Source organism: Bradyrhizobium sp. 154, from assembly GCF_023073875.1.
Classification (GTDB): Bacteria; Pseudomonadota; Alphaproteobacteria; order Rhizobiales; family Xanthobacteraceae; genus Bradyrhizobium.
In genome coordinates, this window is record NZ_JADPKG010000107.1 from 1 (window position 1) to 83,484 (window position 83,484).

At 64.0% G+C, this 83,484-nt stretch carries 86 protein-coding genes and 1 pseudogene; 60 read left to right on the forward strand and 27 right to left on the reverse strand.

The features are described 5' to 3' along the window. A partial coding sequence (locus tag IVA92_RS26265; RefSeq protein WP_247534173.1) for an IS3 family transposase occupies positions 1-160 on the forward strand: 160 nt, incomplete at its 5' end. 1,212 nt (positions 161-1,372) lie between these two features. On the opposite strand, the gene IVA92_RS26270 is transcribed toward IVA92_RS26265, so the two are convergent. The 6 genes from IVA92_RS26270 to IVA92_RS26295 all read right to left on the reverse strand — a co-directional run bounded on the left by IVA92_RS26270 (position 1,373) and on the right by IVA92_RS26295 (position 7,244). Next, positions 1,373-2,479, reverse strand: coding sequence for a transporter substrate-binding domain-containing protein (locus IVA92_RS26270; protein WP_247281350.1), 1,107 nt, complete (start codon positions 2,477-2,479; stop codon positions 1,373-1,375). A gap of 69 nt (positions 2,480-2,548) precedes the next feature. After that, entirely contained in the window at positions 2,549-3,031 is a 483-nt protein-coding gene (locus IVA92_RS26275) for a MaoC family dehydratase (RefSeq protein WP_247281351.1), read from the reverse strand. 9 nt (positions 3,032-3,040) lie between these two features. Continuing rightward, positions 3,041-4,624: a CoA-transferase gene (locus IVA92_RS26280; protein WP_247281352.1), complete on the reverse strand. Its 1,584-nt coding sequence runs from the start codon at positions 4,622-4,624 to the stop codon at positions 3,041-3,043. A 16-nt stretch (positions 4,625-4,640) separates the two neighbouring features. Continuing rightward, positions 4,641-5,783: an acyl-CoA dehydrogenase family protein gene (locus IVA92_RS26285; RefSeq protein ID WP_247281353.1), complete on the reverse strand. Its 1,143-nt coding sequence runs from the start codon at positions 5,781-5,783 to the stop codon at positions 4,641-4,643. 12 nt (positions 5,784-5,795) lie between these two features. Further along, entirely contained in the window at positions 5,796-6,164 is a 369-nt protein-coding gene (locus IVA92_RS26290) for a hypothetical protein (RefSeq protein WP_247281354.1), read from the reverse strand. 3 nt (positions 6,165-6,167) lie between these two features. Next, positions 6,168-7,244, reverse strand: a complete 1,077-nt coding sequence (locus IVA92_RS26295; RefSeq protein ID WP_247281425.1) for a LacI family DNA-binding transcriptional regulator — start codon at positions 7,242-7,244, stop codon at positions 6,168-6,170. Between IVA92_RS26295 and IVA92_RS26300 the strand changes: the two genes are divergently transcribed. The 12 genes from IVA92_RS26300 to IVA92_RS26355 all read left to right on the forward strand — a co-directional run bounded on the left by IVA92_RS26300 (position 7,147) and on the right by IVA92_RS26355 (position 16,310). Then, a complete protein-coding gene (locus tag IVA92_RS26300) occupies positions 7,147-7,386 on the forward strand; it encodes a hypothetical protein (RefSeq protein WP_247281432.1) in 240 nt (79 codons plus the stop codon). The genes IVA92_RS26295 and IVA92_RS26300 overlap by 98 nt on opposite strands. Before the next feature lie 63 nt (positions 7,387-7,449). After that, entirely contained in the window at positions 7,450-8,358 is a 909-nt protein-coding gene (dapA, locus tag IVA92_RS26305; protein WP_247281426.1) for a 4-hydroxy-tetrahydrodipicolinate synthase, read from the forward strand. Positions 8,359-8,372: 14 nt separating this feature from the next. After that, a complete protein-coding gene (locus tag IVA92_RS26310; RefSeq protein WP_247281355.1) occupies positions 8,373-9,563 on the forward strand; it encodes a CoA transferase in 1,191 nt (396 codons plus the stop codon). Beyond that, positions 9,560-10,723 carry an acyl-CoA dehydrogenase family protein gene (locus IVA92_RS26315; RefSeq protein WP_247281356.1) on the forward strand — a complete coding sequence of 388 codons (1,164 nt, stop codon included), beginning with the start codon at positions 9,560-9,562 and terminating at the stop codon, positions 10,721-10,723. Before IVA92_RS26310 ends, IVA92_RS26315 begins: the two co-directional genes overlap by 4 nt. An 11-nt stretch (positions 10,724-10,734) precedes the next feature. Further along, positions 10,735-11,142 (forward strand): MaoC/PaaZ C-terminal domain-containing protein, encoded by a 408-nt coding sequence (locus tag IVA92_RS26320; protein WP_247281357.1) that lies wholly within the window; start codon positions 10,735-10,737, stop codon positions 11,140-11,142. A gap of 3 nt (positions 11,143-11,145) precedes the next feature. Continuing rightward, on the forward strand, positions 11,146-11,577 hold the full coding sequence (locus tag IVA92_RS26325) for a MaoC/PaaZ C-terminal domain-containing protein (RefSeq protein ID WP_011086090.1): 432 nt from the start codon (positions 11,146-11,148) through the stop codon (positions 11,575-11,577). After that, entirely contained in the window at positions 11,574-12,527 is a 954-nt protein-coding gene (locus IVA92_RS26330) for a dihydrodipicolinate synthase family protein (protein ID WP_247281358.1), read from the forward strand. The genes IVA92_RS26325 and IVA92_RS26330 overlap by 4 nt, the downstream gene beginning before the upstream one ends. Before the next feature lie 11 nt (positions 12,528-12,538). Further along, the gene (locus IVA92_RS26335) at positions 12,539-12,841 is read left to right on the forward strand and encodes a DUF4286 family protein (protein WP_247281359.1); all 303 of its coding nucleotides are present in this window, start codon (positions 12,539-12,541) and stop codon (positions 12,839-12,841) included. Between the two features lie 121 nt (positions 12,842-12,962). Further along, a complete protein-coding gene (locus IVA92_RS26340; RefSeq protein WP_247281360.1) occupies positions 12,963-13,799 on the forward strand; it encodes an ABC transporter substrate-binding protein in 837 nt (278 codons plus the stop codon). Positions 13,800-13,818: 19 nt separating this feature from the next. Further along, on the forward strand, positions 13,819-14,550 hold the full coding sequence (locus tag IVA92_RS26345) for an amino acid ABC transporter permease (protein ID WP_247281361.1): 732 nt from the start codon (positions 13,819-13,821) through the stop codon (positions 14,548-14,550). Then, on the forward strand, positions 14,547-15,353 hold the full coding sequence (locus tag IVA92_RS26350) for an amino acid ABC transporter ATP-binding protein (protein WP_275974750.1): 807 nt from the start codon (positions 14,547-14,549) through the stop codon (positions 15,351-15,353). The genes IVA92_RS26345 and IVA92_RS26350 overlap by 4 nt, the downstream gene beginning before the upstream one ends. An 18-nt stretch (positions 15,354-15,371) precedes the next feature. Then, on the forward strand, positions 15,372-16,310 hold the full coding sequence (locus IVA92_RS26355; RefSeq protein ID WP_247281362.1) for a dihydrodipicolinate synthase family protein: 939 nt from the start codon (positions 15,372-15,374) through the stop codon (positions 16,308-16,310). Between the two features lie 89 nt (positions 16,311-16,399). Here IVA92_RS26355 and IVA92_RS26360 read toward each other — a convergent pair whose 3' ends face one another. Beyond that, positions 16,400-17,287, reverse strand: coding sequence for a LysR family transcriptional regulator (locus IVA92_RS26360; protein ID WP_247281363.1), 888 nt, complete (start codon positions 17,285-17,287; stop codon positions 16,400-16,402). A 156-nt stretch (positions 17,288-17,443) separates the two neighbouring features. Here IVA92_RS26360 and IVA92_RS26365 point away from each other — a divergent pair, with 156 nt between their 5' ends. Genes IVA92_RS26365 through IVA92_RS26410 form a run of 10 tightly spaced genes read left to right on the forward strand, consistent with a single transcriptional unit; the run spans position 17,444 to position 27,170 of the window. Further along, positions 17,444-18,400 carry an N-carbamoyl-D-amino-acid hydrolase gene (locus tag IVA92_RS26365; protein WP_256464561.1) on the forward strand — a complete coding sequence of 319 codons (957 nt, stop codon included), beginning with the start codon at positions 17,444-17,446 and terminating at the stop codon, positions 18,398-18,400. A gap of 36 nt (positions 18,401-18,436) precedes the next feature. Beyond that, on the forward strand, positions 18,437-19,261 hold the full coding sequence (locus IVA92_RS26370) for an ABC transporter substrate-binding protein (protein WP_247281364.1): 825 nt from the start codon (positions 18,437-18,439) through the stop codon (positions 19,259-19,261). Continuing rightward, the gene (locus IVA92_RS26375) at positions 19,258-20,115 is read left to right on the forward strand and encodes an amino acid ABC transporter permease (protein ID WP_247281365.1); all 858 of its coding nucleotides are present in this window, start codon (positions 19,258-19,260) and stop codon (positions 20,113-20,115) included. The genes IVA92_RS26370 and IVA92_RS26375 overlap by 4 nt, the downstream gene beginning before the upstream one ends. After that, a complete protein-coding gene (locus tag IVA92_RS26380; protein WP_247281366.1) occupies positions 20,112-20,876 on the forward strand; it encodes an amino acid ABC transporter ATP-binding protein in 765 nt (254 codons plus the stop codon). The genes IVA92_RS26375 and IVA92_RS26380 overlap by 4 nt, the downstream gene beginning before the upstream one ends. 14 nt (positions 20,877-20,890) lie before the next feature. Further along, the gene (locus tag IVA92_RS26385) at positions 20,891-21,706 is read left to right on the forward strand and encodes an ABC transporter substrate-binding protein (protein WP_247281367.1); all 816 of its coding nucleotides are present in this window, start codon (positions 20,891-20,893) and stop codon (positions 21,704-21,706) included. Further along, positions 21,693-22,583, forward strand: coding sequence for a polysaccharide deacetylase (locus IVA92_RS26390; protein WP_247281368.1), 891 nt, complete (start codon positions 21,693-21,695; stop codon positions 22,581-22,583). The genes IVA92_RS26385 and IVA92_RS26390 overlap by 14 nt, the downstream gene beginning before the upstream one ends. A gap of 20 nt (positions 22,584-22,603) precedes the next feature. Next, positions 22,604-24,187: an ABC transporter substrate-binding protein gene (locus IVA92_RS26395; RefSeq protein WP_247281369.1), complete on the forward strand. Its 1,584-nt coding sequence runs from the start codon at positions 22,604-22,606 to the stop codon at positions 24,185-24,187. After that, the gene (locus tag IVA92_RS26400; protein ID WP_247281370.1) at positions 24,184-25,557 is read left to right on the forward strand and encodes an amidohydrolase family protein; all 1,374 of its coding nucleotides are present in this window, start codon (positions 24,184-24,186) and stop codon (positions 25,555-25,557) included. The genes IVA92_RS26395 and IVA92_RS26400 overlap by 4 nt, the downstream gene beginning before the upstream one ends. Positions 25,558-25,579: 22 nt before the next feature. Then, positions 25,580-26,506 carry an N-carbamoyl-D-amino-acid hydrolase gene (locus tag IVA92_RS26405; protein WP_247281371.1) on the forward strand — a complete coding sequence of 309 codons (927 nt, stop codon included), beginning with the start codon at positions 25,580-25,582 and terminating at the stop codon, positions 26,504-26,506. Positions 26,507-26,525: 19 nt separating this feature from the next. After that, positions 26,526-27,170: a flavin reductase family protein gene (locus IVA92_RS26410; RefSeq protein ID WP_247281372.1), complete on the forward strand. Its 645-nt coding sequence runs from the start codon at positions 26,526-26,528 to the stop codon at positions 27,168-27,170. A 16-nt stretch (positions 27,171-27,186) separates the two neighbouring features. On the opposite strand, the gene IVA92_RS26415 is transcribed toward IVA92_RS26410, so the two are convergent. Continuing rightward, on the reverse strand, positions 27,187-27,849 hold the full coding sequence (locus IVA92_RS26415; RefSeq protein WP_247281373.1) for an aspartate/glutamate racemase family protein: 663 nt from the start codon (positions 27,847-27,849) through the stop codon (positions 27,187-27,189). Between the two features lie 168 nt (positions 27,850-28,017). Between IVA92_RS26415 and hydA (IVA92_RS26420) the strand changes: the two genes are divergently transcribed. From hydA (IVA92_RS26420) to IVA92_RS26460, 9 genes and pseudogenes are all read left to right on the forward strand, one after another. Further along, positions 28,018-29,487 carry a dihydropyrimidinase gene (gene hydA / locus IVA92_RS26420; protein WP_247281374.1) on the forward strand — a complete coding sequence of 490 codons (1,470 nt, stop codon included), beginning with the start codon at positions 28,018-28,020 and terminating at the stop codon, positions 29,485-29,487. Positions 29,488-29,499: 12 nt separating this feature from the next. Beyond that, positions 29,500-30,492 (forward strand): NAD(P)-dependent oxidoreductase, encoded by a 993-nt coding sequence (locus IVA92_RS26425; protein WP_247281375.1) that lies wholly within the window; start codon positions 29,500-29,502, stop codon positions 30,490-30,492. 1 nt (position 30,493) lies between these two features. After that, the gene (locus IVA92_RS26430) at positions 30,494-31,255 is read left to right on the forward strand and encodes an SDR family oxidoreductase (RefSeq protein WP_346015532.1); all 762 of its coding nucleotides are present in this window, start codon (positions 30,494-30,496) and stop codon (positions 31,253-31,255) included. After that, positions 31,252-32,688: an NAD(P)/FAD-dependent oxidoreductase gene (locus IVA92_RS26435; protein WP_247281377.1), complete on the forward strand. Its 1,437-nt coding sequence runs from the start codon at positions 31,252-31,254 to the stop codon at positions 32,686-32,688. The genes IVA92_RS26430 and IVA92_RS26435 overlap by 4 nt, the downstream gene beginning before the upstream one ends. A gap of 115 nt (positions 32,689-32,803) precedes the next feature. Beyond that, positions 32,804-34,423 carry an ABC transporter substrate-binding protein gene (locus tag IVA92_RS26440; RefSeq protein WP_247281378.1) on the forward strand — a complete coding sequence of 540 codons (1,620 nt, stop codon included), beginning with the start codon at positions 32,804-32,806 and terminating at the stop codon, positions 34,421-34,423. 28 nt (positions 34,424-34,451) lie between these two features. Next, positions 34,452-35,483 carry an ABC transporter permease gene (locus IVA92_RS26445; protein ID WP_247281379.1) on the forward strand — a complete coding sequence of 344 codons (1,032 nt, stop codon included), beginning with the start codon at positions 34,452-34,454 and terminating at the stop codon, positions 35,481-35,483. Continuing rightward, positions 35,480-36,340, forward strand: a complete 861-nt coding sequence (locus tag IVA92_RS26450) for an ABC transporter permease (RefSeq protein WP_247281380.1) — start codon at positions 35,480-35,482, stop codon at positions 36,338-36,340. Before IVA92_RS26445 ends, IVA92_RS26450 begins: the two co-directional genes overlap by 4 nt. Next, positions 36,337-37,998: an ABC transporter ATP-binding protein gene (locus tag IVA92_RS26455; protein ID WP_247281381.1), complete on the forward strand. Its 1,662-nt coding sequence runs from the start codon at positions 36,337-36,339 to the stop codon at positions 37,996-37,998. Before IVA92_RS26450 ends, IVA92_RS26455 begins: the two co-directional genes overlap by 4 nt. Positions 37,999-38,213: 215 nt before the next feature. Next, a pseudogene (locus IVA92_RS26460) lies at positions 38,214-38,306 on the forward strand (ABC transporter permease); the annotation flags it as partial. 95 nt (positions 38,307-38,401) lie between these two features. Here IVA92_RS26460 and IVA92_RS26465 read toward each other — a convergent pair. Together IVA92_RS26465 and IVA92_RS26470 are read right to left on the reverse strand one after the other, a co-directional pair. Then, positions 38,402-39,151 carry an aspartate/glutamate racemase family protein gene (locus tag IVA92_RS26465; RefSeq protein ID WP_247281382.1) on the reverse strand — a complete coding sequence of 250 codons (750 nt, stop codon included), beginning with the start codon at positions 39,149-39,151 and terminating at the stop codon, positions 38,402-38,404. Positions 39,152-39,153: 2 nt separating this feature from the next. Next, positions 39,154-39,864: a GntR family transcriptional regulator gene (locus IVA92_RS26470; protein WP_247281383.1), complete on the reverse strand. Its 711-nt coding sequence runs from the start codon at positions 39,862-39,864 to the stop codon at positions 39,154-39,156. A gap of 198 nt (positions 39,865-40,062) precedes the next feature. On the opposite strand from IVA92_RS26470, the gene IVA92_RS26475 reads away from it, so the two are divergent. Genes IVA92_RS26475 through hydA (IVA92_RS26495) form a run of 5 tightly spaced genes read left to right on the forward strand, consistent with a single transcriptional unit; the run spans position 40,063 to position 44,840 of the window. Beyond that, positions 40,063-41,067, forward strand: a complete 1,005-nt coding sequence (locus tag IVA92_RS26475) for an ABC transporter substrate-binding protein (RefSeq protein WP_247281384.1) — start codon at positions 40,063-40,065, stop codon at positions 41,065-41,067. After that, positions 41,051-41,902 (forward strand): ABC transporter permease, encoded by an 852-nt coding sequence (locus IVA92_RS26480; protein WP_247281385.1) that lies wholly within the window; start codon positions 41,051-41,053, stop codon positions 41,900-41,902. Before IVA92_RS26475 ends, IVA92_RS26480 begins: the two co-directional genes overlap by 17 nt. Next, entirely contained in the window at positions 41,902-42,678 is a 777-nt protein-coding gene (locus IVA92_RS26485) for an ABC transporter ATP-binding protein (protein WP_247281386.1), read from the forward strand. The genes IVA92_RS26480 and IVA92_RS26485 overlap by 1 nt, the downstream gene beginning before the upstream one ends. A gap of 9 nt (positions 42,679-42,687) precedes the next feature. Next, positions 42,688-43,419, forward strand: a complete 732-nt coding sequence (locus IVA92_RS26490; RefSeq protein WP_247281387.1) for an aspartate/glutamate racemase family protein — start codon at positions 42,688-42,690, stop codon at positions 43,417-43,419. Between the two features lie 11 nt (positions 43,420-43,430). After that, complete coding sequence (gene hydA / locus IVA92_RS26495; RefSeq protein WP_247281388.1) at positions 43,431-44,840, forward strand: dihydropyrimidinase; 1,410 nt, start codon at positions 43,431-43,433, stop codon at positions 44,838-44,840. Positions 44,841-44,882: 42 nt separating this feature from the next. On the opposite strand, the gene IVA92_RS26500 is transcribed toward hydA (IVA92_RS26495), so the two are convergent. From IVA92_RS26500 to IVA92_RS26510, 3 genes are all read right to left on the reverse strand, one after another. Then, positions 44,883-45,335 carry an acetamidase/formamidase family protein gene (locus tag IVA92_RS26500; RefSeq protein WP_247281389.1) on the reverse strand — a complete coding sequence of 151 codons (453 nt, stop codon included), beginning with the start codon at positions 45,333-45,335 and terminating at the stop codon, positions 44,883-44,885. 162 nt (positions 45,336-45,497) lie between these two features. Continuing rightward, positions 45,498-46,916 carry a cytosine permease gene (locus tag IVA92_RS26505; RefSeq protein ID WP_247281390.1) on the reverse strand — a complete coding sequence of 473 codons (1,419 nt, stop codon included), beginning with the start codon at positions 46,914-46,916 and terminating at the stop codon, positions 45,498-45,500. Between the two features lie 289 nt (positions 46,917-47,205). After that, a complete protein-coding gene (locus IVA92_RS26510) occupies positions 47,206-47,700 on the reverse strand; it encodes a MarR family transcriptional regulator (protein WP_247281391.1) in 495 nt (164 codons plus the stop codon). Between the two features lie 156 nt (positions 47,701-47,856). Between IVA92_RS26510 and IVA92_RS26515 the strand changes: the two genes are divergently transcribed. The 10 genes from IVA92_RS26515 to IVA92_RS26560 all read left to right on the forward strand — a co-directional run bounded on the left by IVA92_RS26515 (position 47,857) and on the right by IVA92_RS26560 (position 58,657). Beyond that, positions 47,857-49,134: an amidohydrolase/deacetylase family metallohydrolase gene (locus IVA92_RS26515; RefSeq protein ID WP_247281392.1), complete on the forward strand. Its 1,278-nt coding sequence runs from the start codon at positions 47,857-47,859 to the stop codon at positions 49,132-49,134. A 107-nt stretch (positions 49,135-49,241) separates the two neighbouring features. Beyond that, complete coding sequence (locus IVA92_RS26520) at positions 49,242-51,533, forward strand: xanthine dehydrogenase family protein molybdopterin-binding subunit (RefSeq protein ID WP_247281393.1); 2,292 nt, start codon at positions 49,242-49,244, stop codon at positions 51,531-51,533. After that, on the forward strand, positions 51,530-52,366 hold the full coding sequence (locus IVA92_RS26525) for an FAD binding domain-containing protein (RefSeq protein ID WP_247281394.1): 837 nt from the start codon (positions 51,530-51,532) through the stop codon (positions 52,364-52,366). The genes IVA92_RS26520 and IVA92_RS26525 overlap by 4 nt, the downstream gene beginning before the upstream one ends. After that, entirely contained in the window at positions 52,363-53,562 is a 1,200-nt protein-coding gene (locus tag IVA92_RS26530; protein WP_247281395.1) for a 2Fe-2S iron-sulfur cluster-binding protein, read from the forward strand. Before IVA92_RS26525 ends, IVA92_RS26530 begins: the two co-directional genes overlap by 4 nt. Before the next feature lie 77 nt (positions 53,563-53,639). Continuing rightward, the gene (locus tag IVA92_RS26535; RefSeq protein ID WP_247281396.1) at positions 53,640-54,794 is read left to right on the forward strand and encodes an ABC transporter substrate-binding protein; all 1,155 of its coding nucleotides are present in this window, start codon (positions 53,640-53,642) and stop codon (positions 54,792-54,794) included. Between the two features lie 125 nt (positions 54,795-54,919). Then, positions 54,920-55,792, forward strand: a complete 873-nt coding sequence (locus IVA92_RS26540) for a branched-chain amino acid ABC transporter permease (RefSeq protein ID WP_247281397.1) — start codon at positions 54,920-54,922, stop codon at positions 55,790-55,792. Continuing rightward, positions 55,789-56,835 carry a branched-chain amino acid ABC transporter permease gene (locus tag IVA92_RS26545; RefSeq protein WP_247281398.1) on the forward strand — a complete coding sequence of 349 codons (1,047 nt, stop codon included), beginning with the start codon at positions 55,789-55,791 and terminating at the stop codon, positions 56,833-56,835. Before IVA92_RS26540 ends, IVA92_RS26545 begins: the two co-directional genes overlap by 4 nt. Then, entirely contained in the window at positions 56,835-57,617 is a 783-nt protein-coding gene (locus IVA92_RS26550) for an ABC transporter ATP-binding protein (protein ID WP_247281399.1), read from the forward strand. The genes IVA92_RS26545 and IVA92_RS26550 overlap by 1 nt, the downstream gene beginning before the upstream one ends. Continuing rightward, on the forward strand, positions 57,610-58,314 hold the full coding sequence (locus IVA92_RS26555; protein WP_247281400.1) for an ABC transporter ATP-binding protein: 705 nt from the start codon (positions 57,610-57,612) through the stop codon (positions 58,312-58,314). Before IVA92_RS26550 ends, IVA92_RS26555 begins: the two co-directional genes overlap by 8 nt. A gap of 37 nt (positions 58,315-58,351) precedes the next feature. Further along, positions 58,352-58,657 (forward strand): Rieske (2Fe-2S) protein, encoded by a 306-nt coding sequence (locus tag IVA92_RS26560; RefSeq protein WP_247281401.1) that lies wholly within the window; start codon positions 58,352-58,354, stop codon positions 58,655-58,657. Positions 58,658-58,763: 106 nt separating this feature from the next. On the opposite strand, the gene IVA92_RS26565 is transcribed toward IVA92_RS26560, so the two are convergent. Next, positions 58,764-59,624 carry an alpha/beta hydrolase gene (locus IVA92_RS26565; protein WP_247281402.1) on the reverse strand — a complete coding sequence of 287 codons (861 nt, stop codon included), beginning with the start codon at positions 59,622-59,624 and terminating at the stop codon, positions 58,764-58,766. A gap of 274 nt (positions 59,625-59,898) precedes the next feature. Here IVA92_RS26565 and dusA point away from each other — a divergent pair, with 274 nt between their 5' ends. After that, positions 59,899-60,891: a tRNA dihydrouridine(20/20a) synthase DusA gene (gene dusA, locus IVA92_RS26570; RefSeq protein ID WP_256464562.1), complete on the forward strand. Its 993-nt coding sequence runs from the start codon at positions 59,899-59,901 to the stop codon at positions 60,889-60,891. Between the two features lie 6 nt (positions 60,892-60,897). On the opposite strand, the gene IVA92_RS26575 is transcribed toward dusA, so the two are convergent. The 5 genes from IVA92_RS26575 to IVA92_RS26595 form a co-directional block, all read right to left on the reverse strand. Further along, positions 60,898-61,452, reverse strand: coding sequence for a TIGR02281 family clan AA aspartic protease (locus IVA92_RS26575; RefSeq protein ID WP_247281404.1), 555 nt, complete (start codon positions 61,450-61,452; stop codon positions 60,898-60,900). Positions 61,453-61,480: 28 nt separating this feature from the next. Then, on the reverse strand, positions 61,481-61,684 hold the full coding sequence (locus IVA92_RS26580; RefSeq protein WP_247281405.1) for a DUF1289 domain-containing protein: 204 nt from the start codon (positions 61,682-61,684) through the stop codon (positions 61,481-61,483). A gap of 44 nt (positions 61,685-61,728) precedes the next feature. Further along, on the reverse strand, positions 61,729-63,324 hold the full coding sequence (locus IVA92_RS26585) for a HAMP domain-containing sensor histidine kinase (protein ID WP_247281406.1): 1,596 nt from the start codon (positions 63,322-63,324) through the stop codon (positions 61,729-61,731). Between the two features lie 171 nt (positions 63,325-63,495). After that, the gene (gene nhaD, locus IVA92_RS26590) at positions 63,496-64,776 is read right to left on the reverse strand and encodes a sodium:proton antiporter NhaD (protein WP_247281407.1); all 1,281 of its coding nucleotides are present in this window, start codon (positions 64,774-64,776) and stop codon (positions 63,496-63,498) included. Positions 64,777-64,898: 122 nt separating this feature from the next. Beyond that, complete coding sequence (locus IVA92_RS26595) at positions 64,899-65,771, reverse strand: NAD(P)-dependent oxidoreductase (protein ID WP_247281408.1); 873 nt, start codon at positions 65,769-65,771, stop codon at positions 64,899-64,901. Between the two features lie 196 nt (positions 65,772-65,967). Here IVA92_RS26595 and IVA92_RS26600 point away from each other — a divergent pair, with 196 nt between their 5' ends. The 5 genes from IVA92_RS26600 to IVA92_RS26620 all read left to right on the forward strand — a co-directional run bounded on the left by IVA92_RS26600 (position 65,968) and on the right by IVA92_RS26620 (position 70,888). Then, entirely contained in the window at positions 65,968-66,405 is a 438-nt protein-coding gene (locus IVA92_RS26600) for a VOC family protein (protein WP_247281429.1), read from the forward strand. A 52-nt stretch (positions 66,406-66,457) separates the two neighbouring features. Further along, positions 66,458-67,594 carry an Mrp/NBP35 family ATP-binding protein gene (locus tag IVA92_RS26605; protein WP_247281409.1) on the forward strand — a complete coding sequence of 379 codons (1,137 nt, stop codon included), beginning with the start codon at positions 66,458-66,460 and terminating at the stop codon, positions 67,592-67,594. Between the two features lie 203 nt (positions 67,595-67,797). Next, positions 67,798-68,886 carry a TRAP transporter substrate-binding protein gene (locus tag IVA92_RS26610; protein ID WP_247281430.1) on the forward strand — a complete coding sequence of 363 codons (1,089 nt, stop codon included), beginning with the start codon at positions 67,798-67,800 and terminating at the stop codon, positions 68,884-68,886. 163 nt (positions 68,887-69,049) lie between these two features. Further along, positions 69,050-70,138, forward strand: a complete 1,089-nt coding sequence (locus IVA92_RS26615) for a TRAP transporter substrate-binding protein (protein ID WP_247281410.1) — start codon at positions 69,050-69,052, stop codon at positions 70,136-70,138. 384 nt (positions 70,139-70,522) lie between these two features. Beyond that, positions 70,523-70,888: a hypothetical protein gene (locus tag IVA92_RS26620; protein ID WP_247281411.1), complete on the forward strand. Its 366-nt coding sequence runs from the start codon at positions 70,523-70,525 to the stop codon at positions 70,886-70,888. A 226-nt stretch (positions 70,889-71,114) separates the two neighbouring features. On the opposite strand, the gene IVA92_RS26625 is transcribed toward IVA92_RS26620, so the two are convergent. The 5 genes from IVA92_RS26625 to IVA92_RS26645 form a co-directional block, all read right to left on the reverse strand. After that, positions 71,115-71,405 carry a hypothetical protein gene (locus tag IVA92_RS26625; RefSeq protein WP_247281412.1) on the reverse strand — a complete coding sequence of 97 codons (291 nt, stop codon included), beginning with the start codon at positions 71,403-71,405 and terminating at the stop codon, positions 71,115-71,117. 241 nt (positions 71,406-71,646) lie between these two features. Further along, positions 71,647-73,266, reverse strand: a complete 1,620-nt coding sequence (gene groL, locus IVA92_RS26630) for a chaperonin GroEL (protein ID WP_247281413.1) — start codon at positions 73,264-73,266, stop codon at positions 71,647-71,649. A 38-nt stretch (positions 73,267-73,304) separates the two neighbouring features. Next, positions 73,305-73,619, reverse strand: coding sequence for a co-chaperone GroES (groES, locus tag IVA92_RS26635; RefSeq protein ID WP_247281414.1), 315 nt, complete (start codon positions 73,617-73,619; stop codon positions 73,305-73,307). Positions 73,620-73,846: 227 nt separating this feature from the next. After that, a complete protein-coding gene (locus IVA92_RS26640; protein WP_247281415.1) occupies positions 73,847-74,962 on the reverse strand; it encodes a glycosyltransferase family 4 protein in 1,116 nt (371 codons plus the stop codon). Between the two features lie 16 nt (positions 74,963-74,978). Beyond that, positions 74,979-75,458, reverse strand: coding sequence for a sigma factor-like helix-turn-helix DNA-binding protein (locus IVA92_RS26645; protein ID WP_247281416.1), 480 nt, complete (start codon positions 75,456-75,458; stop codon positions 74,979-74,981). 491 nt (positions 75,459-75,949) lie between these two features. Here IVA92_RS26645 and IVA92_RS26650 point away from each other — a divergent pair, with 491 nt between their 5' ends. The 4 genes from IVA92_RS26650 (at position 75,950) to IVA92_RS26665 (ending at position 77,830) form a co-directional block, all read left to right on the forward strand. Beyond that, entirely contained in the window at positions 75,950-76,402 is a 453-nt protein-coding gene (locus IVA92_RS26650; RefSeq protein ID WP_247281417.1) for an Hsp20 family protein, read from the forward strand. Positions 76,403-76,500: 98 nt separating this feature from the next. Then, complete coding sequence (locus IVA92_RS26655) at positions 76,501-76,986, forward strand: Hsp20/alpha crystallin family protein (RefSeq protein ID WP_247281418.1); 486 nt, start codon at positions 76,501-76,503, stop codon at positions 76,984-76,986. Positions 76,987-77,078: 92 nt separating this feature from the next. Further along, on the forward strand, positions 77,079-77,441 hold the full coding sequence (locus IVA92_RS26660) for an SPW repeat protein (RefSeq protein WP_247281419.1): 363 nt from the start codon (positions 77,079-77,081) through the stop codon (positions 77,439-77,441). Between the two features lie 167 nt (positions 77,442-77,608). Further along, complete coding sequence (locus IVA92_RS26665; protein WP_247281420.1) at positions 77,609-77,830, forward strand: hypothetical protein; 222 nt, start codon at positions 77,609-77,611, stop codon at positions 77,828-77,830. 588 nt (positions 77,831-78,418) lie between these two features. On the opposite strand, the gene IVA92_RS26670 is transcribed toward IVA92_RS26665, so the two are convergent. Further along, positions 78,419-80,023 (reverse strand): TRAP transporter large permease subunit, encoded by a 1,605-nt coding sequence (locus IVA92_RS26670; RefSeq protein ID WP_247281421.1) that lies wholly within the window; start codon positions 80,021-80,023, stop codon positions 78,419-78,421. Then, complete coding sequence (locus tag IVA92_RS26675) at positions 80,020-80,559, reverse strand: TRAP transporter small permease subunit (RefSeq protein ID WP_247281431.1); 540 nt, start codon at positions 80,557-80,559, stop codon at positions 80,020-80,022. The genes IVA92_RS26670 and IVA92_RS26675 overlap by 4 nt, the downstream gene beginning before the upstream one ends. 165 nt (positions 80,560-80,724) lie before the next feature. On the opposite strand from IVA92_RS26675, the gene IVA92_RS35825 reads away from it, so the two are divergent. Further along, on the forward strand, positions 80,725-80,847 hold the full coding sequence (locus IVA92_RS35825; RefSeq protein WP_256464563.1) for a hypothetical protein: 123 nt from the start codon (positions 80,725-80,727) through the stop codon (positions 80,845-80,847). Positions 80,848-80,885: 38 nt separating this feature from the next. On the opposite strand, the gene IVA92_RS26680 is transcribed toward IVA92_RS35825, so the two are convergent. Then, positions 80,886-81,122 (reverse strand): hypothetical protein, encoded by a 237-nt coding sequence (locus IVA92_RS26680; protein ID WP_247281422.1) that lies wholly within the window; start codon positions 81,120-81,122, stop codon positions 80,886-80,888. A 224-nt stretch (positions 81,123-81,346) separates the two neighbouring features. On the opposite strand from IVA92_RS26680, the gene IVA92_RS26685 reads away from it, so the two are divergent. Together IVA92_RS26685 and IVA92_RS26690 are read left to right on the forward strand one after the other, a co-directional pair. Continuing rightward, positions 81,347-82,021, forward strand: coding sequence for a response regulator transcription factor (locus IVA92_RS26685; protein WP_247281423.1), 675 nt, complete (start codon positions 81,347-81,349; stop codon positions 82,019-82,021). A gap of 1 nt (position 82,022) precedes the next feature. Next, positions 82,023-83,360 (forward strand): ATP-binding protein, encoded by a 1,338-nt coding sequence (locus IVA92_RS26690; protein ID WP_247281424.1) that lies wholly within the window; start codon positions 82,023-82,025, stop codon positions 83,358-83,360. Positions 83,361-83,484 lie beyond the last annotated feature (124 nt).

Consider the following 83,484-nt stretch of genomic DNA (forward strand, 5'->3'; position numbering starts at 1 on the left):
CAAGACCGAACGGACCGCCAACAAGATCTACCGAACCAGAGACGAGGCACGAGCCGATGTGTTCGACTATATCGAAAGATTTTACAACACGATCCGCAGGCACTCGACCATCGGGTATCTCAGCCCGGTTGAGTTCGAGCGCAAGGTGGGATTAGCTTAACCTGGTGTCCATCAAACCGGCAGCAGCTCAGGACACAAAGTCAGGCGGCAGGATCGAAAGCGCTTGAAAGGTAGCATCAGCCTCGGACTCGCGAACACCGCCTGGTGTAGGTCAGCCCTCCACAACAAGCGCGAGCCTTGCTCCGAAGCCCTTGGCCAAAGCGTCGAGTGGGGCGCAATCGGCGGAAGCTTCGAACCAAGCTTCTTCGGCCGGCGAGGCGGACATGTCTGTGACCGGCTCGCTTGGGTCTGCGGGGCCGCTCATGTCGGTCCCCGAGACAAGACCAACGACTATTAGGGGGTGGGCAGTCCTTGACGTTCGCGGTGGAACGGCGGTGCTCGAAGGGCCCGATGGGATTCGAATGGCAGCACGGGGCGACGTGGTCCCCGGCATCGGGCGGATCGACTCTATCGTGCGTTGGGGCAACCGCTGGATAGTTGCAACGCCTGGTGGATTGATCTCGACGCCCTAGGCGTGAACGGCTGCGACGAAGAGGCATGCCATCCATTCGTGCGGCACACACTGCAGGGCGCGGGCCCGGGTTTTTGCAATTCAGTTTCACCCGATCTAGCCAGGACTGTTGAGCCATCGACCTCGAGCTCCGGCGGAATTCGAATGGGCGATCTTTGCCTTCGGAGGGCAGCGCTCATTCTTCGAACTCAGTATAGGCCGAAGCTTTCGCCAACCTGCTGTCCTGATAACGCACGCGCCTACCAGCGGACCGCAGCCCGCAAGTTTGCTTGCTCTACCGCCGCCAACACTACGACCGTACTTGTTCTTCCCTAGGCCTGGCCAGAGCGGCACGTTACTTTGCGGCCGAAGGAAACGGGATTGGTAAGGAGGATTCGAACTAGCGTGGTACTGCACGACCTCATCTAGTACAGCAATGCTGTACCGACCGGACGTGCCATGTTCCACGGGGCTACGAAGCCCTCTGAATAAGCACTTGAAACGAAAGGAGAATGCCTCAACTGTTAGCCTGAAAACTTTAGTCGGCCCGAACATCAGCTATACCAGACGAGACGATAAAGCGAAATAACATCAATCTGTTAGCGCATCGATTTTGCATTGCCCCCGTGATGGATTGGAGCGAGAGTTCGAGTGTTTCAATTGGTTAGAAGGCGGCGTGTGCACAACGTGTGCACCGGGAGATCAAGAAAAATCTTGCGACAGCCAATGAGGAGCAAGTTCTCTTAAGCGGACGAGCGGACTTCAGTGGTGCAAGTGCAACGCAAGATTTCGAGAGTGACGGCAGACTACGCGAGGCTGACGAGCAACCTCAGTTCTCGAATATGAAAATTGACACTCAATCGGCGCGTAATGGCGTGGGCGTGCTGATCCACCCGAGATCAAACCGTTCCTGGGGTGTGGGTTGGTCGCGTTTCCCGCGACCAACGAGTAAGCAGGCAGATGCTCCTGTTCTCCCATCAGCGGCAGTAGGTCGATCATATGTGCGCTGCCACACATGAGATAGCGCGAGCTTGTCAATTCGTCGGCCCATCCCCGCGAATGGCGAACGTCGTGGCCTTCAGCTTGGTCATGCCGAACTTGTCGAACAGCTTGTCGTAGGTGCCGTCGGCTCGGATCGCGGTGAGCGCATCTGCTGCGGCTTGCGCCAGCAGCTTGTCGCGGAAGGCGAAGGTGATGTCGGCCGGCGATGTCGCGGACCCAGATCTTTGCGATGCCTTTCTGCTCGAGCGCGTTCGCGGTCTCGTTGATGTTGAGAGCGGCTTCGAGCTGGCCAGCACGCAGCGCGGCCGAGGTCGCGGTCACCGTGGCGAAGGTACGCAGTTCGACCGGCTTGAGGCCCTTGGCCTCCATCGCGGTGCTGAACTCGCGCGCCTTGCGCTCGGTATAGGTCGCCGATTCCACGCCGACGATGCGGCCGGCGAGATCCTCGAACTTCTCCAGCTTAAGGCTGGAGGAGGGATCGGTGTAGATGCTGATCGCCTGCTGCGCGTAAGGCACGAGATAGAGCATCTTCGAGCGCTCCTCGGTCCAGAACAGGCCGGTGTTGATGGCGTCGAAGCGGCCGGAGCGAAGCGCCGGGATCATCGGCGGGAAGTCCATGCGCAGGAAAACCGCCTCAACGCAGATGCGCTTGGCGATCTCGCGGGCGAGCTCGACATTGAGGCCCTGCAGCTCGCCCTTGTCGTCGACGAATTGCTGCGGCGGCAGCGTCGGGTTGATCGACATCTGCCATTTCGGCGCCTCGATCAGGCTCGACGCCGGCACCTTCGGCGTACAGGTTTGGGCTCCGGCCGCCTGGGACAGGCCGATGAGCAGAGCTAGGGCGGAGAGGGTTTTTCGATATCGCATCTCAATACTCCAATCAAAGCGTGGGTGCAGAGGAGCCGTCCTCCGGTCCGCGTTTTCTTCAATGTCTCGTCATGTTTCCACCGTCGCGTCGGCTTGCCGGGTCAGGATGAGCGAGATGTGGCGCGCCGCGGTCACCACCTCGTCGCGCTGGTTGAGGAGGTCGAGCGTCTCGACGACGATGCCGCGCTCCGGATTTTTGGTCGGCCGCTTCTCGACGAAGCGGAAGCGGACACGCAAGGTGTCGCCGGCGACGATGGGGCCCTTGAACTTCACCTCGTCCCAGCCGAGCGAGGCGACCGAGGTCTCCTCGTACAGTTTCAGCTCCGACTTGAGCCCCTCCATCAGCGACAGGCCGAACAGGCCATGGCCGATGACCGCTGGAAAGCCGCGCGAGCGCGCGTAACCTGAGTCGATATGAAGCGGATGATGGTCGCGCGTGACGTCGGCGAAGACCGCGATATCTGCCTCAGTCACGGTGTGCACGGCGGTCTCGAACTCCGCGCCGAGCGCGATGTCCTCGTAGCGGAGATTGATCGGAGCGCTCGCGTCCATGCTGATCCCTCAGGCGACCTTGCGCGGCCGCGCCGGCAGGGCTTTGAAGCTCTGCGCGATGCCCATTGGGCCCGAACGGAAGATGCGCGGATCCATGTCTTTCAGCTGCGGGCTGATGCGCGGCTTGAAATCCATACGGGCGAGGATGTCCTCCTCAAGCCGCGCGCCCGGCGCGATCTCGGTCAGGGTCACGCTGCCGTTCTCGAGCTCCAACATGGCGCGCTCGGTGACGTAGCTGACATGCTGGCCGCGCTGTGCCGCCAGCGACGCGCTGAAGCTGATCTGGCCCACTTGTGGCACGAATTTGCGGAAAGCGCCGTCGCGACGGATCGCCAGGCGGCCGTTCTCGACGCCGATGTCGAACTTGCCGCCGGTCATGGTGCCGCTGAAGATCAGCCGCTTGGCGTTCTGCGTGATGTCGATGAAGCCGCCGGAGCCGTCGCGGCGCTCGCCGAAGCGGGTGACGTTGACGTTGCCGGCTTCGTCCACCTCCGCGAAAGAGAGGAAGGCGCAAGAAAGGCCGCCGCCATCATAGAAGTCGAACTGATAGGCCTGATCGAGAATGACGCGTGGATTGATGGCGGTGCCGAATTCGCGGGCGTGACCGGGCACGCCGCCGACCACGCCGGATTCCACCGTTAGCGTGATCAGGTCCGAGATGCCTTCCTCGGCCGCGACATTGGGGATCATAGCGGAGATGCCGACGCCGAGATTGACGACGTCGCGAGGGCGCAGCTCGAAGGCGGCGCGGCGGGCGATCACCCGCCGTTCGGTGAGCGGATCGGGCGTGATCATCGCCACCGGGACGCGCGTCTCGCCACAGCGTGCGGGGTCGTAGGCGGTGCCGTAGGTCTGCATCTGCTCGGGCTCGAGCACGATGTGGTCGATCAGGAAGCCCGGGATCTTCACCATCTGCGGATGGATCGAGCCGCGCTTCACGATGCGCTTGACCTGGCAGATCACGGTGCCGCCGGCATTGTGCACGGCCTGTGCGATCGAGAGATCCTCGCGCGTGGTGCCCTCGTGCTCCATGCTGATATAGCCGTCCTCGTCCGCGGACGTGCCGCGGATGATGGCGACATCGGGCGGGGCGGGCACGCGGTAGAGCAGCCACGACTGGTCATGCAACTCGAGCAGGTCCACCAGCGGCGCTGTGGTGCGCTTGTTCATGCGGCCGCCATCCTGCCGCGGGTCCATGTAGGTGTTGAGACCGACATGGGTGAGCACGCCCGGATGCTTTGCCGCCATGGCGCGGCAGAGCTGGCTCATCACCCCTTGCGGGAAATTGTAGGCGTCGATCAGCTCGTCGCGGACGAGGCGCATGAACGGCACCTGGAGGCCGAAATTGCCGCCGATTACGCGCGCGATCAGGCCTTCATGGGCGAGATGGCAGAGACCCTTCTCGGTGACGGCGCCGACGCCGGTGATGTTGATGAGCGTCAGATTGTGCGGACCCTGGCCGCCGAGGAAGCGCTGCTCCAGCGCCTCAAGGATCGATTCGGCAGCGCCCGTGCCGCCATTTCCCCCGACGATCAGCGTGTCAGCATCGCGAATGAGACCGGCGGCCTCTGCCGCTGTGATGATGCTCAGCATGAGCGCGCTTCCCGCATCACGCGGCCTCCTTCTCGACCTGGCGGGCGATGATCAGCCGCTGGATCTGGTTGGTGCCTTCGTATATCTGGGCGAGGCGGACGTCGCGGAAGATGCGCTCGATGCGGTACTCGCGCGAATAGCCGTTGCCGCCGTGGATCTGCAGCGCGTTGGAAACGTGCTTCATCGCCATGTCAGTGGTGAACAGCTTTGCCTGCGCCGCCTCCTTGGCGATCGACTCGCCGGCATCGTGCAGGCGCGCGGCGTGGTGGATCAGCAGGCGCGCGGCGGCGATGTCGGTGGACATGTCCGCGAGCATGAACTGTACGGCCTGGAAGCCGATGATGGCCTGGCCGAACTGCTTGCGGTCCTTTGCGTAAGTCGTGGCGTCCTCGAACGCCGCCTGCGCCATGCCGAGCGCCATCGAGGCCATCATGAGCCGGCTGAAGTTGAAATTGCTCATGGCCATCTTGAAGGCCTGGTTCTCCGGCCCCATCACGCTGTCGGCGGGGAGGCGCACGTCTGAGAAGGTCATCTGGCAGTCGTCGAGGCCATGCATGCCGAGCAGCTCCTCGTTCTTGCCGCGGGCGATGCCGGGCAAGGTGCCGTCCACGAGAAGACAGGAAATGGCGCGATGGCCCGCATCTGCGCCGGTGCGCGCGAGCACCATGATGCGGTCGGCGACGCCGCCGAGCGTCACCCAGGCCTTGGTGCCATTGAGCCGCCAGCCATTGCCATCGCGCACCGCGTTGGTGCGGATGCCCGCGACGTCGGAGCCGTGGTCGGGTTCCGAGACGGCGGTCGCGGGAATGATGTCGCCGTTGAGGATTTTGGGGATCAGCGCCTTGTGCGCCTCAGTGCCGTGATGGTCGAAGAACAGCACGGCCTCGACGGGAATTGCGAAGGCGTTAGCGACCGCGCCGGAGCAGCGCGCCAGCTCCTCCATCGCGATGCAGGCAGCAATCGCATCGAGACCCGCGCCACCGGCGCCTTCCCGCAGGCAGATGCCGAACAGGCCGAGATCGGCCATGCCCTTGTAGAGCGCGCGGTCGAACCGGTCCTCGCGGTCGATCGCGGCGGCGCGCGGCAGGATCTCCGCTTCGGCGAAGCGGCGGGCGGTCTCGCGCAGGGCTTTCTGGTCTTGGCTGTAGAAGCGGTCCATGGCGTGCTCCCGTCAGTCGCTGGCGAGCTTGGAATCGTGGGAGACTTCGCTGCGGGCGCGATCGAGGAAATAGATCGCGACGTCGTCGCCCGGCACGCCATAGGCGCTGCACACGCCGCGGGTTAGCGCGATGGCGGCGGCGCGACGCTCAGCCTCGCTGCGGCGGAAGGCGTGGACCTTGAGCAGGATGCGCTGGCCGGTAGCCTGCGCGCCGAACGTGCCGGCATGGGCGTAGTCGTCAGGCGCAATCGGCAGGAAATAGAGTGTGACTGTATCGGCGGCGACGCCGAACGCCGACATCAGGCCGTCGGTCACCGAGCGCGCCACCGCGGCCTTGCGCTGGGACGGGACTTGCGGGGCGAGCACTTCGACATACGGCATCGATCAGACCTTCGCGGATTTGGCCGCAGATGATTTGGATGAAGACGATTTGAACTTGCCGGATTTCGCAGGGGCCGGGGCTTCGATCTGGCGGCAGGAGTCGCGCTTGATCAGCCGGGCACCGACGCGATATTCGCGGACGCCGTCATTGCCGTTGCCCTTGCTATTTCCCTTGGCGTCCATGCGATGCAGCAGCCGGTCGACGGCGAGATTGGCAAGATCCCGCGCGCCGTTGTCGACGATGCTGATCGCCGGGCGATGCCATTCGAACCACGGCATGTCCTCGTAGCAGAGCAGCGACAGATCGTCGGGAATGACGATCTTCCGTTCCGCGGTGACACGCAGCACGCCGAGCGTTGCCTCGTGGTTGGCGACGAAGATCGCGCTGGGCGGGCGGGGAAGGTCGAGCAGCTTGCGGGCGGAGGTCGCGCCGGTCTCGGGCTCGAAATGGCCGGCATGGATCAATGTGTCGTCCCTGACGATGCCGGCCTCGCGCAGGGCGCGGACATAGCCGGACAACCGTTCGCGGCCGGACGTGGTGTCCTGGCGGCCGACGATCAGCCCGATGCGCTTGTGCCCGAGCTCGATCAGGTGACGCGTGCCGAGATATGCGCCTTGCGGATCGTCGGCGAGCACGGTCTCGAGATCGGTCGCGTCGTCGCGCCGCACCAGGCAGACGATGGGCACGTCCTTCGAGAGCGCCTTGAGCTGCGCGCCGTTCTTGCCGGTCGGCACCACGATCAGCCCGTCGATGCGGTGGTCGACCAGCGTGGTGAGGGTGTCGCTCTCCTGCTGCGGATCGTCGCCGCCGATGCACAGAAGCATCTGATAACCCAGCGCCTTCACGCGCGCCTGCACCACTTCGGCCATCACCTGGAACGAGGCGTTGGTGAGATTGTGGACGAGAAGCGCCACCAGCCGCGACTGTCCGGTCTTCAATCCGCGTGCGATCGGGTTCGGTCGATAGCCGAGCTCGCGCGCGATGCGCACCAGCCGCTGCTGCGTGCGTTCGCTGGTCAGGCCGGTTCCCGTCAGCGCTCGGGAAGCAGTGCTGACTGAAACGCGGGCCGCCTGTGCCACATCTTTGAGCGTGACGCTCATCAAACCTGCCGATAAACTGCAAACGATTGCAGAAACGCTAAGAGCTTATTCCACACCAATCAAGCTTAAAAAATGGATGGTGTTGCCCAATGCAGAAACATTTATGCAAACGATTGCATAAGGCGTGCGGTTATTCCGCAGGCGGCATCCATCGCCTGAATCCACCCGAGTACCCGGCAGTTCCCTGATGAAGACGTTCCGCGGCACCTACACCGTCATGATCACTCCGTTCACGGCAGCGGGCGAGGTCGATGTCGCGGCATTGCGCGCCTTCGTCGACTGGCAGATCGTGGAGGGCATTCACGGGTTGATCCCGCTCGGCTCGACCGGCGAGTTCCTGTCCATGGACGATGACGAGAAGGCGCTGGTTGCCGAGGTCGTCATTCGCCAGGCGGCGGGGCGCGTCCCCGTGCTGATCGGCACCGGCGCGGAGGATACGCGTGAGGTGGTTCGCCTCAGTCGCCGTGCCGAAAAACTGGGCGCTGACGGCGTGATGATCATTCCGCCGTTCTATTCGACGCCGACCGACGACGAGTTGGTCCATCACTACAAGACGGTGGCCGACGCGATCGCGCTGCCGATCATGGTCTACAACAATCCGGCAACCGCAAATGTCGATCTCAAGCCGCAGCTCGTGGCGCGCATCGCCGAGATCGACAACTGTCTCTATATCAAGGATTCGACGCTGGAGGTGACGCGCGTGCGCGACATCATCCGCCTCTGCGGTGACAGGATGACGGTGTTCGGCGGCATCCTCGGCTTCGAATCCTTCGTCGAGGGCGCGCAAGGCTGGGTGGCTGTGGCCTCCAACGTGGTCCCCGCGGAGATGGCTCGCATCTTCAGCTTCGTCGCCGACCACGGCGCGATCAAGGAAGCGCGCGAGCTCTATCTCAAATACCTGCCGGTGATCGAATTCGTCGGCGGCCAGGCCTACGTCGCCGGCAGCAAGGCGCTGCTCGGCCACATGGGTTTTGCAGCCGGCCATCCGCGGCCGCCGCGGCTGCCGTTGCCGGCTGCGCAGGATGCGGCCGCACGCGCCCTGGTCAAGACCTTCGATCTCGCATGGCGCGGTGCGCCGGTTGCGGCTGCTTAAACTGAGGTGAACGGATGAACCTGCTCGACGGCGTCAAGATCCTCAGCTTCAATCATTATCTCGCAGGCCCGCTGGCGGCGCAGACGCTGGCCGATCTTGGCGCCGACGTCATCGCGGTCGAACCGATCGAGGGCGCCTTTCAGCGCAACTGGGCGGTCGCCAATCATTTCATTGCGGGTGACAGCGTCAATCATCTGGCGACCGGGCGCAACAAGCGCAGCCTCGCGGTCAATCTCAAGCATCCCGACGGCGTTGCGGCGGTGAAGAAGCTGGTCGCCACCGCCGATGTCGTGATGGAGAACTTTCGGCCGGGCACCATGGCCAAGCTCGGCCTCGGCTACGACACGCTCAAGGAGATCAACCCCGGCCTGATCTATGCGGTTGCCACCGGCTTCGGATCGGAGGGGCCGTACAAGGATCGTCCGGGCCAGGATCTTTTGCTTCAAGCGATGTCGGGTCTTGCGATGCGGACCGGACGCGCCGACGGCGAGCCGACGGCGGTCGGTGCCGTCATCGTCGATCAGCATGCCGCCTCGCTCTACGCCATGAGCATCCTCGCGGCGCTGTTCGCCCGGACGAAGATGGGCAAGGGACAGCTCGTCGAGGTCAACCTCTATCAGGCCGCACTGGATCTCCAGGTCGAGCCGCTGACGGCATGGCTAAACGGCGCGCCGTCGCCGACGCCGCGCGGCCCGGCCGGCATCGCGGCGTGGTTCAGCCCCGGGCCTTACGGCGTTCACGCCACGGGGGATGGTCATATGGCGATCTCGATGGCCACGCCCAAAGCGCGCGCGGTCGCGTTGGATAGCGAAGAGCTGAAGCAATTCGGCGAGGGCGACAGTTTCTCGAAGCGCGAGGAGATCACGCGGATCGTTGCTATCAGGCTGAAGCAGAAGCCGACGGCGGAATGGCTGCCCGCGCTGGAAGCCGCGGGCATCTGGCACGCGCCGGTGCAGGATTATCGCGACCTCGAGACCGATCCCCAGCTTAAGCATCTCGGCGTGTTCAAGAGTGCCGAGAGTGCAGGCGGCGCGCCGATCCGGATGATCGCACATCCCGCGCGCTATGACGGCCGGACGCCGGAGGTGCGGCTGGTGCCGCAACGGCTCGGTGCGCAGACCCGCGAAGTGCTCGGCGAGATCGGTTACGGCGCAGCCGACATTGATGCGATGATCGCCGGCAAGGCCGTGGGAGTGGCGCGATGATCGACTTTTCCGTGCCCGAGGAGACACGTCTCCTGGTCGACACCGTTCGCCGTTTCGTCGAGACGGAGGTGCAGCCGCTCGAAGACGTCGTGGAGCAGACGGCCAAAGTGCCGGCCGACGCGCTGGCGGTCACCAAGTCCAAGGCGCAGAAGCTCGGCCTTTACGCCATGAACATGCCGACGGATGTGGGCGGCGGCGGGCTAACTTGCGTCGAACATTGCCTGGTCGAGGAAGAGTTCGGCAAGACGTCCGACGCGCTGATCCGCCGTGTGTTCGGCCAGGTCTATCCGATGCTGATGGCCTGCAAGGGCGACCAGATCGAGCGCTACCTGCTGCCGACGGTGAAGGGCGACAAGATCTGCGCCATGGCGATCACGGAGCCTGGCGCCGGTTCCGACGCCGCCTCAATCAGCACGACCGCCCAGCCCGATGGCGACCAGTGGGTCCTCAACGGCACCAAGCATTTCATCAGCGACGGCGACATCGCCGACTATGTGATTCTGATGGCGCTGACCGACAAGGAGAAGCGTGCCCGCGGCGGCATCACCCTGTTCCTGGTCGATCGCGGCACACCGGGCTTCAAGGTGGCGCGCACCCAGCCGATGATGGGCCATCGCGGCTATGGCCATGCCGAACTGAGCTTCGAGGATTGCCGCATTCCGAAAGCGGCCGTGCTCGGCGAGGTCGGCGGCGGCTTCAAGCTGATCATGCAAAGCGTGCTGCAGATCCGGCTCGCCCATATCGGCGCCCGCGCTGTCGGCATGGCGCAGCGTGCGCTGGAGATGATGCGCAAGCATGCCGGCGAGCGGCGCCAGTTCGGCCAGCTGATCGGCGATTTCCAGATGGTGCAGAAGCTGATCGCGGATTCCGCCACCGAGATCTTCGGCGTGAAGATGATGGTGATGAACGCCGCCTGGGACATCGATCAGGGCAAGGATGCGCGAGACAAGGTCTCGATGATCAAGGTTGCGGCCTCCGAGATGCAGGGCCGCGTGGTCGACCGCGCCATCCAGGTGTTCGGCGGCATGGGGTTCAGCAAGGATTTGCCGCTGGAGCGGATGTATCGCGATGCCCGAGTCACCCGCATCTATGACGGCACCTCCGAGATTCACCGCATGCTGGTCGCGCGCAGCACCATCAAGAACGGCCTGCAGCTTTAGGGAAACGATCGATGTCCCACGCACCTCTTGAGCCCGGCGCTGCCTTCGCCTTCCGCAAGACCATGACCGTGGCCGAGCAGGCGATGTTCACCGGCATTAGCGGCAATCTCGGCGCTCTCTATGTCGATGCCGTCCGCGCCAAGAAAGCTGGCGCGTCGAATATGATCGCCTTCGAACTCGCGGTCGGAGGTCTCGCTACGACGTGCCTCAGCCAGCTCGGTGGTCCCACGCGGCGGATCGGCAGCATCGCGCTGAATTTTGCCGCGCCCGTGATCGTCGGCGACTCCGTCGAGGCCAGGGCCGAGATCGTTTCGGTTGACGGCGACGACGCGGTCTGTCGCGTCACCTGCACGCTGTCGCCCTCAGGTGCCACCGTGGTGGACGGCACCGCGACGCTGGTTCCCTTTGCCAGCGCCTAAGCCATGTACGAGCCGAAATCCTTCGACGATCTCAAGGTGAATGACAGGGTCAGCCTGAGCAAGACCATCACCGAGGCCGATGGCGCGCTCTATATCGCCGCGACCGGCGATTTCGGTCCCGTTCATGTCGATGAGGTCTATGCCGGCGCGACGCGCTTTGGCCGCAGGCTGGCGCCGGGGATCATGGTTGCGGGACTCTGCACTAGCATCCTCACCAGCGAGCTGGTCGGCACTATCGGCGTGTCGGTGGAGGACCGGTTCTGGTTCACCGGTCCCGTGTTCTACGGCGATACGCTCACCTTCGACGTCTGGATCGCCGAGCAGCACGACGAGACCCGCACCATCATCTGGGAAGCGAGCGCGCGCAACGAAGGTGGCCTCGAAGTGCTGAAGGCGCGCGCGAGCCTGAAATTTCCGCGGCGGAAACCGTCATGAGCAAGGCGATGAAGAAACCGGATTTGCGTGGCGTCACGGTCGCGACCGTGCTGCCCTTCAGGGACGACAGCTCGATCGACTGGGACGGCTATGCCCGCGTGCTGGACTATTGCGCCTGCCCTGACAGCATCGCGGCGGTGTTCGTCAATGGACATGCCGGCGAGGGTGGATCGCTCTCGGATGACGAGCGTCAGGCGGTGATCGAGCGGACGCGCCGGCAGATCGGCGGCAAGCCGCTATTGGCCGGCATCATCGCGCATTCCACCGCGGAAGTGATCCATCAGGCACAGCTCGCGGAGGCTGCCGGTGCCGACTGCGCGGTGTTGTTCCCGCCCGCACCGCTCGGCGGCGGAGCGTCGGCGACCTCGCGCGCGCCAATGGCTTTCGTGCAGGCGGTCGCCTCCGCGATCGGAATTCCCGTGTCGATCTTCCAGTATCCGCTCGCATCGGGATTTGGCTACTCGCCGGAGACCTTGGCCAAGATCGCCGCGCTCGACAGGGTCATCGCCATTAAGGAGGGCAGCGACACCATGCTGGCCTATGACGAGAACCGGCGGGCGGTGAAGCTGGCCGATCCATCCGTGGCGATCCTGCCGTCGAACTTCAACTGGTTCCTGCCGCAGCTCGCCGTCGGCGGCGACGGCATTCTCTCCGGCCTCGTCAGCCTCGCGCCGCATCTGTTCGCAGCGCTCTGGCAGGCCTCGCTCGCCGACGACCTCAAGGCGATGCGCGCCGTCAACGAGCGGCTCTATCCGATCGTCCGCGCCATTTACGGGCCTGCGCCGATCATGGACATGCACACGCGCATGAAGGTCGGGCTCAAGGCGCTCGGCCTGATCCGCAATGCCGATCCGCGGCCGCCGCTGCTGCCGGTTCTACCTGCGCTGTGCGATGCCATTGTAACGACGGTCGGTGTGGCGCGCGCAGCCGGCGACATCCGTCCGGCATGAGGAACGAGACGATGCTGGACGAAGCCTTCATCCATATCGTGCGGGTCGACATCGACCCCGAGCACGAGGCTGCGTTCAACGCCTGGTACGAGCAGAGGCATTTCCCCGATCTGCTCGCCTGTCCCGGCTGGCTCTCGGCAAAGCGCTTCGTCTCCATCGGCGACGGGCCGAAATACGCCGCGATGTACGAAGTCGCGGGGCGATGGGCATTCGAGACGCCGGAATTCCTGAGGGTAAAGGGCTTCGGTCCGTTCGAATCCCTGGTGAAGAACTTCATGCGCATCCAGCTCAGGCCGATGTCGGGACCGGCTTGAGCAGATCGAAGACGACGCTGCCTGCCGTGTCGCGAGATCCGGCCGGCCGCATCCAAGAAACGTCGAGGGGAATTCCGGGCGAGGAACTGCATCAGTTATTGGCGTGTTACTGGAGGTATCCATGGTCTCGACACTGCTTCGCTTGGGTGCTGTTGCCGCACTCGTTCTCGCATCCACGGCGGTGCATGCCGCCTGTACGCCCACAATCACCGACGACAATCTGATCGCGCCCGGCAAGTTGCAGCTCTCCATCAACCCGACCAATCCGCCGCAGCAATTCGTCGACAAGGACGGCCAGCTGCAGGGCCTCAACGTCGAGCTCGCCGCCGAGCTCGGCAAGCGGTTGTGTCTTCCGGTCGAACTCGTCCGGATGGATTTTCCGGCAATGATTCCCGCCCTCAACGCGACCCGCATCGACGGCATCGATACCGGGATGTTCTGGACCGAGGAGCGTTCCAAGCTGATGTACATGGTGCCTTACGCGATCCAGGCGATCTCTGTCGTGGTGGCCCCCGACAGCGGCACAAAAATTGCTACCGAAAATGATCTGATCGGAAAATCATCCGCCGTCGAGGTCAGCAGTTACCAGATGAACTGGCTCAAGAAGCTCAGCGATGCCAGCGTGGCGAAAGGCGGAGCCGCCGTCGAGATGCGGACGTTTCCCACTGCCACCAACGTCGTCAGCGCGCTGCTGGCGGGACAGGTCGACAACGCCTTGCTCGTGGATAGCGTGGCGCGCGATCTCACCAGCCGGGGCCGCGTCAAGGAAGTGCTGAGCGGGCTCGGCACCGCGCGCACGACGCTCGGCTTCCGTAACAAGATGGTGGTCGATGCCGTCGTCAAGGCGCTGAACGCTATGCGGGCCGATGGCAGCTACCAGGCGCTGTTCGACAAGTTCGGCCTGACCAGCATGCCGGCCGACCAGCCGCTTGCGATCGCCGGCCCGGGTCCGGCCTGAGATCTACGGAGACGAGCCGATGAGCCATTTCAGTCCGACGGCCGCCGTCAGCTACTTCTTCAATTACTTCCTGATGAAGGGAGTGCTCGTTACCATCGGCTTGACGGTGGCGGCGGTCGTCGGCGGCTTGATCCTCGGCATGGGCGTCGCGTTGCTGCGCATGTCGTCCAATCCGGCGCTCGCGGGCGCTGCGCGCTTCTACATCTGGTTCTTCCGCGGCACGCCGCTGCTGATCCAGCTGGTGGTGATCTACAGCGGCTTGCCGCAGCTGGGCATCAAGTTCAGCGTGATCACCTGCGCACTCGTCGGCCTGATCCTCAATGAGGCGGCCTATCTCGCCGAGATCGTGCGCAGCGGCTTCATGGCGGTGTCGGCAGGACAGCGCGAGGCCGCCTGGGCGCTCAGCCTGTCGCCCTGGGTCACGTTCCGCCGCGTGACCTTGCCGCAGGCGTTCCGGTTGATGATCCCGCCGCTCGGCAACTCCATCAACTCGCTACTGAAGGCGACCTCGCTCGCCTCCGTGATCTCGGTGGAAGAGCTCATGCGCCGCAGCGACATGCTGATGCAGGAGCATTTCCAAATCCTCGAAGTCTATGCGGCGGCAACCGCCTATTACCTGATCCTCACCTCGGTCTGGGATGCGATTCAACGCCGGCTGGAGAAGCACTTTGGTCGGTCGAGTGCTGCGAAGTCGAGGCGCCTCGACGCGAGGGGGCCGGTTGTGCAGGCGAGCGTGGAGGCTCGCGCATGAGCGAGACATCGATGAATACCGCTATGGGGAGCGGCGTCGAAGGTGCAACAGCGCAACCGCAGCTCCGTGAGGTGCCTGCGGTCCGGATGGAGGCCGTCTACAAGCACTATGGCGACTTCACCGCGTTGAATGAGGTCGATCTCAAGGTCGCCAAAGGCGAGAAGATCGTGATCTGCGGTCCGTCCGGCTCGGGCAAGTCGACGCTCATCCGCTGCATCAATCACATCGAGAAGCACGACGAGGGCCTGATCTACGTCAACGGCGTCGAGCTCGATCGCCAGCGCAAAAACATCGATGTGGTCAGGCGCGACACCGGCATGGTGTTCCAGAGCTTCAACCTGTTCCCGCACATGACGGTGCTGGAGAATTGCATCCTGGCGCCGATGACCGTGAATGGCATGTCGGAAGCGGAGGCAAAGAACCTTGCCATGCATTTCCTCACCAAGGTCCGGATTCCGGACCAGGCCGAGAAATTCCCCGGCCAGCTGTCGGGCGGCCAGCAGCAGCGTGTCGCCATCGCACGCGCGCTGTGCATGCGTCCCAAGATCATGCTGTTCGACGAGCCGACCTCGGCGCTCGACCCTGAGATGGTCAAGGAAGTCCTGGAGACCATGAAAAAGCTCGCGGAGGAGGGCATGACCATGCTGTGCGTGACGCACGAGATGGGCTTTGCCCGCGAGGTCGCCGACCGCATCGTGTTCATGAACGAGGGCAAGGTCGTGGAGCAGGCTGCGCCGGTGGACTTCTTCAACCATCCGAAATCCGAGCGGGCGAAGACGTTCCTCGACCAGATCATTCACTAGACGGCGATGTCCGGCGGGATGACAATTTCGCGGTCGTTCGCAGATCGGCTGCGCGGCATTCATGCTGCGACGATCGTGCCGATGACGCCCGATTTCGAGATCGATGAGGCAAAGCTCGCCGCGCATCTCGCCTCGGTCGCGTCCACGCCCGGCATCAATGGACTCCTGGTCAACGGCCACGCCGGCGAGAATTTCGTGCTGTCCCTCGCTGAAAAGCAGCGCGTGGTGGAGCTGGCGAGCGAGCACGCTCCGAAGGACTGCCTGATCGTCTCTGGCGTCAATCATGAATCCAGCCCGGAGGCTGCGCGAGAGGCAGCCACGCTGGAGCAGGCGGGTGCGGACGGTCTGCTGGTTTTTCCGCCCAATAGCTGGGCGCTCGGTCACGCCGACGGCTGTGTTATCGAACATCACCGCCATATCCGCGATGCCACGACCGTGCCGCTGATGCTCTACGCCGCGCCGGTCGGTGCGGGTGCGATGACCTATGCATCGCCGCTGCTCGAGCAGCTCGTCGCCGATCCTCGCTTCGTCGCGATCAAGGAGGGCAGCTGGGAGGTCGCTGCCTACGAACAGAATCTGAGGCTGATCCGCAAGCTGCGGTCGGACTTCGTCGTGCTCGGCTCGGGAGATGAGCACCTGCTGACGAGTTATCTCGTCGGCTCGGCCGGCAGCCAAGTCAGTCTCGCCTGTGTCGTTCCGGAACTAGTGGTCAGCCTCTGGATCGCGGCGGAGGCTGGCGATTGGCCGCGGGCTCGCGCAGTGCACGAGAAGCTGTATCCCCTGGCAGGTGCGATCTACCGCGATCCGCCCGGAGGACGGGCAACGGTGCGGCTCAAAGCCTGCCTGAAGCTGCTCGGACGTCTGTCATGCGACGCGGTGCGGCCGCCGCAGCCGCCGGCGACGCCGGATGAGTTGCGGGCACTCGACCTTGCCTTGCGGATCGCCGGACACGGATGATGGCGGTACGTCAGAACGATTTCGCGCGTAGTCGGGCGGCCTGACCAGGTGCGACGTCGGCTTGTGCAGTCAGCAGTAAGATGCCCTCATCATTCAAGCTGCCGGCTTGCTCGGCGGACTTCATCGAGGAACACTCTTGCAAGACGCGAGATCGGCTCCGCTTCCGACCACAGCATGTATGCCAGCGCAGGTGTCTTGGGAAGGAAGGGGCGTATGACCAGCTCTTGATTTCCAGCCTGGTGCGGCGAGAATGGATCCACCACCGCCGCGCCGATGCCTGCCGCGGCGAGCACGCAGGCGGTGTTGCAGTATCGCACCTCGACGGTCGGCTGGAATGAAGCGCCGGCCGAAGCAAAACTCGCGCGCACGGCCTCACCCAACTGTGTTCCACGCTCGAGCCCGATGAAGGGTAGATCGACGAGATCGGACGCGGTGATCACCGCGCGGTCCGCCAGCGGATGCTGCGGCGGCATGACGCAGACCATCTCGCCGGCGCGGACCACTTCATGCGCGATGCCTGGATGATGCGAGAAGCCGAGCACGAAGCCGAGCTCGGCGACCCGGCTCAGCAGTCCGTCGATGATGCCCTCATAGCGGCGTACGTCGAAGAACATCCGCGTCTGCGGTCGCCGACGCAGGAAGACCGACAATGCGGGCGGGATGATGCTGTAGGCCAGCGGCGGCGTTGCGACGATCGACAGATGCCCAGTGCGACATTCCCTGAGGTCACGGACGCGGTTTTCCAGCTTGGCATGCAGCGCAAAAATCGTCTCGCTTTCCTTGTAGAGCGCCATCGCCTCCGCGGTCGGAAACAGGCGGTTGTTGACGCGCTCGAACAAGGCGAAGCCCGCCTGCGTCTCCATTGCCTTCAGCGCGTTGCTGATCGCTGGCTGTGAGAGCGACAGCTCCTCGGCTGCTGCGACCGTTGTCCGGTGTCGAACGACCGCACGCATAATTTCGAGTTGACGCAGGTTCATCTATTCGTGCCCGTTATAGTCTGGCCGAAAATATCATAGCACGAGTGATTGCCAATGCTGTCCAGCTTTCTTGTAATGCACTGCGGAAAGTGTGCTGCCGAACGTAAAATCGGTTCGCCTAACGAGGCAGCAGTCCGCTAGATTTGGAGGCAATGTTTGACCCGCGTCCTTCGTGCTGCCGCCGCCCAGATGGGGCCGACGCAAAGAGCAGACACCCGCGCGCATACGCTCGATCGCATGTTGAAACTGTTGGATGCGGCGGCTGAACAAGGCGCGCGCCTCGTGGTGTTTCCCGAACTGGCCTTCACGACGTTCTTTCCGCGCTGGCTGCTCGAAGGCGATGGGCTCGATCAGTATTTCGAGCGCGGCATGCCGAACCCGGCTGTCCAAGCGCTGTTCGACCGCGCCCGCGCGCTCGGCGTCGGCTTCTATGTCGGCTATGCCGAGCTGACAGCAGATGGCCGGCGCTACAATTGCGCGATCCTGGTCGACGACGTCGGCGAGATCATCGGCCGCTATCGCAAGGTGCATCTGCCGGGCTCGGTCGAGCCGCGGGCGGGCGCGCGCTATCAGCAACTCGAGAAACGCTATTTCGAGTATGGCGATCTCGGCTTTCCGGCCTTCCGCACGGGTTCGGCGTGGGGACACGCGATCATGGGCATGATGATCTGCAATGATCGCCGCTGGCCGGAATCCTGGCGGATGCTCGGCCTGCAGGGCGTTGAGCTCGTGTGCATCGGCTACAACTCCGCGGCCTACGATCCGAACGGCGGGACCAGCGAGGATGCCGCGCTGCGCACCTTCCATTCGACGCTCGTCGCACAGGCCAACGCCTACATGAACGCGACCTGGGCGATTGCGGTGGCGAAGGCGGGCGACGAGGATGGCTCCGGCCTGATCGGCGGCTCCTGCATCGTCGATCCGAATGGCAGGATCGTTGCACAGGCGAAGACCCTCGCCGACGAAGTCATCGTCGCCGACATCGATCTCGATCTCTGCCGTCAGGGCAAGGACAAGATGTTCAATTTTGCGGCCCACCGGCGGCCCGAGCAATACCGGGCGATCACCGAACGCGCCGGCGTCATCGAGCCGGCGCTTCTCGACATGGACTGATACGCGGCCGGTTGCAGCGTTGGCAAAGGAGCTGACATGATACGCCTCTCGCTTTTCCTCGGGCTCGCCGCATTCGCTGCTGCGGCCGTCGCCTCGGCAGCCGAACTGCCAGCAGAGATCAAGCAGGCCGGTACGCTGAAACTGACTGTTAATTCGACCTACGCGCCGATGGAGTATCGCGATCCCGCAACCAACGAGCTGGTCGGGCTCGATATCGATCTCGCCAACGAGCTTGCCAGGCGGCTTGGCGTGAAGATCGTCTGGAGCGAGACGCCGTTCGCCGAGCTCATTCCGTCGCTGCAGACCAAGCGCGCCGATTTCATCATCAGCGGCATTTCCGACCGCGCCTCACGGCGCGAGACCGCCGACTTCATCGACTATCTGACCACCGGACCGCAGTTCTTCGTGCTGGCCGACCATGAGGCGACCGCCGCCACCGACCTCTGCGGCAAGAAGGTCGGCACCACCCGCAGCACCAGCTTCCCGATCGAGATCGAGAAATGGAGCAAGCAGAATTGCGAGACCGCCGGCAAGCCGGCCATTCAGTATGTTCCGGGCGAGAACTCGATCGACGTGCGCAACCAGCTCAAGCAGGGCCGCATCGACGCTGCAGTTCAGGGCGGCGAGACGCTGCCCTTTGCGCAGGCGCAGGAGGCTGGCAAATACCGTGTCGTCGGCGAGCCCTTTGCAATCGGCTATCAGGGCATCATGTTCCGCAAGGACGATGTCGCACTGCGCGAAGTGGTGACGGAGCATCTGGCGGCGATGATCGCCGACGGCTCCTACAAGAAGATCCTCGAGAAATTCGGTTTGGGCGCGAACGCGGTTTCCAAGCCCTTGATGAATGCGGCGCCGCAATGAGGGCGGCGCCGACGCTGGCGGAAGGCTTTCCTGATCTCTCGCAGATGCAGATCGCGCGGGAGATCCACTGGCGGCGGTGGCTGGCTGCGGCCGCGATCGTCGTTGTGCTTGCGGCGATCGCTCGCGCCTTTGCCAATGGCCAGATCGAATGGTCCTATGTCAGCCGCTTCCTGACCGCGAAGGTGATCCTCCAGGGCATCGTCAACACCATGGTGATGGCGGTACTCGCGATGGCACTCGGCATCGTCCTCGGCGCGGTCGCGGCGATCATGCGGCTGTCACCCAATCCGGTGCTGAAGTCGGTTGCTGCAGGTTACACTTGGCTGTTCCGCGGCACGCCGCTGATCCTGCAACTCCTCCTGTGGTTCAACCTCGCGCTGGTGTTTCCGACCATCGGTATTCCCGGCCTGTGGACGGCGCGGGCCGTTGACGTCATGACGCCGTTCCTCGCAGCGCTGCTCGGGCTCGGCATCAACCAGGGTGCCTATACGTCGGAAGTGATGCGCGCCGGCATGCTGTCGGTCGACGCCGGGCAGTATGAGGCGGCGCAGGCGATCGGCCTGGGGCGGCTGCGGGCGCTGCGGCGGATTATCCTGCCTCAGGCGATGCGGGTGGTGATTCCACCGCTCGGCAACGAGTTCATCGGCATGGTGAAGGCGACCTCGCTCGCCAGCGTGATCCAGTATCCCGAGGTGCTGCACAACGCCGAGAATATCTACTATGCGAATTCGCGCGTCATCGAGCTTCTGATCGTCGCCGGCTGCTGGTATCTGCTGGTGGTATCGATCCTGACGCCTCTGCAGATGCTGCTCGAGCGCCATTTTGCGCGTGGAACGGCACGGATCAACCGATGACGAAACCGCTCGTCGCGATCCGCTCCGTCAGCAAGGCCTTTGGAGAGTTCCAGGCTCTCAGGAATGTCTCGCTCGACGTGTGGCCCGGCGAGGTTCTGTGTCTGATCGGTGCGTCAGGTTCTGGCAAGACAACGCTGCTTCGCTGCATCAACCAGCTTACCGTGATCGACAGCGGTGGTATCTGGCTGGATGGCGAGATGCTGGGCGTCCGCGAGGAGGGCGGCAAGCTGCGCCGCCTCACCGACCGGCAGATCGCGCGGCAGCGGCTGAAAACCGGCATGGTGTTCCAGCGCTTCAACCTGTTTCCGCACAAGACTGCGCTGGAGAACATCACGGAAGGACCGGTGCAGGTGCAGGGCCGCAACCCGGGCGAGGTGCGCGCCGAGGCAATCGAGCTCCTGCGGCGCGTCGGGCTTGCGACGAAAGCGGACTCCTATCCGTCGCAGCTTTCGGGCGGCCAGCAGCAGCGCGTGGCGATCGCCCGGGCGCTGGCGATGAAGCCGATGCTAATGCTGTTCGACGAGCCGACCAGCGCGCTCGATCCCGAGCTTGTGGGCGAGGTGCTGGCTGTCATGAAGGAGCTCGCGCAGAGCGGCATGACCATGATGGTGGTGACGCACGAGCTTGGCTTTGCCCGCGAGGTCGCTGATCGCGTCGTCTACATGGATCATGGCGCGATTGTGGAATCCGGGCGCGCCGCCGACGTTCTCGGGGCGCCGCGCGAGGCACGTACGCGGGCATTTCTGGCGGCAGTGATTTGATGGGGGCACTTTTGATGATCAGGCTGGTTGTTGCGGGCTTAGTTGGATTGATCATGGCCGGACCGGTCTTTGCGATCGAGCTGCCTGCGGAGATCACGAAACGGGGCACTATCAAGGTCGCAATCGTGCCGAACTATCCGCCGATGGAGTTCCGCGATCCCGTCACCAACGCGCTGGCCGGGTTCGACATCGACCTGGGCGAGGCGCTTGGCCGCAAGCTCGGCATCAAGCTGGAGTGGGAGGAGACCAGTTTTGCGCAGTTCATGCCGTCGATCTCGTCGGGGCGGGTGGACGCGATCCTGTCCGGCTTCACCGATTATGCCACGCGTCATGAGGCGGCAAGCTTCGTCGATTATCTGCGCAGCGGCCCGCAGTTCTTTGTGCAGCAATCCCGTGCAGCCGAGTTCAAGGACATGGCGGCGCTGTGTGGCAAGAAGGTCGGCGCCAGCCGCCGCACCATGTTCCCGGACCAGATCGCGGCGTGGAGCACGGCGCATTGCGGCGGCAATGCGATCGTGGTCGTCGGCACCGAAGGCTCCGCTGACGCGCGCACGCAGTTGAAGCAGGGTCGGATCGACGCGGCCGTCCAGGGCAGCGAGACGCTGCTCTACATCATGGACCAGGAGCCCGGCGCCTATGCGCCCGTCGGGCAGGCGATCGCGGCGCAGTTCACCGGGATCGCCTTGCCGGTCAAGGAGAAGGCGTTGCAGCAGGCCTTTGTGGAAGCGCTGGACGCGCTGATCGCCGACGGCACCTACCGCAGCCTGCTTGTGAAGTGGAAACTGAACGACAACGGCGTAGAGAAGGCGACCATCAATGCTGGACAGTAAGGCACTCCAGAGCATCCCGCTCGTCCCGGCGAACACCGCGGACCCGGCACCGAATTATCCCTGGCCGAAGCCTTGGGGGTCGGCGATGTTCCTGTCGTTCGATGTCGACGCTGAGAGCGCCTGGACCAGCAAGGACGCCGTGCACGCCCAGCGCCTGATCACCATGAGCTATGGCGGCTATGAGGCGCGGGTCGGCACACCGAAGTTGCTGGAGCTGCTCGATCAACTCGACCTGAAGGCGACGTTCTTCGTCACCGGCTGGTCGGTCGATGCGCATCCGGCAATGGCCGAATCCATCCTCAAGGCCGGTCATGAGATCGGCCACCACGGCTATCACCATCTGCTGCCCGACCCCGGAGATCCCTGGATCGAGGACGAGCTGGAGCGGGGCTTTGAAGCGCTGAAGCGGCGGCTCGGCGTCAAGCCGATCGGCTACCGCGCGCCCTATGGTGAGTTCACCGAGGAGCTGCGCACGGCGCTGGTACGCCATGGCATCGTCTATACGTCCTCGTTCCGCGATGACGTCCGGCCCTATCGCCACCGCCTCGCCGACGGCAACCCGGGCACGATCGAGCTTCCGGTCACGGCGAGCTATGATGACTGGATGCACGGCCTCTCGGCACGCTTCAGCCCGCGCTCGATCTTTCCGAAGGAGCATGTGCTCTCGATCTGGAAGGACGAACTCGACGAGGTCCGCGATTGGGGCGCGATGGTGACGACCGTGCTGCATCCGCAGTGCAGCGGCCGTCCGATGCGGCTGCGCCTGCTGCGCGAGTTTCTCACCTACGCCAAATCCTGCGCGGACGTGTGGATCACGACCGGGGAGGCGATCGCAGGCAACTTCCAGAAGCATGAAGCCGCGGGTCAGTCGCGCTGATGAGCATGGGCGCGTCTTCGATGCAGTTCTCCCGCCGCTCGCTGCTTCGCGCGGCCGCGATGGCGCCTGCCTTTTCCTTGCCGGGCATCGTGCGCGCGCAATCGCAAACCACGCTGCGCTTCATCCCGGTGATCGATCTGGCTTTCCTCGATCCGATCTATTCCACCGCGCAGGTGTCGCGCAACCACGGCTTCATGGTCTACGACACGCTCTATGGCATGAATGCGGCGCTGGAAGTCTCGCCGCAGATGGTGTCGGGCCATGTCGTCTCCAGTGACGCCAAGCAGTGGGACCTGACGCTGCGCGACGGGCTTTTCTGGCATGACGGCGAGCGGGTGCTGGCGCGTGACTGCGTCGCCAGCATTCGCCGCTGGGCCTCGCGCGACGGGTTCGGCGGCGAAGTGATGGCGGCGACAGAGGAACTGTCCGCGCCCGATGACCGCACCATCCGTTTTCGTTTGCGTCGGCCGTTTCCGCTGCTGCCACAGGCACTCGGCAAGGCCGCGGTGCATGCCGCGTTCATGATGCCCGAGCGGTTTGCGAACCAGGATCCGCTCAAGCCGATCACCGAAGTGATCGGCAGCGGACCGTTTCGTTTCATCGCGGATGAGCGCGTGCCGGGCGTGCGCAATGCCTATGCAAGATTCGAGCGCTATCAACCGCGCCAGGACGGCAAGCCCGACTGGACCGCCGGTCCCAAGATCGTGCATTACGATCGCGTGGTGTGGACGACGACGCCGGATCCGGGGACTGCCGTCGCAGCACTGCAGACCGGCGAGCAGGATTGGCAGGAAACCACGCCGCACGATCTGCTGCCGGTGCTGAAGCAGTCCGACGAGGTCGAGACGCGTGTGCTCGATCCCCGCGGCTATGCCTGCATGCTTCGCGTCAATCATCTGCAGCCGCCGTTCGACAATCCGGCGATCCGCCGTGCGCTGCTGGGCGCGATCGACCAGGCCGACTTCATGACCGCCGTCGCAGGCGTCGATCCGGCCTACCAGCTTTCGCCGATTGGCTATTTCGCCCCGGGAACGCCGATGGCCAATGACGTCGGCCTCGACGTCTTCCGCGGTCCGCGCGACATGGCTAAGGTGAAGGCCGAACTGGCTGCCGCCGGCTACAATGGCGAAAAGGTTGTGCTGCTGTCGCCGAGCAATTCGGCCGCGCAAAAGCCGCTTGGCCAGGTCGCCGCCGACATGCTGCGGAGAGCCGGGATGAACGTCGAACACCACGCGCTCGACTTTGCCGTCGTGCTGCAGCGCCAGTTGAAAAAGGACCCGATCGACAAGGGCGGCTGGAGTGCTGCGGTCGGCAACTGGCAGGGGATAGACTGGCTCAATCCGGCCGGCAACACCAATCTGCGCGGCGAAGGCAAGGTCGCCGGATGGTATAGCAGCGAGGAGATGGGCGGCCTGCGCAGCCAGTGGTTGGCCGCGTCCTCGCTGGAGGAGCAGCAGCGGATCTGCCACGATATCCAGGCGCTGGCGTTCGAGGAGATCCCGTATTTTCCGATCGGCCTGTACAAGCAACCGACCGCCTACCGCAAGAGCATCACCGGCATCCTCGACGGCACTGCGGTCTTCTGGAACGTGCGTCCATCATGAGCAGCATCGCGATCTTCGGCAGCTACGTTCTCTCTCGCCGCGACGGCGCGCAGGATGTGCTGCGCGATCACTGGGTGCTGATCGAAGGCAAGACGATCGCCGCGATCAGCAAGGACCGGCCATCCGCCGCCGAGGTCCGTGACCGTCCTGGACGTTTCATCCTGCCGGGCTTGATGAACCTGCATAATCATTGCTTCAGCGAGGCGGTAGCGCGCAGCCACACCGAGGACGGCAACGGCCGGCGCAACAATCAGAGCATCGTCTATACGGTGCTGCTGCCGCTGACCAAGCGCGGAGCCGACCTGCTCTCGCCTGAAGAGCGCCTTGCGGTGGCCCGGCTCGGCATCCTGCAACTGCTGAAGGGCGGCGCGACCACGGTGATGGAGCCGTTCCGCAACACGATTCCCGAGATGTTCGACGCCGCCGAGGAGATGGGCATCCGCTTCTACGGCGCGCCCTATCTGTTCTCGACGTCAGACGCCAAGGCTGGCCCGGACGGTGTTGTCAGGTACGCCGGCGACGATGGTGCGGCCGATCTCGCCACTTGGAACGCGCTCTATCAGCGTTGGAACGGTTGTGGCGGGGGCCGGATTGGCCTCGCGATGAGTCCGCATGCGACCGATACCTGCGGCCCGGATCTGCTCAAGGTGTGCGCGGAGCGCGCCCGCGAGCTCGGTGTGCCCATCACGACCCATCTGGCGCAAAGCCGGGCCGAGGTCGAAACCATCGGCAAGCGCTACGACGGCCGCACGCCGGCCGAATATCTCGACTGGCTCGGCCTGCTGGCGCCCGATCTGCTCGCAGCGCACTGCATCGCAAGCTCCGACAGGGATCTGAAGCTGATGGCGGCGCGCGGCGCGGCGGTGCTGAACTGCCCGCGGGTGTTCGCCCGATCCGGCGTGACCGCCGCATTCGGCCGGTTTGCCGAGCATGGCGTGCGGACGGTAGTCGGCACCGACGGCTACAACATGGACCTGCTCGGCGAGCTGAATGCGGCGTCGATGATCTCGAAGCTCGCGCTGCAGCGCGCCGAGGTCGCGAGCGCGCCCGACCTGATCGAATCGGTGACGGTGACCGCAGCTGCGCTGGTGAAGCGCCCTGATCTCGGCACGATCGCGCCCGGCGCGACGGCCGACCTGACCGTGATCGACATGACCCATCCGCATCTGCAGCCGCTGTTCGATCCGCGTCGTGCGCTGATCGCGCTCGGTAACCGCGCCAATATCGATCAGGTCATCGTCGATGGCCGTGTGCTGATTGACGCCGGCCGCTATGTTCACGGCGACGAGGCTGCAATCACCGCGGCAGGGGCTGTTGCAATTGGCAAGATCTGGGATTTGCCGGAAGCGCAGGCCGCGTTCGCCGGCTGAGTTTGCAAGGAGAACAACAACCATGCGCATGATCAACGTCGCCGCAGCTCAGATGGGTCCGATCCAGCGCGCTGACGGGCGCGATGTCGTCGTCAAGCGAATGATCGCGCTGATGGATGAGGCCAAGTCAAAGGGTGCTGATCTGATCGTCTATCCCGAACTCGCGCTGACCACGTTCTTCCCGCGCTGGTACCTGGAAAACCGCGCCGATGCCAATGGTTGGTTCGAGCAAGAGATGCCCAATGACGCTGTGCGGCCGCTGTTCGAGCGCGCGGCTCGCCACGAGATGGCGATGAGCTTTGGCTATGCCGAGCTGACGCCTGACGGACATCACTTCAACACTGCCATCCTGACCGACCGCAGCGGCAACATCGTCGGAAAATACCGCAAGATCCATTTGCCCGGGCATGCCGAGTTCGATCCGGAGCGCACGCATCAGCATCTTGAGAAGCGCTATTTCGAGCCGGGCGATCTCGGCTTCCCGGTCTGGCGCAATCTCGGCGGCATCATGGGCATGGCGGTCTGTAACGACCGCCGTTGGCCGGAAACCTATCGCGTGATGGGCTTGCAGGGCGTCGAGATGGTGCTGATCGGGTACAACACGCCGTCGGTCAACGCGCAGAAGGGCGACGAAGGGCCAGAGAAGCGGTTGTTCCATAACCGCCTGTCGGTGCAGGCCGGCGCCTATCAGAACTCCTGCTGGGTGATCGCGGTCGCCAAGGCCGGCAATGAGGACGGCCATCCCCTGATCGGCGGCAGCATCATCGTTAATCCCGACGGCGAGATTGTCGCCGAGGCCGGGACGGAGGACGACGAGCTTCTGATTCATCCCTGCGATCTCGATGCCACCGCATTCGGCAAGCAAACGATCTTCAATTTCGCCGCGCACCGCCGCACCGAGCATTACGGCCTGATCACTGGCCGCACCGGCGCGGTGCCGCCGCCATGAACTGCGGAGGACGCGCCCGATGATCGGCCTGTCGTTTCGCGACCTTGCGCCCCGCGACCGCTACAAGCTCTTGTGCGGTGTGGTGGTGCCGCGTCCGATCGCTTTTGTCACCACGGTAGACGACAACGGCGCGCTGAATGCGGCGCCGTTCAGCTTCTTCAACGTGTTCTCCGAGAACCCGCCGCTGATCGTGCTCGGCCTGCAGCATCATCCCGATGGCCGGTTCAAGGACACCACCCGCAACATCCACCGTACCGGCGAATTCGTCGTGCATATGGTGGACGAGACGCTGGCGAAAGCGATGAACGACTGCGCGGTGGATTTTCCCTCCGGCGAGAGCGAGGTCGCCGCCGTGGGCCTGGCGACGGAGGCGAGTGCCGAGGTCAAGGTCCCGCGGCTGGCTGCGGCGCCCTTCGCGCTGGAATGCCGGCGGCAGGTCTCGCTCGCGTTTGGCCCGGGGCGCGAGCTGCTGGTTGGCGAGGTCTTGCATCTGCATGCGCGCGAAGGGCTGCTCGATCCGGCGCGGATGTATGTCGACATGGCAACCTATCAGCCGATCGGCCGCCTGTTCGGCAATCTCTATTCGACCCAGCGCGACATGTTCGCGATGGACCGCGAGAGCTATGACGATTGGCAGGCGAGGCGGGCGCGTGAGGCACGCTAGCCCGTCAATCAGTGCCTCAGTGCGCGCCGAATTGCACGGCGCCGAGCGCCATGGTGACGGCGGCCTGGGTCGGATCGATCACGGGAATGCCGAGCGCCTCCTCAAGCGGCTTCCGGTGGCGCGCCATGCCGGCACAGCCCATCACGATGGCGCCGGCGCCGTCCTCCTCTTTCAGGGCGCGGCCGACCGCGATCATCTTGGCGAGCGTGCCTTCGCCCGATGCGGTTTCCGCCACGCTCATGTCGAGCGGGCGCTCGCCGGCCAGCCGCTCCAACAGGCCCATCTGACGCAGATAACGCATATGCCGGCGGATCGAGCGCTGCGCGATCGCGATCACGCCAAAGGTCTCGGCGCGGGTCAGCGCGGTCAGCACGCCGCATTCGGCAATGCCCAGCACCGGCCGCGTGGTGGCCTCGCGGCAGACATGCAGGCCGGGGTCGCTGTAGCAGGCGATCACGAAGGCCGCCGACTCCTTGTCGCCGGCGAGGGTCCGCCGCAGCGGCATCACCACGCTTTCGGCGTCGGCCTGGCTCTCGATGCCGTAGGGTCCTTCGACCAAGGTCTCGCACACGATCTCCGGACCGTCGGCAAAGGCCAGCGGCTTCAGCGCTTCGGCAAGGCCGGCCGTGACCACGCGGTTGGAATTCGGGTTGATGACCATGATGCGCGGTCGGGGCATGGGAGGTTCCTGCTTGGGCAGTGTTGACGGTGCGAAGCTTGACGATGCGAAACAAAGGCAATCACTATGCCATGGACAGCATGAAGCGGTCATGCGCAGGGCGCAAGGGCGCGCCGCAAAGCTGCGCAACGCCAATGGACTTCGAGAGTTACGCAAGGAGACACCGTTATGACCGAACCCGCCTATGACCTGATCATCCGCGGCGGGCGCGTCGCCACGACCACCGACGTGTTCGAGGCCGACGTGGCAATCACAGGTGAAGCCATTGCTGCGATCGGGCGCGGGCTCGGCCCGGCCAAGCGCGAGATCGACGCGCGCGGCAGGCTGGTGCTGCCGGGCGGTGTCGACAGCCATTGTCACATCGAGCAATTGTCTGCCGCCGGCATCATGAATGCCGACACCTTCGAGAGTGCCACGACGTCGGCGGCCTTCGGCGGCACCACCTCGGTCATTTCCTTTGCCGCGCAGCATGTCGGCATGCAGCTGCCGCAGGTGCTGGAGGATTATCATGCGCTGGCGCGCAAGGGCGCGGTAATCGACTACGCCTTCCATATGATTATCGCCGACCCGACGAAAGAGACGCTGGAGCGCGATCTGCCGACGCTGATTCGTCAGGGTCACGGCTCGATCAAGATTTTCATGACCTATGACCGGCTGAAGATCGACGACGAGCCGCTGCTCGACATTCTCGTTGCAGCGCGCGAGGGCGGCGCGATGCTGTGTGCGCACGCGGAAAATCACGGCATCATCTCCTGGATGGTGAAGCGGCTGCTCGCGCGCGGCTACACTCATCCGAAATATCACGCGATCAGCCATGCGCGCTTTTCGGAAGCAGAGGCGTTCAACCGCCTGATCGGCATGGCGGCCCTGGTCGACCAGCCGATCATGATCTTCCACGTCTCGACCGCCGAGGGCGCGCAGACGATCCGCGATGCCCGCGGACAGGGGTTGAAAGTGTTTGCCGAGACCTGCCCGCAATATCTGTTCCTCACCGCCGACGATCTCGACAAGCCGGGCGCGGAAGGCGCCAAATGGATGTGCAGCCCGCCACCGCGCCGCAAGGACGACCAGGAGGCGCTGTGGAAGGCGTTATCGCTCGGCGATCTGCAGACCATCTCCTCCGATCATGCGCCGTATCGGTTCGACGAGACCGGCAAGCTTCGCGCCGGGCCGAACCCGAACTTCAAGCAGGTGGCCAACGGCCTGCCGGGCCTCGAGATGCGGCTGCCGCTGCTGTTCGATGCGATGGTCTCCAAGGGACGGCTTGGCCTCGAGAAATTCGTCGAGCTGACTGCGACCGCGCCGGCCAAGATCTACAATCTGCATCCGCGCAAGGGCTCGATCGCCGTCGGCGCTGACGCCGATATCGCGATCTGGGATCCCGATCGCCGCGTGACCGTCACCGACACGATGATGCACGATCTGGCCGGCTACACCCCGTTCGCCGACCGTTCGCTGCAGGGCTGGCCGGTGACGGTGCTCTCCCGCGGCCGCGTCATTGTCGAAAGCGGAAGGCTGAACGCCTCGCCGGGCTCCGGCCGCTTCCTGGCCCGCAGCGGCGGCGAGGCCGCGAAACCGACTGGTCGATTGGTCTCGGACATGAACCCGGAGCAGAATTTTGGCGCCAAGCTATTGTGAGCGGACCGCGAGATGAGCGTCGTGATCTTCGGTGGCGCAGGCTTTGTCGGGCTCAATATCGCGGAGCTGCTGCTTGCCCGCGGCCATGCGGTCACACTGTTCGATCAGGCCGAGTTGCCGGTGGAGGCGCGCTGCGCCTTTGCGCCCTACGGTGAACGCTTGCGGGTGCTGCGAGGGGACGTGACCGAACGCAGCGCGGTTGAGGCCGCAGTCGGACCGGGATGCAATGCCGTGGTGCTTGGCGCCGCGATCACGGCAGGCGCGGCGCGCGATGCCGCCGAGCCGGAGCGCATCCTGGCGGTCAATCTGCTGGCGCAGGTGTCGATCCTGACCGCTGCGCGCAAGGCAAAGGTGCAGCGTGTGATCAACCTGTCGTCCGCTGCAAGCTATGGCGCGAGCGGCCGGCATTATCCCCTGCTCGAAGAGACGACGCCCTGCGATCCGCAATCGCTGTATGCGATCACGAAATTCGGCTCTGAGCGTGTGGTGGCGCGGCTCTCCGACCTCTGGCAGGCCGATGTGATCAGCGTCCGGCTCTCGGGCGTTTTTGGCCCGTACGAGCGTGCAGGCGGTGTCCGCGACACGCCGTCGCCGCAGGCGCTGATTGTGGATTGCGTGCGGCGGGGCGCGCCGGCGTTGCTCAGCGAACCCGGTGCACGGGACTGGGTCTATGCCGCCGACGTCGCCGCCGCTGTCGCCGTGCTGCTCGATGCCGCCCGGCCCCGCCACATGCTTTACAATATCTCGAGCGGTGTGACGTTCACCGCCGAGGCCTGGGGCAAGGCTTTTGCTGATAAAGCTCTTGCCGACCCGGACAGCGGTTTCGTTTGCCGCGTGGCTGTCTCCGGCGAGACACCAACCGTGACGGTGCACGGCCCGACCCGGGCGCCGCTGTCGGTACAGCGCATGGCCGACGAATTCGGATGGCGCGCCAAATTTGGCTGTGAGGAGTCAGCGGAGCATATGCGGCGCTGGTTGCATGATCATGATCGAGGCGGCGCCTGAGATGAAGCTGGCGGGCAGGATGGCGATCATCACAGGCGGCGGCTCCGGGATCGGCCGGGCCAGCGCCGTTCTGTTCGCCCGCGAAGGCGCCTTCGTCGCGCTGGTCGATCGCGATGCTGACAGCGCAGCCGAAACACTGGCGATGCTTCGCGAACAGGGTGGCAGCGGCAGCGTCCATGTTGGCGATGTCGGCGACGCCGATTTTGCAAGGGCCACCGTCGAAAGTGTCGCAACAGGCGGCGGCAGGCTGGACGTGCTGATGACGTCTGCCGGCTTCTCCTGCGGTGGTACCGTGATCACGACCGCACCGGCGGATTGGGACGCGGTATTCCGTGCCAATGTCGGCGGCACCTGGTTGTGGGCGCGCGCGGTGGTGCCGATCATGCAGCGGCAAGGCAAGGGCGCCATCATCACGCTGGCGTCGCAGCTGGCAATCGCTGGCGGCAAGGGCAACAGCGCCTATATTGCGGCCAAGGGCGCCATCGTCAGCCTGACCCGCACCATGGCCATCGATTTCGCGACCGATGGCATCCGTGTCAACGCGTTGGCGCCCGGTGCGATCGACACGCCGCTGCTGCGCCGCAGTTTTGCGCGCCATGTCGATCCCGAGTCGGTGCGCGAGGCCTCGCGGCAGCGTCATGCCATGAAGCGATTCGGCCGCGCCGAGGAGGTGGCGGCGGCGGCGCTCTATCTCGCCAGTGACGATTCCTCCTTCGTCACCGGCACGGTGCTTCCAGTCGATGGCGGGTGGCTTGCGGCATGAGTGATGGCCTTGCAGCACTTGCAGTTCAGGTCCGCGCCGATCTTGCCAAGACGGCGCATCCGGGCATGCCCTGGCTGACGCCGATGACGGCTCCCGATGGCAGCCGCGCTCTGGACGTGCTCATTGTTGGGGCTGGTCAATCCGGACTTGCGACGGCTTTCGGCCTGCAGCGCTCGCAGGTCACCAACATCCTCGTGCTCGACAAGGCGGATGAGGGTTGCGAAGGCCCATGGCTGACCTATGCGCGGATGCCGACCCTGCGCAGTCCGAAGGACTACACCGGCCCTGATCTCGACCTGCCGAGCCTGACCTATCAGGCCTGGCACGAGGCCAAATTCGGAATGGAGAGCTGGCGCGATCTTGGTCTGATCCCGCGCGAATATTGGGCGGCCTATCTGTCGTGGTATCGGAAGGTGCTCGGTTTACCGGTGCACAATGGCTGCGAGGTGACCGATATCGCACCCGATGCTAACGGCCTACTGAGGGTAACAGTGAGGACTGCTCATAGCGAGGAGGTGCTTTACGCCCGCAAGATCGTGCTCGCGACGGGACAGGAAGGTATGGGCGATTGGAGCATTCCCGAACCATTGCGCCATCTGCCGGCGTCGCGATGCGTTACTTGCGCGGCGCCGACAGATTTTACCGCGCTACGCGACAAGCGCGTCGCGGTGATTGGCGCGGGCGCCTCGGCCTTCGATAACGCAGCGATGGCACTGGAGGCAGGTGCGGGCGCCGTGCATTTGCTGTGCCGGCGCGCTGCGATCCAGCTGGTGCAGCCCTATCGATGGCTGACCTTCCGCGGCTTCCTCAGGCATTTCTCCGAGCTCGACGATTCCTGGCGCTGGCGCTTCATGCGCGCGGTGCTCGAGCTGCGCGAGGGATTTCCGCAAGCCACCTATGATCGCTGCGCCCGGCACGCGACGTTCCATCTGCACGAGGGCGCACCTGTCGAGGGAGCGCGGGAGACTGTTGACAGCGTGCTGCTGCGCACGCCACGTGGCGAGATCGCGGTCGATTTCATCATCTGCGCCACCGGCGTCATGATGGACTTTGCCGGTCGCCCCGAGCTGAAGCGATGCGCCGATAACATCGCGCGCTGGGCCGACTGCTACACGCCGCCGGCGCAGGAACAGAGCCCGCGCCTTGGCGCCTTTCCTTATTTGTCGGACGACTATGCCTTCTGCGAGCGCGCGGTTGGACGAACACCGTGGATCTCCGGCATTCACCTGTTCGCCATCGCCTCGACCATGAGCTTTGGTCCGTCCGGCTCTTCGATCAATGCGATGACGACGGCGGTGCCGAAGCTGGTCCACGGCCTCACGCGCGACCTGTTCCGCGCCGATATCGACAAGCACTGGGCGGCATTCCAGGCCTATGATGTCCCTCAAGCTATGATCCGGCGCACCCCCGCGGCGGCGGAGGGGAGCGCGTGATGCCGGCGAGCGTGTATGCATTCCACTGCGACGAAGAAGCATGCCGAACTGCCGGTTTCTGGCACATGATTTGCTGCCATTTCGGGCGTGCGCGGCCTAACAAAGGACAGAGGCGATGTACCCCGTGATTTCCAGGCATCTGATTTCGGCGTCCGCCGTTCTTCTTTCGGCGACATTGATTGCGCCCGCGGCCCGTGCGCAGAGCCGCGCTGAGACCTTGCGCTACGTGACGGCGGCAACGGTCAACACGCTCGATCCCAACATTCCCGGCTCGACCCGCGAAGCCTTCGCGCTCAGCATGAGCAGCTATGACCGGCTGGTGTCGTTCGGCCGCAAACAGCTCAACGGCAAATGGGTGTTCGATCTCGATACCATCAATGGCGAGCTCGCGGAGTCCTTCAGCGTCAGCCCCGATGGCCTGAAGCTCACCTTCAAGCTTCGTCCCGACGCCAAGTTCCACGATGGCTCGCCGGTTACTGCAGAAGACGTGAAGTGGTCGCTCGACCGCTGCGTCACCGCGCCGGTACTCGGCAAGGCGCAATTGCTGACAGGATCGTTGACCAGCGCCGACCAGTTCAAGGTGATCGATCCACTGACCCTTGAAGTGACATTGCCGCGGCCCGACAAGCTGGCGCTGCCGAACCTTGCGACCGTCTATCCCATCATCATCAATTCCAAGCTTGCCAAATCGCATGCGACGCCTGAGGATCCTTGGGCGCTGAGCTGGCTGAAGGAGAACGAGGCGGGCAGCGGCGCCTATATCGTCGAAACCTTCAAGCCGGGCGAGCAGGCGATCGCCAAGCGCAACGAGGCCTGGAATCGCGGCTCGCCGGACAAGCCGGCGTTCTTCAAGCGGCTGATCATCCAGTCGGTACCGGAGCCGGCGACGCGCGCCAATCTGGTCGAGCGCGGCGACGCGGACCTCGTGATCGATCTGCAGGCCAGCGACGTCCAGGCGCTGGAGGCCAAAGGCAAGCTGAAGGTGATTTCGACGCCGCAATACAATGCGGTGACCTTCATCTCGATGAACAACAAGATCCCGCCGTTCGACAACGTCAACGTCCGCCGGGCTGTCGCCGCGGCGCTACCCTATGATGACATGTTCAAGGCGGCGCTGTTCGGCCGCGGCGCGCCGCTGTTCGGTGCCAGCTGGGCCGACGGGAGGCCGCCGAGCGGCGGCTATCCGATCCCGCAACCGGTCAAGCTCGATCTGGAGAAGGCGCGGGCCTATCTGAAGGAGGCTGGCGTGCCCGAAGGTTTCGCCACGACCTTCAGCTTCAACGTCGGTCAGGCCGCGACTGCCGAACCGATGGCCGCCCTGGTCAAGGAATCGCTGGAGAAGATCGGCATCAAGGTCGACATCCAGAAGCTGCCGGATGCGCAGATGTCGACCTCGATCAACGAAAAGAAGCTGCCCTTCTTCACCGAGGGCATCGTCGCCTGGCTGCCGTCGACCGATTATTTCTACCGCAACTTCTACACCGGCAATCAGCGCTGGAACTATTCGTCCACTGACAATGCCGAGTTGGAGGAGATCGCGCAGGCAGCGCGCTTCGAGCCGGACAAGGCGAAGTACGAGGCGGAGGGCAAGGAGCTCAACGCCATCCATTTCGAGCAGATGTTCCAGGTCCCGCTCTGGCAACCGGCGCAGGACGCGGTCATGGCCGCCAATCTCGACGGCTATGTCTATCAATTCACCCGCCAGGTGGATTATCGTAACCTGAGCCGCAAATAGCAGCGGAGCCGGGAGCGCGGCGAAGAGCATGGGCACCATCGGTGCGACTTTGATCCGGACCGGGCGGCGGTTTCTCTCGTCGCTGCCGGCGCTGTTCGGCGTGCTGGTCTTCACTTTCCTCTTGATGCGGGTGCTGCCAGGCGATCCCGCCGTGTTCTTTGCCTCCGGTCCCAGTGCCGGCAACGAGGAGATCGAAGTCGTCCGCAGGCAGCTCGGGCTCGACAGGTCGCTGCCGGAGCAACTCGGCATCTATCTCTACGATGTCGGCCGCGGCAATCTTGGCCGTTCCATGATGACGGGGCAGCCGGTTGCCAAGGACCTGCGGCAGCGGCTGCCGGCCTCGCTCGAGCTGACGCTAACCGCGCTCGTGATCGCGCTGATCGCGGCGGTGCCGCTCGGCGTGCTGGCCGCGCTGCGGCCGAACTCGCTGATCGATCACGGCGTACGGCTGTTCTGCTCGCTCGGCGTCTGCGTGCCGACCTTCGTCTCCGGACTGCTGCTGATCTACGTGTTCTACTATCTGCTGGGTCTTGCCCCCGATCCGACCGGACGGATCGACGTCTTCGCCTCGGTGCCGCCGGCGCGCACCGGCTTCCTGATGGTGGATTTCCTGCTCGCGGGTGACGTCGAGGGGTGGTGGGCCGCGGCGCGTCAGTTGATGCTGCCTGCCTTCACGATGGCGCTGTTCGTGATCGCGCCGCTCGCCCGCATCACCCGTGCCTCGATGCTGGTGTCGCTCGGAAGCGATTTCGTGCGTACCGCGCGCTCGATCGGCCTGTCGCGCTGGCAGATCGTGGTGACCTATGCGCTGCGGAATGCAATCCTGCCCGTGATCACCATCGCCGGCATCGTGTTCTCGACCATGCTCGGTGCCAACGTGCTGGTCGAGAAAGTGTTCTCCTGGCCGGGCGTTGCGTCCTACGCGCTCGATGCGCTGCTGGTCTCCGACTATGCGCCGGTGCAGGGCTTCGTGCTGCTGATGGCCAGCATCTTCGTCGCGGTCAATCTCCTGGTCGATGTGCTCTACGGCATCGCCGATCCCAGGGCGACGGTCGTATGAGCCTGACAGCAACATGGTCGGGGCTGCGTCACACCGTGTGGGTGCTGCGCGGTAACCTCGTTACCGCGATTGCCGCCGCGGCGGCGATATTGCTGGCGCTGGTCGCAATCTTCGGCCCCATGCTGGTGCCTTATGATCCCGTCGCTTCGGACGTGCCGCGTGCGCTGCAGCCGCCGAGCGCACTCCACTGGGCCGGCACCGACCAGCTCGGCCGCGATGTCTTCAGCCGATTGATCGTCGCCACGCGGCTCGATCTCGCCATCGCCGTGACGGCCGTCAGCGTGTCCTTCGTGATCGGCACGGTGATCGGCTCGCTCTGCGGCTATGTCGGCGGCAAGCTCGATCGCGCGGTCGGCCGGTTCGTCGACGTGCTGATGGCCTTTCCGCTCTTCGTGCTCGCCATGGCCATGGTCGCAGCGCTCGGCAACCGGGTCGAGAATATCGTCATCGCGACCGCGATCATCAATCTGCCGTTCTACATCCGCTTCGCGCGCGCGGAGGTCAACATCCGCCGCAATCTCGGTTGGGTGGAGGCGGCGCGCGCCTGCGGCGATGGGCATGTCTCCGTCGTGCTGCGCTTCCTGCTACCCAACGTGCTGCCGGCGATGGCGGTGCAGATGTCGCTCAATCTCGGCTGGGCGATCCTGAATGCCGCGGGCCTCTCCTTCATCGGCCTGGGCGTCAAGCCGCCGACGCCGGAATGGGGCATCATGGTCGCCGAGGGCGCGCGCTTCATCTCGACGGGCAGGTGGTGGTTGGTGTCGTTTCCGGGGCTGGCCCTGATGCTGGCCGTGCTCTGCTTCAACCTGCTCGGCGACGGGTTGCGCGATATCCTCGATCCGCGCATGCGCACATGATGTCGCCACTGCTCGAAATCGACAATCTCGGCGTGACGTTCTCGACGCGGCGCGGGCTCGTCGAGGCGCTGCGGGGAGTCTCGCTGTCGCTCCAGCCGGGTGAAATGCTGGGCCTCGTCGGCGAGAGCGGGTCCGGCAAATCAGTCACCGGCTTCGCGGTCACGGGCCTGCTCGACAAAGCGGGTCGCATCACCGCCGGTCGTGTCAAGTTCAGGGGCCAGGACATTACGCGCGCATCGGGGGCGGAGCTGCGCAACCTGCACGGCGCCAACATGGCGATGATCTTCCAGAATCCGCGCGCCGCGCTCAATCCGATCCGCACCGTCGGTGCCCAGATCGCCGACGCCGTCCTTTCGCATCGGCGGCTCTCGAAGCAGGAGGCGCGGGCCGAGGCGCTGAAGTTGCTGCGCGCGGTGCAGATCCGCGATCCCGACCGGCGGCTGGATGCCTATCCGCACGAGCTCTCCGGCGGTATGTGCCAGCGCGTGATGATCGCGATCGCGATCTCCTGCAACCCATCACTTCTGATTGCCGACGAGCCGACCACCGGCCTCGATGTGACGACACAAAAGGTGGTGATGGACCTCCTGGCGCGCATCGTCGCCGAACGGGGCATGACGACAATCCTCATCACCCACGACCTTGGTCTTGCGGCACATTATTGTCGGCGCGTGGTGGTGATGGAGCAGGGGCGGCTCGTGGAAGAAGGCGCGCCGCAGACATTGTTTCGGGCGCCGCAGCACGCCTATACCAAGCGACTGGTGGCATCGTCGCCGACCGCGACATCGCGTGTCGGCGACCTCGTGCCGGCCGACGAAGCTCTGCCGGTTGTCGAGGTGAAGGACCGGCCGACGCCCGCGCCGGGCACGCCGCCGCTGCTCGACGTCCAGCACGTCGTCAAGCGTTTTGACGATGGCGCCGCTGCGGTAGCGGATTTCTCGATGACCGTGGCGGCGGGCGAGAGCGTCGGCCTGGTCGGGGAGTCCGGCTCCGGCAAGAGCACCACCGCCCGCATGATCTGCCGGCTGATCGATCCGAGCGCAGGCGATATCCTGTTCGACGGCTATTCGATCGCAAAGCTGCCGGCGCGTGATTTTCATCGCTCGCCGCTACGCAAGGAAATCCAGATCGTCTTTCAGGATCCGCACGAGAGCCTCAATCCGCGCTTTACCGCGTTCGACTGCATTGCTCATCCGCTGCTGAGGCTCACCGGCCTGCGCCCCGGCGACGCGCTGCGGTCCCGGGTCGAGGAGTGCGCCGACCGCGTCGGCCTGCCGCGTGAGTTGTTGTCCCGCTTCCCGCATCAATTGTCGGGTGGCCAGAAGGCGCGCATCGGCATCGCCCGCGCCATTGCGTGTCGGCCGCGTTTGCTGGTGCTCGACGAGCCCACTGCGGCGCTCGATGTCTCGGTGCAGGCCGTAGTGCTGCAGCTGCTCGACCGGCTTCGGCGCGAGGACAATCTCGCCTTCCTGTTCGTCAGTCACGACCTCAACGTGGTACGCATGATGTGCAGCCGGACCATCGTGCTGCGCGCCGGTGGCATCGTCGAGCAGGGCGAGAGCCTCGCTCTGTTTGCCAATCCGCAGACGGATTACACGCGCGAGCTGGTCGAAGCTATCCCACACATTGGGTCGCCTGCTTCGCTTCTGCCCGCCTGATTTCCACTTCCAATTCATGGCTATATCGCCCGACAAGAGCCAGGCAGCGGATGCTTGATGGTGTAGGAGCGAGGAACTTTTTCGAAAGGCGGGCTCAGACTAGAATAATTCGCAAAAACGAAAGTCCGGAGAATCTTCTCTTCATTGCGATCGGTTCATAAGTCCTGCCGCCTTCCTGAGCCGCGTGCCGCCATGAAGTGCAGAGAGCTGAGCCATTAGGCCTGTTCCTGCTCTGCACCGTGCCGTTCTGGACCTCGAACATCATCAGGATGATTTCCTGGATTCCGCTGCTCGGCAAGGAAGGATTGAACATCGCGCCGCCGGGCTGCGAATCCCGCTTGTTTGCCTTCGGCCGTATCCTCGAGAACGAATTGGGGTTTTCGTATCGCCGGCCGAAGCTCCCCTAGCGGTCGCGATGCTCGAGCCGGGCGGCGAGCGCGTCGGCAAGGCCGATGGTCGGCTTGGCGGCGGGGCGGCGATACGTTCCCGCCGTTGCCTTGCGCAGGCGCAGCGCATGCAGCGCCTCGGCTTGTTTCACGGAGGCGATGACCTGATCGACCACCGGGACCGGAATCCGCTCGGCGACGCGCTCGGCAAGGCCCGAGAGCGGGGCGCCGGCGAAGATCAGCACATCGGCCTCGTCCTCGATGATGGCGCGCTGGGCGAGCTCGACCAGCACGTCTTCCTTCTCGGTGCCGACCTCGCAGATCGCCTGAAACGGCGCATCGAGCATGCGGATGCCGGCGCACCGCTGCCACAGCCCGTGGGCGCGGACGCATTCCTCGTACCAAGGGCCCAGGGCCTGGGCGAAGGTGACGATGGCAAAGCGGCGTCCGGCCATACAGGCGGTCAGCATGGCGGCTTCCGCCATGCCGATCACGGGGATGTCGAAGGTCTCGCGCGCCGCGAACAGGCCGGGATCGCCGAATGCCGCGATGATTGCGGCATCCACCTTCATGTGCTGCTCTGCCAGCATCTCCAGCGCAATGGCGCCGCCGATCTGCGCTTCGGTACGCGTGGCGATATAGGGCACCCCGCGGGTCGCGGTGCAGGGGATCAGCTCGGTGCCGGAGGAAGCGGCGCGCTGCCCGACTCCCAACATCAACTGAGTGACCTCGGTGCTGGTGTTCGGGTTGAGCAGCAGCAGCTTCATGATTATGCCGCCGTCCGTTTGGCCTGAGAGGCGGCGAGGACTTCGAGCAGCGCCGTGCCGGTGCGCGCGACGTGGGCGCCGAGCAGGCGGCCGGCCGCTTCGCTGTCGCGTGCCTCCAGCGCGGCCAGGATGTCCGCGTGCTCGTCGACCGAATTGCTCCAGCGCCTGTTCGCGCCGAGCGCGAGATAGCGCGCGCGCTCGGCGCGGGAGATCAGCGTCTCGTGGGCTTCGCGCAGCGGTGTGTTGCGGGCCATGCGGACGATGGTGTTGTGAATCTCGCCGTTGATGGTGAAATAATCGTCGAGCTTGCCGTTGCGGTGATGACCCTCCATGCGGGTCTGAAGCGTGCGCAGGCGGGCGAGGTCGCGCTCGGTGGCGCGCTCCGCGGCGAGCTCGGCGGCGAGCCGCTCGATGCCGGCGAGGGCCTCGAACAATTCCGAGATGCCGTCCACCGCGATATCGGCAATGCGCGGGCTGCGATTGGGACGAAGCTCGATCAAGCCTTCAGCCGCCAGCACCTTCATCGCCTCGCGCAAGGGGGTGCGCGACACGCCGAGCTCCTTCGACAGCTTCGTCTCCTGGGTTTGCGAACCCGGTGGCAGCTCGCCGCGAATGATCATCGCCCGCATCCGCGCCGCGGCACGCTCGTGCAGGCCCGTCCGCTTGAGTTTGGGCGACTTTCGTCCCTTTGGCGCTTCCGATTTTGGCTGCACGCGTGCCTCACTTCTCACGTTGATCTTAGCCGTTTCCGGCCCTTTGGCCTGCTCAAAATATCGACGCATCTCGCTGAAAACAATGGCATAGCGCGCAAATTGTATGCAGCATGCAGAAACTGGATTGCGTTGTGGCTAAGGGCGGCGGATGATCGTTTCTGACGCGCGAGATCCCGCGCATTCGAAACGGAGCAGGTGATGCGGACGAGTTTGCGACTGGGCCTCGTGGTGATGGCGGCAATGCTTGGCGGAAGCGATCTCGCCTCCGCGCAAGCCGCGAAGATCAAGCTCGGCTACGCCAAATGCGCGCACTGCCTGCCGATGTCGCTGATCCCGGGGATGGCGAAGGGCGTCGAGGTCGAGGCCACCGGCTTCAACTCCGGCAATGACGTGCTCACCGCCCTGGTCTCGAAGAGCATCGACGTCGCGCAGGTGACCTATCTCCATTACATCACAGCGCTCGACAAAGGTTTCGACGTCGTCGCCGTCTCAGGCCAGATCAATGGCGGCTCGGAATGCGTCTCCTCCGTGAAACTGAACCTTCCCCCTGAGGACTGGGCGACGTTCAAGACGACCGTTGCGAAGGCGAAGGGCGACGGTCAGCCGCTCAAGATCGCGGCGTCCCGCGGTAATGCCCAGGACATCCACATGCGCGGCGCATTCCTCAAGCAGGGCGTCGATCCCAACAAGGACATCCAGTTCATCAACATCCCCAATCCGTCAGATCATCTCGCCGCGCTCCAGCGCGGCGAGGTCGACATGATCTGCTCGGTCGAGCCGTTCGCCTCACAGATCCGGCTCGCCGGCGCCGGCAAGCATTTTGTGCTGCCGTATGAGCAGGCTGCGGGAAATCTCACGAATCTGATCGTCACGCGTTCGGATGTGATCGCGAGTCAGCGCGCCGGCGTCCAGGGCGTCGTCGGCGCCGTGGTCGAGCTCGACAACAAGCTGATCGCCGACAAGGCGCCATGGGTCGAGGCCATCAACAAGCTCACCGGCCTCGACAAGACTGTCGCGACTGAGGCGCTGAAGAATGCCTCGCCCGATCCCGCGATCCATCGCTCGCAAACGCTGGCGATTGCCGCGATGATGCGTGACCTCAAATACATTTCGAAGGACGTTTCCGCGGACGCGGAGAAGAACATGGACTATTCGTTCCTGGAGCAGGCCACCGGAAAAGCCAAGAATGACCTCGGTTACTGACGTCTCGCCGGTCAGGCCGGCGTTTCGGCTGACGCGGGCATTCCAGGGGCTCGAACGCCTCGTTGTGCCTGCGCTGCTGATCGCGGGCTGGGAGGCCTTTGCCCGCAGCGGCATGCTTCCGCCCGCGCTGCTGCCGGCGCCCAGCGCGGTGCTGCATGCGCTCGGCGATTGGGTGTTCGGCTTCGACGAGACCACGCAGACCTATTCCGGGCACTGGCTGCGCGACGCGCTTGCCAGCGCGCTTCGCGTGTTCGGCGGCTTTGCGCTGGCGAGCCTCCTCGGCATCCTCGCGGGCGTCGCGATCGGCTGGTCGCGCTTGTTCGAGAAGACGCTGGAGCCGACGCTGCAGATGCTCCGCCCGATCCCGCCGGTGTCCTGGATCCCGCTGGCCATCATCTGGTTCGGCATCGCCGACAAGCCCGCGATCTTCCTGGTCTTCCTCGGCGCCTTCTTCCCGGTGCTGATGAACAGCATCCATGGCGTGAAGACCGTGGATCACAATCTGGTCCGCGCCGGTGCGATGATGGGCGCCAATGGCCGGCAGATGCTGACCGACATCGTGCTGCCGGCGGCGCTGCCCTCGATCTTCGCAGGGCTACGTATCGCGGTCGGCTCGGCCTGGATGCTGACGGTCACGGCCGAGATGGTCGCGGTCAAGAGCGGCCTCGGCTACGTGCTCTGGGATTCCTACTACTTCCTGCGCTACGACATCGTGCTGGCTGCGATGATCTCGATCGGGCTGCTCGGCTATCTCTCCGACCTCGGGCTCAAGGCGATCATGGCGCGCACGCTGCGCTGGCAGCAGACGACCACCGTGCAGGGCAGGGCGCGCTGATGGCGGCAATCGAGCTTCGCAACATCGTCAAGGTGTTCTCGGACAAGCGGCGCGGTCGCGACCTGCTGACGCTGGACAACATCAATCTCGACATCGAGGCCAACGACTTCGTCTGCTTGCTCGGCCCTTCCGGCTGCGGCAAGTCGACCCTCCTCAACATCATCGCCGGATTCGAGCAGGCGACCTCCGGCCGCACGCTGGTCGACGGCAAGCAGGTGGAGCGCCCGGGCTCGGACCGCGGTGTCGTGTTCCAGCAGCCGACGCTGATGCCGTGGCTGACGGCGATCGACAACGTCGCCTTCCACCTCAAGCTGAAGGGCGTCGCCAAGACCGAGCGCCACGACCACGCCATGGAGTTCATCGATCTCGTCGGCCTGCGCGGCTTCGAGCATCATCATCCCTCCGAAATGTCGGGCGGCATGAACCAGCGGGTCGGCATCGCCCGCGCGCTGCTGATGAACCCGAGCGTGATCCTGATGGACGAGCCGTTCGCTGCGCTGGATGCCCAGACCAAGCTCGAAATGCAGGAGGAGCTGGTCGCGATCTGGCAGAAGCGCCGCTGCACCATCGTGTTCGTCACCCACAGCGTCGACGAGGCCCTGGTGCTCGGCAACAAGATCGTGGTGATGACCAGGCGGCCGGGCCGGATCCGCGAGGCCGTCAATTTCGATCTGCCGCGACCGCGTGACATCACCAGCCCCGAATTCAACGACGCCAAGCGCCACATCCTGGCTTTGATCCGGGAGGAGTCGACGCGGCTTGCGCAGGCGTCGTAAGGTATCGCCATGCGCAAGCGTCTCGGCATGATCACGCCGTCCTCCAACTCGGTGCTCGAGCCCGTCACCAGCGCCATGCTGCATGGCGTGGCTGATGTCACCGCACATTTCTCGCGCTTTCGCGTCACCGAGATTGCGCTCGACGCCGCTGCGCTGAGCCAGTTCGATGCCTCGGTGATGCTGCCGGCCGCGGACCTGCTGGCCGATGCCAAGGTCGACGCGATTGCCTGGAATGGCACTTCCGCAAGCTGGCTCGGCGTCGGCCGCGACCGGAGCCTGTGCGAGGCGATTACGGCTCGCACAGGCAAGCCGGCGACGACGTCGACGCTCGCCTGCATCGATGCCGCCCGCGCGCTCGGCGCCAAGCGCGTCGGCCTGGTCTCGCCATATACGGACGATGTGCAGCGGCGCATCGCCGACGTCTGGGCCGAGGAGGGGATCATCCCGCACGCCGAGCGGCACCTCGGCCTGCGCGACAATTTCTCCTTTGGCGAGGTCGCGCCGGCGACCATTGCGGACGTGATTCGCGCCGTGGCGGCGGAGGGGGCAGATGCGATCGTCATCCTCTGCACCAATCTCGATGGTGCGGCGCTTGCGGCCTCGCTCGAACGGGAATTGGATGTCGCTGTTCTCGACTCGGTCGCGGTCACGTTGTGGCGGACTCTCGGCCTCGCCGGCGGCGACATCAGGGCCCTTGCGGGGTGGGGCCGCATATTCCAGACATCAGCGGTCATCAAGTGACGGAGGCGCAAGTGATGCAGTTCGATCTCGCCATTCGCGGCGGCACCATCGTGACCGCCAGCGACGAGTTTCGCGCCGATATCGGCATTCGCGACGGCCGCATCGTCAGCATTGCCGATCGCATCGAGGGTGCCGCGCGCGAGATCGACGCGACGGGCCTGTTGGCACTGCCGGGCGGCATCGACAGCCACGTCCACATCTCGCAAGCCTCTGGCCCGGACGTGGTGATGGCCGACGACTTCGCCTCAGCGACGCGCGCGGCGGCTGCCGGCGGCAACACCATGGTGCTGCCCTTCGCGCTACAGGAGAAGGGCACCTCGCTGCGCACCTGCGTCGAGAACTACCGCAAGCTCGCCGAAGGCGAATGCTATATCGACACCGCGTTCCATCTCATCATCTCCGATCCGACCGCGGTGGTGCTCGGGCAGGAGCTGCCGGCCCTGGTCAAGGACGGCTACACCTCCTTCAAGGTGTTCATGACCTATGACGACCTCGTACTCAGCGACAAGCAGCTGCTCGAGGTCTTCGAGGTCGCCCGCCGCGAGCAGGCGCTAGTGATGGTCCATTGCGAGGGCTATGACGCCATCCGTTTCCTCACCAATAAGCTCGAGCGCGAGGGCCACATTGCCCCTTACTATCACGGCGCCTCGCGGCCTCAGGCCGTCGAGCGCGAGGCGACGCATCGCGCCATCAGCCATGCCGAGGTGATCGGCGTTCCCATCATGATCGTGCACGTCTCCGGCCGCGAGGCGATGGAGCAGGTGCGCTGGGCACAGCAGCGCGGATTGCCGGTGCATGCGGAGACCTGCCCGCAATACATCACGCTGACGGCTGATGACATGAAGGGCCTCAACATGGACATTACGGGCGCGAAATATGTCTGCTCGCCGCCGCCACGCGATGTCGAAAGCCAGCAGGCGATCTGGGAGGGCATCACATCAGGCGTGTTCCAGACCTTCTCGTCCGATCATTGCCCGTTCCGCTACGACGATCCCAAGGGCAAGCTGACGCCGAACGCTCGTACCTCGTTCCGCTGGGTCCCGAACGGCATTCCCGGCGTCGAGACCCGGCTGCCGATCCTGTTCTCGGAAGGTGTTTCGAAGGGCCGCATCACCTTGCAAAAATTCGTCGAGCTGACCGCAACCAACCACGCCCGCATCTACGGCCTCTATCCGCGCAAAGGCTCGATCGGCGTCGGCTTCGATGCCGATATCGTGCTGTGGGACCCCAAGCTCAAGAAGAAGATTCAGCAGGCCGATCTTCACCACGGCTCGGACTATACGCCCTGGGAAGGCTTTGATGTCACCGGTTGGCCCGTCACCACCATTGCCCGCGGCCGGATCGTGTACGACCAGGGCGAGATCGTCGGCGACAAAGGCTCGGGTGAGGTGCTGAGCCGCGGCAAGTCGAGCCTGATCTGACCAGGCGCGCTCTCGCGGCGCCTGGTCGAGCGAAGGACGCGGTCAGGGCATGCGGGATTTTGCCAGGACGCAGTGGCCGCCCTTGTTGCCGTCGACCATCTGCGTAACTCTGAGATCGGCGGCGATCGAACACAGCGTATAGGCGTCCTGCGCGCTGAGGCCGCTCCTCTCGCGGATCAGCGCGATCATGTCGCGCAGCGCCGCCTTGGCCGCATCCTCGAGGTCTTCATTGAACCCCATCGCGATCCAGTCGACTGCGGTTTCCGCGCGCGGGGAGGCGAGGCGAAGATCGCGCCGGACGTGGAATTCGACGGTGCCGGTGAGCGCGGCCTTGATCGCCGTCAGGCAGACCTCGCAATCGCCCTGGAGCGCATGGCCGTCGCTGGCGGAGAACAGCGCGCCCAGCACGAAGACGGGAAAGTAAAGCGTGCTGCCAGCGCCGAGCTCCTTGTTGTCCATGTTGCCGCCGAATGCCCGCGGCTCCTTCGAGGACATCCGGCCTCAGCCCGGCGGCGAGGCGACGCCGAAATTGCCGTGGATAGCGGCAGCTCCTCTCCCCAGGGTTACGCGCGCGGTCGTCCGTCCCAGAGCCCCCACTGGATGTTTCCGGGAATGGATCGCAGAACGTAGTCCATGAATCGACCGTCACTGCCGCTGCTATCTGCCTGCGCCGCTCGCAACGATGGAGGAGGGTGAGGTCGAGAGCTTGCCGAGCCCGAGATAGACGAAGCCCGAGACCCCGATGCCGAATAGCCAGCTCAGGTCGGCACCGCCGAGCAGGTTGATCGAGATTGGCCCCTGCAGCGCGCCGACGAGGCCGTCTTCAACCAGCCATCCGGCAACGAGGCCCGCAAGGAAGGCGATCATGCCGGCCCAGTTGATGTCGCCATAGGCGCTGGTCTCCGGCGAGCGATAGAGCTCGGCGATGTCGATCTTGCCCTTCCGCTTGATGAAGAAGTCGGCCAGCACCACCCCGGCCCACGGGCTCATCCATAAGAGCAGGCTGATCATCCAGTTGTCGAACGCTTTTGCGAAAGACGGCGCGAAGATGAAATACAGCGTAACCAGATAGCCGGCGATGCCGACGATGACGGTAAGCCAGAAGCGCGAGAACTTCAGCCCCGCGCTCAGCGCTGCCAATGTCGCCGAATAGACGTTGAGGATATTGGTGGCGATCGGGCCGTGCAGCACCATCAGCAGGACGAGGATGCTGACGGGCCCGCCGAACACCGCGCTGACCATTTTTGCAGGATCGGTGTCCAGCGTCGTCGAGGCGATGGTCGCGCCGAGGATGCCGAGCCAGACCGTCGGCACGAACATGCCGACATAGCTGTACCAGAACACGGCCTTCGACGACGTGCTGCGCGGCACGAAGCGCGAATAGTCGGAGGCCCAGGTCACCCAGGAAATGCCCCAGCCGACCCCGATCGCGGTCGTCAGCAGCGTCAGCATCGCCAGATGTGCACCCGGAGGCAGCGAGGTCGTCAAGTTCCAGTTGACGACACCCGGGCGCGTCCATGCCAACACGCTCATCAGCACCATGATGGCGATGGTCGGCGGTACCGTGTACTTTTCGAAGGTGCGTATCGCGTAGAAGCCGTAGATTCCGATCAGGACCTGCGCGGCCATGACCAGCGTGATGACGACGATCTCGACCGCCCAGGTGTCGGGAATGCCGAACTGCCCGAGGATGCCCATCGACACCTTCACCGGGAAATAGGTGTTTACCCCGATCCAGCCCAGCGTCATCAGGAACATCAGGATGCTCGGCAGATAGGCGGCGCGGACCCCGAACGCGGACCGGCTCAGCACCATCTGATTGACGCCGGTCTTGTGCCCCATCACCGTGAAGGTCGCGAAGATCGCGCAGCCGACGATGTTGCCGAGCACGATGACCGCGATCGTCTCCATCAGGCCAAGCTTGAGGATGATGCCGAGCGCGCCGAGCGCCCAGTTCACCGGCGCGATGTTGGCGCCGGCCCAGATCCACATCTGCTGCGGCCCGGTTGAGTCCCGGTCCGCATCGGGAATTGGCTCGATGCTGTGAAGATCAGCGCGAAGTTCGGAATCCGTCATGACATCCCCCAATACGAAGCACGCTTCGCATCCTCGCAGCATAAATCGTGCCATCGGTTGTGGCCGGCCGGAGCAGGGCCTGCATCGATGCCGGATGGAGCCTCGCTTGCGTCGGATTGCTGTTGGATTCTCAAGCGCGCCTCGACCTCACGTGTAAGTTGGCCGCCGGAACTACGAGGTGGCGATCCTCTGCGCGAGCCAGTGAGCGAGAGGCAAGGGACGTTGCATGGCTGAGCAGCGGGTACGATGATAAATTGAGCAGCCCAACTCAAAAGCGCAGCAACTGCGTCTAATCGAATAAGGCAGTGGCACTGTCGCGACTGGGGTGGCCGGCCACGATGCGCTGCATCATTTCGATGAACTGCGCCTGTTCCCGATCGCTGAGATCCCCCAGCGTTGCCCGATGCGCTCGTCGCGCCGCGCCCTCGATCTTGACCAGTAAGGCTGCGCCGGCCGGCGTCAATCGGCACAGGCGCGCCCGTCGATCGTCCTTGTTGACCGCGCGCTCGATCAGGTTTCGTGCCGCGAGACGTTTCAATGCGCCGGTCGTGGTGGTGCGGTCGAGGGCTATATCGGCCGCCAAAGTGGTCTGATCGGCGATTTCACGCACCGCCAATGCCGTGAGAAGGCTGTATTGCAGCGGCGTGACCTCGAACGCGCCGCAGGCCTCCTGAAACAGTGCTACGTGAATCTGGTGCAGCCGGCGGATCAGATATCCGGGTCGTTGCGACAAGGGCCAAGGGCGGTGCCTGCTCCCGCCGCGACGTGTCTTCGCCTGCCGCAATGCACGCTCTCCCAATCCAAATCCCTGCCGCGCTTAGCTCGATTCGAACCCGCTCGCCACCTCCGGATCATGGCACGGAGTTTGCTTCATCCAAAATGCGAAGCATGCTTCGTAATTGGGCGATGCTGTCGCTCGTTCAAGGAGAGGAGAGCGCCCATGTCCGTTACTGCCAGCTTCGACCTTCTGCTGCGAGGCGGTCGCGTGATCTGTCCGGCTTCCGGCGTTGATGGCATCAAGGACCTCGCTATCCGCAACGGCAGGATTGCAGCCGTCGCGTCCGACATTCTGCCGACCAGCGCCAAGGAGGTCGTCGACGTCGGCGGCAAGCTGGTGCTACCCGGGCTGATCGACACCCACGCCCATGTCTATCAATATGTCTCCGGCCGCTTCGGCATGAATCCCGACATGGTCGGCGTGCAGTCGGGCGTGACGACGCTGGTCGACCAGGGCGGCCCGTCCTGCATGACGCTGCCCGGTTTTCGTCACTTCATCGCGGAGCCCGCGGCCTCACGAGTTTATGCCTTTCTGTCCGCCTACCTCGTCGGCGGCCTCGAAGGGCACTTCTATCCGCAGCTCTACAGTCCCGATGGCGTCGACATTGACGCCGCGGTCAAGGCGGCGACGGCCAATCTCGACATTGTACGCGGCATTAAGGCGCATGCCGAGATCGGCGGTTTCGCGCGCTGGGGCATTCGCGTCATCGAGATGGCGGCGGAGATCGGCAGGCGCGCGGATCTTCCGGTCTACGTGCATTTCGGCCAGCTCTGGGGCCTGCCCGAAAGCGGCGCCAATGGCGAGGATGCCGACACGATTCTTACGCGCGTGATCCCGCTCTTGCGTGAAGGCGATGTTCTCGCTCATCCGTTCACGCGTCATCCCGGCGGCTTCGTCAACCGCGAGGGTGAGGTGCATCCGGTGATTCAGGCCGCGCTCGACCGCGGCCTGAAGGTCGATGTCGGTCACGGTAGCCACTTCTCTTACCGGCTCGCCAAGAAGGCGATTGCCGCCGGCATCATTCCGACCACGCTCGGCGCCGATATTCACGGCTACAACACGCATGTGCCCGCGCCGGCCGGAACGCCCGACCAGCACGAGGACGAGGAGAACCATCCGTTCGCAGGACAGGCCAAGTTCAGTCTGGTGCAGGCAATGAGCTCGATGATGGCGCTCGGTCTGTCGCTGGAGCAGGTAGTGCCGATGGTCACCTCCAATCCCGCAAAGATGCTTGGCCGCAGCGAGGAGATCGGCGCGCTCAAGGTCGGCATGGGTGCCGACATCTCCGTGCTCACGGAGAAGAACGGCCGGTTCGTCCTGAAGGACAACGAGAAGAACGAGATCATCGCCGACCGCCTGCTGCAGCCGGCCTTCTGCCTGCGCGCCGGCACGCGCTTCGACGCGGTCGCACCGATCCTGCCGCAGGCCGTCGCGGCATAAGGCCGTTGGTGAGGGAGAACGCCGGCGTGCGCAACGAGCGAGAGTTTCCTTGCAAGTCCGGGCAGGGCGTTGGCGCACGGTTGCCGCGGAAGGAGGATGACCGCCTGATGCGCGGCCGCGGCCAATACGTCGCCGACATCAGGCTCGCGGGCCTTCAGGACGTCGCCTTCGTGCGCAGCCCGATGGCGCATGCGCGCATCTGCGGCATCCACGTGCCCGAGCGTTATCGCGGCAGCGTGTTCACGGCGGCCGATCTCGTCGGGATCAAGCCGATCCGCGCGGTATCGGGGCTGCCGGGCTTCAAGATATCCGAACAACCGGTGCTCGCCACCGGCAAGGTGCGCCAGGTCGGCGAGCTCGTTGCGATGTGCCTTGCGCCAACGCGCGCCGAGGCCGAGGATATCGCGGCCTCCGTGACGCTCGATCTGGAGGAGCTGTCCGCGGTCACCGACATGCTGAAGGCGCGCGAGCCCGGCTCGGCGCTGGTGCATGAGCATTGGGGCGACAACGTCTTCCTCGAGACTAATTACGAGGTCGACATCTCCGCCGCGCTCGATGCGCCGATCAAGGTGACACGCGAGATCTCGACGGCGCGGCAATGCATGTCGCCACTGGAGGGCCGCGGCGTGGTTGCGACCTTCGACCGACGGCTCGATCAGCTCACGCTGCATTCCGCGGCACAGATGCCACACATCACCCGCAGCGGCCTTGCCGAATCCCTCGGCATGGAGGAGGGCCAGATCCGCGTCATCTCGCCCGATGTTGGTGGCGGCTTTGGCCACAAGGGCATTCTGCTGCCGGAAGAGGTCTGCCTGTCCTGGCTGACCATGCGTAACGGCCATCCCGTGCGCTGGCTGGAAGATCGCCGCGAGCATCTCGTCGCCAGCTCCAATTGCCGCGAGCATCATTACAGGATCACGGTCTATGCGGACCGTGACGGCACGCTGCGCGGCATCGATTGCGAGGCGACCGTGGATTCCGGGGCCTACTCGTCCTATCCGTTCTCGGCCTGTCTCGAGGCCGCGCAGGTCGCGAGCATTTTGCCCGGCCCTTACAAGATGCCGGCCTATCGCTGCCGCACCTTCTCGGTTGCTACCAACAAATGCCCGATCCTGCCGTATCGCGGCGTCGCGCGCACCGGCGTCTGCTTCGCGCTGGAGCTGATGCTTGATCTCGTGGCGGCCGAAGCCGGGCTCGAGCCAGGCGAGGTGCGGCTGCGCAACCTGGTGCTGCCGGAACAGATGCCGTTCGACAACATCACCAGGAAGCACTTTGACAGCGGCGATTACCCCGAAGCGATGCGGCGCGCGCTCGCCGCCATCGACATCGACTCCATTCGTGCCAAACAGAGGCTGGGCGAGGTTGACGGACGCCGCATCGGCGTCGGCGTCTCCATCTATTGCGAGCAGGCGGCGCACGGCACGTCGGTCTATTCCGGCTGGGGCATCCCCATGGTGCCAGGTCACGAGCAGGCCTCGGCACGCTTGACGCCGGACGGCGGCCTCGAATTGCGCGTCGGTGTGCATTCGCATGGGCAGGGCATGGAAACGACGCTTGCCCAGGTCGCGCACGAGATCCTCGGCGTCGACGTTGCAAAGATCCGCATCGTCCTCGGCGACACCGCGATGACGCCCTATTCGACCGGAACCTGGGGCTCACGCTCTATGGTGATGGCCGGCGGCGCGGTGGCGACGGCTTGCCGCGAGCTCGGCGAACGCGCAAGGCGCATCGGCGCCAAGCTGTTGCAGCATGACCCCGCCTCGGTGGTGTTGCAGAACGGCGAGGTACGTGGCGTCAACGGCAGTGTCAGCCTGAGGGCGATCGCCCACGCCTGGTATCGCCGTCCGCAAGACTTGCCGGCCGACGTCGATGCCGGCGGGCTGGAGGTGACGCAAGGCTACAAGCCGGTGCGCGACAGCGGCACCTTCAGCTATGCCGCGCATGCGGCCGTCGTCGCAGTCGATCCTGATCTCGGCGTAGTCGAAATTCTGGATTATGTGATCGTCGAAGACGGCGGCGTGCTGGTCAATCCGCTCGTCGTTGACGGCCAGATCTATGGCGGTCTGGCGCAGGGCATCGGCACCGCGCTCTACGAGGAGATGCCATTTGATGCCTCCGGCCAGCCGCTGGCGACGACGCTCGCCGACTATCTGCTGCCGGGCCCGACCGAGGTTCCGGCGGCGCGCCTGGACCACATGGAGACGCCGTCGCCTTACACGCAGTTCGGCGTGAAGGGCATCGGCGAGGGCGGCGCGATTGCGCCGCCGGCCGCCATCGCCAACGCGGTCAACGACGCGCTGCGTCCGCTCGGCGTCGAGCTGATGCAGTCGCCGATCACGCCGCATCGCCTTGTCGAAGCCGTGCTGGCTGCACGCGCGGCCGAAAGGAGCGCGGCATGAAACCGGCACCCTTCAGTTATGAGCGTCCGCGCGATCTCGACGCCGCGCTGTCGATGCTGGCCGCAAGCCGCGGTTCGGCAAAGATCATCGCCGGCGGCCAGTCGCTCGGACCGATGCTCAATCTGCGGCTGGTGCAGCCGGAGCTGATCGTGGACATTTCCGGCCTGGCTGAGCTCAAGCGGGCCGAGGTTTCTCGCGGCGAACTCGTGCTCGGCGCCTTGATCACCCATGCCGACATCGAGGACGGGCGCACGGCCGACGTGACCCGCGGCGCCATGCGCGGCGTCGCCGCCAACATCGCATACCGCGCGGTACGCAACCGCGGCACGATCGGCGGCTCGCTCAGTCATGCCGATCCCGCCGCCGACTGGATCTCGTCGCTCGCGGCCCTGGGTGCGCGTGTGACGCTGCGCAGCCTTGCCGGCGCTCGCACGATGGCGATCGAGGCCTTCGTCGTCGGCGCCCTGGAATCGGCGCTGCATGCGGGGGAAATCGTCGAGGCGATTCACGTCCCGTCACGCGCGGCTTCGGCCCATTGGGGCTATGCTAAGAGCTGCCGCAAGACCGGCGAGTTCGCCCACGCCATCGGCGCGGTACTGATCGATCCAGTTGCTGCCTCGGCGCGCGTCGTGATCGGTGCGATTGATACGACGCCGATCGTCGTCACCGATGCCGCCGAGCTGTTCGGCGGACGGATCGTGGCCGACTACAAGCAGCGCTTCGACGCTCGCGTCGCGGATGACCTTCTGACCAAAGCCGGCATCGACGACGCCGCGCAGCGTCACATCCATGTCAGAGTGTTGAAGCGCGCCGTCCTGGAGGCGACGGCATGACGACGGTCGCGCTTCAGGTCAATCGCCGTGCGGTCGAAGTCTCGGCTGAGCCGCGGACCAGCTTGGCCGATTTCGTCCGCGATAAGCTGGACTTGACCGGCACCCATCTCGGTTGTGAGCACGGCGTCTGCGGCGCCTGTACCGTGTTGCTCGACGGCGTGCCGGCGCGCTCCTGTATCACCTATGCGGTGACCTGCGCGGGCGCCGACATCACCACCATCGAAGGGCTCGATGAGGACGAGGTCACGACCGAGTTGCGCGCAGCCTTCACCCGCGAGCATGCCCTCCAGTGCGGCTATTGCACCCCTGGGATGCTGGTCTCGGCGCGCGACCTGGTGCTGCGTCTGCCCGATGCCGATGAGCGGCGCATCCGTGTCGGTCTCAGCGGCAATCTCTGCCGCTGTACCGGCTACGTCGGGATTGTGCGGGCCGTCCAGTCCGTCATCGAGGCGAGGCGTGCACGCAACATCGCGCCGCTTGCCGATGGCGGCCGGACCAGTCTCGGCCCTGCCGGATCGGGACGAGCCATGTTCGGCGGCGACGAGCCGGAGCCTGCGCCGCGGGTCTCAGTGCCGGCATCAGACGGCGCCGCACCGGTCAGAATTTCCGATTTCGTTCCGGCGACCGTTCTCGATCAGAGCTTCACGCTGCCGCACGCACCCACAAAGGTGCTCGCGATGTTCGATGACATCGCCGATATTGCATCCTGCCTGCCTGGCGTCTCGCTCACGGCGCCGCCAACGCCGGAGCGCGTGGAGGGCATGATCAGCGTCAAGCTCGGGCCGATCGCGGCGTCCTTCGAGGGCGTCGCGCGCGTCGAACGCGATCCCGCAACACTATCGGGACGCATCGTCGGCGTAGGCACCGACCAGCGCAGCCGTTCGGCGACGCAAGGAGAGATCCGCTATCGCCTGCTTCCGCTCGAAGGCGGCGCGGCGACCGCGGTCGAGCTCTCGATCGGGTACACGCTCACGGGAATGCTGGCGCAGGTCGGCCGATCCGGCTTGGTGCGGGATCTCGCCAAGCGGCTCGTTGCGGAGTTCGCGGGCAATCTCGACCGCCACATGGCCGGCGCGCCGTCGGGGCAGGTGGCCGCGGCAGAGCTCAGTGGCTGGTCGATTGTCTCGGACGTTTCGCGCGCCGGGCTGGCGCGCATGTTTGGCCGCGCCTTCACTGGAAAAGGTGGCGCGGAATGATCGGCGTGCCGGCGCTGTGGAGTGACGAAGTCTTGGACGACCCTGGACATCAACATCGTGCGATTTGGAGAGACAACATGACACGAGCACTCGGACTGGTTCCGGTCTTCGCGCTTGCGACGGCCTTGTTCGGCGGCACGGCAGGGGCGCAGACCATCAAGATCGGCGTCAATGAGCCGCTTACCGGCGCGTTCGCGGCCTCCGGGACCTACGTCGTCAACGGCGCGAAGATCGCCGCCGACGAGATCAACGCCAAGGGCGGCATCCTGGGCAAGAAGATCGAGCTCGTCATCGAGGACAACAAGAGCAACCCGACGGAAGCTGCCGCCGTCGCCGAAAAACTCATCACCAGCGACAAGGTGCCGGTGCTGATGGGCGCCTGGGGCTCGAGCCTGACGCTCGCGGTGATGCCCAAGCTGATGGAATACGAGACCCCGATGGTGGTGGAAACCTCGTCCTCCGGCAAGATCACGACGACGGGCAATCCCTTCGTCTTCCGGATCTCGCCGCCCTCGGCGGTTGAGGCCGCCGCGTTCAAGGGCATCGTCGACAAGCTCGCGCTCAAGAAGGTCGATTTCCTCATCATCAACAACGACTGGGGCCGGGGCACTGCCGAGGATTTCAGCAAGATGATGAAGGACAAGGGCATCAGCATCGGCCTCGTCGAGACCATGGACCAGGGCGCGCAGGACATGAGCGCGCAGCTCTCCAAGATCAAGAGCTCGGATTCCGAGACGGTGATCGTCACGACGGCGGTCGATCAGCTGACCCTGATCTTCAAGCAAGCGGCCGCGCTCGGCCTGAAGAAGCGCATCATCACCACCGGCGGCTCGCAGAACCCGGACCAGATCATCGCCCAGGCCGGTGCCGCCGCCAATGGCACCATGCATCTGACCACCTTCCTGCCGTGGTTCCCGGACAAGACGCCGAATCCGGAAGCCACCAACTATTTCATCACGGAATGGAAGAAGCGCGGTTTCGAGTTCGCCGGCTGCACCGAGAGTTTTCGCGGCTATGACGGCATCCGCACTGCGGCGGCGGCGGTCGAGAAGGCCGGCAAGGCCGAGCCGGCTGCGATCAAGGCGGCGCTCTGGGACATCAATATCAAGGGGCTGAACGGCGACATCGTGTTCCGCAAGTCTGGTCCGGAGGGCAAGGAGAGCGGGCAGAGCCAGCCGAACGTCTATCTCATCGAGATCAACGACGGCAAGGTCGAGCTGAAGACGCTCTAGAGCATGATCCGGAAAAGTGTGAAGCCATTTTCCGGCAAGATCATGCTCAAACAATAACGCGCTTCGTCGACGGCGAGGGCGGTACATCACTGCCCCCGTCATGTGCGATTTATTCGGGAACGGCTTTGAGCGAATTCCTTCAGCATCTGGTCAACATGCTCGTGCTCGGCGGCACCTATGCGCTGCTGGGCATCGGACTAACCTTGATTTTCGGCATCATGAACGTCGTGAACTTCACGCACGGCGTGCTCTACACGTTCGGCGCCTACATCATGTTCATCGTGGTGCAGCAGCTCGGGCTGAATTTCTTCCTGGCATTGCCGGTCGCGGTGCTTGCCGGGTGGCTGCTCGGGGCAACCATCGAGCTGACATTGCTGCGACCGCTGCGCGGCTCCGACATCGACACCACGATGCTGGTCATGATCGGCGCCTGGATCGCGATGCAGTCCGGCACGCTGTGGATCTGGGGCGGTGTCGCCAAATCGGTGGCCACGCCGTTTCCCGAAGCGCCGCTGGTGCTCGGACCGGTGTCAGTATCCTGGCTTCGCCTGTTTGTGCTCGCCGCGGCGGCAATGTTGATCCTGGTGACGTACCTCCTGATCAACAAGACCAGCCTGGGACGTGCAATGCGGGCGACGTTCCAGGACCACGACACGGCCTCGCTGATGGGTGTCAACGTGGACATGATCTACACCTCGACCTTCGCGATCGGCTCCAGCCTTGCCGCCGCCGCCGGCGCTCTGCTCGGGTCTGTCTACGTGATCTTCCCGCAAATGGGCGATTTGGCCGCCGTCAAGGCCTTCGCCATCGTCATCCTTGGCGGCCTCGGCAATATCACGGGCGCGGTGATCGGTGGCTTCATCCTGGCGCTGGCCGAGGAATTGGGGGCAGGCTACGTCTCGTCGGGTTACCGCGACGCCATGGGTTTCGTGATCATCATCGCGGTCCTGATCTTCCGGCCGACCGGCCTGTTTGCGCGCGCGGAGCGGGTTGGATGAGAGCCGCCGTCACCATTCTCGCCGTCGCGGCCCTGGCCTCGGTGCCGCTCTGGCTGCGCGATCCCTATCTCCTGAACGCGCTGATCACGACCGGAATCTTCGTCATCGGCGCGATGAGCCTCAATCTGCTGCTAGGCTTCACCGGCCAGCTCAGCCTCGGCCACATCGCTTTCTTCGGCATCGGTGCCTATGTCAGCGCGCTGACGTCGCTCGGCTTCGACGTCGGTCTGCCCGGAGACGTCCGCCTGGTTCACGCACCCTGGCCGCCGATTGCAGGCTCCTTGCTGGCCATCCTGGTCGCCGGAATGTGCGGCTATTTCGTCGGGTTGCTCTCCTTCCGCGTCCGCGGCGCCTATTTCGTCATCGTGACCATCTCCTTTGCCGAGGTCGTCCGGCTGGTCGCGCTGAACTGGGTCGAGCTGACGCAGGGACCGCTGGCGCTGACCAACATTCCATCCATCGCGCTGTCCTTGCCCGGGATTGGTGAGCTGACGCTGCGCACCAAGATGCAGAACTACTATCTTGTGCTGGTCGTGGCCCTCGTCGCCTATCTCCTGATCGCCCGCCTCGTTCATTCCCATTTCGGCCGTGCGATGCGGGGGCTGATGGAGAACGAGACGCTGGCGGTCTCTGTCGGCATCGACGTCACCAGGACGCTGACCCTGGCAGCCGTGATCTCGGCCGCAATCGCGGGCGCGGCCGGCAGCCTCTATGCGCACTACATCCGGATCATCGATCCTGAAGTATTCGCCTTCATCAACACCGTCACCATGGTGATCATGGTCATCAGCGGCGGCAAGGGCTCGCTGGCCGGGCCCGTCGTCGGTGGTCTGATCTTCGGGTTGCTGCCGGTCGCACTGCGGCCGGTGATGGCGCCGGAGGCGCAGTGGATCGCCTATGGCGGCGTGCTGATCGCCATCCTGTTCGTGTTGCCCCGTGGCATCGTGCCCTCGCTCGCACAGCGCTTCATCCGACGGCGCAGCGGCGCGCCGGCGCTGGCATCAGTCGCGCTCACCGAAACCGGTGCCAAGGAGCCGGCGTGATGACCGCGCGCAGCATTGCCTTGACCATCGAGCAGGTCGCCGTCCGCTTCGGCGGGCTGGTCGCGATCTCCGACATGAGTTTTACGGTCGGTGAGGGCGAGATCGTCAGTCTGATTGGACCGAATGGCGCCGGCAAGACCACCGCCTTCAACGTCATGACTGGTTTCCTGAGGCCGAGCGCAGGCCAGGTTACCTATCAGGGGGCGACGCTGACCGGGTTGAAGCCGCACGAGATCGCCGATCTCGGCCTGATACGCACCTTTCAGCGCACCAGCGTGTTTCCCAACGACACCGTCTACGACAATCTCCTGATCGGTCTGCATCGTCAGGGCCGGGTCCGGCTGCTCGATGCCATCCTCGGGCTGCCGGGCGCGCGCGCCTCGGAACGCAGGCTGCGGCAGCGCGCGAGCGAGTTGATCGAATGGGTCGGCCTCGAACGCCGCGCCCATGATGCGGCTGGCTCGCTGTCCTACGGTGAGCAGCGCCTTGTCGGTGTCGCGCTGGCGTTGGCGGCGGAGCCCTCGATGCTGCTGCTCGACGAGCCCGTCTCGGGCATGAACGCCTCGGAAACCCACCGTTTCGTCGAGCTGATCCGCAGCGTCCGCGACCGTGGCATCACCATCCTGCTGGTCGAGCACGACATGCCGATGGTGATGACAGTCTCGGACCGCATCGTGGTGCTGAACTATGGCCGTATCATCGCCGAGGGAACCCCGGATATGATTCGCAACGATCCGGCCGTGATCGAGGCCTATCTCGGACATGGAGCGGGGCGTGCTTGAGATCCGCGACGTGGTGTGCGGCTATGGCGGCGTCACTGCGCTGCGCGGCATCTCGCTCGACGTGAGGGCTGGCCAGCTCGTCGCCCTGATCGGCGCCAACGGTGCCGGCAAGAGCACGACGCTGCGCGCGATTTCCGGCCTCGTGCCGCCGCGCGCAGGGCAAATGCGGTTCGAGGGCATCGACATCACCGGGGCGAGACCGCCGCGCGTTCTTGCCAGCGGGATCGCACATTGTCCGGAAGGCCGGCGCGTATTTCCGCACATGAGTGTCGAGGAAAATCTCGACATGGGGGCTTACCTCCGTCGTGGTTCGGGCGAGATCGCGGCCGACCGCGACCGCATCTACGCGGAATTTCCGCGGCTCGCCGAGCGGCGCCGGCAGGCGGCGGGCACGCTGTCGGGCGGCGAGCAGCAGATGCTGGCGATCGGGCGCGCGCTGATGTCACGGCCGCGGCTGATCATGTTCGACGAGCCCTCGCTCGGGCTCGCGCCGAACATCGTCGAGCGCACCTTCGCAATCATCCGCGGTATCCGTGATGCCGGCACCACGGTGCTGCTGGTCGAGCAGAATGCGTTCGCCGCGCTCGAGATGTGCGACCACGCCTATCTGCTCGAGAATGGCCGCATCGTGCTGTCAGGCGCAGGTTCCGAGCTGATCGCGAACGAGCATGTGCGGAAGGCCTATCTCGGTGGATGATCCGGCTGTCTCTCCGGATCAGCGGGGGTGCATTGCGGTGTGTGATCTCGACCGGCTCAAGGCCGTGACCATCGTCCGCGTCGCCGGGCGGGACATGCTTGTGATCTGGAACGAGGGCGATGTCGTCGCGTGCGACCGCGTGTGCCCGCACGAACAGGCAGACCTTGGTCGGGGGCGCGTGGAGGCGGGGCGGCTGTTCTGCCCGCGCCATGCCGCGTCATTCGATTTGCGTGATGGGGCCATCACTGCGGGCTGGCCGAGCCCGCCATTGCGGCTCTATCCGGTGCGGATCACGGGTGAGCAGGTCTGGGTTGATACGGGGATGCGACAGTCAGAGCGATGATGGCATTGTGCCGGTGTTTTGCCCGACGTGTCAAATCCATGGGTGGTGCAAATTAGTCCTGAGAAAACAACGGCATTCTACTGTGCATGGGGTTGTTTTCGCAGTTTTAGTTCAGCAGCGCCTGCGCGGCCTCCACCAGAATGCCGTCAGGCCGCCGCAGCGCCTCCAGAATAGTGAAGTGATCGGCGCCTGCGACCTGGATGAGTTGTCCCGGCGCTTTCGCGGCCGCGCGCTTCTCATGGAAGTTGATCGAATCCAGCACCAGTGCCGGTAGCTCGCTGCTGCCATAGGCGATATCGAGCCGCTTGTTTGTTACGGGCAGGCGAAGCGGCGAGAGCCTGGCGATTTCCTCGTCCGTCAGCTTCAGTGCGTCGTTGAGCCAGGTGTCGCGGATCGGCGCGAGATCGTAGACGCCCGATAGCGCCAGCCCTGCATGGACGCGCGGATGATCCAGCGCCATCGCAACGAGCTGCGCGCCTGCCGACCAGCCCGACAGCACGACCGGTCCGGCAATGCCGTAGGAGGCACCGTGCGCCGCGATCCAGTCGAGCGTCCGCGGGATCTCGGCGACGATGTCGGTGAGGGACACCTCGGGCGCCAGCGAATAGCCGGGAATGGCGACCGACCAGCCATGGGCGGCGATGCCTTCGACGAGCATGGCGAACAATTCGCGCGAATTGCGCTGCCAATAGCCGCCATGCAGGAACACCAGGCAGGGCGCCTCAGGCCCGGCGGCCGGGTAGAGATCGATCTTGTTGTTCGCCCGCTGACCGTAAGCCAGATCGAGATGGGATTTCAGCGTGCTTCGCAGCCGGCTGGAGGTTTCGTTCCGTTCGGCGATCAGGGCCGTGCTGTTCTTGACGGCGGCGTTGTTGTCGTAGGCGGCGTCGCGTTCTGCCTGGGACAGCCCGGACCATGCGGAACGGGGATCGAGCGGTCGACCTGTCGAATGAGCATTCTCAATCATAATCACTCCGATACGGCCCTGGATGGCACCCTTGTCCAATTTGGGCCGGCTATTCACCGACAATTGAGGTGTTGGACCAGCCGTGTTCAGATTGGACGAGGCTGCCTCGGACTATGCCATGCGGGATCATTGTTGCCTTCTCTTGTCGGCCCCACGTTACTGTTGCGGTTGCATCAGACGCCCATTCAGGCGAAGGATACGCGCCACGCCACACAAAATGCTGGTTCGGGTGCGAGGGCACCTCCATGCTGTCGGTTCGATGAAAGAATAGCATTTGAATTCGCAAGACTATCGCTTTTCCGTGGCACCCATGATGGATTGGACTGACCGGCATTGCCGGGTGTTCCACCGTCATCTGACGCGGCGGGCGCTGCTTTATACGGAGATGCTGACCACCGGCGCCATTATCCATGGCAACCGGGAGCGGCTGCTTGGGTACGACGCGTGCGAGCATCCGGTGGCGCTTCAGCTTGGCGGGTCGGATCCGCACGACCTCGCGCTGGCCGCGCGGATCGGCGAAGGATTTGGTTATGACGAGATCAATCTCAATGTCGGCTGCCCGTCCGATCGCGTCAAGGACGGCCGGTTCGGCGCCTGCCTCATGGCGGAGCCGGAACTAGTGGCCCGGTGCGTTCAGGCCATGAAGCGCGCGGTCGCCGTTCCCGTCACGGTGAAGTGCCGTATCGGGATCGACGACCAGGACCCTGAAGTGGCGCTCGATACGATCGCGCGTGCGGTGGTGGCGTCCGGCTGCGATGCGCTGATCGTGCATGCCCGCAAAGCCTGGCTCACTGGCCTGTCGCCAAAGGAGAACCGCGACATCCCGCCGCTCGATTATGATCGCGTCTATCGGCTCAAGCGCACGATGCCTGCTGTGCCCGTCATCATCAATGGCGGCATCTCTGGGATCGACGAGGCCAAGGCGCATCTTGCCCACGTCAACGGTGCGATGCTCGGCCGCGCCGCCTATCAGGAGCCGTGGCGGTTGCTCAGCGTCGATACCGACATCTTCGGCGAGGCGGCGCCGCACGCGTCCATGCAGGACGCGCTCGAGGCGATGATGCCCTATATCGAAGAGCAGCTCGCGCGCGGCACCCGGCTGCACGCAATTACGCGGCATTTCGTCGGCGCGTTCCACGCCGTGCCCGGCGCGCGCGCCTTCCGCCGCCATCTTGCCGAGCAGGGGGTGAAGCCGGGCGCCGGTCTCGACGTGCTGCGCGAGGCGATCGCTCATGTCGGTGCACGCGCGCCAGCGGAGGCGGCGTAGAATTGTCTAGTCGGCCGCGATCCGGGAGCGTCGGGGGCTGCTCTGGAGCTCCGGAAAACCTGTCAGCATCAGCGTGTCCGCGCGCACGCCCCAGCTTTCCAGGCGGTCGAGGAAGCTCATGCCGAGCAGATTGGTCTTCATCTGGCCGCGTTGCACGACCAGGGCCGGCACCGACTTCTCGACCAGCTTGCCGACGGCGAGACGGTCTAGCGTGAGCCGTGCCGCCTTGGTGTGGCCGCCCGCGGTCTCCAGGTCGACGTCGTATTCGAGCATCTCGAGCGGCAGTCCGATCGCTTTCGCGGTTTCCCAGGTCAGCACCACGGAGGTTGCACCTGTATCGATTACCATCGGCGCAGTGACGCCGTTGATCTTCGCTCGCAGCGCAAATTCGCCACCCTGGCCGCGCGGGATATGCACGGCGGGGGCCGGGGCGGCGGTCTGCGCCCGGAAGATGTGGGAAACCTTGTGACTGGCACGCACGATCTGATCGGGATCGCCATAGGCGACGACGGCGCCTGCGGTGCCGGCGAGCATGAGGAGAACGAGCAGGAAGCGGATCATGGCGCGCCTCCAGAGGCGTTCGTGCCGATCAGGTACGCTTCGGCAATGCTGCGATCGGCGCGAGTCCTGCCTGATTCATGCGCGCGGGCAACAGCGCCATGATCGCCAGCCGTTCCGCGCTGTGCATGGCGTGCCAGCGCGCGATCTCCGGCAAGGTCCGGCCGCAGCCGAAGCAAAGCTTGGTCTTGGGATCGATCATGCAGACGGCGACGCACGGCGTTTCTTTGCTCATGCGGATATTGTGAGGGATCGTCGGGCATTTCTGCAAGCATCTCGTTAAGAGCCCGTGCCTGCGCTCATGATCGGCTTGTGGCGCGGCCGGCGCTTCTCGTCGGGAACGAGCGAATTCTCGGGCTGAAGCGGCGGAGAATCATCCGACAGCGGCGCCAGCGCGCTCATCACGCGCTCCGGCGGGAAGGTGACGATCACCTCGGTGCCGATGCGCAGCTTCGATTTCAGAGTGAACGTGCCGCCATGCAGGTCAATCAGATTCTTGGCGATGGGCAGGCCGAGGCCTGCGCCCTGTTCGGCCGACTTGATCGAGTTGGAGCCCTGGCCGAACGAGGCGAGCACGACCGGGATCTCGTCCTCGGGAATTCCGGAGCCGGAATCCCTCACCGAGAGATATTGTCCGCCCGAAGCGGTCCATCCCGCCTTGAGCCAGATCTCGCCACCCTGCGGCGTAAACTTGATCGAGTTAGAGAGCAGGTTGAGCACGACTTGGCGGATCGCGCGCTCGTCGGCCCAGAGCCGCGGCATGGCCTGCTCGAACACTTCGTGGATCGTGATGCCACGGCTCGAGGCGCGCAGCTTCATCAAATGATGGCAGTCGGCGACGATGCCGACCAACGACACTGCTTCCTCGTTCAGCTCGTAGCGGCCGGCTTCGATCCGCGATAGATCGAGGATCTCGTTGATAAGGTTGAGCAGGTGCACGCCGGAATTATGGATGTCCGCCGAGTACTCCTTGTAGACGGGCACCGCGTGTGCGCCAAAAATCTCACTCTTCATCACCTCGGAGAAGCCGAGGATGGCGTTCAGGGGCGTGCGCAGTTCGTGGCTCATCTGCGCAAGGAAGCGCGACTTGGCGACGTTGGCGGATTCGGCGCGGTGGCGCGCTTCGTCCGAGATGGCCTTGGCCTGTTCGAGTTCGCCGATCAGCGCGTCCTTCTCGGCGCGCGCCTCGAGCGTGGCGAAGGTCGAGGAGTGCAGGCGGTGAGCCAGCAGGACGAAATAGCCTTCGGCCGCCAGCGCGAGTGCCGCCAGGACGTAATTGTCCAGTGAGCCGGTCATCACGAAACTCAGCGCCATTGCGACCGCGACCGGCGCGGTGGCGGCAAGGGCAGCGATCGGCAGATTGGCGGCCAGCATGCTCGATACTGCGATCACCAGCAGCATCAGGAACATCATCAGCGTTTCCGTGACCATGTCGAGCACGGGGTGGATCAGGATCGCCATCCAGCACAGGCCATAGAGCAGGTCGAGCACGACGAAACGCGTTCGCCATGCGCGCGTCGCGGCCGGAGAGGTGGCCTCTGTCAGGAACCGCCGGCAACTGCGGATCATCGCACTGTGGATGCAGAGCATGCCCGCGGTCCAGGCCGCCGCCGGGATCGGCTGCATCCAGAGCCCGAACAGCACGCCGGTGGCGACCACCAGCAGCATCACGACATAGGAAGCCGACAGCCGCGTCTGGGCATATTGACGCAACATCTCGGCGTCGAACGCCGGCCGGGTTCCGCTGGTCGACGTTAACTTGTCGCGTGCCTCGCGTACCCGCTGCGCCGCAGCCCTGCGGCTGCTCGCCGATGGAGCGCTCACCGGCTCGGCCGGAAGCTGCACAACCTCGGGCTTTTCAGCGGGGTTACTCATCAAGCAACACGATTCCTGCCCACGCCGGACGCGGGCCTTCTGCATTGTCTATCTCTGGCAAGAAATCCTTAAGAGGTGCCTTAAGGAGCTAAAGAATTACGTTAACGCCTGATTAAGAAACGCCTTCCGTGATGGGAACCGGCGCTGGCGACGGGCGTCATGACGGGCAGATCAATGCAGCAGCGAGTGCTGCGCGATGTAGACCAGTGCACCCGCGAGGTAGCCCACGAGCGCGGGACCCGCGATGCGGCGGGCGTACCAGAAGAACTCGATCTTCTCGAGCCCCATCGCCGCGACCCCTGCGGCCGAGCCGATGATCAGGATCGAGCCGCCGGTGCCGGCGCAATAGGCGATGAATTCCCAGATGAAGCTGTCGGGCGGATATTGCGCCAGATTGTACATGCCCATCGTCGCCGCGACGAGCGGCACGTTGTCGATGATGGCGCTCAATAGGCCGAGTAGGATGACGATGATGTCGAGACGGCCGACTGTTGTGTCGAGCCATTTAGCCAGCACCTCCAGGACGTGGGCGTGCTCCAGGCACGCGACGGCTATGAGAATGCCGACGAAGAACACGATGGAGCTCATGTCGATGCGCGTTAGCGCATGGACGAGGGTGAGGGGGCGACGCGCATCCTCGTCCTTGTGGCGGTGAACGATCTCGCCCACCAGCCAGAGAATGCCCAGCCCGAACAGGATCCCCATGAAGGGTGCGAGGTGCGTCACGGCCTTGAACACAGGAACGGCGACCAGCGTACCGAGGCCGAGATAGAACATCAGATTGCGCTCGAACACCTCGACCTTGAGAGCCTGCGCTTCCCGCTGCGGCGGCGGGATGATGTCCTTCCCCTTGACGGAGTAGCCAACGATGAGCAGCGGGACCAGCAGATTGAGCAGGGACGGCAGGAACACCGATTGCATGATGCTGACGGGGGTGATCTGCCCTCCGATCCAGAGCATCGTCGTCGTGACGTCGCCGATGACGGTCCAGGCGCCGCCCGCATTGGCGGCGATGACGATGAGGGAGGCGAAGAGCAGGCGGTCGTTCTTGTGGCCGATCAGCTTCTGGATCAGCGAGATCATCACGATGGTTGTCGTGAGATTGTCGAGGATCGCGCTCAGGAAGAACGTCACGAAGCCGATGATCCACATCAACGTGGTCTGCTTCGTGGTGCGGATCACGGACGTGATGACCTCGAAGCCGTTGTGGGCGTCGATCACCTCGACGATCGTCATGGCGCCGATCAGGAAGAAGACGATTTGGGCGGTCGCGGAGACGGATTCGTCGAGCTGGCGGTTGACAAGGGATGCATCGCCGACGGACAGCGCATAGATGGTCCAGAGCAGGCCCGCTCCCAGGAGAGCCGAAGCGCTCTTGTTGATGCCGAGCGGGTGTTCGAGCGCGATGGCAGCATACGCAACGATGAAAACGGCGGCTATCACGCTCAGCAAGTCAGTCCCCCCGAACTTTGTACTTCAGCTCAATGTGCTTGCCAGACCTCGTCGCAGTGCCGGCGGCGTCGAGGTCTGGGACGGTCGCAGTGCCGCCCGGCAGCAAGCCGTCAAGATGATCCTCAGCGTTGCAGACGCGCGAGCAGGCTCGACGTGTCCCAGCGCTTGCCGCCCATTTTCTCCACCTCGGAGTAGAATTGGTCGACCAGCGCCGTGACAGGCAGGTTGGCGCCGTTGCGGCGAGCTTCAGCCAGCGAGATCGAGAGGTCCTTGCGCATCCATTCCACCGCGAACCCGAAATCGTACTTGCCCTCGTTCATGGTCTTGTAGCGATTTTCCATCTGCCAGGACTGCGCGGCCCCTTTCGAGATGGTCTCGATCACTGCGGCGACGTCGAGGCCACTCTTCTTGGCGAAGTGGATACCCTCGGAGAGACCCTGCACGAGGCCGGCGATGCAGATCTGGTTGACCATCTTCGTCAGTTGGCCGGAACCGGCGGGCCCGAGCAGTTTGCACATCCGCGCATAGGCCCCCGTGATGATCGGCTCGGCGCCGGCATAGGCGTCCTGAGCGCCGCCGCACATCACCGTCAGCACGCCATTCTCGGCGCCCGCCTGGCCGCCGGAGACCGGTGCATCGATGAACCTGAAACCGGCCTTGGTCGCGGCCGCATCGAGTTCGCGCGCGACTTCCGCCGAGGCGGTGGTGTGGTCGACGAAGGTCGCACCCTTCTTGATGCCGGCAAACGCGCCGTCGGGGCCGGTTGTGACCGCGCGCAGATCGTTGTCGTTGCCGACGCAGCACATCACGAAATCCTGGCCTTCAGCGGCGGCCTTCGGACTCGCTGCGGTCTTGCCGCCGAACTTGTCCGCCCACTCCTTCGCCTTGGCCGCGGTGCGGTTATAGACGGTGACCTCATGGCCCCCTTTTTTCACGAGGTGTCCGGCCATGGGGAAGCCCATGACGCCAAGACCGAGGAAAGCGACTTTTGCCATGTATGAGACCTTGTCCGTAGTTTGGGTTTTACGGTTCTTGCCGGGCGAGCAGGAGCCTGGTTCCGCCGTGAGGGCGGATTGGGGCGCACCATAAACCCTTGAGGCCTGAGGGCAACGGCTTCGTTTGGCGGTCCCCTGTGCTAGGATGGCGGACCTCAAGGACTTCAAAAAAGGGAGCGAAGGCATGGACATGGGTTTGGGCGGCGTGAGCGTGGGCGTGCTCGATCATTTCAACATCCGAACCCGGAAACTGGCCGAGACGGTCCGCTTCTACGAAGACGTGCTGGGCCTGGAAAATGGTGCCCGGCCGAATTTCGCCTTTCCGGGCGCCTGGATGTACAGCGAGGGCAAGCCGGTGGTGCACCTCGTCGATATTTCTCCGACCGCCGAGCCACAAAAGCCGGATTCCGGCGTTGTCCACCATGTCGCCTTCGTCAGCCGCGGCTTCGACGCTATGAAGCAGCGGCTCGCATCCAAGGGGATGAAGTTCGAGTCCCGCCAGGTGCCCGGCGGCGACCTCTGGCAGATCTTCGTCCACGATCCCAACGGGGTCATGATCGAGCTGAACTACGAGGCGGCCCGGGAGCAGGGAGCCGCGCCCGCGGAGATGGCTGACGATATCGGCAGGCAGTAGCCTTTTGGGCGTTTCCGCTCTAATGGGGCATCTTGAAATCAGGAGATGCGCTTTGAGCGTGACGCAGCAACAGGTTCTCGACAGCCTTGGCCGGATCAAGTCGCCGCGCGGGGTCGCGCTCACCAACGCCAATGTGCTGAGCGCAATCAGCGCCTCGGACGGCAAGGTGTTCTTCTCGATCAATGTCGATGCCGCCGAGGCGCGCGCCTGGGAGTCCATCCGGGCCGAAGCGGAAGCCGCTGTGCGCGCCATTCCCGGCGTCACCACCGTGATGGTGGCGCTGACCGCGGAGCGCAAGCCGGGCTCCGCGCCGCCGCCACCACCGCAGCCGAGCCGCGGCACGCCCGGCGTGCAGCCGGCCCACGCCCATAAGCCGCCGCAGGCCGGCCAATCGCCGATGGCGCGGCAGTCTGAGATCCCGGGCGTTGCCGCCGTGATCGCGGTGGCCTCCGGCAAGGGCGGGGTGGGAAAATCGACCACCGCGCTCAATCTGGCGCTCGGCCTGCGCGACCTCGGCCTCAAGGTCGGGCTGCTCGACGCCGACATCTACGGCCCCTCGGTGCCGCGGCTGACCGGCCTGCGCGACAAGCCGGAGCTGAACGACGAGCGCAAGATGATTCCGCTCCGGCGCTTCGGCCTCGCCATCATGTCGATCGGCTTTTTGGTGGAGGAGGAGACCGCGATGATCTGGCGCGGCCCCATGGTGATGTCGGCGGTGACGCAGATGCTGCGCGACGTCGAATGGGGCAAGCTCGACGTGCTGGTGGTCGACATGCCGCCTGGCACCGGCGATGCCCAGCTCACGCTGGCTCAGAACGTGCCGCTTAAGGGCGCCGTGATCGTCTCGACCCCGCAGGACCTGTCTCTGATCGATGCACGGCGGGGGCTTGCCATGTTCAAGAAGGTCAACGTGCCCGTGCTCGGCATCGTCGAGAACATGAGCTACTTCCAGTGCCCGCATTGCGGCACCAAGTCGGACATATTCGGCCATGGCGGGGCGCGGCACGAGGCGGAGAAGCTCGGAGTACCGTTCCTGGGCGAGATCCCCTTGCACATGGCGATTCGCGCCACCTCGGATGCCGGCAATCCTGTCGTCGACAGCGAGCCGGACGGACCTCATGCGGCGATCTACCGCGCCATTGCAGGCCAGGTCCGGGACCAGCTCAAGGGTGTCATCGCCGCGGCCTGAACCGGTCGTCGGCAAGCTCCTGGGACATGCGACTTTCGTAGAGTCCCGTCATGCCATTGTCGCGTTCCGCAAGCGGGGCTTCCGTGTTAAACGCCCACGGCAGTCAAGCCCCTTCGGTTCGACGCGGCCTTCACGCGTCGCCGGAATGAGCGGCGGCAAAAGAGAAGTTGAGGGGAAACGCCCCAGCAAGGAGAGAGATGAAGATGAAGCGTCGTGAATTTCTTAAAGTGTCGGCAGCGGGCGCGGCGGCAACCGCGGTGGCCTCGCCGGCGATCGCGCAATCCTCGCCTGAGGTGAAGTGGCGCCTGACTTCGAGCTTCCCGAAGTCGCTCGACACCATCTATGGCGGCGCCGAGCAGGTGGCCAAGTATGTCGCCGAGATGACCGACAACAAATTCCAGATCCAGGTGTTTGCGGCCGGCGAACTCGTCCCCGGCCTGCAGGCGCTCGATGCGACCTCCAGCGGCACGGTGGAGATGTGCCATACGGTGTCCTACTACTATGTCGGCAAGGATCCGACCTTCGCGATTTTCGCCTCGGTGCCGTTCGGCCTCAATGCGCGCCAGCAGAATTCGTGGCTCTATCAGGGCGGCGGCAACGAACTCGCCAACGAGTTCTTCAAGAAGTCGAACGTGGTCGGCTTCCCCTGCGGCAACACCGGCACCCAGATGGGCGGCTGGTTCCGCAAGGAGATCAAGACCGTTGCCGACCTCTCCGGCCTGAAGATGCGCATCGGCGGCATTGCCGGGCAGGTGCTCCAGAAGGTGGGCGTGGTGCCGCAGCAGCTCGCTGGCGGCGACATCTACCCGGCATTGGAGAAGGGCACCATCGACGCGGCCGAGTGGGTCGGTCCCTACGATGACGAGAAGCTCGGCTTCGCCAAGGTCGCCAAGTACTACTATTATCCAGGCTTCTGGGAAGGCGGTCCGACCGTCCACGCCTTCGCCAATCTGGAAAAGTGGAATGCGCTGCCGAAAAACTATCAGGCGATCCTCACCAACGCGACGGCCAACGCCAACACCTGGATGGCCGCGCGTTACGACATGCAGAACCCGGCGGCGCTGAAGCGTCTCGTCGCCGGCGGCACCCAGCTTCGTCCCTTCACCAACGAGGTGCTGGAAGCCTGCCTCAAGGCGACCAACGAGCTTTGGGCGGAAGTCTCGGCCAAGAACCCCGACTTCAAGAAGTCGATCGACGCCATGCAGGCCTATCGCTCCGACGAATATCTGTGGTGGCAGGTCGCCGAATATACCTACGACAGCTTCATGATCCGCTCCCGCACCCGCGGCTGATCTACGGCTTAAGTCGTAAGACGGATCGCCCGGCCTCGCTCGCGAGGCCGGGCTTTTTCTTTGCCGCAGTGCGATCGGGATGGCATTCGGCCCGGCGATGTTCCATGCTGTCCCCAAGCCTCGACAAGAAGGCCCACAATCAGATCCATCAGGGTAGGAAATCATGAAGAGAAGAGACTTCATCAAGGTCACGGGACTTGGTGCGGCCGGTGCCGCCACGCTCGCCGCGCCTGCGATCGCGCAGTCCATGCCGGAAATCAAATGGCGCATGCCGACGAGCTGGCCGAAATCGCTCGACACGCTGTTTGGCGGCGCCGAGATGATGTGCAAGATGGTCGCTGAAGCGACCGACAACAAATTCCAGATCCAGATCTTCGCCGCCGGCGAGATCGTGCCGGGTCTCCAGGTGCTCGATGCCGTGCAGAATGGCACCTGCGAGATCGGCCACACCGCGTCCTACTACTATTTCGGCAAGGACCCGACCTTCACCTTCGGCTCAGCCGTGCCGTTCGGTCCCAACATGCGCATCAACCAGGCCTGGTACATGCTGGGCGGCGGGCGCGACGTGCTCAACGAGTTCTACAAGGGCTACAACGTCGTCTCGCTGCTCGCGGGCAACACCGGCTGCCAGATGGGCGGCTGGTTCAGGAAAGAGGTCAACACGCCCGACGATCTCAAGGGCATGAAATTCCGCGTTGGCGGCTTCGCCGGCCGTGTGCTCCAGAAGCTCGGCGTCGTGCCGCAGCAACTCGCCGGCGGCGACATCTATCCGGCGCTGGAGAAGGGCACCATCGACGCCGCCGAATGGGTCGGTCCCTATGACGACGAGAAGCTCGGCTTCTACAAGATCGCGCCGCACTACTACTATCCCGGTTGGTGGGAAGGCGGGCCGATGCTGCTGGCCTTCGTCAACCTCGACAAGTGGAACGCGCTGCCGAAATATTACCAGAGCGTGTTGGAGCAGGCCGGCCACTACGCCAACAATTACATGATGGCGCGCTACGACAACGCCAATCCGCTGGCGCTGAAGAAGCTGCTCGCAGGCGGCACCAAGCTGCACGCCTTCTCGCCGTCGATCATGGATGCCTGCTACAAGGCGGCCAAGGAGCTGCACGCCGAGGTCGGCGCGACCAACGCCAACTTCAAGAAGGTCCACGATTCCCTCGCCAAGTTCACAAGCGACGGCTACGCCTGGTTCCAGGTCGCCGAGGTCGGCTACGACATCTTCATGGCCCGGCGCTCCCAGAGCTGATCACGCTGCGTGTTGCCTGCAACGCCTCGGAGCGAAGGCTCCGGGGCGTTGTCGTTGCGGCGTTCCGAAGCACGTCCAAACAAAAACAGCGAAAACAACCCCATGCACAGTAGACGAGGGGTGATAGCGGGATTGCCTGTCGGTGCTGCCAATACGCTGATATGTCGAGCTAATTAGCGGGATGAGACGATCGGCGGGCAGCTGGGTCCGCGCCGCGATTTTGGGAGCGAAACTAGCGTTAGGGACGCCGAGCGACGGATCCGGCTTCGCTGTTCCGATTCTGTGGATTACGGAGCCCGTTTGACTCGTCGGGCAAAACAGTGGCAAAAAGCGACAATCGTATAATCCGAAATTTGGGGTCGCGCCGATCTGCGGAAATGACCCATGAGCTTTGATCCCGATGAAATTCAAGACGCACTGCGAAAAGCATGGTCGTCGTCGACGGCCAGCCAATGGAGCGCGGACAATCCGGCGGCCGGGCAATGCAATGTCACTGCGCTGCTCATTCATGAACTGTTCGGCGGCCAGTTGCTGAAGACACCGCTGCCTGCCGCGGACCATTTTTACAACCGGATCGAAGGCGTGAGGTACGACTTCACGGCGAGCCAGTTCGATCGGCCGATCGTTTACCTGGATTTGCTGGCAAGTCGTGCGGAAGCGGAGCTTGGTGCAACAAACGACGAACTAGCGGAACTCAGAACAGCATTTCAGGAACATCACGCCAAGCGAGGCAAGGGTTCAATGCCTTAGTGAACAACGCCTGCCGCGTCCTCTGCGCTCGGCATGAGCCAATCGAGCCCGAGAAGGCCGGCTTCGAGGATAAGGCGACAATACCCCGAGGATTCTCGGGGGGAAGGCAAGCACGAGGCTCCCGTCCCGCAGGGGGAATTTCAGGGCCGCTGCAGCCAGTGATCTTAGCATCGAGGCTGCAAGCAAACTCAGGCGCGGAGTTCACCGACGCCGGGGATGTTCGGGTTCAAGAGCCGAACGATGGCGCCGGGCGCTCGCGCGGCGCCAGCATGAAGGATGAAGGCGTATCCGCCGGCATCAAGCTATCGACCTTGGTATTCACGCCAGCGTTCCACTTCATCCATGGCATCGACTCAAGATGAGGAATCGGTGGGAGCGCGATCTTCTTTTCGAACGCGTCGGCTGGAACGGGTTTGCCCGGCATACGATCCATTCCCCAAGCCGCCAGCGACGGCAGCAGGAGGATCGCAGCGATCGACGCCGCGAGTATCCGGCGGGCTAGGGGTTGCGCGAGCACTACCCGGGGTTTCTCCGCCCGAGCGGAGATATAATGATGTGATCGCTGACCATGTCATCCTCCTATCGTTCGAAAAAGACTGATCCAGGCGATCGTGGCGCAGCTGAGGGTGAACATCAGCCAGTGCACGGCCGCCGCTCCGTTTCTACGCAGCCTTTGCTGACGATCTCTGCTCATCTGACCGCTCCTCGTACGTCGATGTCTCCTTTCCTGATCGAGACGTGGGTCCGTTACTGCTAAGTTAGAAGTCCATCTGCGGCGCGGCTGGGGCTTCCGCCTTCTTCGGTTTCTCGGCGACGAGCGCTTCGGTGGTGATCAGAAGGGCGGCGATAGACGCAGCATCCTGCAAGGCTGTGCGAACCACCTTGGCCGGGTCGATCACGCCGGCCCGCACCAGATCCTGGTACTCGCCAGTCGCGGCGTTGAAGCCCCAATTGTAGTCGCCGTTCTCGATCAGCCTGCCGACCACCAGCGAACCGTCCTCGCCGGCATTCTCGACAATCTGGCGGGCTGGCATCTGGATTGCCCGGCGCACGATGTCGACGCCGGCCTTTTGGTCGGCGTTGGCGGTCTTGATGCGTTCAAGCGCCTTGAGCGCCCGCAACAGCGCCACTCCGCCGCCCGGCAGGATGCCTTCTTCCACCGCGGCGCGGGTCGCATGCATCGCGTCGTCGACGCGATCCTTGCGCTCCTTGACCTCGACTTCAGTGGCACCGCCGACCCGGATTACGGCCACGCCGCCCGCGAGCTTGGCAAGCCGCTCCTGCAACTTCTCGCGATCGTAGTCCGAGGTGGTCTGCTCGATCTGCAGCTTGATCTGGGCCACGCGCGCCTCGATGTCCTTCTTGGCGCCGGCGCCATTGACGATGGTCGTGTTCTCCTTGTCAATTACCACCTTCTTGGCCCGGCCGAGCATGTTGAGCGTGACGTTCTCGAGCTTGATGCCGAGATCTTCGGCGATCATCGTGCCGCCGGTGAGGATCGCGATGTCCTCGAGCATCGCCTTGCGGCGATCGCCGAAGCCCGGCGCCTTGACGGCTGCGATCTTCAGCCCGCCGCGCAGCCTGTTGACGACCAGCGTCGCCAGCGCTTCGCCTTCGATGTCTTCGGCGATGATCAGCAGGGGCTTGCTCGACTGCGCCACCGACTCGAGCAGCGGCAGCATCGATTGCAGTGCGGACAGCTTCTTCTCGTGGATCAGGATGTACGGGTCTTCGAGCTCCGCCCGCATCTTTTCGGCATTGGTGACGAAATAGGGCGACACATAGCCGCGATCGAACTGCATGCCCTCTACCACCTCCAACTCCGTGTTGAGGCTCTTAGCCTCCTCCACGGTGATGACGCCTTCGTTGCCGACCTTCTTCATGGCCTCGGCGAGGAAGCGACCGATCTCAGTGTCGCCATTCGCGGAGATCGTCGCGACCTGGGCGATCTCGTCGTTCGCCGTGACCTTCTTGGCGTGCGATTTGAGGTCCTTGACGATCGCCTCGACTGCGAGGTCGATGCCGCGCTTGAGGTCCATCGGGTTCATGCCCGCTGCAACCGACTTAGCGCCTTCCTTGACGATCGATTGCGCCAGCACGGTCGCAGTCGTCGTTCCGTCGCCAGCGACATCGCTGGTCTTCGACGCCACCTCGCGCACCATCTGCGCGCCCATGTTCTCGAACTTGTCTTCGAGCTCGATCTCCTTGGCCACGGTGACACCGTCCTTGGTGATGCGCGGCGCCCCGAACGATTTCTCCAGCACCACGTTGCGGCCTTTCGGTCCGAGCGTCACCTTGACGGCGTTTGCCAGCGTATCGACGCCGCGCAGCATGCGGTCGCGGGCTTCCGTCGAGAATTTGACGTCCTTGGCAGCCATGACGTTCTCTCCTTTGCCGTTCAATGAGTGTCAGCGCTTCACGCGGCCTTCTTCGTCGCGGCGGCCTTCTCGACCACGCCCAGCAGATCGCTCTCCTTCATGATGAGAAGCTCTTTGCCGTCGATCTTCACCTCCGTGCCGGACCATTTGCCGAACAGCACCCGGTCGCCGACCTTCACGTCGAGCGGCACCAGCTGGCCCTGTTCGTTGCGGCCACCCGGCCCGGCGGCGATCACCTCGCCTTCCTGCGGCTTTTCCTTCGCCGTGTCCGGAATGATGATGCCGCCGGCAGTCCTCTCCTCGGCATCGATGCGTCGCACCAGCACGCGATCATGCAATGGACGGAAATGCATGCACATCCTCCCCTACAATTCAGCGATGTCATAAAAATCGGGGCCGCAACCGGCCGTCCGGCAAAATCGACCTAGGCGCGGCAAAGATGAGGTCAAGAGGGGCTATGAAAAATTTTTCGACACCGCCGGCAGAAGTTTCCGCGACGACGTGTCGTGACACGGCGGGACGGAGCGGCGCCCTTGCCGGCTTTCCGCAGTGCCGCAGGTCCGTCCCTTCAAATATCTTTTTACGCGGCCGTGGGCGGCGCTCCCGGAGCGGTGTCCGTGGAGGTCGGCCGGACGCGCAGCGAGTGCCGATAGCCGGAGCTGGCGGTAAGGCTGCGAAGCATCCTCTGGTAGATCCGGGTATACTCCGTCGCCATGCGCGCGGACGAGAAACGTCCCTCGAACCGGGCGCGGATGGCTTTGCGGTCGAGCGCCAGCAATCCGGGAATGGCCCGCGCCGCCTCATCGACGTCGGACACGATACGGCCGGTTAGTCCGTCGTCGACGATTTCCGGGACCGATCCGCAACGGAAGGCGAGCACCGGCGTGGCGCAGGCCATGGCTTCGATCATGACCAGGCCGAAAGGCTCCGGCCAGTCGATCGGGAAGAGCAGCGCTGCCGCATTGCCGAGAAATTCGCTTTTGGCGCTCTCATTGATCTCGCCGATGAACTCGATTCCCGGCTCGTTCAGCATCGGCGCGATAACACCGCGAAAATAGGCTTCATCGGCCTTGTCGACCTTGGCAGCTATCTTGAGCGGAAGCCCCGCCGCCCGCGCAATTGCAATAGCGCGGTCGGGACGTTTCTCCGGTGAGATGCGGCCGAGAAACGCTAGATAGCCGCCTGTCGGGCTGAAGCTTGGGGTGTGCAGATCGAGCGGAAGGCCGTGGTACACCGTCGCCACGAAGTTCGCGCCTGAGAGCGGCGCCCGTTGCGCGTTCGAAATCGAAACCAGCGGCATGTCGGAAAATCGGCGGTAGAACGGCATATGGTCCAGCAGATCCTGCCGGCCGTGCAACGTTGTCAGCGTCCGGCCGCGCTCGGACCGGAACAGCGGAAAATGCAGATAGTCGGTGTGGAAGTGCAGGATGTCGAACTCATCCGCGCGCTCGCGCACCTTGTCGAGCATGACCATCGGATGGGGAATAGCATCTTGCACGTCGTGATCGAGGCGCAGCGCACGAGTGGTGCAGGGAACGAGCTCGGCCGAGGTAATGGAGTCCTGGCTGGCGAACAGCGTCACTTGGTGACCCTGTCGCACCAGCTCCTCGGTCAGCCACGAAACCACCCGCTCCGTTCCCCCATAAAGCCGGGGCGGGACGCTCTCGAACAGCGGGGCAATCTGCGCAATCTTCATCTTCTTCCCTCCGCGATTAACCGCTGCGCCAGCCCCGATCGGGACGATCGGGACGGCGCGCAGCTCCATGCAAACGGGAGCGCATCGCGCTCCGGATCTTTTGCAGTGCGCGCTCGCGCGATACGCCGGAAGTGCCGGCAAGCTCCTCCAGGGTCTTCGGCTGTTCGGCCAGGAATCGCGCCCCGACGATATGGCGCTCACGGAGGTCAAGGAGAGCGAGCGCGTCCCCCACTGCGCTTCTTACCCGGTTACGATCCTCCGCCTCCGACAGCAGCGTCTCCGGGTCGGGCGCCGGATCGATCAGCCGGTCCTCGATTTCCTCGGCCCCGTCCTCCCGCCTCGTGGGCAGGTTGAGCGAAGTATCACCCCGTATCCAGCCGTTCATCTCGACGACCTCAGGCGAGGCTACTTTCAGTTTGTCGGTGATATATTCGGCCTGCTCCGGCGACAGGTCGCGGGCAGATTCGATCGGACGGACAGGATGCTCATTTTCCAATTCCTCCTCAGAGCAAAGTGGGTGAGCTCCCCCAGCATGCGCCTGGGCCCAGAAGCGGCGCCCAAGCGCGTCATGCCGGCGGCGCTCACAAAATGTCGTATCTTCCGAATTGTTCCTTCGAGAAATAAGAGCTGCGGCCGGGCCCATGTGAGCAGCGAAGTGCAGGCGGTGAATCCGACAATGGCCTTGACGGCCTCGATTTAGGGAGCTCCCGTGGCGGCTCAAAAGGTGTGGGCCGGCCGAGCATGGGGCTGATTGCGCAGGGCGAAGGTGGCCGTCCGCAGCGGCGGTTGATGCGAAGCACACAATCTACCGCCGGGGTCGGGACGGCAAAAATACAATTCGAGCGCGCATGGCGCCCTTGAAAACGACCCGCACCGTTCTAGCTCTTGGGTGCCACATGTGTGGCGCCGGACGCCGTCAGGGTCCGGTCAAGGCCGTCGGAAAACCGGCGTTGCTCCTATCCATGTTGCTCCAAGGAGGATGTGGTTATGAGAACTTACGAAATGCCCCCGTTCTGGCGCTCGAGCGTCGGCTTCGATCGTCTGTTCGACCTCGTCAACGACGCGGCGAATGCGGACGACGATTATCCGCCGTACGACATCGCGCGTACCGGTGAGAACCAGTACCGGATCACGCTGGCACTGGCGGGCTTCAGCCCGGAGGAGATCACCATCACCGCCGAGCAATCAATGCTTACGGTTGAGGGGCGCAAGCCCAGCAAAGGTGATCAAGACTACCTGTACCAGGGAATCTCCCTGCGGCCGTTCCGCCGCGTTTTCAACCTGGCGGACTATGTTCAGGTCAAGGATGCGACGTTCGAAAACGGCATGCTGAGGATCGCTCTGGTTCGGGAAATCCCGGAGGCGATGAAGCCACGCCGTATCGCGATCGAAGTCGCCGGCAACGACAACCAGCAAATCGAAGGGAAGCAGACCGCCTGACGGAGTTCCGTTCGGGGCCGTCGAACCGCCTGCGCGGCGTGGCCGCGCGCGGCTGAATTTTGTCAAATGAGCATGAAGAAACAGGAAGGAGGAAAGCTATGCCCCTACGCGATCTCGTTCCCCGGAATAACGGCTCCCGCGATCTGAGTCCGCACCGCAGCGAAGCCAATCCGTTCCTCGCGCTTCATCGCGAGATGAATCGGCTGTTCGATGATGCGTTCCGCACGTTCGACGTCACTCCGTTTGGCTCCCAGGCGACCGGATGGCCGAACATCGAAGTCAAAGAGACGGAGAAGGAAGTCAACGTCACCGCCGAGGTCCCCGGTCTCGAGGAGAAGGACGTCAACGTCGAACTGAGGGGCGGCCTGTTGACCATCAGCGGCGAAAAAAGGAGCGAGACCGAAGACAAGGAGCGCCGCTTCAGCGAGCGCTACTACGGACGCTTCGAGCGCTCCGTCCCGGTCGACGATGTCGATCAGGACAAGGTCGAGGCGTCTTTCAAGAATGGCGTGCTCACCGTGACGCTGCCGAAGTTACCGACCACGCAGCACAAGGTGAAACGGATCGCCATCAACGGCAAGTAACCGCGGGACGGGCGGGAGTTCGCTTTCGCCCGTCACCGGACTGGCCTGTGCAAAGAGAGTGAGGGAAAGGAGCGAATGTAAGGAGTTGCAACATGAACACCATCTGGAAAAAGGACATGATCGCCGATGGGGTCAACCTAGTGATCGGCCTCGGCTTGTTCATCTCGCCGTGGGCCTTCGGGTTCGCCGCTGAAAGTCCCACCAACTGGAATGCCTGGTTGAGCGGCATCCTGATCGCTGCGCTGGCCGTTGCGGCGCTGGCGATATTCGCCGAATGGCAGGAGTGGATAGCTCTGGCCGCCGGCGTTTGGGTCGCCGTATCACCCTGGGTGCTGCACTTCTCGGCCAAGGCAACGGTGACACCGCTCCACGTCATCGCCGGAATCCTCGTCGCCGCTGTTGCGGCTCTGCGAGTTTGGCAACTGCATCAGGGCCATCCACGTGTGACAGCGTGAATGCTCGGCGAGGGGAGGCTGCGGCAGCCTCCCTTCGCAACTGACCTGCGCGAGTGCGCCATTTTGCTGGCCAAGCTCGTTGCCGCGAGATGAACCATGATGGTGCTGAAGTGAAAGGGAACACGCCAATACTGTCTCCGTCGACCGTTGGGCCAAGCGGAGAGATCGTGCTGACCTCGCGTTTGTACACGCTCGACAAGAAGCGTCGCCGGGTCCTTGCAGGCCTTACCCCTGAGGAGACGACCGAATTCGAACTTTTGGATGCTCAGCTTCCGCTAGATGGCAAGCCGACTTGGCGACATTCCGAGCTACCGCTCTCTCCGAAAGAGCAGCGGTGGCTGGAGCTGTTCCGAAGAATGGAGGCCGCGCGGAAGCAGACCGCTGCCTGAAGACGATTGCGCGTGCTGATCATGGAGGGTTGGCCAAAATACGCGTCCTTCGCAGGAATGGTCTCTTGGGCAAGGAGCCTGTTCGCCGGCGGCTTGCGCGAGAAAAGCCGTTCACTCAGCACAGCGAACGAGGATGCGCTGCGGCAACCACGTCCGCCGATCGTCGCGCAGAAGGCGCCGCCCGGGGCCTCGGGACACGACGGTCCCCAGGATGATTATTCTCTTCCAGAAGGATTGAGAAGGCCGCGCAAAGGACCGCTCAATAAATATACCGGCCGCAGGCCCAATTGCGGATCTGAACTTCGTCGTTGAACATGTGCTGGCGAGACTTGCCGGCGTTGTCCTGGCGGCTCTTGCGGTCCAATTCATTTTCGACGGTATTCGAGGCGCTCGGCTCCTGGTGGCCGATTGAAACGCTGAGGAGTGAAAAGTGGCAAGATCTGGACCGATCGGCTCTGGACCTGCGTGCACCGGCGGCAGTGTTCTTCTACTCGCCCGACGTCGCCGTGCGCGTCCGGAGCAGCATCTGGCTGGTTATGCCGGACTGATGCAGGTCGACGCCTTAGACTAGCCAAAGCGCGAGGCCGGTCAGTTCTTCGGCTGGCCGAAATCGAGTGGCGGTGGCAGTTCGATGTCCGGGATCTCGATCTTGATCTTGTCCAAATCCACCTTCGTCGGCGCGTCCAGCAGCCCAGTCACCGTTATTGGAAAGGCGATGACAACGGCAACCATGATCGCCTGCAGGCCGATCCAAGGCATTGCACCCCAATAAATGTCTGAGCTCTTGACTTCTTTTGGCGCCACGCCCCGGAGGTAGAACAAAGCGAAGCCGAAGGGGGGATGCAGGAAGGAGGTCTGCATGTTGACGCAGAGCATGACGCCGAACCAGATCAAGGCAGCATCGGCACCGACGATGGGAGTCAGCAGCTTGTGTGCGATCGGCGCAATCATCGGGATGATGATGAAGGCGATCTCGAAGAAATCGAGGAAGAAGGCGATAAAGAAGATGAACAAATTGATGAAGATCAGGAAGCCCCACACGCCGCCCGGCAGTGATGTCAGCATGTGCTCCAGCCAGACACCACCGTTGCAACCCAAGAAAACGATCGAGAAGCAAGTCGATCCGATCAGGATGAAGGTCACCATGCAGGTGATGCGCATGGTGGTCTCATAACCCTGCTTAACCAGGGTGCGCAGGTCGGGAATCCTGATCGCCTCGATGCAGACCCAGGCCACTGCCAGATAGGCAATTGCGAAGGCAATCTTGAACGGCAGGTTAGGCGTGAAGTAGATGCCGATGATGGTGCCGACACCAGCAGCGGCGACGCCGACGAGCAAAACCCTGTGACCGGCCGAGCTGAAATCCTTGTGATGGATAACGGCAAGGACGATCGCGCCGACGGCGCCCATCGCGCCCGCCTCGGTCGGGGTGGCGAGGCCGAGCATCATGGTGCCGAGCACCACGAAGATCAGAACAGCGGATGGGATGATGCCCAGCAGGCATTTGCGCCAGAGCGCCCAACCTTTGAGCGTCCTCGCTTCCTTAGGCACGGCCGGGACATGGCCTGGCTTGATCAGGCTCAGAGCAAACGTGTAGCCCGCGAAGAGGGCGATCTGGAGGATCGAAGGCCCCCAGGCGCCCAGATACATATCGCCGACCGACTTCCCGAGTTGGTCGGCGAGCACGATCAGAACCAGCGAGGGAGGCACCAGCTGGGTAATGGTGCCGGACGCTGCAAGCACGCCGGTGATGTAGCGCATGTTGTAGCCGTAGCGGATCATGACCGGCATCGAGATCAGCGCCATTGCGATCACCTGCGCGGCCACCGTGCCGGTGATGGCACCGAGGATGAAGCCGACGATGATCACGGAATAGCCGAGACCGCCGCGAATGGGGCCGAACAACTGCCCCATCGAATCCAGCATATCTTCTGCGAGGCCGCATCGTTCGAGGATCGCGCCCATGAACGTGAAGAATGGAATTGCCAGCAGCAGCTCGTTGGCCAGCACGCTGCCGTAGATGCGCTCCGGGATTGCCTGGAGGAAGCTGAATCCGAAGAATCCTTCGTGGATCGCGAGAAATCCAAACGAAAGCCCGAGAGCGGCCAACGTGAAGGCGACAGGGAAGCCGATCAGCATCGCCAAGACCAGCCCGCCGAACATCAGCGGCGGCATCATCTCAATTGTGATCATTGGGTCGGCCGCTCGTATTTCGCATCGATGGTGACTTCGCCGCGCAGAGCCGCTGCTCGTTTGATGACTTCTGAGACACCTTGCAGAGCCAACATGAAGAATCCTGCCGGCAGCGCAAGCTTGATTGGCCATCGGAGGAGGCCGCCAGCATTATTGGACATTTCGCCGATGACGAGCGAGTTGTAGAACATCGACCATGACAGGTAACTGAGGAGCAGGCATGCCGGGACGAGGAAAACCAATGTCCCGATCAGGTCGAGCCATAACTGGCCGCGCTCGGAAAGCATGAGGTACATGATTTCGACACGCACATGCTCGTTACGTTTGAAGGTATAGGACGCGCCGAACATCACGACGACAGCGAACATATACCACTGCGTTTCGAGCCAGCTGTTGGAGCTGTAGCTGAAGGCGTACCGGATCATCGCATTTGCAGCGCTGACGAGACAGGCCGCGAGCACCAGAACGTTGCAGACGTTACCGATCTTCTCGTTCAGCCAGTCGATAGCTGCACTTATCGCCAACAATGGGCGCATCAATATCTTTTCCCCGCTCGCTGAGTGCTGACCCCAAACGAGCAGGATCATGGTGCTGCATCAGCAGCCTTCCACATCTGCGCCGGAGCTAGTTCACCCTCCTGATGCTTCCGCTCGTTCTTGTTGTTCGATTTCCAGCGAGACCTGTGCAGGTCGCGGGCGCGCGTGAAGCAGGGCACCTTTATCGTCGGCAGTTTTCCGGTCAACAGAAAAATAGACAATTTGCCGCAGCGGCCACTAAAAAAGTTCGCGGCCGGTCTGGTGATGGCGATCGAACAGGTGTTCTGAGATTCCCCTGCGCGTGTGTTCGAAACGTCGAGGTCCGTCTAGCGCTGGACGTCGTACTGCTTGCTGAGGTGATCGCCGATCTGGACAAGCATGGCAACGCATTCGGGGTAGCCGGGCCGATCTGAGGTGGCTCGGTCCGCACTGGCTCGAAACTCCCAGGACTTGCCATCGCGGAGGATCGAAATGGTCATTCCATCGGGACAGTCGGCATGAACCTTCAACTCGGCCTTCGCCATGGCGATGAGTTCGCTTTCGGTTTTCACAGGATTGCTCATTAAGTTCATCCTTTAGTCTGAGAGAAACTTGCTGGTATCTGTCAAATTAGCAAACAGCCTTCTCCTTGATGCAAGGACCGGTCATTGAAGCTTACGCGAACCTGACAGAAGGCCGACCCGCCGCCCCGGTGCTTTTTCGCTGGCCGCGGCGCCGCGAATGCTGGAAAAGAACGCAGATGCGGCGCGAGCCGTGCGGTGATACCGGAACAATCGGCGGGAATTTGATGCGCCTTCTGATCGTCGAGGACAATGCCGAGCTGTCGCGGCTCGTGGCCGGCGGGCTGGCGGCTGCCGGGTATGAGAGCGACATCGTCGGCAGCGCAGCCGAGGCGCGCGAAGCTGTGAGCAGCGTCAGCTATGCCGCGATGATCCTCGATCTCGGCCTGCCCGACGGCGACGGCCTGGCAGTGCTGCGCGAGCTGCGCCTCAAGATGGAGCCGCTGCCGGTCCTGGTGTTGACCGCGCGCGGGGGCGTGCAAGACCGCGTCACCGGACTGCGCAGCGGCGCCGACGACTATCTCACAAAGCCGTTCGCGATGGAGGAGCTGGTGGCGCGGCTGGAGGCAATCCTGCGCCGGCCGGGCCAGCTGCTCGGCCGCTCGCTCCGCCTTGCCAATCTCGTCTACGACACCGAGAGCCGCCAGATCTTCGTCGACGACCAGCCGCGGATCATCTCCGCGCGCGAGACGTCGGTGCTGGAGATCCTGTTGCGCCGGCAGGGCCGGGTGGTGCCGAAGAAGAACGTCGAGGATCACATCTTCGGGCTCGAAGGCGAGGTCGCCTCCAACGCGGTCGAGGTCTATGTCTCCAGGCTGCGCAAGCAGCTCACCGAACACGGCGCCAAGGTGGTGATCCACACCATCCGCGGCGTCGGCTATCTCATGGCCGAGGAAAAATAGCGTGGCTGCCGGAGGCCATGTCAGATCGCTCACGTTCAAATCGCTGATCTGGCGGATCGTCTTCCTGCACATCGTGGCGGTCGCGATGGTCGCGATCGTCCTGCCGCTCGTGCTGTTCTGGCTGCTCAATTCCGAGATCGACCAGTTGCACCACGACGGCATGCGCGCCCAGGCCGAGGTGCTGGCGGAGCGCATCGTCACCCAGCCGGACGGCTCGCTGACGTTCAACCTGCCCGACAGTCTGCGCGGGCTCTATTCGGACGCCTACGGCCGCTATCAATACGACATTCGCGATGGCGAAGGCCGGCTGCTGTTTTCCTCGCATCGGCGGGCCGCAGCCGCGGCTCTTCGGCCGCCCGAGACGATTTCCGGCGCTGGCGTCACCCGGGTCATCGACGGCAAGACGGTGCGCATCCAGGTCGCCGAGGATCTCGCGCATCGCGACGTCATCATCGACGACATCGTCTCGAACTTCTTCCGACGGGTCGGGTGGATCACCATCCCCATCCTTCTGGTCCTGCTCGCAACCGACATCATCATCTTCCGCCGCGCGATCGCGCCATTGTGGAAGGCCTCGGAGGAGGCCAGCAATATCGGCCCGGCGCGCACCGACATCCGCCTGCCGACGAAGCAGATCCCGCGCGAGATCATGCCGCTCGTCACGGCAGTGAACCAGGCGCTCGACCGCCTCGAGGACGGCTTTCGGGTGCAGCGGCAGTTCACGGCCGACGCGGCTCATCAACTGCGTACGCCGCTCACGATCCTGCGCACGCGGATCGAGACGCTTGGCGACGGCGCGGCGCGTCAGGCGCTGCATGCCGACATCGAAGCCATGAGCCGGATCGTCGCCCAGCTGCTGGAGATCGCCGAGCTCGACACGCTGGTGCTCGACCCCGGCGAGACCGCTGACTTGCGCGCCGTCTGTGCCGAGGTGGTCGGTTCGATCGCCCCGTTTGCGATCGCGCAGCATAAGGACATCGCCCTGCGGGGCAGCGACGCGCCCGTCATGATCCACGGCAATTCGGAGATGCTTCAGCGTGCAGTCTTCAACCTCGCCGAAAACGCGATCAAGTTCACGGCGAGGGACACCGCCGTCGAGGTCGAGGTGGGCGAGGACGGCTCAGTGCGGGTGCGCGATCGCGGTCCCGGCATCGCGGAGGCCGAGCGCGAGCTGATCTTCCAGCGCTTCTGGCGCCGTGACCGCCAGCGCAGCGACGGTGCAGGCCTGGGCCTCTCGATCGTGCGCGGCGTCGCGGACGATCACGCCGCGACGGTCGCGGTGGAGAATCTCCCCGGCGGCGGCGCGGAGTTCACGCTGCGATTCAGGTTGGCGGGCTGAACTGACGTTTCACCCTCCCCCTCAGGGGCAGGGGAATCGCATGTGAGCGTTCTCTGTAAGGCATTGCGAATTGGGCAGAAATCGATTCTGAAGGTGGCTCCTGAGTTGGAAGGAGCGGCCGATG

Coding starts and splice junctions, on each gene's coding strand:
- IVA92_RS26270 (WP_247281350.1), bottom strand. CDS start 2,479: ATGCGATATCGAAAAACCCTCTCCGCCCTAGCTCTGCTCATCGGCCTG.
- IVA92_RS26275 (WP_247281351.1), bottom strand. CDS start 3,031: ATGGACGCGAGCGCTCCGATCAATCTCCGCTACGAGGACATCGCGCTC.
- IVA92_RS26280 (WP_247281352.1), bottom strand. CDS start 4,624: ATGCTGAGCATCATCACAGCGGCAGAGGCCGCCGGTCTCATTCGCGAT.
- IVA92_RS26285 (WP_247281353.1), bottom strand. CDS start 5,783: ATGGACCGCTTCTACAGCCAAGACCAGAAAGCCCTGCGCGAGACCGCC.
- IVA92_RS26290 (WP_247281354.1), bottom strand. CDS start 6,164: ATGCCGTATGTCGAAGTGCTCGCCCCGCAAGTCCCGTCCCAGCGCAAG.
- IVA92_RS26300 (WP_247281432.1), top strand. CDS start 7,147: ATGCGCACCAGCCGCTGCTGCGTGCGTTCGCTGGTCAGGCCGGTTCCC.
- IVA92_RS26310 (WP_247281355.1), top strand. CDS start 8,373: ATGAACCTGCTCGACGGCGTCAAGATCCTCAGCTTCAATCATTATCTC.
- IVA92_RS26315 (WP_247281356.1), top strand. CDS start 9,560: ATGATCGACTTTTCCGTGCCCGAGGAGACACGTCTCCTGGTCGACACC.
- IVA92_RS26320 (WP_247281357.1), top strand. CDS start 10,735: ATGTCCCACGCACCTCTTGAGCCCGGCGCTGCCTTCGCCTTCCGCAAG.
- IVA92_RS26325 (WP_011086090.1), top strand. CDS start 11,146: ATGTACGAGCCGAAATCCTTCGACGATCTCAAGGTGAATGACAGGGTC.
- IVA92_RS26330 (WP_247281358.1), top strand. CDS start 11,574: ATGAGCAAGGCGATGAAGAAACCGGATTTGCGTGGCGTCACGGTCGCG.
- IVA92_RS26335 (WP_247281359.1), top strand. CDS start 12,539: ATGCTGGACGAAGCCTTCATCCATATCGTGCGGGTCGACATCGACCCC.
- IVA92_RS26340 (WP_247281360.1), top strand. CDS start 12,963: ATGGTCTCGACACTGCTTCGCTTGGGTGCTGTTGCCGCACTCGTTCTC.
- IVA92_RS26345 (WP_247281361.1), top strand. CDS start 13,819: ATGAGCCATTTCAGTCCGACGGCCGCCGTCAGCTACTTCTTCAATTAC.
- IVA92_RS26350 (WP_275974750.1), top strand. CDS start 14,547: ATGAGCGAGACATCGATGAATACCGCTATGGGGAGCGGCGTCGAAGGT.
- IVA92_RS26355 (WP_247281362.1), top strand. CDS start 15,372: ATGACAATTTCGCGGTCGTTCGCAGATCGGCTGCGCGGCATTCATGCT.
- IVA92_RS26360 (WP_247281363.1), bottom strand. CDS start 17,287: ATGAACCTGCGTCAACTCGAAATTATGCGTGCGGTCGTTCGACACCGG.
- IVA92_RS26370 (WP_247281364.1), top strand. CDS start 18,437: ATGATACGCCTCTCGCTTTTCCTCGGGCTCGCCGCATTCGCTGCTGCG.
- IVA92_RS26375 (WP_247281365.1), top strand. CDS start 19,258: ATGAGGGCGGCGCCGACGCTGGCGGAAGGCTTTCCTGATCTCTCGCAG.
- IVA92_RS26380 (WP_247281366.1), top strand. CDS start 20,112: ATGACGAAACCGCTCGTCGCGATCCGCTCCGTCAGCAAGGCCTTTGGA.
- IVA92_RS26385 (WP_247281367.1), top strand. CDS start 20,891: ATGATCAGGCTGGTTGTTGCGGGCTTAGTTGGATTGATCATGGCCGGA.
- IVA92_RS26390 (WP_247281368.1), top strand. CDS start 21,693: ATGCTGGACAGTAAGGCACTCCAGAGCATCCCGCTCGTCCCGGCGAAC.
- IVA92_RS26395 (WP_247281369.1), top strand. CDS start 22,604: ATGCAGTTCTCCCGCCGCTCGCTGCTTCGCGCGGCCGCGATGGCGCCT.
- IVA92_RS26400 (WP_247281370.1), top strand. CDS start 24,184: ATGAGCAGCATCGCGATCTTCGGCAGCTACGTTCTCTCTCGCCGCGAC.
- IVA92_RS26405 (WP_247281371.1), top strand. CDS start 25,580: ATGCGCATGATCAACGTCGCCGCAGCTCAGATGGGTCCGATCCAGCGC.
- IVA92_RS26410 (WP_247281372.1), top strand. CDS start 26,526: ATGATCGGCCTGTCGTTTCGCGACCTTGCGCCCCGCGACCGCTACAAG.
- IVA92_RS26415 (WP_247281373.1), bottom strand. CDS start 27,849: ATGCCCCGACCGCGCATCATGGTCATCAACCCGAATTCCAACCGCGTG.
- hydA (WP_247281374.1), top strand. CDS start 28,018: ATGACCGAACCCGCCTATGACCTGATCATCCGCGGCGGGCGCGTCGCC.
- IVA92_RS26425 (WP_247281375.1), top strand. CDS start 29,500: ATGAGCGTCGTGATCTTCGGTGGCGCAGGCTTTGTCGGGCTCAATATC.
- IVA92_RS26430 (WP_346015532.1), top strand. CDS start 30,494: ATGAAGCTGGCGGGCAGGATGGCGATCATCACAGGCGGCGGCTCCGGG.
- IVA92_RS26435 (WP_247281377.1), top strand. CDS start 31,252: ATGAGTGATGGCCTTGCAGCACTTGCAGTTCAGGTCCGCGCCGATCTT.
- IVA92_RS26440 (WP_247281378.1), top strand. CDS start 32,804: ATGTACCCCGTGATTTCCAGGCATCTGATTTCGGCGTCCGCCGTTCTT.
- IVA92_RS26445 (WP_247281379.1), top strand. CDS start 34,452: ATGGGCACCATCGGTGCGACTTTGATCCGGACCGGGCGGCGGTTTCTC.
- IVA92_RS26450 (WP_247281380.1), top strand. CDS start 35,480: ATGAGCCTGACAGCAACATGGTCGGGGCTGCGTCACACCGTGTGGGTG.
- IVA92_RS26455 (WP_247281381.1), top strand. CDS start 36,337: ATGATGTCGCCACTGCTCGAAATCGACAATCTCGGCGTGACGTTCTCG.
- IVA92_RS26465 (WP_247281382.1), bottom strand. CDS start 39,151: ATGAAGCTGCTGCTGCTCAACCCGAACACCAGCACCGAGGTCACTCAG.
- IVA92_RS26475 (WP_247281384.1), top strand. CDS start 40,063: ATGCGGACGAGTTTGCGACTGGGCCTCGTGGTGATGGCGGCAATGCTT.
- IVA92_RS26480 (WP_247281385.1), top strand. CDS start 41,051: ATGACCTCGGTTACTGACGTCTCGCCGGTCAGGCCGGCGTTTCGGCTG.
- IVA92_RS26485 (WP_247281386.1), top strand. CDS start 41,902: ATGGCGGCAATCGAGCTTCGCAACATCGTCAAGGTGTTCTCGGACAAG.
- IVA92_RS26490 (WP_247281387.1), top strand. CDS start 42,688: ATGCGCAAGCGTCTCGGCATGATCACGCCGTCCTCCAACTCGGTGCTC.
- IVA92_RS26500 (WP_247281389.1), bottom strand. CDS start 45,335: ATGTCCTCGAAGGAGCCGCGGGCATTCGGCGGCAACATGGACAACAAG.
- IVA92_RS26505 (WP_247281390.1), bottom strand. CDS start 46,916: ATGACGGATTCCGAACTTCGCGCTGATCTTCACAGCATCGAGCCAATT.
- IVA92_RS26515 (WP_247281392.1), top strand. CDS start 47,857: ATGTCCGTTACTGCCAGCTTCGACCTTCTGCTGCGAGGCGGTCGCGTG.
- IVA92_RS26520 (WP_247281393.1), top strand. CDS start 49,242: ATGCGCGGCCGCGGCCAATACGTCGCCGACATCAGGCTCGCGGGCCTT.
- IVA92_RS26525 (WP_247281394.1), top strand. CDS start 51,530: ATGAAACCGGCACCCTTCAGTTATGAGCGTCCGCGCGATCTCGACGCC.
- IVA92_RS26530 (WP_247281395.1), top strand. CDS start 52,363: ATGACGACGGTCGCGCTTCAGGTCAATCGCCGTGCGGTCGAAGTCTCG.
- IVA92_RS26535 (WP_247281396.1), top strand. CDS start 53,640: ATGACACGAGCACTCGGACTGGTTCCGGTCTTCGCGCTTGCGACGGCC.
- IVA92_RS26545 (WP_247281398.1), top strand. CDS start 55,789: ATGAGAGCCGCCGTCACCATTCTCGCCGTCGCGGCCCTGGCCTCGGTG.
- IVA92_RS26550 (WP_247281399.1), top strand. CDS start 56,835: ATGACCGCGCGCAGCATTGCCTTGACCATCGAGCAGGTCGCCGTCCGC.
- IVA92_RS26565 (WP_247281402.1), bottom strand. CDS start 59,624: ATGATTGAGAATGCTCATTCGACAGGTCGACCGCTCGATCCCCGTTCC.
- IVA92_RS26575 (WP_247281404.1), bottom strand. CDS start 61,452: ATGATCCGCTTCCTGCTCGTTCTCCTCATGCTCGCCGGCACCGCAGGC.
- IVA92_RS26580 (WP_247281405.1), bottom strand. CDS start 61,684: ATGAGCAAAGAAACGCCGTGCGTCGCCGTCTGCATGATCGATCCCAAG.
- IVA92_RS26585 (WP_247281406.1), bottom strand. CDS start 63,324: ATGAGTAACCCCGCTGAAAAGCCCGAGGTTGTGCAGCTTCCGGCCGAG.
- IVA92_RS26595 (WP_247281408.1), bottom strand. CDS start 65,771: ATGGCAAAAGTCGCTTTCCTCGGTCTTGGCGTCATGGGCTTCCCCATG.
- IVA92_RS26610 (WP_247281430.1), top strand. CDS start 67,798: ATGAAGCGTCGTGAATTTCTTAAAGTGTCGGCAGCGGGCGCGGCGGCA.
- IVA92_RS26615 (WP_247281410.1), top strand. CDS start 69,050: ATGAAGAGAAGAGACTTCATCAAGGTCACGGGACTTGGTGCGGCCGGT.
- IVA92_RS26620 (WP_247281411.1), top strand. CDS start 70,523: ATGAGCTTTGATCCCGATGAAATTCAAGACGCACTGCGAAAAGCATGG.
- groL (WP_247281413.1), bottom strand. CDS start 73,266: ATGGCTGCCAAGGACGTCAAATTCTCGACGGAAGCCCGCGACCGCATG.
- groES (WP_247281414.1), bottom strand. CDS start 73,619: ATGCATTTCCGTCCATTGCATGATCGCGTGCTGGTGCGACGCATCGAT.
- IVA92_RS26640 (WP_247281415.1), bottom strand. CDS start 74,962: ATGAAGATTGCGCAGATTGCCCCGCTGTTCGAGAGCGTCCCGCCCCGG.
- IVA92_RS26650 (WP_247281417.1), top strand. CDS start 75,950: ATGAGAACTTACGAAATGCCCCCGTTCTGGCGCTCGAGCGTCGGCTTC.
- IVA92_RS26655 (WP_247281418.1), top strand. CDS start 76,501: ATGCCCCTACGCGATCTCGTTCCCCGGAATAACGGCTCCCGCGATCTG.
- IVA92_RS26660 (WP_247281419.1), top strand. CDS start 77,079: ATGAACACCATCTGGAAAAAGGACATGATCGCCGATGGGGTCAACCTA.
- IVA92_RS26670 (WP_247281421.1), bottom strand. CDS start 80,023: ATGATCACAATTGAGATGATGCCGCCGCTGATGTTCGGCGGGCTGGTC.
- IVA92_RS26675 (WP_247281431.1), bottom strand. CDS start 80,559: ATGCGCCCATTGTTGGCGATAAGTGCAGCTATCGACTGGCTGAACGAG.
- IVA92_RS26680 (WP_247281422.1), bottom strand. CDS start 81,122: ATGAGCAATCCTGTGAAAACCGAAAGCGAACTCATCGCCATGGCGAAG.
- IVA92_RS26685 (WP_247281423.1), top strand. CDS start 81,347: ATGCGCCTTCTGATCGTCGAGGACAATGCCGAGCTGTCGCGGCTCGTG.